Annotated in this window: 95 protein-coding genes and 4 tRNA genes; 61 read left to right on the top strand and 38 right to left on the bottom strand. The window is 53.3% G+C overall.

Annotation, left to right across the window (positions count from 1 at the left end; all coding sequences use genetic code 11):
• Nucleotides 1–59: 59 nt before the first annotated feature.
• From AC2A1E_RS15430 to acs, 4 genes are all read right to left on the bottom strand, one after another.
• The gene (locus tag AC2A1E_RS15430) at nt 60–2,099 is read right to left on the bottom strand and encodes a glycoside hydrolase family 3 protein (protein WP_484384473.1); all 2,040 of its coding nucleotides are present in this window, start codon (nt 2,097–2,099) and stop codon (nt 60–62) included.
• Nucleotides 2,100–2,507: 408 nt separating this feature from the next.
• Nucleotides 2,508–4,160 carry a cation/acetate symporter ActP gene (actP, locus tag AC2A1E_RS15425; protein WP_473188967.1) on the bottom strand — a complete coding sequence of 551 codons (1,653 nt, stop codon included), beginning with the start codon at nt 4,158–4,160 and terminating at the stop codon, nt 2,508–2,510.
• Nucleotides 4,157–4,468 carry a DUF485 domain-containing protein gene (locus tag AC2A1E_RS15420; protein ID WP_473188966.1) on the bottom strand — a complete coding sequence of 104 codons (312 nt, stop codon included), beginning with the start codon at nt 4,466–4,468 and terminating at the stop codon, nt 4,157–4,159. The genes actP and AC2A1E_RS15420 overlap by 4 nt, the downstream gene beginning before the upstream one ends.
• A gap of 269 nt (nt 4,469–4,737) precedes the next feature.
• The gene (gene acs, locus AC2A1E_RS15415) at nt 4,738–6,696 is read right to left on the bottom strand and encodes an acetate--CoA ligase (protein ID WP_484384472.1); all 1,959 of its coding nucleotides are present in this window, start codon (nt 6,694–6,696) and stop codon (nt 4,738–4,740) included.
• Between the two features lie 854 nt (nt 6,697–7,550).
• Between acs and gltP the strand changes: the two genes are divergently transcribed.
• Nucleotides 7,551–8,867: a glutamate/aspartate:proton symporter GltP gene (gltP, locus tag AC2A1E_RS15410; protein WP_484384471.1), complete on the top strand. Its 1,317-nt coding sequence runs from the start codon at nt 7,551–7,553 to the stop codon at nt 8,865–8,867.
• A 50-nt stretch (nt 8,868–8,917) separates the two neighbouring features.
• Here the strand turns inward: gltP and AC2A1E_RS15405 are convergent, their stop codons facing one another.
• The gene (locus AC2A1E_RS15405; protein ID WP_484384470.1) at nt 8,918–9,442 is read right to left on the bottom strand and encodes a metal-dependent hydrolase; all 525 of its coding nucleotides are present in this window, start codon (nt 9,440–9,442) and stop codon (nt 8,918–8,920) included.
• Between the two features lie 139 nt (nt 9,443–9,581).
• On the opposite strand from AC2A1E_RS15405, the gene AC2A1E_RS15400 reads away from it, so the two are divergent.
• From AC2A1E_RS15400 to AC2A1E_RS15385, 4 genes are all read left to right on the top strand, one after another.
• Entirely contained in the window at nt 9,582–11,843 is a 2,262-nt protein-coding gene (locus AC2A1E_RS15400; RefSeq protein ID WP_484384469.1) for an FAD-dependent oxidoreductase, read from the top strand.
• Between the two features lie 214 nt (nt 11,844–12,057).
• Nucleotides 12,058–13,833, top strand: coding sequence for a glycosyl hydrolase family 28 protein (locus AC2A1E_RS15395; RefSeq protein WP_484384468.1), 1,776 nt, complete (start codon nt 12,058–12,060; stop codon nt 13,831–13,833).
• 299 nt (nt 13,834–14,132) lie between these two features.
• Nucleotides 14,133–15,014, top strand: a complete 882-nt coding sequence (locus tag AC2A1E_RS15390) for a fumarylacetoacetate hydrolase family protein (protein ID WP_484384467.1) — start codon at nt 14,133–14,135, stop codon at nt 15,012–15,014.
• Nucleotides 15,015–15,160: 146 nt separating this feature from the next.
• Complete coding sequence (locus AC2A1E_RS15385; RefSeq protein WP_484384466.1) at nt 15,161–15,598, top strand: hypothetical protein; 438 nt, start codon at nt 15,161–15,163, stop codon at nt 15,596–15,598.
• A gap of 103 nt (nt 15,599–15,701) precedes the next feature.
• Here the strand turns inward: AC2A1E_RS15385 and AC2A1E_RS15380 are convergent, their stop codons facing one another.
• From AC2A1E_RS15380 to AC2A1E_RS15365, 4 genes are all read right to left on the bottom strand, one after another.
• Nucleotides 15,702–16,865 (bottom strand): nucleotidyltransferase family protein, encoded by a 1,164-nt coding sequence (locus AC2A1E_RS15380; protein WP_484384465.1) that lies wholly within the window; start codon nt 16,863–16,865, stop codon nt 15,702–15,704.
• A 31-nt stretch (nt 16,866–16,896) separates the two neighbouring features.
• Nucleotides 16,897–17,232, bottom strand: coding sequence for an STAS domain-containing protein (locus AC2A1E_RS15375; RefSeq protein WP_484384464.1), 336 nt, complete (start codon nt 17,230–17,232; stop codon nt 16,897–16,899).
• 616 nt (nt 17,233–17,848) lie between these two features.
• Nucleotides 17,849–18,652, bottom strand: a complete 804-nt coding sequence (locus AC2A1E_RS15370; RefSeq protein ID WP_484384463.1) for a helix-turn-helix domain-containing protein — start codon at nt 18,650–18,652, stop codon at nt 17,849–17,851.
• Nucleotides 18,653–18,973: 321 nt separating this feature from the next.
• Nucleotides 18,974–19,291, bottom strand: a complete 318-nt coding sequence (locus AC2A1E_RS15365) for a FaeA/PapI family transcriptional regulator (RefSeq protein WP_484384462.1) — start codon at nt 19,289–19,291, stop codon at nt 18,974–18,976.
• A 755-nt stretch (nt 19,292–20,046) separates the two neighbouring features.
• Here AC2A1E_RS15365 and AC2A1E_RS15360 point away from each other — a divergent pair.
• From AC2A1E_RS15360 to AC2A1E_RS15320, 9 genes are all read left to right on the top strand, one after another.
• The gene (locus AC2A1E_RS15360; protein ID WP_484384461.1) at nt 20,047–20,580 is read left to right on the top strand and encodes a fimbrial protein; all 534 of its coding nucleotides are present in this window, start codon (nt 20,047–20,049) and stop codon (nt 20,578–20,580) included.
• 69 nt (nt 20,581–20,649) lie between these two features.
• On the top strand, nt 20,650–21,183 hold the full coding sequence (locus AC2A1E_RS15355) for a fimbrial protein (RefSeq protein WP_484384460.1): 534 nt from the start codon (nt 20,650–20,652) through the stop codon (nt 21,181–21,183).
• A gap of 123 nt (nt 21,184–21,306) precedes the next feature.
• Nucleotides 21,307–23,877, top strand: coding sequence for an outer membrane usher protein (locus tag AC2A1E_RS15350; protein ID WP_484384459.1), 2,571 nt, complete (start codon nt 21,307–21,309; stop codon nt 23,875–23,877).
• 11 nt (nt 23,878–23,888) lie between these two features.
• A complete protein-coding gene (locus AC2A1E_RS15345) occupies nt 23,889–24,638 on the top strand; it encodes a fimbria/pilus periplasmic chaperone (protein WP_484384458.1) in 750 nt (249 codons plus the stop codon).
• A gap of 63 nt (nt 24,639–24,701) precedes the next feature.
• Complete coding sequence (locus tag AC2A1E_RS15340; protein WP_484384457.1) at nt 24,702–25,226, top strand: fimbrial protein; 525 nt, start codon at nt 24,702–24,704, stop codon at nt 25,224–25,226.
• Between the two features lie 19 nt (nt 25,227–25,245).
• Nucleotides 25,246–25,734 (top strand): fimbrial protein, encoded by a 489-nt coding sequence (locus AC2A1E_RS15335; protein WP_484384456.1) that lies wholly within the window; start codon nt 25,246–25,248, stop codon nt 25,732–25,734.
• An 11-nt stretch (nt 25,735–25,745) separates the two neighbouring features.
• Nucleotides 25,746–26,279 carry a fimbrial protein gene (locus AC2A1E_RS15330; protein ID WP_484384455.1) on the top strand — a complete coding sequence of 178 codons (534 nt, stop codon included), beginning with the start codon at nt 25,746–25,748 and terminating at the stop codon, nt 26,277–26,279.
• A gap of 80 nt (nt 26,280–26,359) precedes the next feature.
• Nucleotides 26,360–27,187, top strand: coding sequence for an MrpH family fimbial adhesin (locus tag AC2A1E_RS15325; RefSeq protein WP_484384454.1), 828 nt, complete (start codon nt 26,360–26,362; stop codon nt 27,185–27,187).
• Between the two features lie 427 nt (nt 27,188–27,614).
• Nucleotides 27,615–28,553 carry a LysR substrate-binding domain-containing protein gene (locus tag AC2A1E_RS15320; protein ID WP_484384453.1) on the top strand — a complete coding sequence of 313 codons (939 nt, stop codon included), beginning with the start codon at nt 27,615–27,617 and terminating at the stop codon, nt 28,551–28,553.
• Nucleotides 28,554–28,606: 53 nt separating this feature from the next.
• Here AC2A1E_RS15320 and AC2A1E_RS15315 read toward each other — a convergent pair whose 3' ends face one another.
• The 7 genes from AC2A1E_RS15315 to aspA all read right to left on the bottom strand — a co-directional run bounded on the left by AC2A1E_RS15315 (nt 28,607) and on the right by aspA (nt 35,620).
• Nucleotides 28,607–29,035 (bottom strand): EVE domain-containing protein, encoded by a 429-nt coding sequence (locus AC2A1E_RS15315; RefSeq protein WP_484384452.1) that lies wholly within the window; start codon nt 29,033–29,035, stop codon nt 28,607–28,609.
• 718 nt (nt 29,036–29,753) lie between these two features.
• A tRNA-Phe gene (locus AC2A1E_RS15310) sits at nt 29,754–29,829 on the bottom strand.
• Nucleotides 29,830–29,971: 142 nt separating this feature from the next.
• Entirely contained in the window at nt 29,972–30,547 is a 576-nt protein-coding gene (locus AC2A1E_RS15305; RefSeq protein WP_484384451.1) for a transcriptional regulator, read from the bottom strand.
• Between the two features lie 73 nt (nt 30,548–30,620).
• The gene (locus AC2A1E_RS15300) at nt 30,621–32,333 is read right to left on the bottom strand and encodes a protein-disulfide reductase DsbD (protein WP_484384450.1); all 1,713 of its coding nucleotides are present in this window, start codon (nt 32,331–32,333) and stop codon (nt 30,621–30,623) included.
• Nucleotides 32,309–32,632, bottom strand: a complete 324-nt coding sequence (cutA, locus tag AC2A1E_RS15295) for a divalent cation tolerance protein CutA (RefSeq protein ID WP_459400958.1) — start codon at nt 32,630–32,632, stop codon at nt 32,309–32,311. The genes AC2A1E_RS15300 and cutA overlap by 25 nt, the downstream gene beginning before the upstream one ends.
• A 126-nt stretch (nt 32,633–32,758) precedes the next feature.
• Nucleotides 32,759–34,060 carry an anaerobic C4-dicarboxylate transporter gene (locus tag AC2A1E_RS15290; protein WP_484384449.1) on the bottom strand — a complete coding sequence of 434 codons (1,302 nt, stop codon included), beginning with the start codon at nt 34,058–34,060 and terminating at the stop codon, nt 32,759–32,761.
• A 123-nt stretch (nt 34,061–34,183) separates the two neighbouring features.
• Nucleotides 34,184–35,620 carry an aspartate ammonia-lyase gene (aspA, locus tag AC2A1E_RS15285; protein WP_459400960.1) on the bottom strand — a complete coding sequence of 479 codons (1,437 nt, stop codon included), beginning with the start codon at nt 35,618–35,620 and terminating at the stop codon, nt 34,184–34,186.
• Between the two features lie 494 nt (nt 35,621–36,114).
• On the opposite strand from aspA, the gene AC2A1E_RS15280 reads away from it, so the two are divergent.
• The 5 genes from AC2A1E_RS15280 (at nt 36,115) to AC2A1E_RS15260 (ending at nt 41,202) form a co-directional block, all read left to right on the top strand.
• On the top strand, nt 36,115–36,606 hold the full coding sequence (locus AC2A1E_RS15280; RefSeq protein ID WP_459400961.1) for an FxsA family protein: 492 nt from the start codon (nt 36,115–36,117) through the stop codon (nt 36,604–36,606).
• A 199-nt stretch (nt 36,607–36,805) separates the two neighbouring features.
• Nucleotides 36,806–37,102, top strand: a complete 297-nt coding sequence (locus tag AC2A1E_RS15275; RefSeq protein WP_076943083.1) for a co-chaperone GroES — start codon at nt 36,806–36,808, stop codon at nt 37,100–37,102.
• 44 nt (nt 37,103–37,146) lie between these two features.
• Nucleotides 37,147–38,790, top strand: coding sequence for a chaperonin GroEL (gene groL, locus AC2A1E_RS15270; protein WP_459400962.1), 1,644 nt, complete (start codon nt 37,147–37,149; stop codon nt 38,788–38,790).
• Between the two features lie 210 nt (nt 38,791–39,000).
• The gene (locus tag AC2A1E_RS15265; RefSeq protein ID WP_484384448.1) at nt 39,001–40,629 is read left to right on the top strand and encodes a methyl-accepting chemotaxis protein; all 1,629 of its coding nucleotides are present in this window, start codon (nt 39,001–39,003) and stop codon (nt 40,627–40,629) included.
• Nucleotides 40,630–40,857: 228 nt separating this feature from the next.
• Nucleotides 40,858–41,202, top strand: a complete 345-nt coding sequence (locus AC2A1E_RS15260) for a DUF4156 domain-containing protein (RefSeq protein WP_459400964.1) — start codon at nt 40,858–40,860, stop codon at nt 41,200–41,202.
• A gap of 58 nt (nt 41,203–41,260) precedes the next feature.
• Here AC2A1E_RS15260 and epmB read toward each other — a convergent pair whose 3' ends face one another.
• Nucleotides 41,261–42,289 carry an EF-P beta-lysylation protein EpmB gene (gene epmB, locus AC2A1E_RS15255; RefSeq protein ID WP_484384447.1) on the bottom strand — a complete coding sequence of 343 codons (1,029 nt, stop codon included), beginning with the start codon at nt 42,287–42,289 and terminating at the stop codon, nt 41,261–41,263.
• Nucleotides 42,290–42,333: 44 nt separating this feature from the next.
• On the opposite strand from epmB, the gene efp reads away from it, so the two are divergent.
• Both efp and sugE read left to right on the top strand, forming a co-directional pair.
• Nucleotides 42,334–42,900, top strand: a complete 567-nt coding sequence (gene efp / locus AC2A1E_RS15250; RefSeq protein WP_473188900.1) for an elongation factor P — start codon at nt 42,334–42,336, stop codon at nt 42,898–42,900.
• A 195-nt stretch (nt 42,901–43,095) separates the two neighbouring features.
• Nucleotides 43,096–43,413 (top strand): quaternary ammonium compound efflux SMR transporter SugE, encoded by a 318-nt coding sequence (sugE, locus tag AC2A1E_RS15245; protein WP_459400967.1) that lies wholly within the window; start codon nt 43,096–43,098, stop codon nt 43,411–43,413.
• On the opposite strand, the gene blc is transcribed toward sugE, so the two are convergent.
• From blc to frdA, 5 genes are all read right to left on the bottom strand, one after another.
• On the bottom strand, nt 43,407–43,940 hold the full coding sequence (gene blc / locus AC2A1E_RS15240; protein ID WP_484384446.1) for an outer membrane lipoprotein Blc: 534 nt from the start codon (nt 43,938–43,940) through the stop codon (nt 43,407–43,409). The genes sugE and blc overlap by 7 nt on opposite strands.
• 86 nt (nt 43,941–44,026) lie before the next feature.
• Nucleotides 44,027–44,386 (bottom strand): fumarate reductase subunit FrdD, encoded by a 360-nt coding sequence (gene frdD, locus AC2A1E_RS15235; protein ID WP_459400969.1) that lies wholly within the window; start codon nt 44,384–44,386, stop codon nt 44,027–44,029.
• A 12-nt stretch (nt 44,387–44,398) separates the two neighbouring features.
• The gene (gene frdC / locus AC2A1E_RS15230) at nt 44,399–44,791 is read right to left on the bottom strand and encodes a fumarate reductase subunit FrdC (protein ID WP_484384445.1); all 393 of its coding nucleotides are present in this window, start codon (nt 44,789–44,791) and stop codon (nt 44,399–44,401) included.
• Nucleotides 44,792–44,807: 16 nt separating this feature from the next.
• Nucleotides 44,808–45,542, bottom strand: coding sequence for a succinate dehydrogenase/fumarate reductase iron-sulfur subunit (locus tag AC2A1E_RS15225; protein WP_484384444.1), 735 nt, complete (start codon nt 45,540–45,542; stop codon nt 44,808–44,810).
• The gene (frdA, locus tag AC2A1E_RS15220) at nt 45,535–47,331 is read right to left on the bottom strand and encodes a fumarate reductase (quinol) flavoprotein subunit (RefSeq protein WP_484384443.1); all 1,797 of its coding nucleotides are present in this window, start codon (nt 47,329–47,331) and stop codon (nt 45,535–45,537) included. The genes AC2A1E_RS15225 and frdA overlap by 8 nt, the downstream gene beginning before the upstream one ends.
• 384 nt (nt 47,332–47,715) lie before the next feature.
• On the opposite strand from frdA, the gene epmA reads away from it, so the two are divergent.
• Nucleotides 47,716–48,693 carry an elongation factor P--(R)-beta-lysine ligase gene (epmA, locus tag AC2A1E_RS15215; RefSeq protein ID WP_484384442.1) on the top strand — a complete coding sequence of 326 codons (978 nt, stop codon included), beginning with the start codon at nt 47,716–47,718 and terminating at the stop codon, nt 48,691–48,693.
• 51 nt (nt 48,694–48,744) lie between these two features.
• Here epmA and mscM read toward each other — a convergent pair whose 3' ends face one another.
• The 3 genes from mscM to rsgA all read right to left on the bottom strand — a co-directional run bounded on the left by mscM (nt 48,745) and on the right by rsgA (nt 54,187).
• Nucleotides 48,745–52,098 (bottom strand): miniconductance mechanosensitive channel MscM, encoded by a 3,354-nt coding sequence (gene mscM / locus AC2A1E_RS15210; RefSeq protein WP_484384475.1) that lies wholly within the window; start codon nt 52,096–52,098, stop codon nt 48,745–48,747.
• Between the two features lie 19 nt (nt 52,099–52,117).
• Nucleotides 52,118–53,005 carry an archaetidylserine decarboxylase gene (asd, locus tag AC2A1E_RS15205; RefSeq protein WP_484384441.1) on the bottom strand — a complete coding sequence of 296 codons (888 nt, stop codon included), beginning with the start codon at nt 53,003–53,005 and terminating at the stop codon, nt 52,118–52,120.
• Nucleotides 53,006–53,137: 132 nt separating this feature from the next.
• Complete coding sequence (gene rsgA, locus AC2A1E_RS15200; protein WP_484384440.1) at nt 53,138–54,187, bottom strand: small ribosomal subunit biogenesis GTPase RsgA; 1,050 nt, start codon at nt 54,185–54,187, stop codon at nt 53,138–53,140.
• Nucleotides 54,188–54,342: 155 nt separating this feature from the next.
• Here rsgA and orn point away from each other — a divergent pair, with 155 nt between their 5' ends.
• From orn to AC2A1E_RS15180, 4 genes are all read left to right on the top strand, one after another.
• Nucleotides 54,343–54,888 (top strand): oligoribonuclease, encoded by a 546-nt coding sequence (orn, locus tag AC2A1E_RS15195; RefSeq protein ID WP_484384439.1) that lies wholly within the window; start codon nt 54,343–54,345, stop codon nt 54,886–54,888.
• A 183-nt stretch (nt 54,889–55,071) separates the two neighbouring features.
• Nucleotides 55,072–55,147, top strand: a tRNA-Gly gene (locus AC2A1E_RS15190).
• Nucleotides 55,148–55,211: 64 nt separating this feature from the next.
• Nucleotides 55,212–55,287: transfer RNA gene (locus AC2A1E_RS15185), tRNA-Gly, on the top strand.
• Between the two features lie 55 nt (nt 55,288–55,342).
• Nucleotides 55,343–55,418 (top strand) — tRNA-Gly (locus tag AC2A1E_RS15180).
• 299 nt (nt 55,419–55,717) lie between these two features.
• On the opposite strand, the gene queG is transcribed toward AC2A1E_RS15180, so the two are convergent.
• Nucleotides 55,718–56,857: a tRNA epoxyqueuosine(34) reductase QueG gene (queG, locus tag AC2A1E_RS15175; protein WP_484384438.1), complete on the bottom strand. Its 1,140-nt coding sequence runs from the start codon at nt 56,855–56,857 to the stop codon at nt 55,718–55,720.
• Between queG and nnr the strand changes: the two genes are divergently transcribed.
• From nnr to AC2A1E_RS15100, 15 genes are all read left to right on the top strand, one after another.
• A complete protein-coding gene (gene nnr, locus AC2A1E_RS15170; RefSeq protein ID WP_484384437.1) occupies nt 56,856–58,370 on the top strand; it encodes a bifunctional ADP-dependent NAD(P)H-hydrate dehydratase/NAD(P)H-hydrate epimerase in 1,515 nt (504 codons plus the stop codon). The genes queG and nnr overlap by 2 nt on opposite strands.
• 10 nt (nt 58,371–58,380) lie before the next feature.
• A complete protein-coding gene (tsaE, locus tag AC2A1E_RS15165; protein WP_484384436.1) occupies nt 58,381–58,851 on the top strand; it encodes a tRNA (adenosine(37)-N6)-threonylcarbamoyltransferase complex ATPase subunit type 1 TsaE in 471 nt (156 codons plus the stop codon).
• Nucleotides 58,852–58,858: 7 nt separating this feature from the next.
• Entirely contained in the window at nt 58,859–60,568 is a 1,710-nt protein-coding gene (gene amiB, locus AC2A1E_RS15160; RefSeq protein WP_484384435.1) for an N-acetylmuramoyl-L-alanine amidase AmiB, read from the top strand.
• Between the two features lie 29 nt (nt 60,569–60,597).
• Nucleotides 60,598–62,472, top strand: coding sequence for a DNA mismatch repair endonuclease MutL (gene mutL / locus AC2A1E_RS15155; RefSeq protein WP_484384434.1), 1,875 nt, complete (start codon nt 60,598–60,600; stop codon nt 62,470–62,472).
• A complete protein-coding gene (gene miaA / locus AC2A1E_RS15150) occupies nt 62,465–63,406 on the top strand; it encodes a tRNA (adenosine(37)-N6)-dimethylallyltransferase MiaA (protein ID WP_484384433.1) in 942 nt (313 codons plus the stop codon). The genes mutL and miaA overlap by 8 nt, the downstream gene beginning before the upstream one ends.
• A 114-nt stretch (nt 63,407–63,520) precedes the next feature.
• Nucleotides 63,521–63,829, top strand: coding sequence for an RNA chaperone Hfq (hfq, locus tag AC2A1E_RS15145; protein ID WP_459400983.1), 309 nt, complete (start codon nt 63,521–63,523; stop codon nt 63,827–63,829).
• A gap of 98 nt (nt 63,830–63,927) precedes the next feature.
• Nucleotides 63,928–65,208 carry a ribosome rescue GTPase HflX gene (gene hflX, locus AC2A1E_RS15140; protein ID WP_484384432.1) on the top strand — a complete coding sequence of 427 codons (1,281 nt, stop codon included), beginning with the start codon at nt 63,928–63,930 and terminating at the stop codon, nt 65,206–65,208.
• 92 nt (nt 65,209–65,300) lie between these two features.
• A complete protein-coding gene (gene hflK, locus AC2A1E_RS15135) occupies nt 65,301–66,566 on the top strand; it encodes an FtsH protease activity modulator HflK (protein ID WP_459400985.1) in 1,266 nt (421 codons plus the stop codon).
• Between the two features lie 3 nt (nt 66,567–66,569).
• The gene (gene hflC / locus AC2A1E_RS15130; protein ID WP_459400986.1) at nt 66,570–67,580 is read left to right on the top strand and encodes a protease modulator HflC; all 1,011 of its coding nucleotides are present in this window, start codon (nt 66,570–66,572) and stop codon (nt 67,578–67,580) included.
• A 59-nt stretch (nt 67,581–67,639) separates the two neighbouring features.
• The gene (locus AC2A1E_RS15125) at nt 67,640–67,840 is read left to right on the top strand and encodes a DUF2065 domain-containing protein (RefSeq protein WP_020824909.1); all 201 of its coding nucleotides are present in this window, start codon (nt 67,640–67,642) and stop codon (nt 67,838–67,840) included.
• Between the two features lie 97 nt (nt 67,841–67,937).
• Nucleotides 67,938–69,236: an adenylosuccinate synthase gene (locus AC2A1E_RS15120; protein WP_459402699.1), complete on the top strand. Its 1,299-nt coding sequence runs from the start codon at nt 67,938–67,940 to the stop codon at nt 69,234–69,236.
• 204 nt (nt 69,237–69,440) lie between these two features.
• The gene (gene nsrR / locus AC2A1E_RS15115) at nt 69,441–69,866 is read left to right on the top strand and encodes a nitric oxide-sensing transcriptional repressor NsrR (RefSeq protein ID WP_459400988.1); all 426 of its coding nucleotides are present in this window, start codon (nt 69,441–69,443) and stop codon (nt 69,864–69,866) included.
• A gap of 59 nt (nt 69,867–69,925) precedes the next feature.
• Nucleotides 69,926–72,412 (top strand): ribonuclease R, encoded by a 2,487-nt coding sequence (rnr, locus tag AC2A1E_RS15110; protein ID WP_484384431.1) that lies wholly within the window; start codon nt 69,926–69,928, stop codon nt 72,410–72,412.
• 59 nt (nt 72,413–72,471) lie between these two features.
• Nucleotides 72,472–73,203, top strand: coding sequence for a 23S rRNA (guanosine(2251)-2'-O)-methyltransferase RlmB (gene rlmB / locus AC2A1E_RS15105; protein ID WP_459400990.1), 732 nt, complete (start codon nt 72,472–72,474; stop codon nt 73,201–73,203).
• Between the two features lie 250 nt (nt 73,204–73,453).
• Nucleotides 73,454–75,082: an isovaleryl-CoA dehydrogenase gene (locus AC2A1E_RS15100; protein WP_484384430.1), complete on the top strand. Its 1,629-nt coding sequence runs from the start codon at nt 73,454–73,456 to the stop codon at nt 75,080–75,082.
• A gap of 4 nt (nt 75,083–75,086) precedes the next feature.
• Here the strand turns inward: AC2A1E_RS15100 and bsmA are convergent, their stop codons facing one another.
• Entirely contained in the window at nt 75,087–75,395 is a 309-nt protein-coding gene (bsmA, locus tag AC2A1E_RS15095; protein ID WP_484384429.1) for a biofilm peroxide resistance protein BsmA, read from the bottom strand.
• A 104-nt stretch (nt 75,396–75,499) separates the two neighbouring features.
• Here bsmA and yjfP point away from each other — a divergent pair, with 104 nt between their 5' ends.
• The 6 genes from yjfP (at nt 75,500) to AC2A1E_RS15065 (ending at nt 78,385) form a co-directional block, all read left to right on the top strand.
• The gene (gene yjfP, locus AC2A1E_RS15090; RefSeq protein WP_484384428.1) at nt 75,500–76,252 is read left to right on the top strand and encodes an esterase; all 753 of its coding nucleotides are present in this window, start codon (nt 75,500–75,502) and stop codon (nt 76,250–76,252) included.
• A 217-nt stretch (nt 76,253–76,469) separates the two neighbouring features.
• Complete coding sequence (gene rpsF / locus AC2A1E_RS15085) at nt 76,470–76,865, top strand: 30S ribosomal protein S6 (protein WP_037404458.1); 396 nt, start codon at nt 76,470–76,472, stop codon at nt 76,863–76,865.
• An 8-nt stretch (nt 76,866–76,873) separates the two neighbouring features.
• Nucleotides 76,874–77,191 (top strand): primosomal replication protein N, encoded by a 318-nt coding sequence (gene priB, locus AC2A1E_RS15080; protein ID WP_076943052.1) that lies wholly within the window; start codon nt 76,874–76,876, stop codon nt 77,189–77,191.
• Between the two features lie 4 nt (nt 77,192–77,195).
• Nucleotides 77,196–77,423: a 30S ribosomal protein S18 gene (gene rpsR, locus AC2A1E_RS15075; RefSeq protein WP_000135199.1), complete on the top strand. Its 228-nt coding sequence runs from the start codon at nt 77,196–77,198 to the stop codon at nt 77,421–77,423.
• 39 nt (nt 77,424–77,462) lie between these two features.
• A complete protein-coding gene (rplI, locus tag AC2A1E_RS15070) occupies nt 77,463–77,915 on the top strand; it encodes a 50S ribosomal protein L9 (protein ID WP_076943051.1) in 453 nt (150 codons plus the stop codon).
• Between the two features lie 110 nt (nt 77,916–78,025).
• Complete coding sequence (locus AC2A1E_RS15065) at nt 78,026–78,385, top strand: DUF488 domain-containing protein (protein ID WP_484384427.1); 360 nt, start codon at nt 78,026–78,028, stop codon at nt 78,383–78,385.
• Here the strand turns inward: AC2A1E_RS15065 and AC2A1E_RS15060 are convergent.
• On the bottom strand, nt 78,382–79,068 hold the full coding sequence (locus AC2A1E_RS15060; RefSeq protein WP_484384426.1) for an OapA family protein: 687 nt from the start codon (nt 79,066–79,068) through the stop codon (nt 78,382–78,384). The genes AC2A1E_RS15065 and AC2A1E_RS15060 overlap by 4 nt on opposite strands.
• 395 nt (nt 79,069–79,463) lie before the next feature.
• Here AC2A1E_RS15060 and bamJ point away from each other — a divergent pair, with 395 nt between their 5' ends.
• Nucleotides 79,464–80,084: a BamJ family beta-barrel-assembly machinery protein gene (bamJ, locus tag AC2A1E_RS15055; protein WP_484384425.1), complete on the top strand. Its 621-nt coding sequence runs from the start codon at nt 79,464–79,466 to the stop codon at nt 80,082–80,084.
• A gap of 44 nt (nt 80,085–80,128) precedes the next feature.
• On the opposite strand, the gene AC2A1E_RS15050 is transcribed toward bamJ, so the two are convergent.
• Entirely contained in the window at nt 80,129–82,081 is a 1,953-nt protein-coding gene (locus AC2A1E_RS15050; protein ID WP_484384424.1) for a bifunctional 2',3'-cyclic-nucleotide 2'-phosphodiesterase/3'-nucleotidase, read from the bottom strand.
• Between the two features lie 255 nt (nt 82,082–82,336).
• On the opposite strand from AC2A1E_RS15050, the gene cysQ reads away from it, so the two are divergent.
• A complete protein-coding gene (gene cysQ / locus AC2A1E_RS15045; RefSeq protein WP_484384474.1) occupies nt 82,337–83,077 on the top strand; it encodes a 3'(2'),5'-bisphosphate nucleotidase CysQ in 741 nt (246 codons plus the stop codon).
• Between the two features lie 39 nt (nt 83,078–83,116).
• Here the strand turns inward: cysQ and AC2A1E_RS15040 are convergent, their stop codons facing one another.
• Nucleotides 83,117–83,671 (bottom strand): YtfJ family protein, encoded by a 555-nt coding sequence (locus AC2A1E_RS15040; protein ID WP_484384423.1) that lies wholly within the window; start codon nt 83,669–83,671, stop codon nt 83,117–83,119.
• A gap of 329 nt (nt 83,672–84,000) precedes the next feature.
• Between AC2A1E_RS15040 and AC2A1E_RS15035 the strand changes: the two genes are divergently transcribed.
• Nucleotides 84,001–84,207 (top strand): DUF1107 domain-containing protein, encoded by a 207-nt coding sequence (locus tag AC2A1E_RS15035; protein WP_037404450.1) that lies wholly within the window; start codon nt 84,001–84,003, stop codon nt 84,205–84,207.
• A 99-nt stretch (nt 84,208–84,306) separates the two neighbouring features.
• Here the strand turns inward: AC2A1E_RS15035 and paeA are convergent, their stop codons facing one another.
• Both paeA and msrA read right to left on the bottom strand, forming a co-directional pair.
• Entirely contained in the window at nt 84,307–85,638 is a 1,332-nt protein-coding gene (paeA, locus tag AC2A1E_RS15030) for a polyamine export protein PaeA (protein ID WP_484384422.1), read from the bottom strand.
• Between the two features lie 301 nt (nt 85,639–85,939).
• On the bottom strand, nt 85,940–86,578 hold the full coding sequence (gene msrA / locus AC2A1E_RS15025) for a peptide-methionine (S)-S-oxide reductase MsrA (RefSeq protein ID WP_484384421.1): 639 nt from the start codon (nt 86,576–86,578) through the stop codon (nt 85,940–85,942).
• 228 nt (nt 86,579–86,806) lie between these two features.
• Between msrA and tamA the strand changes: the two genes are divergently transcribed.
• The 3 genes from tamA to AC2A1E_RS15010 are packed head-to-tail and all read left to right on the top strand — an operon-like array spanning nt 86,807 to nt 92,655.
• The gene (tamA, locus tag AC2A1E_RS15020) at nt 86,807–88,543 is read left to right on the top strand and encodes an autotransporter assembly complex protein TamA (protein ID WP_484384420.1); all 1,737 of its coding nucleotides are present in this window, start codon (nt 86,807–86,809) and stop codon (nt 88,541–88,543) included.
• A complete protein-coding gene (tamB, locus tag AC2A1E_RS15015) occupies nt 88,540–92,310 on the top strand; it encodes an autotransporter assembly complex protein TamB (RefSeq protein ID WP_484384419.1) in 3,771 nt (1,256 codons plus the stop codon). Before tamA ends, tamB begins: the two co-directional genes overlap by 4 nt.
• Nucleotides 92,311–92,313: 3 nt before the next feature.
• On the top strand, nt 92,314–92,655 hold the full coding sequence (locus AC2A1E_RS15010) for a gamma-glutamylcyclotransferase family protein (RefSeq protein WP_459401002.1): 342 nt from the start codon (nt 92,314–92,316) through the stop codon (nt 92,653–92,655).
• Nucleotides 92,656–92,711: 56 nt separating this feature from the next.
• Here the strand turns inward: AC2A1E_RS15010 and ppa are convergent, their stop codons facing one another.
• Nucleotides 92,712–93,239 (bottom strand): inorganic diphosphatase, encoded by a 528-nt coding sequence (ppa, locus tag AC2A1E_RS15005; RefSeq protein ID WP_459401003.1) that lies wholly within the window; start codon nt 93,237–93,239, stop codon nt 92,712–92,714.
• A 263-nt stretch (nt 93,240–93,502) separates the two neighbouring features.
• Here ppa and AC2A1E_RS15000 point away from each other — a divergent pair, with 263 nt between their 5' ends.
• Entirely contained in the window at nt 93,503–94,090 is a 588-nt protein-coding gene (locus AC2A1E_RS15000) for a tyrosine-protein phosphatase (protein WP_484384418.1), read from the top strand.
• A gap of 96 nt (nt 94,091–94,186) precedes the next feature.
• On the opposite strand, the gene fbp is transcribed toward AC2A1E_RS15000, so the two are convergent.
• Entirely contained in the window at nt 94,187–95,191 is a 1,005-nt protein-coding gene (gene fbp, locus AC2A1E_RS14995; protein WP_484384417.1) for a class 1 fructose-bisphosphatase, read from the bottom strand.
• A gap of 172 nt (nt 95,192–95,363) precedes the next feature.
• Between fbp and mpl the strand changes: the two genes are divergently transcribed.
• Nucleotides 95,364–96,743, top strand: coding sequence for a UDP-N-acetylmuramate:L-alanyl-gamma-D-glutamyl-meso-diaminopimelate ligase (mpl, locus tag AC2A1E_RS14990; RefSeq protein WP_484384416.1), 1,380 nt, complete (start codon nt 95,364–95,366; stop codon nt 96,741–96,743).
• Between the two features lie 192 nt (nt 96,744–96,935).
• Here the strand turns inward: mpl and yhcN are convergent, their stop codons facing one another.
• Nucleotides 96,936–97,199, bottom strand: coding sequence for a peroxide/acid stress response protein YhcN (gene yhcN, locus AC2A1E_RS14985; protein WP_484384415.1), 264 nt, complete (start codon nt 97,197–97,199; stop codon nt 96,936–96,938).
• A gap of 404 nt (nt 97,200–97,603) precedes the next feature.
• Nucleotides 97,604–98,074: a transcriptional regulator ArgR gene (gene argR, locus AC2A1E_RS14980; protein WP_459401008.1), complete on the bottom strand. Its 471-nt coding sequence runs from the start codon at nt 98,072–98,074 to the stop codon at nt 97,604–97,606.
• A 465-nt stretch (nt 98,075–98,539) separates the two neighbouring features.
• Between argR and mdh the strand changes: the two genes are divergently transcribed.
• Nucleotides 98,540–99,478 carry a malate dehydrogenase gene (gene mdh, locus AC2A1E_RS14975; protein WP_484384414.1) on the top strand — a complete coding sequence of 313 codons (939 nt, stop codon included), beginning with the start codon at nt 98,540–98,542 and terminating at the stop codon, nt 99,476–99,478.
• Nucleotides 99,479–99,541: 63 nt separating this feature from the next.
• On the opposite strand, the gene AC2A1E_RS14970 is transcribed toward mdh, so the two are convergent.
• Complete coding sequence (locus AC2A1E_RS14970; RefSeq protein WP_459401010.1) at nt 99,542–99,802, bottom strand: helix-turn-helix domain-containing protein; 261 nt, start codon at nt 99,800–99,802, stop codon at nt 99,542–99,544.
• 181 nt (nt 99,803–99,983) lie between these two features.
• On the opposite strand from AC2A1E_RS14970, the gene AC2A1E_RS14965 reads away from it, so the two are divergent.
• Entirely contained in the window at nt 99,984–100,337 is a 354-nt protein-coding gene (locus AC2A1E_RS14965; protein ID WP_484384413.1) for a DNA-binding protein, read from the top strand.
• Nucleotides 100,338–100,598: 261 nt separating this feature from the next.
• On the opposite strand, the gene ispB is transcribed toward AC2A1E_RS14965, so the two are convergent.
• A complete protein-coding gene (gene ispB / locus AC2A1E_RS14960) occupies nt 100,599–101,570 on the bottom strand; it encodes an octaprenyl diphosphate synthase (protein WP_484384412.1) in 972 nt (323 codons plus the stop codon).
• 269 nt (nt 101,571–101,839) lie between these two features.
• Between ispB and rplU the strand changes: the two genes are divergently transcribed.
• From rplU to cgtA, 4 genes are all read left to right on the top strand, one after another.
• Entirely contained in the window at nt 101,840–102,151 is a 312-nt protein-coding gene (gene rplU / locus AC2A1E_RS14955) for a 50S ribosomal protein L21 (RefSeq protein ID WP_459401012.1), read from the top strand.
• Between the two features lie 17 nt (nt 102,152–102,168).
• Nucleotides 102,169–102,426 (top strand): 50S ribosomal protein L27, encoded by a 258-nt coding sequence (gene rpmA / locus AC2A1E_RS14950; protein ID WP_459401013.1) that lies wholly within the window; start codon nt 102,169–102,171, stop codon nt 102,424–102,426.
• Nucleotides 102,427–102,526: 100 nt separating this feature from the next.
• Nucleotides 102,527–103,498 (top strand): DMT family transporter, encoded by a 972-nt coding sequence (locus AC2A1E_RS14945; protein WP_484384411.1) that lies wholly within the window; start codon nt 102,527–102,529, stop codon nt 103,496–103,498.
• Between the two features lie 16 nt (nt 103,499–103,514).
• Nucleotides 103,515–104,687, top strand: coding sequence for an Obg family GTPase CgtA (gene cgtA, locus AC2A1E_RS14940; protein WP_484384410.1), 1,173 nt, complete (start codon nt 103,515–103,517; stop codon nt 104,685–104,687).
• The last annotated feature ends 54 nt before the right edge of the window (nt 104,688–104,741 follow it).

Genomic DNA, 104,741 nt, shown 5'->3' with positions numbered 1-104,741 from the left:
CAAAGCAGAAGGCCATCCGCAAGGATGGCCTTTTTGCGTTTTAGAATTCACATTGGGGATTACAGACTCATCCCTGCATGAATCGGGTAGAGCGGATTTACAGAGTCGTGTGGCACATCTTCTTTTTGTTGCAAAACAGCATCCCAATTTGAAGGCAGTTCAAACGGTAATTTGCCCTCAGGTTTTGCCTTGCCACTGATAATATCGAAGAGTGTTGCATCAGAGCTGCCGAAGTTGGCCAATAAAACATCCGTTTTATCGACGATATTGGTGAGTATTGCCGGACGATCGAGATAAATTGAAGTGACAGTCGGGATCCCCTGAAGCTTCACCTGTTTGATGATCTGGTAATCAGCACTGCCGCTGTAGATACCCGGTTTCTCATCTAATACCACGCTTGCCTGATCGTCAAACCCCAGTTGCCCAAAATGCACGGAGCCAAACGGATAGTGTGGATCTGTCTGGTAAGGTGTATTCACGCGTATCACCGCAATATCGGCCGCTTCTGGTGTGCTAACAACGGTTAGCCCATAGCTGGCCGCCACTTCGGCATTCACGTTATACAGGAAGACCTTTTTACCCGTAAGTGACATGGGTAACAGGCTACTGTCGTTTTTCAACAAGACGTGTGAGCGGCGCTGCGCGTCAGTGGCCTGCTGTTGGAAATCATTGTTACCGACAAGCGTTGCGGCAGCAGTTTCATCAACATAGGGATTTTCGAACAGACCAAGGGCGAATTTTTGTTTCAGTATCCTGACGACGGACTCATCAAGACGCGTGGTGGTGATTTGCTGCTCCTCCACAGCTGCGATTAAGTCGCTGGGATCGCTGGTCCCGCCAAACTGATCGATACCGGCATCCACGGCTTTAACGACTCGCTCCTGACGCGTTAGGGTTTCAACGCCCCAAGGCATACCGAAGGGAACGATAGCGAAAGGTGAAATACCTGTGGCGACGTCTGCATCACTCATACCGGTAATACATGTGCCTTCACAGTCTGACAAAATTCCCCAATCACTCAGGATCACGCCGTCAAAAGCGTAACGCCCGCGGAGAATGTCTGTCAGAACCTGTTTGTTAAAACCGAACCCAACGGACTCAATGAGCGCATCTTTATACCAAAGATCGACCGGTTGGCCGTAATAAGGCATAACCGAGGCCACTTTCGCGGCAAATGCCCCTTCAAAAGGCACCAGGTGATACTCAAAGTCGTCCCCTGGGTAGACCTGCTCTTTACCGTAGTCGTTGTGAGGATCCAAACCTTTCAACTGTGGCCCACCGCCAGCGAAGTGTTTTACTACGGTAATGACACTGTCTTTATTCAGACCGGTGTTACCGTTTTGGAAACCCTCAATATAGGCCTGAGTCATTCTCTTCGAGATCTGGTTATCTTCACCGAATGTTCCGTTGATTCTTCCCCACCGCGGTTCGGTCGCCAGATCGGCTTGAGGAGACAAAGCCATCTGGATCCCTACTGCCCGATACTCTTTCCGAGCGATATCACCGAATTTTTTCATTAGCTCTACGTCATCGATCGCGGCGAACCCCAGCGTTTCAGGCCATTGGGAAAAACTGCCCGCGACAATGCTGGTTGCATTCGGATCGTTGGTAAAATGATTTCTAGGGTCAGTACTGATGATAATAGGAATGCCGAGACGAGTTCCCTCGGCGACTTGCTGTACCTGGTTATTATCATGGGAAATGTAGTTAGGATTGCCAGCCATACGCGTGATGAACGTATTTACGGCATTATCGATAATATCTTTCTTAACCGTTTCAACGTCGACACGCTCTGAAGAGAGTGGCAACGTTCCATGCATCATTAACCCGGCTTTCTCGGCGGTGGTCATCAGTGATGCCAGATTGTTGGCACGGGTTGTGGCATCCAAACGCCAATCTTCATAAGGGTCGAGCTTATTGTTCTTGTTGAGATCTTTGAACTTCAGACCACCGATTTCCAACAGTTTTACGTCCCGATAACCTAAGTCTGCCTGTTTGGCATTGCCAGTATTTACCGTATCGCTATCATTACACCCACTAAGACCCAGAGCCATAAAACTCGCCAAAGACATTGCAGTACCGATCTTTCCTATTTGCATTGATCTATCTCCATTTTAGTGACAAAACGGCCAGAAGCAGGTCATTAGCCCACCATCAGATTTTTTTCCCTAAAAGAAACAACGAAATAGTTTGGATACTTCCCAACGAAAAAATATGTAGAAACACTGACTATGCTAACGATCTATTTTTTCGGACTATAAAATAAATAGCTGTTGATATATGAGATAGAGTTCAACCTTTGGACAATTGCTTTTCAGCCTTTGGTCATTTTTTCTGAAGAGTAACGAGGTTTTTTAGCGGATCTAGGAGGTTTTTAAATCGTGACGCATATTTTATGCGTGAATAATTTCACAAAGAAAAAGATATCACCTTTTCTTGGCGATCCTACAGTGGTTTTCCCTTTTGATAAGAAAGGCTCCCGAAGGAGCCTTTGGTAATCAGTAATATCAATGCTTTGAACTCTGAGATATACCCAGCCCGGTTTGCGAACGCACAAACTGGAAGCGGAAGCGCTCACGCTCTTGCTGCCCAGTAAGGGAACTGTCGGTAACCGAGAAGAACCAGGTGCCAATAAAGGCAACTGCCATTGAGAACAGCGCTGGATACTCATACGGATAGATAGGTTTGGCATGACCAAGGATCTGTACCCAGATGGTTGGGCCGAGGATCATCAGGATCACTGCGGTCAACAGGCCGAGCCAACCCCCGATCATCGCCCCACGGGTTGTCAGGCGTGACCAGTACATGGAAAGAATAATGATCGGGAAGTTACAGCTGGCGGCGATGGAAAATGCCAAGCCAACCATAAAGGCGATATTCTGCTTTTCAAACAGAATACCCAGAGCGATGGCGACGATCCCCAAGACCAAGACGGTGATCTTGGAGACTTTAAGTTCATTACGTTCAGTCGCTTTACCGTCTTTAATAACGCAAGAGTACAGATCGTGAGAAACCGCAGAAGCGCCTGCCAGAGTCAATCCGGCAACTACCGCCAGAATGGTGGCGAACGCGACGGCAGAGATAAAGCCGAGGAAGAAGTTACCGCCCACGGCGTTAGCCAAGTGCACCGCAGCCATATTGTTGCCGCCCAACAAGGCTCCACTGGCATCCTTGAACGCTGGGTTAGCGCTGACTAGCAGGATCGCGCCAAAGCCGATAATAAAGGTCAGGATATAGAAGTAACCGATAAAACCGGTGGCATACAACACGCTTTTACGCGCTTCTTTAGCATCGTTAACGGTGAAGAAACGCATCAGAATATGCGGCAAACCCGCGGTACCGAACATCAGTGCCAGGCCGAGAGAGAGCGCCGATATTGGATCGGAAACCAGTCCGCCAGGGCTCATGATGGCAATCCCTTTCGGATGGACCTTCACGGCTTCGCTAAACAGGGTATTGAAGTTAAAGTTTACCGACTTCATAACCATCAGAGCCATAAAGCTGGCGCCTGCCAACAGCAGCACGGCCTTGATGATTTGTACCCAAGTGGTAGCCAGCATGCCGCCAAACAGCACGTATAACACCATCAATATACCGACCAGTATTACGGCGATATGGTAGTTGAGGCCAAATAACAGCTGGATCAGTTTGCCTGCGCCGACCATCTGAGCGATCAGATACAGCGCCACCACCACCAGTGAGCCACAGGCGGAAAGGGTACGGATGGGTTTTTGTTTAAGCCGGTAAGAGGCAACGTCGGCGAAAGTATAACGCCCGAGGTTGCGCAAGCGTTCGGCAATCAGGAACAGAATGATTGGCCAACCAATCAGGAAGCCGATGGAATAAATCAGCCCGTCATAGCCGGAGGTATACACCAACGCTGAGATACCGAGGAACGACGCGGCAGACATAAAGTCACCGGCAATCGCCAACCCGTTTTGCAGCCCGGTAATGCGGCCACCTGCCGTGTAGTAATCTCCACGGGAGCGGGTGCGTTTAGAAGCCCAGTAAGTGATATAGAGAGTAGCGCCCACAAACAGGACGAACATGACAATGGCCTGGATGTTCAGCGGCTGGCGTTGTACCTCACCCCCAATCGCATCAGCATGGCTCAGGCCCGGTAATGCCAGCAGGGTGAGAGCGGATATCAGGCGCTTCATTGCTGCACCTCGCGCAGGACTTCGGCGTTAAGACGATCGAATTCACCGTTAGCGCGGTAAACATAAATCCCGGTCAAAACAAAAGAGATCACGATCAGCCCCACACCGATCGGGATCCCACGGGTAATGGTCGATCCTGCGGCGATCGGCGTACCCAACCAATGCGGATTGAAGGCGATCAGAAGAATAAAGCCAACGTACAATGTGAGTGTGATCAGCGAAAGGAGCCAGGCGAAACGGCTGCGTTTTCGTACCAATTCCTTGAAGCGCGGGTTTTCCTCAATCCTTTGATAAATGTTGTCATTCATCTGAGTCTCTCCAGTTGGTATTGATCGAGTACGTCGCGCTATACCCGTCATACTTCAGGTTGCAGGTGTGTTGGCTGCACTCGTTCACCCCAGTCACATAGTTTATCTAAGCTCCTGGGGCCTCACGAGCTTGCCGCCTTCCTGCAACTCGAATTATTTAGGGTATATACCTCTCATTTTCCAAGCACGGCCTTACGGCACCTTGAAATCAGTCGGGTATACAAGCCGTTCACCCCGTGATTGCAGGTGAACGGCCGGGGCGGCGCAAATTAGGATGGAACTTTAATTGATTGTTTTTCTTCCAACAGCTTGTCGACTACAGCTGGATCTGCCAGCGTTGAGGTATCCCCCAGGTTGCTGATATCACCGGCAGCAATTTTGCGCAGAATACGCCGCATGATCTTGCCGGAGCGCGTTTTCGGTAATGAATCGGTCCAATGGAGAACATCTGGCGTGGCGAGCGGCCCGATCTCTTTGCGTACCCAGTTACGTACCTCGGTATAGAGCTCCGGCGTGGGTTCTTCACCGTGATTCAGCGTGATATAGGCATAAATCGCCTGGCCTTTGATGTGATGTGGAATACCCACCACCGCGGCCTCGGCAATTTTCGGGTGAGCAACCAGCGCAGATTCGATCTCTGCGGTACCCAGACGGTGGCCGGAGACGTTCAGCACGTCATCAACGCGGCCGGTGATCCAGTAATAGCCATCTTCGTCACGGCGGGCGCCGTCGCCGCTGAAATACATGCCTTTGAAGGTAGAGAAGTAAGTCTGCTCGAAGCGATCGTGGTCACCGAACAGGGTGCGTGCCTGGCCTGGCCAGGAGTCGGTGATCACCAGATTACCCTCGCTGGCCCCTTCCTGTGGTGTACCCATGTTGTCCACCAGCGCAGGCTGAACGCCAAAGAACGGGCGCGTGGCGGAACCGGCTTTCAGTTCGGTGGCACCTGGCAACGGGGTGATCATGAAACCGCCGGTTTCGGTCTGCCACCAGGTATCGACGATCGGGCATTTACCGTTACCAATCTTGTTGTAATACCAGTCCCAGGCTTCCGGGTTGATGGGCTCACCGACCGACCCCATGATGCGCAGCGAATCGCGCTTGGTGCCTTCGATGGCCTTGTCACCTTCAGCCATCAACGCACGGATTGCGGTGGGGGCGGTGTACAGAATATTGACCTGATGTTTATCAACCACCTGTGACAGGCGGTTCACACCGGGATAGTTTGGCACGCCTTCAAACATCAGCGTGATTGCGCCACAGGCCAGCGGGCCATACAGCAGATAACTGTGGCCGGTAACCCAGCCTACGTCGGCGGTACACCAGTAGATATCGCCATCGTGATAATCGAAGACATATTTGAACGTCAACGCGGCGTAAACCAGATAGCCACCGGTTGTGTGCACGACGCCCTTTGGCTTGCCGGTAGAACCGGAGGTATAAAGGATAAACAAAGGATCTTCAGCGTTCATCTCTTCCGGCGGGCAGTCGGCGGCAACGCCTGCGATCAATTCATGCCACCACAGGTCGCGCCCTTCCTGCCAGTAGCCCGGTTTGCCGGTACGCTGGAAGACCACCACATTGCTGATGCTTTTCACTCCAGGGTTTTGCAGCGCATCGTCCACGTTCTTTTTCAGCGGCACGGAACGGCCGGCGCGCAGCCCTTCATCGGCGGTGATCACCAGTTTAGCGTTACAGTCGATAATACGGCCGGCCACGGCTTCCGGTGAGAAACCGCCAAAGATCACGGTATGTATGGCACCAATACGAGCACAGGCCAGCATCGCGACGGCGGCTTCCGGCACCATCGGCATATAAATAGCGACGACATCGCCTTTTTTCACCCCAAGCTTTTTCAGCACGTTGGCGAACTGGCAGACATCATGATGTAACTGTTTATAGGTGACCTTTTTCGATTGGGTTGGATCATCACCTTCCCAGATAATGGCGGTTTGATCGCCGCGATTGGCCAAATGACGATCCAGGCAATTCGCTGACAGGTTCAGCGTACCGTCTTCGAACCAGCGGATACTGATATGGCCGGGATCGAATGAGGTGTTCTTCACTTTGGTATAGGGCTTGATCCAATCCACGATCTTGCCGTGCTCCCCCCAGAATGCTTCCGGGTCTTGCACAGACTGTTGATAATACTGTTGATATTGCTCCGGGTTAATCAGGGCTCGTTCTGCAATTGCAGACGGAATGGCGTGTTTAGGCAGTTGGCTCATGGTTTTTCTCCTTAGAATTGTTAATAATATGTCAACTGATGGTTATGTATAGTTTGCTCTAATTCTTTGTTCCTTTTTTGCGCGGCGGATCACGCAACGAAGATATTGATTTGTAATAGTTACTGCTGTAATTGCGTGATGGATCTGCTTGGTTGACGGTGAAAAACCCTTAATGCAGGGGTTTTCCTTAAAAAACTTTTTAAATAACCAAAAAGAGTTAGCATTAAGAAACGGACTTTTTTGGTTGAAGGGGATGGAGTGCTATAAGTATGGAATATATTTCTATTTAAACTATTTTTAATTCGGGCTATGAATAACTTTTGCGATTCTTAACTACCAAACGATCTTTATTCTCTACTCTTGGGAATATAATTATTAGCCAGTAAAAGCGTTATAAGACCTTTCTTCTCCGTATAAAACCCGCTCTCATTATGGTGCTTAAGCTAGCAACTTTGTTTCATTTTGTAAACTATTAATTAACAAAATATAAACATTTCATTTGGACTAATTATGCAAGAAGGATGAAAAATAACGCATTTTCATTTTGTTTGAAAATTGTTCGATTCAGTGTGCATGTGATCTTTTAGCACTAATATTATGTTTTTAAGAACAAGCAATTATGTTGCCATTCATTTTTATCTTGCTTATTTTTCATTCTGAAAAGTCTATAAGCCAGATAAAACAAGGCTTGCAGAACAGGGGCTCCAGATGGTACAGATTTATATTGCGCTGCATGAGGGGCAAGCGAGCGTATGGTTTTAATTAGCATAAGCCCGTATTAAATGATTAAGTATTCCATCTGAAGCTATTGTTTGTTAAATACTTTGGAGAGGAGTCTGTGAGGGATTTTCGGTATGAAGAGTGTAAAAATTAGCCTGGCTTGGCAAATTCTGATTGCGTTGGTATTAGGGATTATATTAGGTGCCGTATTACATAATCAGACCGAGTCACGGGAGTGGCTGGTCAATAATATACTGAGTCCGGCCGGTGATATCTTTATTCGTCTAATTAAGATGATTGTGGTGCCTATTGTTATTTCCACGCTGATTGTGGGGATTGCTGGTGTTGGCGACACCAAAAAGTTAGGCCGTATTGGATTGAAAACCATTATCTATTTTGAAGTGATTACCACCATTGCCATTGTGCTTGGGGTGACATTGGCTAATGTTTTTCAACCCGGGCACGGTATCGACATGTCGGCGCTGACCGCGGTGGATATCTCCAAATATGAAAGAACCACGGAACAGGTACAGAGCGGCTCACACAGCCTGGTGGCCACTATCCTGTCGCTGATCCCTTCAAACGTCTTTGCATCCATTGCTAAAGGCGACATGTTACCGATCATCTTCTTCTCGGTGCTGTTTGGCTTGGGCCTTTCCTCACTGCCGAAAGAGACCAAAGAGCCGCTACTGAAGGTGTTCAAGGCGGTTTCTGAAAGCATGTTCAAAGTGACGCACATGATCATGCGTTATGCGCCGATCGGGGTGTTTGGCTTGATTTCAGTGACGGTAGCGAACTTTGGTTTTGCTTCGCTGCTGCCGCTGGCCAAGCTGGTGGTGCTGGTTTATTTCGCCATTGCCTTCTTTGCCCTGGTGGTTCTGGGCATTGTGGCGCGGATATGTAACCTGCGTATCTGGACGTTGATCCGCATCCTGAAAGAGGAACTGATTCTGGCTTACTCGACCGCCAGTTCAGAGACCGTGCTGCCACGCATTATTGAAAAGATGGAGGCTTATGGCGCGCCGAAGTCGATCACCAGCTTTGTGGTACCCACCGGTTACTCTTTCAACCTGGATGGTTCCACCTTGTATCAGAGTATCGCCGCCATTTTCATTGCGCAGCTGTACGGCATTGAGCTGTCGCTGGGGCAGGAGATCATTCTGGTGCTGACGCTGATGGTGACCTCAAAAGGGATCGCTGGCGTTCCTGGCGTGTCCTTTGTGGTGCTGCTGGCGACGCTAGGCAGCGTGGGGATCCCGTTGGAAGGTTTGGCGTTTATCGCCGGTGTGGATCGTATCTTGGATATGGCGCGTACCGCATTGAACGTGGTGGGCAACGCTCTGGCGGTGTTGGTGATCGCCAAGTGGGAAAACCAGTTCGATCATGAGAAATCACTGGCCTACGAGCGGGAGTTCCTGGCTGGCAAGGTGAAAGCGGTCAGTCAGTCTTAACCCCCTCAAAAACACCGGTAAACCCGCTAACGGCGGGTTTACCGGCACCATCATCGCATCTTGCGCCAGGCAATCAGCACGGTCATCAGGATAAGCCCTGGCAACCACACCCACTGCAATTCCGAAACCATCACCGCATGGCCTGACGGCGTCAGGTATTTCGCCAGATTGAATGGAGCCACCCGAATCACCTGCCAGGGCGCGAAGAAGCGTTCATCGCTCCACGGCCACAGCCAACCAACGCCTTTACCGCCGGTGGTGATCGAATCCAGCAGGCTGTGCGACAGCAGTGAAACAAACAGGAAGAACCCGCTTTTCAGCGGCGGTGCTTTAAACCATCGGCACAGCAGCAAAGCCAATGTGGGCATTAGCGCAGCAAAAAATAGCGAATGCGTAAAGCCGCGATGGCCAAACGCGTTGCCATAAGCGACGCCAAATTTAAATGCCAGCACGTCGGCATCGGGCAACATGGCCAAGACAACGCCAGCGAATAGCAGGCGCGGCGGGATGATTTTTTGCCCCAGCCCCAATCCGAGGCATAGCGGGACCGCTGCGTGAGTGATGATCGTTGGCATGATTGTCTTCCGTGATTTGAGCTTAGTATTGCGCCCGCTGTTTTATCACAATCACACCGCGATTACCTACTTTGGCTACCGCAAGCCCCGAGCGTGATATAACAATACGTCATTGAGCATCATGGAGAGGGTTCTGACTATGTGGGATGTCATCGTCATTGGTTCAGGGATTGGCGGGCTCACCAGCGCCGGGCTGTTGGCGGGTGTCGGTGATAAAAAGGTCCTGGTGTTAGAAAAACACTCAGAACCCGGTGGGCTGACCCATGTTTTTCGTCGTGATGGCGCATCCTGGGATGTCGGCCTGCACTATATCGGCAATGTTGAGCCCGACTCTAAAACCCGGCAGCTATTTGATTGGCTTTCCTATGGCGAATTGAAATGGAATAAACTCCCTGACGATTTTGACCGCTTTATCTACCCAGATTTCCAGTTCAACGTACCTTCCGATCCCGCTGTATATAAAGCGCGTTTAATCGCCCATTTTCCCGCTGAAGCCAGGGCGATCAACCGCTATTTCCGCGATATCAACCTCTGCTCTCTTTGGGCCACCATGGGGTTTGTCCGCGCCTTTGTGCCACAGAAAGTCGCCCCTATCGTAGGGGTGTTACAGCGGTTAACCAGCCGTAAATCGCTCCAGACTACCCAGCAATATATGGAGAACAACTTTCGTTCCCCGCTGTTACGCGCCGTGTTAGTCAGCCAGTGGGGCGATTATGGTTTGCCTCCAGCCAAGAGTGCTTTTGCGATTCATGCGCAGATCGTAAAGCACTACTTGAATGGCGCTTGGTATCCGCAAGGCGGCGCTGGCCGTATCGCGCGAACGTTTGAAAAACGAATAGAAAACCACGGCGGGGCGATACGTGTCAGCCAGCAAGCGGTGGCGATCGTGATCGAAAATGGTCGGGCCGCTGGGGTAAAGGTGATCGATAGAAGAAGCGGCGAACCACGCGAAGTTATTTATCGCGCGCCCACAATTATCTCCAATATTGGTTTAGAGAATACGTTTCAACATTTATTGCCGACGGATGGCGAAATCGGTGGTAAAACGGCGGCGATTCGCGAACTGATTGAACGGCTAAAAGACAGCGGCGTATCTGCCGTCACACTGTATTTGCGCTTGAAGGCACCGGTTTCTACTCTCGGTGTGCAGGGCGAAAACTATTGGATTAATACCCGTACCGACTATAGCGATCTGAGTTCGCACTCCGAAAATGTGATGAAAGGCCAGCCCGCGCACATCTATGTCTCTTTCCCTTCTGCCAAAGCGGGTGATGATCGATTCCATACGGCGGAAATCATCTCCTTTGTGCAGCCTGATGCGTTCTCTGCCTGGCAAGATTCTTCTAAAGGGCAGCGTGGCAATGATTATGCGGAACAGAAAAACAGGGTGGCCGAAGGATTATTGCGATTGGCAGAAACATCGTTGCCCGGTTTAACGCAGTTGGTGAGCTATTCTGAGCTGTCTACGCCTTTAACGATGGAACACTATACTTCGCATCCCCGGGGCGGTTTCTACGGATTGCCCGCCACCCCAGAACGCTATCGAGCCTATTTTTTAGGGGCCACCACGCCGATTCCGGGGTTATATATTTCCGGCACTGACGCCGGATGCTTAGGGATCGTTGGCGCGCTGATGGGCGGTGTCGGTGCTGCATCACAAGCCATGGGGGCCAGAGGGTATAATTTGATTCAGGCGGCGCTGAAAGAAGAGCTTCCACCTTTACCTACCTATCCGTTGCCGGCGGAAAAGCAGCGTGCCGTATTAATCAATAAAACGCCGCTTACCGCCACCATTTGGCATCTTCATTTTGAGTTGGGCTCACCGCTTGCCGCTTTTGAACCGGGGCAATTTGGCCGCCTGCGCGTCGCCGATTACGAATGGCGTGATTATTCAATTGCCCGTGCTGAGGGGAGAACGGTTGAATTAGTGATCGATACCCGCACCGGCGGCGATGGCTCTGTTTTCGTCAGGAATGCCGCCATTGGGCAGCAGACCGAGATTGAACTCCCGCTGGGCCATTATGCTTTGGTGAAAAACGCCAACCGCAAAGTGTTTATTGCCACCGGCACGGGATTAGCGCCATTTTTACCGATGTTTAGCCAGCTTGTACGGGAAGGGAATATCAATATGGCCGAGCTGTTTTTTGGCTGCCGGACGTTGGCTGATGATATTACCGGCCATTTTTCCCCGTTACCGCCAGCTAAAACAGTCTGCCTCAGTAGGGTAGAGGTTATTCCTGATGGCGCATTTAAAGGTAGAGTCACCGAGGCGCTCAATAACCTGTATTTTGACCCGGCTACTACGGATTTTTATGTTTGTGGTTCAGCCGCCATGGTGATGGATTGCCAATCTTTACTGGAAGCTAGGGGAGCAAAAAATCTTTTTATCGAGGTTTATTAGATCTTGCCCTACGTAGTTTTTGACTCAAATCATGAAATAATAAAACAACAAAACTAATTTAATGAAACAATGTTTCTTTATTTGGAGAGAGGTGGCAAAGAGGATAGTATTCAATGCGCTGTAGCGATATTGACCACTCCTCCAGTGATAAGGGATCCCCATGAGAATACCGTATCCACCTTCCACGATGACTTTTAAGGCAACGCTTCTATTTATGGCGACCAGTTTGATGGCAATAACTCCGCAGGCTTCTGCTGCTCTGAATAAACCGGCACCACAGCAACTTCAGGTGCCAACGTTGGCGGCCGACGACAGCAGCCTGGTGCTGGTGTGGAAAACGCCGGAAGATACCCGTGATATCGTCGACTATCTGGTTTATGAAGATGGCAAACTGCTGGGCAAAGCCAGTGAGAACAGCGATCGATTTTCACCCGCCAAGCCTTATATCAATCATTTCTACGCTAACGACAAAGATAATTTCTCGCAGCGGATTGTGATCCAGAATTTCAAAGTCACTGGCCTAAAACCAGACAGCCAATATTCGTTTACCGTCAAAGCGCTCTATGCCGACGGCTCGCAGTCGGGCGCTAGTGAAAGCATTACGGCCAAAACTACGCCGCTACCTTTCGTGATCAAAATCACCGATTTTGGTGCCAAAGGCGACGGCACCACGCTGAATACCAAAGCGATTCAGCGGGCGATCGACGCTTGTCAGCCCGGCTGCCGGGTTGATATTCCGGCGGGGATCTACAAAACCGGGGCGCTGTGGCTGAAAAGTGATATGACGCTTAACCTGCAAGCGGGATCGACCCTGCTCGGCTCAGAGGACCCGGCGGATTATCCACCGGCCTACCGGCTGTACGGTTATTCCACCGAAATGCGTCCGGCCTCGTTGATCAATGCTATCGATCCTGAACATGTGGAGCCCGGCACCTTCCGCAATATCCGCATCGTCGGGCCCGGCATCATCGATGGCAATGGCTGGCTACGTCAAAAAACGGCTGAGTTGGTTGATGAAGTGGGCAACCGCCTACCGCAATATATTTCCAGCAGAAACAGCAAGGTGCATGAAGATGGGATCCTGGCTAAACATCAGGTCGCCAAAGCGGTGGCCGAAGGTGTGCCGCTACAGATCGCCTACGGGCAGCGCCGCTCAAGCCTGGTGACGCTGCGTGGCGTAGAGAATGTTTATCTGGCGGATTTCACGGCGCGTAACCCGGCATTCCACGGCATTATGCTGCTGGAAAGTCACAATGTGGCGGCCAATAACCTGATCCATCAAACCTTTGATGCTAACAACGGCGATGGGATTGAGTTCGGTAATAGCCAGAACGTGATGGTGATGAATAACTTTTTTGATACCGGCGATGACTGCATTAACTTCGCGGCGGGAACCGGTGAAAAAGCGCGTGAGCAACCGCCGATGAAAGGGGCTTGGTTATTCAACAACTACCTGCGTAGAGGGCATGGCGCTATTGTAACAGGCAGCCACACCGGTGCCTGGATTGAGGACATTCTGGCCGAAAATAATGTCATCTACCTCACCCAGGTCGGCCTGCGCGCCAAGAGCACCACGGATATCGGCGGTGGGGCCCGCAACGTGACGTTCCGTAATAATGCCATGAAGGACATTGCGCGCCAGCCGGTGATCCTGACCTTGAATTACTCGGATCCTAACGCCAAGATTGATTATCCGGCGGCGAAGCAACCGGCGCAGTTTTACAATTTCCTGGTGCAGAACGTGACGGTGCAGGGCTCGCAGGAAGATCACCCTGCCATTGAGATCAAGGGCAACAGCGAGAAAAATGCCTGGCATCGGCAGGTGCATTTTGACAACGTGCGCTTTAATAACGTGCCGCCCACTGCGATCAGCGATTTGGAAGACAGCCAGTTCGACCGGGTGGTTTTCAGTCAGTTGCGCGGTGATACCCCTTGGCATTTCAGCGCTATCAGGAACGTGACCATCGATGGTAAACCGGTAACGCCTTAACGCAGCGCAATGCACGTTTAACATTATTAAAGGCAGGGGATTTTCATCTGCCTCAGGCTACTGACAAAGCCTGTTATTAGGGAGAGCGTACCGAAGGGGTCGTAGCGGCGTAAGCCGCCGGAGTGCCCCTCGGTGCGCTAGGCCCGGGTATCTCGGGCTTAAAAACCACTTTGTCATCAACCTTAGGCAGGACATTTTCCCCTGCCTTTGTCGTCCTCATGGCTAGAATGAAAACTCTTGCAGTCCTTTCCGATCGGCCTACATTAAAACCCGATGGATGCCAATAAAAGGACTGAATAATGAAATTAGCGACGTTACAGAAAAACCATGAAGCCAGTTTTGTGGCGCTGATCGACGCTGCACGGGCGCGTTACTGGCCGGTGGCTGAAATTATGCCGGGCCTGGCAGTAAATATGAACCAACTGCTGTGTCAGTGGGAAAGGATCAAAAGTGACTTAGTGCCTAAAGGGGAAGGCTACCCGCTGGTGGACGTCAGCATTTGTGCTCCACTGCTCCCCGCACGTAACATTTTTTGCATCGGCAAAAACTATCGCGAGCATGCCGCTGAGTTCAGCAAATCGGGCTTTGACCATAGCGCAAAAGCCGATGAGGTAGCGCCAGAGTTTGCCGTGGTGTTCACCAAAACGCCAGAAACCGTGATTGCTAGCGGTGCCAAAATCCCACGCCATGCGCAAGTCACCGATCAGTTGGATTATGAGGCTGAGTTGGCAGTGATTATTGGTAAGGGCGGCCGTGGCATCAGCAAGGCCGATGCGCTCGATCACGTCTGGGGTTACACCATTATTAATGACGTCACCGCCCGTGATTTACAAAAAAATCATCGTCAGTGGTTTATGGGGAAGTCGCTGGACGGGTTTTGCCCGATGGGGCCATGGCTGGTGTCGGCGGATGAAATCGATCTTACCTCGGTGGCCATACAGTGTTGGGTCAACGGTGAACTACGCCAAAATTCCAATATCCGCGATCTGATTTTTGATATTCCGTCATTAATCGCCACCTTATCTGCCGGTATCGAACTGAAACCAGGCGATATTATTGCAACCGGAACGCCAGCTGGGGTGGGGGTTGGTTTCACGCCGCCACGCTTCTTGCAGACCGGTGATGTCGTGCGCATTGAGATCGAGGGGATCGGCCGCTTAGAAAATGAAGTGGGCCAATGAGTGAGTGCCCCTGATTATTGGGTTGTGCCTGATTTCCCTTTAATTGGGACTCGGAGAGGGCTAAGAGGCTTTGTCCCCTCCTCGTTATACAAACGGCCAGCAATTACACCCATCTTTATACAGGCTGAACAGATAGGATGCAGCGCATGACTCGCCGTACTTACGATATTATTGCCGTTGTTACTATAGTTTTGATGGTGTTAGTGTTTAGCTTGCTTTTTCGGCAATGGAGTAATCTCGATTACCAGATTGCTTTTATCTATTATCTAGCGACGGTTGCAGGTGCAGTTCTGCTTACCGTGTTTTTTAAACCTCCGGCTTTTTTTCAGAGCGGTGTTGCTGTGGCTATAACGCTGTCATTCTTCATTTATCCCATTTTCTTGTCGAAAGAACTCGGCTATGGTTTTGCATGGAGAATGATTGACCATCTGTTTTCTTTACCGGTGGCGGTGGTGGGGTTAGCTCTGTCTTTAGTGTTGGTTATAAAGTATATGAAGAGCTCGGTATATCATGCTTTCTTTGTTCCTTTGGTAACGCTTACCGCTGCTTTTACAGGCATGGCTATCTTCACTGGCAATATATAATCACCCGTGAAACGTGCTTGTTTCTCCCTATAAATGGCGCAACTGCAGGCTCACAATAATGTAGCACATTAGCGGAGCCTGCATTCGCCTTGGCGACCAGCGCTTATGACAAGGTATCTTTGGTGAGCAGCTCTTTGAATAACGACTTCTCCGCCGTGATAATGTCTGTGCGCCGTTTATCATCAATGAGCCAGTTCAATCCTGCATCAGACAAATCGATGGCAGTGCCGTCCGGTGAAATCACTTTCCCGGCAAAAATCATCTGCTGGTATAGCTGTGCAATTCCACCGACCCGGGTGTAATCAGCCACAAAGCTTTGATCGACCACGGCACCTTGCTCCAATAGACAACCGGCGCCAATAATCGCAGGCCCCCTGATGGTCACTCCTGGTTGTATTTCGGTACTGCTGCCAATATAGACCGGCCCTTCAATATCCAGGTTGGCAAAATCGGCTTTAACGTTAAGCCCGCACCAGATTTGCGGCGCAACCTGAATGCCCGGCATCGGATAATCCGGCAGTTCCCGATTAAGGATCATGCGGTTCACATGCCAGAAGTCCTGCAATGAGCCAATGTCTACCCACTGGAATGGCAAGGCAATACCGTAGAAAGGAACGCCTAACTCAGCCAGTTTAGGGAACAACTGGCTGCCAATATCATATTCAACGCCATCAGGAATATAGTTGAATATCTCGGGTTCAAACACATAGATCCCCGTATTGGCATTGTTTGATAACGCCTCTTCTGCTTTAGGTTTTTCCTGAAACTTACTGACTCGGCCTTGGTCATCGGTGACGACAATCCCGTATTTACTCACTTGATCGGCTGGCACAGGGCGCATGATCAGGGTAGCGACACTTTTTCTGGCCCGATGAAAAGCCAATACCTGGTCGAAGTCCACATCAATTAATGCGTCACCACACACCACGACAAAAGTGTCATCAAAAAAGCCCGAGAAATTCTGGATGTGCTTCATGCCACCGGCGGAGCCCAGCACGTTATCAACAAAGGTATTCCCTTCCATCACCCCTTCGTAGGAGTAACCCATTTCCACTCCCCAGGCATGACCATCGCGGAAATAATTCTCGATATCTGCGGAAAGGTAGCTGGTATTGACCATTAACTGATTAAATCCATACTCTCTTAAATGCTCAACGATCGACTCCATAATCGGCTTGCGGATTAATGGGATCATTGGCTTTGGCAATATGGTGGTCAGCGGTCTGGCTCTGGTTCCTTTACCTGCGGCAAGAATCATGGCTTTCATAATGAATATTCCTTGTTAATCAAGGTGCTAATTAGCACATTTGTTGTAATGCATTGCTTTGATCAGCGCCGATAGTAAATATTTTATCCATCCGGGTTAGCTTGAACATACTGTGGATATTGTTGTTCAGTGAGCAGACCGCGAGCTCACCTTTGCCATGTAAGGCTTTCAGAAGAGAAACCAGAGCGCCTAAAAAACTGCTGTCGATGAAATCAACCTGAGCGAAATCCAGCAAAATATTGTGGGTCCCCTGCGTAATCATGGCTTGTATATCTGCCTTAAACTGAGCAGAAACCGATGCATCCAACCGCCTGTCCAAAAGAGTAACAACCAATACATTGCCAATTGACTGAGTTTCAAAGTTCATTCTTTCTTCCTTACCATACCGTTGGGAGTGGGAAAACAGCTATTACGTTAGCTCACCAGTAAAGAAATATCGTTACTCAAGGCCACAGATCCATGCCGAGTATCACTTTGCGGTTCATCTGTTTGTGTTGGATACCAGTAACGCCATAGTCGTTGTATTTGCCGCAAACGTAACATAGGCAGAGGAGATAAACCGCCATGCGGTCAGCCGTTTTGCTGTCACCGGCAAGTTATCTTCTATTTGCTGATCGGTGCGTGGAGGCTTTTCGCGAGGTATTTCTGGCATCAGGCGGTGTCCCTCCATGTCACATCGTCACGGTTGGCGGTCATTTGGCAACGCATCCGTCGCAGGGCATAAACATGGTGATATCCAATGTTCCTGAGCGTTCCCTAGACAGGCCTTTGACTATTAATAACGGTATTAAGCGTAGCACAGAGTTCTAGCCTTTCAATTCGTGGCCCGGATGGGGCTTGATACAGGAAGGAATTGGTTGAATGCAGTGGGAGCGTCGTGATAGCAGCAGGATGTTAACGGCAAGTGGACGCCCGTAGACGTCCATTTATAAAGAGTGGAAAAATCATTGTCCTTACCTGTCCTTGGCTAAAGGATGCAGGCGTCAAACCGTTTTGGCCATTGAAGCGCATAACCTGGGTGCATGCTTGGGCTGGTTGCGGGTCTTTGACCGTTGATGTCGGGCTGAGGCCGGATACGAGTTGTTTATCTCCCGTACGATTAGCTGCGTCGGCGATAGATACCCGGTTTCTGTTGGTATCTCTGGTTGCGGCGCCAAAAGGTGCATTTCCGCCAGTGCCCGTTCGTTTAAATAGCGCCCTCCTCCCTGAAGGAGCCATTGATACAGTTCCTGATTACACTTGAAATTCAGTTTCCGCATGGCACTTTGCTTGTGGGCATTAGCCGTTTTCACGTTGATGGCTAAATGTGCGCCGGTATCACGCCCGTTCATCCCACGGTAGATACAGCGTAAAACATCCATTTCCCGTGGCGTCAACGGGGACATACACGGGCAATCATGGTGAAACGGCCCTGACGGCAGAGGGGGCGAAGACAAGACGGAATCCAACAGATCAAACAAGGAAAACAGAGTCTGGTGACGGTACAGTGTCCCCGCATGGCATTTTTCGCACTGTAGTCCGCGTTTGAATACGCTTTTGCTCCGCCCTTGAGGTTTGATAAAAAACATCATCGGATGGCAATTCCGTTGATGTAATCGGTAAAGCCACGGAGGGCTGGTGATGAGATCACCCAAGAAAATGAGGTCAATCGGGTCATCAGTGTGTGCTTCATCCAGCAGATGAATGTCTTGGCCGCGAGACTGGAAAAAACCCTGCAACCCTAGGCGCAGGCCATAGGTAAAATAGCGGTCGGCATCGATTATCAGGATGGAGAGTGGCTGTGCCATGATACGGAGTCCTTTCTACCAGGGGGTCTGTTATACGGTGAGATACTCGCCATACTTCAAGCTGCATGTGCGTTGGCTTTGTTACTCGGCCCGTCCGTGGGCCTCGCCCCAATGGGGCCGCTGCAAGCAGCACTCAAACCTGCTCCTGGCAGATTCTTCGCTTACCCATGTCACAGCGTTATCTATGCTCTAGGGTTCTCCGGCTTGCTGCCTTCCTGAAACTCGAATTATTGAGAGTATAAGAGAGAGACAGGTACTGTAATGGGTGAGTATCAGTGAAAAATAAAGGTGAAACAGATGTCTGAAGGTCAGTCAGTGTATTTAATTTTCTGCCGTGGCGGACTGTATCTCCCTTTTTTCATGCTGCTTAGACCGTGGGGCTGATTCGGCGATGTACCAGCGTAAACTGTTATTGAGTGAGCCTGAGGTAACATAAGCCTTTTTATCATCAACTAATCTCAGCAGATAGTAACGTGCAAGATAAATGGTAATTTCACAGTATTCCGCTATCTCCCGAGTTTTGGGCCAATTTACTTGTGGGGGGATGGCTGAGTGGTGAACATCGCGCTTGCATAGGGCCCGTAGGGCATTAAGTACATTATTAAGCTGCTGTTCTCTTTCTTTATTGTGATAAGACATATTTCACTACCTCCTTTTAATGTGTCTTGATAGAGATTGATGAGGGGGATTAATCTTGCTCTGCGGATGTTTTCTCTCTGTGGCTGCTAAGGAAAATCATCTAAAACCAAAGCATCTTTGCCACTTGCATGAGGCATTAGTTCTCCACCCTAAGCTACCATAGGTTATTGTTTTGTAAAAATGAAATTTACGATCAATGAAATCGTCCGTATCCATTTTTGCAGAATTAAATTCTGATTAATCTGGTTTTGCGACCAGTGTTGTCGCAATAGGAAAATTCTTGCTAAAAATTAAGACTTTTATGGCGAAATTGCGTTATTCAGAAAAAATACTTTCAAAATTCAGGGGCGTTTGCAATAATTTTTCCGAAGACAGGTATGTGATATGTCTTATGAAATAGCGGGTAGAGTTTCCCCCTTTTAATGTATTAGTATTCGATAGATAAAACGGGTGCTGACTTTTTTATAGTGTGAAATTCGTCCTTTTAGGGCTGTTGCGTAGACCATTATTTTACCTTTTTGCTTTGTTCATTGGATGAAGCACCGGAAGAGTGTTGCTTTTTTTCTGGTGTGCCGCCCCTTCGAAAATAAAGGGGAAGGAAAGGAAGCCTTCTTTTATATCAAATGAAAGGATGCTGCCAAGTATATCAACCAACGTCCAAATTAAACTGTAACGAACGCTCGGTACGGTTTTTATTGTGACGGAATTATATACCTGGATCTCTCGTTAATTAACGTTTTAAGGATAAAGAAAACATGAAACTGAATAACATTGCGCTGGCTACGATTTTGTCTCTGGGAATGGTGTCTTTGGCAAATGCTGATGCCGGTTCAGGTAAAGTCAATTTCGTAGGCAAGATCATCGATGCCCCTTGCTCCATTGCACCAGAAAGCCTTGATCAGACCAAAAGCTTCGGTCAGGTAGCCAACGTGGCCCTGGTGAACGGCGGTAAATCCAGCGTATTGAACTTTGATATCAAGCTGCAAGGTTGCGATATCTCCAGCAAGAACAAGGTGCAGGTGACTTTCGGTGGCCCAAATGGTGGCGCTACGGGTAACACCAATACGCTGCTGGCCATCACCGGTGCCCAGGGGGCGAGTATTGCCATGTTCGACGGTTCTAACCAACCGATCAAACTGGGCACTGCAACTACCGTGCAAAACCTGCTGGCGGGTGCTAACACCCTGAGTTTCTCTGCTTATCTGCAGGGGCATGCCGGTACTACGTTGGCGGATATCGAGGAAGGTGACTTCACCTCGACCACCAACTTTACGTTGGCATACAACTAAGATTGGACGTGGCTGCATGCGGTTCCCGTATGCAGCCTTTGTTTCCTTTGTCCGTAACGGGAGTCAGGGATGTCAGGGAATACGTTTACTACTGCCACGTTGCTGTTACTGGTGGGCGCTGTCACCGTGCTGCCAGCCTGGGGGAATAGCCGCCTTAACATGAACGGGGCGATCGTTGCCACCGCCTGCGATATCGATACCAAGAGCCGTGACCAGACCATCGATATGGGTACGCTGCCCTTCGATCAGGTGGTTAATAACAGCCAGGCATTGGCACGCCCATTCAGTATCGGCCTGGTGAACTGCGCGCTGAAACACGTCGGCGACAATATCCTCGGCGGGCAGCATTTCCGGGTCACGTTTGACGGCCGCAATGAGGATGGCCGCTTCGGGGTTGATGGCGAAGCTCGTGGCGTGGCGCTGGTCTTGAGCGATGCGCGGGGCAATGAGGCCGTTCCCGGTATAGAACTACCCGAGCAGACGCCGGTATTGCAGGCCAAGGAAATGCGCCTGAACTACACCGCCCGTATGGTAAGCAACAACCAACCGTTGCAGACCGGCACCTATACCGCTCTGGTGCGTTACCAACTCGAGTATTACTGAGTCGTACGCTGACGTGATGATGGAGAATCCGCGCGTCAAGACAGATTTACTTCCCCGGCAGGGTATTCCCTTCAATAACAACCATAACGTCCGGGAAAGTCATTAACGCATAAAGGTCAATGGATGATGAGCACCCCACTTGTAGGAGTACAGGTTCCACGCCCCCGACTGCTGCCGTTGCTGATTGCGCTGGCACTGGTGAATGGCCAGGTGTCTGCCGCAAAACCCATCGAATTCAATACCGACGTGCTGGATGTGCAGGAGCGCGGCAATATCGATCTGAAGCGTTTTGCCCGTGCTGGCTATGTAATGCCGGGCGAATACAGCCTGGTGGTTAACGTTAATCAACAGGAACTGTCGGAACAATCGATTCAGTTTTATCCGGCGGAAAAAGATCCGGCTAACAGTGAGGCCTGCCTCCCGGCCACGTTGGTGGAACAGATAGGGCTCAAAGAGGAGTTTGCCCGCCAACTGACCTGGTGGCATAACGGCCAGTGTTTGGCGTTCGGCAGTCTTGAAGGGATGGCGGTACGCCCCGATTTGGGCAGCAACACCCTGTACCTCAGCATTCCGCAGGCTTACCTGGAATACAGCGCCGCCGACTGGGATCCGCCAGCACGCTGGGATAACGGGATCCCCGGGCTGCTGCTGGACTACAACCTTAACGCGCAGAATCAGCGTCAGACCCAGAATGACAATGTGCAGAAGGGCTATAACCTGAGCGGCAACGGGCTGGTGGGCGCTAATGCGGGAAGCTGGCGGCTACGGGCCAGTTGGCAGACACAGATTGATCACCAGACCGGTTCAGGTGAGCCCATCCATCAGAAATTTGAGTGGACACAGTACACCGCTTACCGGGCGATCGCGCAGCTGCGCGCCAAGCTGACGGTGGGTGAAGATTTTCTCAATTCCGACATCTTTGACAGTTTCCGCTATACCGGGGTGAGCCTGGTGAGCGATGACGCGATGCTGCCACCGAACCTGCGCGGCTATGCGCCGGAAGTGAGTGGGGTGGCACGTACCAACGCCCGAGTGGTGGTCAGCCAGCAGGGGCGAGTGCTGTATGAAACGCTGGTGCCGGCCGGGCCGTTCCGTATTCAGGATCTGAGTAATGCGGTATCGGGGCTGATGGATGTCCGCATCGAGGAACAGGACGGTAGCGTGCAGGCGTTCAGCATCAGTACGGCCAGTATCCCTTATCTGACGCGGCCGGGCATGGTGCGCTACAAATTGGCGAGCGGACGGCCGACCGACTGGCGGCATCGCACGCAGGGCCCGCTGTTTGGCAGCGGCGAATTCTCCTGGGGCATCAGCAACGGCTGGTCGCTGTTCGGCGGTGGTTTAGCCGGTGATGAGTACAACGCCTTGGCGCTGGGGATCGGCCGTGATCTGATGGCATTTGGGGCACTGTCGTTTGACGTGACTCAGTCCAGAGCGCGCTTGCCGCAGGAAACCCTGAGTGGGGGATCGTACCGCCTGCGTTATTCGAAGAACTTCGATCAGATTGGTGGGCAGGTGACCTTTGCCGGTTACCGCTTCTCGGAACGCAGCTTTATGACCATGGGTGAGTTTATCGAGATGCGTAACCTTGGGGTTCGCAGCCAGAGCAGCAAAGAGATGTACACGGTGTCCTACAGCCAGCAGTTCCGCGACATGGGGCTGACGGCCAACCTGAACTACGACCACCAGACCTACTGGGATCGGGAAGCCAACGATCGCTACAGCCTGTCGTTGATGCGCTATCTCAATATCGGCCGTTTCAAGAATCTCAGCCTGTCGTTAACCGGTTACCGCAATCAGTACAACGGGCTGAATGACGATGGGGTGTTCCTCTCGCTATCCCTGCCTTGGGGCAACAGAGGGTCTGTCAGCTACAGCGGGACCTGGGATCGCAATGACAACACGCACCGGGTCAGCTACTCCGATCGCGTTGGCGATCGCGGCAGCTATCAGGTGAGCAGTGGGTGGACGCGCAACGGCGCGTTGGCGAGTGGTTTCTACAGCCATCAGGCTGATTGGGCACAGATTAATGCTACCGCCAGTGCTCAGAGCGGGAGCTACAGCACGGTGGGGCTGGCTCTACAAGGTGGAATGACCGCAACCCGTGAAGGGGCAGCATTGCACCGCGTAGCAATACCGGGTGGCACCCGTCTGCTGGTGGATACGGATGGGGTGGCGGGTATTCCCATCCGCAACTACGGCGCACCGGTGTTGACCAACCGCTATGGCAAGGCAGTGGTGGCGGATATGAACAGTTACTACCGCAATCGGGTGAACATCGATTTGGATCAACTGCCCGACAATGCCGAGGCGTTGAAGTCGGTGGTGCAGGCGACGCTGACTGAAGGGGCGATCGGTTACCGCCGGTTTGACGTGGTCGCGGGTGAGAAGGCGATGGCGGTGATCCGGCTGGCGGACGGCACGATGCCGCCGTTCGGGGCGACGGTACAGAATCTGAAAAAACGCGATGTGGGGATCGTCAATGACGGCGGCAGCGTGTATCTGAGCGGCATCCAGCGCGGTGAGACGATGACGGTGCACTGGGACGATCGGGCGCAATGTGAACTGATATTGCCAACCGTGTTGCCAGCCGGCGGGATGAAAGAATTGCTGTTGCCGTGCAGGATGATCACCCCGAAAACCACCACAACAGACTTGGCAGCAGTACAGACAAACGCTGAGGTAACACGATGATGGGACATGAAATGAAGAGAGTGAATACGGGGATGGCGCTGGTCGCCGGAACTTTGCTGTGTGTACTGACGACGCAGGCTCAAGCGGCTATCGCGCTGGATCGTACCCGGATTATCTTTGCCGGCGGGGAGAAGTCGGTCAGCCTGAGCGTGAATAATGACAACCCGCAACTGCCGTATCTGGCACAGGGCTGGATCGAGGATGAAAAGGGTAACAAGGTGACCAGCCCGCTGACGGTGCTGCCGCCGGTACAGCGCATTGAAGCCGGGGCGAAAAGCCAGGTCAAAGTGCAAGCGTTGCCGACGGTGGGCCAATTGCCACAGGATCGGGAAACGCTGTACTACTTCAATCTGCGCGAAATTCCACCAAAGAGCGATAAGTCCAACACCTTGCAGATCGCGTTGCAGACGCGCATCAAGCTGTTTTATCGGCCAAAAGGGCTGGTGAAGACCACCACAGAGATGGCAACGCCGTGGCAGGAGCAACTGACGTTGACCAGGCAGGGTGACAAATATGTGGTCAATAATCCGACGCCTTATTACGTGACGCTGGTGGATGCGGGGAGCCAAAAGGGCGTCAGTGCGCCAGGTTTTGAGCCGCTGATGCTGGATCCGAAAGGGAGTGCGTCGCTGGGCGTGGGGGCCTCTGTGCTGGGCAATTCGCCGGTACTGACCTACGTCAACGATTATGGTGGCCGCCCGCTGCTGACGTTCAGATGTGGTGGGGCGGACTGCCAACTGGTGCCGGAGAAGAAGGGCTAACCCAAACCGGTCGTGCCAGGTCACAGGGAGAGGGCGCGGGTCAGGTCTGCAAGGAGAGAACGAATGCAACAACATTATCCTGTACCGGGTGCAATGCGCACAGGGGCGATAGGCAAATATCGCTTCGGGGTGTTACTGAGCGTTTTGCTGATAAGTGCTCCCTCTATCGCCAACGTACCGGTGAATATCAGAGGGACGGTCATTATTCCACCGCCCTGTACGATTAATAATAATCAAACGATTCGGGTGGATTTTGGTGATGAAGTGATGACCACCCGTATCGATGGCGTTAATTATAAACAGGCGATTACCTATAGCCTGAGTTGCGATATCCAGAAATCTAATAATCTGAAAATGAGTATTCAGGGTACTGCGGCCAGCTTTAATTCGGCGTTGCTGCGAACGGATAAAAACGGTTTAGGGATCGCGTTATATCGCGGGACTCAGCCGTTAAATGCCAATACCTGGTTTAACTATACCTATCCCAGCAAACCGGAACTTTATGCGGTGCTGGTCAAACAGAGTGGGGCCACCCTGACCGGCGGTGAATTTACGGCGGCCGCGACGTTATTAATCGATTACCAGTAAACAGAGGGAGACAGAAGTCATGCGGATTTTACAGTTTTCCCTGCTGGTTGCGGGTTTAAGCGGGTATTTATCGATGGCGTTTGCTGCCGGGGGTGATGTGGCATTTCGGGGAACCTTGCTCGAGCCGCCTCCTTGCACCATCAACAGTGGTAATAATATCACCGTTGATTTCGGCCTGAAGGTCGGCATTAAAAAGGTGGATGGCGTTAATTATATGCAGGACATTAATTATAATCTGGTTTGTGAACCTAATACCCACAGCTGGGTATTAAAGCTGAAACTGACGGGGAACAGCACCGCGTTTGATAATGCGGCCGTGCAAACCAATATTAACGACTTGGGAATCAGGATCCTGCGTGACGGCCAGCCGTTTACCTTGGGGAGCGAACTCACTATCACATCAGCCAGCAAGCCCCAGCTCAGGGCCGTGCCGGTACAGAAGCCGGGGGTGTTGTTAACGGAAGGCCCCTTTGAAGCCGCAGTCACGCTTCAGGCTGATTACCAATAATAGGGAGCAATATGATGCGGTTTTCAGCACGATTATTACCCGTGATGCTAGGGCTTATTAGTTTATCCGGTTTATCCCAGGCTGCCGATAATGTCCGTTTCAGGGGCGCTTTGGTTGCGGAGCCCTGCACATTGCGGGCGGCAGATGAAAATATTACGGTCGATTTTGGTTCGATAGTGGATAAATATCTTTATCTTAATGGCCGTACGCTGGGGGAACCCTTGGTATTACATCTGGAAGATTGTGATATCAGCCTGGGAAATATGGTGAAGCTGACGTTTTCTGGTATTGAAAGCACCAAGCTTAACGGACTGTTGGCGATATCGGGTGCGAGCCAGACTCAGGGTATTGCCATCGGTATTGAAACGCAGCAGGGGAATCTGGTGGCGCTCAATACCGGGCGTTATAACCAGGGGCTGCTCGCGGGGAATAATACCCTCAGCCTGCGGGCCTATGTGCAGGGTGAACCAGACGCTATTACCCAGAAAAACATTATTCCCGGTGGCTTTACCGCCAGCGCGACGTTCTTATTGGAATATGAGTAGCCTGTTAATACGGCTTACCCTGATATCAACGATGTGGCTAATTGACACTCGACGGATAAGGGATAATCACAGGAGTGTTTATGAAAGCCATGAGAAATATTCTTTTGGCTGTCACGATGCTGACAGCTTTTAGCGCCCAGAGTGCGATTTATTCATATATTACGCGAAGTACCGGTACGCCGACGAATGCGCAATATTGGTGGACCATTGAATATTGGGACACCAATGATGCTACGCCGAACCCCTGTTATCGATGGTCACAATGCACGGCATTTATTGGCCATCGGCACAGCGACGCCGGGGAGGCGGGGCCTGGCGTTTCAGATGGTAACGAATATATTGATGCTATCCAGAATTATGCAACAGTAGGCGAGGTGGGGGCGGCTTTTCAACGTAAGTATTCGCTACCGCGCAGCGGCACTCAGTCTCACGTTGGTCCTGCGGTGACTCAGGAGTGCGTCGGGATTTACTATAAGTCTACAACGGGTACTGGGAATGCTGGCGGAAGCATCATGATGCCCAGCAGTTTATGCGGTATCGTACCGCCGCCGGTGGGCAAATGTGAATTTACCGAAACCAGCATTGAGCTGACGCACGGGCAGGTTCAGTTGAAAGATATTGAAGGGAACCAAGCTCGGCAGACCGGCTATGTCCGTTGTACACAAGAAATGGATGTTGTGGTTTACGCTGCGGGTGCGGGCGGCAATGGCCTGGTGAACCTCAGAAGCGACGGCAGCCTGCAATCCCGGTTGACCATTGGTGGCGTGAGTGGGTCAACGGGGGTCAGGATTCGTGCTCTGGCGAATATCAAGATGCCGCTGGAGTTTGTCTCCACCCTGACTAAAGTGGGGAGCGTGGAGGCCGGTGATTTCTTCGGTTCTGCCACGGCGATTCTGACCGTGCCGTAGTTTTGCCGACTGTTATGCTGGGGATTGGGGTTTAGCGACAATCCTCAGCATTTACGGGTAATGCGACTTGCCCCTCCTGTGTTTCAATCTTTGTTATCTCATCGGTTAATCAGTTGATGAAGTATTTATACCCGTCATACTTCAAGTTGCCTGGGTGTTGGCTGCGCCCGCTCGCACCAGTCACATAGTTATCTATGCTCCTGGTGACTCTCGGACTGGCCGCCTACATGCAACTCGAATTATTTAGGGTATACCAGAAAAATTCGTAATGTATTAATTTTATTGAACCTCTCAGCTCAGTGATTTGACAATAAAGGCGTTTCTTACTAGCTTATAACCAGGTTGAAATAAAAATTCACTCTCTATTGTTTAATAATTAAAGCAAGAAATCTACGATATCGTTATCCACCGAACAGAAGGGTGTTTCATGGCCGCATTACCAGAGATAGCCCACCTTAGAGTTCATCATTTTAAAGTCTTTGAGGCTGTTATTACGCAGGGGAGTATTAAGACTGCTGCCGAAGCTTTGAATCAAACTCCGTCAAGCGTGACACGCAGCCTTAAAGAGCTAGAGGCTGCGCTTGGCGCAACTCTTGTCATCAGAGGGAGAAATGGTGTTGTCCTCACGGATATCGGGCGGCTTTTCGAAATTCGTATGAAATTAGTGTTATATGAAATTCAGCGTTCCGTAGATGAAGTAAAACAAATCAGTCAATTACAGAACGGTACCGTTTCATTTGGCTGCTCTCACCTTAAAACACTCAAAATTCTTCCTGATGTCATCCAAAGGATCCAGAAAAGCTACCCAAAGGTCGGGATTTCTATTCATCAAGGACAACAGTCTGAGCTAATGCCTTCGTTACAGGTCGGTAGGCTAGATTTCTTTATCGGTATTCTCTCTAATGGTATCTCTCTTGAGGAATATATTGAAGAGCCTTTACTCACCTGCCGGTATGGCGTTATTGCCAGAAAAAATCACCCTTTAGGGAAAAGTACTTCCATTGTAGAGTTACGCAATGCCAAGTGGTATTTACCTTTGGCCGTTCCTGGATACTATAACTACCTTGAGGAAATACTTTTCCCTTCAGGTCAAGGGCCCGAGTCCTCTATATTAAGAGGAGACTCCCTTGCTGTTGGTGAACGACTTCTTCTGGAAGCCGGTTATTTATCTATCGCTCCATTACCCATGTTTGATCTTGAGTTTGTTAAAAATCAATTTTGTATTATTCCGATTAAAGAAGAACTGCCAGACGGTCACTATAGTTTGGTTTATCGCAAGCAGGGATCCTTGACGCCATTAGCAAAACTGCTGATCGATGAAATCCGCTCAGAGTGCAATAAACAGGTGACTAATCGGGTTAATTAACCCTGTCTACAAAGAGCGGCAATTGTTAAGTATGCTGCAACAGCTCGATGTATTTAACAAAGCCGTTCGATCCCCATCGCAGCCGCAATGATGTTGATGTCGTGAGTGCTGATCTGAAAAATCCCAAATCGCAGTTGATACCCCCAATTCCGATTGCCAGCGGAAAACTCCAAAACATTCAAGATCGGCTGAATAGGCGCTTCATTGGTATTGAACCAAGCCACATCGCGGCGGAAAGGGCAAAACCCGCCGCCCATATCGAATGGGTAAGGCTCACCCGGTTTGACAATGCCGAGGGCAGTGAAGGCCTGTAACTTATCTTTCCCTCTAAATTCAACGGTGGGCGAATAATAAACAACGCGATCCCCTGGCTTCACGCGGCGCAATGGGCCTGCTTTGCCGTGGCAAACCTGCATAAATCCGCCGGTTCTACCGCATTGCACATGCTCTGCCGAAGCTACGGCAATCCAGTTATTACTCATTTTTCAGGCTGCATAAAAAGAATGGAATACAAGTTTGTCATGGGGATACTCCGTATCGGTTGTGAATGAGTTGGTAGAAAAGTTGCTCAATGCAACCCATGCTAAGCCGCATTACTGTCAATTTCTGGCAGTAGCGATGATGGTTGGAATGTATGCCTTGACGGCAGAAGGCTTCAATATTAATCCTTGTGGTATGGTTTAACATCCGTCTGATTTTGCGAGGGTAATTCGTCGAGGGTTGTCGTTGAGTATGTATTTGCCATGTCGGAATTCTCTTTTTACTCAGCAAACAGGACGATTAAATGTTGAAAAAATTTATCCTTCTTACTCTCTTATGTGTGGTATCGGCTAGAGGCTTTTCTGCTGAGCCTGCTCGTCCTGAGGTGGCTGAATTGGTTAAGGCGTAGGAGGGCAATCAGGGAGCTCAAGTGTGGACGTTGCGCAATGTTAAGCGCTCAGAACATAGAGCATTCGAACGCGCATTCCCGCTGTAAAATGGGGAAAGTGTTCTGACTTGGGAGCGTGGTGAGTTTTGCCGCCGGGTTGATTTCGGCGCGTGCTGTAGCAATGGAATTAACGTTGAACAAGATGAACCCCCAGCGAGCACTTGATTGAGGTTGGGGCAACTTCTGTGGAACTAACAATGTGACGGAATCGAGTATAACAAGGATTTTAAAGGAGTTTACTTGAATTCAGGAGACTTGGGGAGAAGTGAAAGTGGTGCCCGGACTCGGAATCGAACCAAGGACACGGGGATTTTCAATCCCCTGCTCTACCGACTGAGCTATCCGGGCAACGGGGCGCATTAAACCGTATTGGCCGTGCGGCGTCAACGGCTTTATGGCAAAAAACATGAAAACAGCGTCAATTGCTGGCTTTTCAGTCAAGGCGCGCAGAACTCAGCCTTTGTGGCCAGGATCGGAGCGCGCCATTTTCTCAACTCAGCGCACCATACTTGCGGCACTGGGCAATTTTCAAAATATCCTCGGCCAACCGCTTGGCAACGGAAACATCCTGTAATTGCCGTTTTATCAGCAGTTTGCTCAAGCAGCCTTCTTGCACCAGTTCCATTTGCTGCGCCACGGCATCCGCATCGTCGGCTTCCATGTCACGCAATAGGTTACGGGTGAAATCCAGCGAGGCCTGTTTCTGTTGTTCCGCCAGTTGATGGATTGGATGGTCGGCGGCCGGGAAGAAACTGCAGGCAGCAATAAACAGGCAGCCAGGATAGCGTTCATTGCTTACATGTTCGGCCAGCACATCATAACGTGCCAGCAATTTTTGCTGTGGGCTCAGGGTTTCATCGAGCAGCAACTGGCGGCGCCAGGTATCAATCTGTTGGCCGTGATAGCGCAGGCAGTCATATAGCAGCGCTTCACGATCCGGCCAGAACGGTTTCATGGCGCTAAGCTGCGCACCTAACTTTTCTGCCAGCATTTCCAAGGTGGTGGTCGCCAGACCCTGCTTTTCCAACAGCTCCAGGGCGGTATCTAGAACCTGTTCACGTAGCATTTGTGCTCCCTCCAAAAATGGTTCTCAACTCACTCTATCCGCCGTCTTTACGACAACGTGAAAGCGATTACGGTTAGCGTACTGCTTGCTGCAAGTGTGCGCTGAACGCCGATGCATCCATAAACCCGGTCACGCGGGCGGCCGGTAGTTCCTCACCTGCCTGGTTAAAAAACAGGATGGTGGGCAGGCCCAGCACTTGCAAATGCTTGAGTAAAGCCACCTGCTCGGCATTATTGGCGGTGACATCTGCCTGCAATAACAAAGTATTAGCCAATTGTGCCTGCACTGCCGGATCGCTGAAGGTATATTTTTCAAACTCTTTACAGGCAACGCACCAGTCGGCATACAGATCCAGCATAACCGGTTTTCCCTGTGCCTGCTGTAGCGCCTGGTTAAGCTGCTCAATATTATCGATACGGGTAAAGTTCAGGTGTAGCTGATTGGCCTGCTGCGCTGCGGGTGATGCGCCAAATGCCCAATCCTGTAACGGACGGGCGGCGATCACCAACGCGGCCAATAACACTAACTGCATGAAGCGTGCCCAGCCACGGGATGATTTCAGGCTCAGCACAAACGCCCAGCCAAAGAACGCCAGGCCGAGCAGGCTCCACAATCTTAGCCCCCAAACATCACCGATCACCCGTTCCAGCAGGAACACCGGCAGTGCCAGGATCACAAAGCCAAAGGCTTCTTTGACGTACTGCATCCATGGGCCACTACGAGGCAACAGGCGGTTACCAAACAGCGTGACAAGCACCAGCGGAATGCCCATTCCCACGGCATAAAGATAAAGGGTGCCGCCCCCGGCCCACATATTGCCGCTCTGGGCGATGTACAGCAGGATGGCGCTGAGCGGCGCGGTGGTGCAGGGAGAGCAGATCAGCCCTGCCAATGCGCCCATCGCGAACACGCCCGCCAGCGATCCCCCTTGCTGGGTGTTGCTCCAGTTTGCCAACCGCGTTTGCAGCGAAGAAGGCAGTTGCAGCGAATAGCAGCCAAACATGGAGAAAGCTAAGGCGACAAACAGCAACGATAGCCCGATCAGCACGTAAGGATGTTGCAGTGCAGCCTGGAATTGAAGCCCGGCAGCGGCAACCACCAGGCCGAGCAAGGTATAGGTCAGCGCCATCCCCTGCACATACACTACCGCCAGCACCAGGATCCGCCCGCTGCTGTGTGGCCGTTCGCGGCCGAGAATGATGGCGGAAATCAGCGGATACATCGGCAATACGCAAGGGGTGAAAGCAATGCCGATACCCAGCAGCAAAGCCCACAGCGGTGAGAACGGTAGGCTGGCCGGTTTGATCTCGGCCGGGGTGACGGGGATGGGGGCCCGCGTGGCCGCCGCTACGGCATTTAGCGGAATAACGCGGGTTTCTGGTGGATAACAGAAACCGGCCTCGGCACAGCCCTGATAAGTCACGCTCAGGCTGCCGTTGGCGTCCGCCTGCAACAGCGGAATGTCCAGCGTCAGTTGCTGCTTGAAAATCGCCGTCTCGCCAAAGAATTCGTCTTTGTGGTCTAGCCCGGCGGGCAGTTCAAACTTGCCGAGCGTTGCCTGCTGCGCAACCAGTTTGATTTGCTGACGATACAGGTAATAACCCGGCCGGATCTGCCAGTTCAGGGTCAATTGACTGTCTTGCTGTTTAAAATCGAAGGCAAATGCCTGATCGACAGGCACGAACTGGTTGCCAGCGCTTTGGCCAAACAGCGAGGCCTGCACCGTTTGCGGCAGGAAAAACAGGCTGCAAAGCAGCAATATCAGTTTAATGAGGCGTTGATCCATGACAGGTAATCTTTATCTCCAGCCATCACCGGTAACACCAACAGCTCGGGCGTTTGATACGGGTGATGTTGTTTCAGGTAGGCGAGCAGGGCTTGCTGATGTTGGCGATCGCTTTTGAACAGCATCTGCACTTCATATTCCTGCTCCAGTTTCCCTTCCCAGTAATATAGCGAGGATGCACCGGGCAGCATGGTGGCGCAGGCCGCCAGTTTTTCCCCCAGTACGCGTGCCGCCAAGTCTTGCGCGGTCGCTTCATCGGGTGTGGTACAGAGTATGACGATAGCTTCGCAATCGGACATCTTCAGCCCCTCTCAACCAGATTATCAACAGGGCACTATACCCTGAAGCCAGGTTGGCTAGAAGGCGAGTTTATCACCGATGGGGAAATGAGACGGGAAAAGCGGGGCCGTAGCCCCGCCTGAGGATTACAGAATAACGCTGCCAATCAGGAAGCCGAACACCACCGCGAACACCACGCCCATGGTGCCGGGAATGAAGAACGGGTGGTTAAACACAAAGCGCCCGATGCGCGTGGTGCCGGTATCGTCCATTTGTACTGCCGCCACCAGCGTTGGGTAGGTTGGCAGAATGAACAGGCCGGAAACGGCGGCAAAGGAAGCGATGGCGGTCAGCGGGGTGACGTTCAGCGCCAGCGCCATCGGCATCAGTGCCTTGGCGGTAGCAGCCTGAGAGTACAGCAGCGCAGAACAGAAGAAGAAGATCACCGCCAGCAGCCAAGGGTGCGATTGGATTACGGTGCCCGCAGTCTCTTTGATCCAGTCAAGGTTGGCCTGCACGAAGGTATCACCCAACCAGGCAACGCCCAGAATACAGATACAGGCGCTCATCCCGGCTTTAAACGTGCTGGAGTTCAACACCAGATCGGTGTCGACGCGGCACAGAATGGTGGTCAGGGTAGCCACGCTCAGCATGATGATCAGAATGGCGTTGGTGGTGTTCATCAGCGGTGTGGCTACCAGGCCCATGCTTGGGCTGTTGATGATGGCGTAAGCCACCACGCACAGTACGCCAGCCAGGAACAGCAGTACCGACATTTTTGCCCGCGGTTTGATCTCCAGCACGTGGTCACCACGCAGGGTCACCAAGCCTTCTTCGAAGCGTTTTTGATAGATCGGGTCGTCAGACAGTTTGGAGTCAAACAGCAGGGTGACCAGCAGCGACATCAGCAATACGGCAAGGAAGGTGGAAGGGATCACCACCATCAGCATGTGCAGATAGCTCACACCGTGGCCTTCCATCACTGAAGACATATACACCACGGCCGCAGAGATAGGCGAGGCGGTAATGGCAATCTGCGCAGAAACCACGGCGGTAGACAACGGGCGGCAAGGCTTGATGCCCTGTTCTTTGGCCACTTCGGCAATCACCGGCAGCGCAGAGAGGGAGATATTACCGGTACCGGCAAAGATGGTCAGAAAATAGGTGACGATCGGCGCCAGAATGGTGATGTATTTTGGGTTCTTACGCAGCAGCTTTTCGGTTTGCTGCACCAGATAATCCATCCCGCCGGCAACCTGCATCGCGGCGATCGCGGCAATCACCGCCATAATGATAGAAATAACATCGAAAGGAATACTGCCGGGTTTGACGCCAATCATCGCCAGTACCAGCACCCCAAGGCCCCCTGCAAAGCCAATCCCGATGCCGCCTAACCTGGCACCCAGGAAGATGGCAAGCAGAACGATCACTAACTCCACTGCTAACATAGTGTTTACCCCTTAAAATGACGATTTATGAAGACTAAAAGTTAATAAGTTGTGGAAGCCAGAAAGAAAAAAGGCACGCTATCCAAAGGATGAGCGTGCCTTTCAGGCTACCGGATGTGTCTATTATTGTTCGTTTTCATCTGTATAACGTTTCGCTTTATAGGCCGGGTGCATCAGGTTCTCGACAGAGAAAATGTCATCCAGCTCAGCTTCGGTCAGCAACCCGCGCTCCAGCACCACTTCACGCACGCTCTTACCGGTTTCGGCACAAATTTTGCCCACGATGTCACCATTATGGTGGCCAATGAATGGGTTCAGATAGGTCACGATACCGATAGAGTTGAACACGTAGTGCTCACACACTTCTTTATTCGCGGTAATACCGTTAATGCATTTTTCCAGCAGGTTGTAGCAGGCGTTGGTCAGAATGTGGATTGACTCAAACATTGCCTGACCAATCACCGGTTCCATTACGTTCAACTGTAACTGACCCGCTTCAGCTGCCATGGTAACGCAGATATCGTTGCCAATCACCTTAAAGCAAACCTGGTTCACCACTTCCGGGATCACCGGATTCACTTTGGCTGGCATGATGGAAGAGCCAGCCTGCAGTTCTGGCAGGTTGATTTCATTCAGGCCAGAGCGCGGGCCGGAAGAGAGCAGGCGCAGGTCGTTACAGATCTTGGAAAGTTTCACTGCCAAGCGCTTCAGCGCACTGTGCACCATCACGTAAGCACCGCAGTCGGAGGTGGCTTCGATCAGATCTTCGGCCGGAACCACCGCCAGGTTACTGACTTCCGCCAGCTTCTGTACGGCCAATTGTTGGTAGCCTTCCGGGGTGTTGAGCGCAGTACCGATCGCCGTAGCACCTAAGTTGACTTCCAGCAGCAGTTCCGCCGTGCGGTGCAGGTTGCGGGTTTCTTCATTCAACAGCACGCTGAATGCGCGGAATTCCTGGCCCAGGGTCATCGGAACCGCATCCTGCAACTGGGTACGGCCCATTTTCAGAATGGTTTCGAACTCTTTGGATTTGCGGTCAAAGCCTTCGCGTAATTGGTTGATGGCGTCGATCAGTTTCTGGTTGGATGCATAAACCGCGATACGGAAGCCGGTAGGATAGGCGTCGTTGGTCGACTGGCATTTGTTGAGATGATCGTTCGGATTGAGGTATTGATATTCACCCTTCTGGTGGCCCATCAGCTCCAAGCCGATATTCGCCAGCACTTCGTTGGTGTTCATGTTCAGCGAGGTGCCCGCACCGCCCTGAAACACATCCACCGGGAATTGGTCCATGCACTTGCCTTTGTCCAACACTTCATCACAGGCCTGGATGATGGTATCGGCGATCTTGCGTGGAATGGTTTTCAGCTCTTTGTTGGCCAGTGCCGCGGCTTTTTTTACCATCACCATACCGCGAACAAACTCAGGAACATCGCTGATCTTACTGTTACTGATATAGAAGTTTTCAATCGCACGCAGAGTATGAATACCATAGTAGGCTTCTGCGGGTACTTCACGTGTTCCTAACAGGTCTTCTTCGATACGAATGTTGTTTGACATGAGAACCTTCTCTATGTTGCTGCCGAATTAATTATTTGCTTAATAACGGAGTTATGTTGCCGAGAGCTCCAAGTGCGGAAGTATTGACCGCATCGATTGTTGCTACCCAGATCATATGCTGCTTTGTAATAAATGAATGAACGCAGATCACTATCTGGTGTTTCAGAAAACTAGAGCTTTTGAGTTCTGTGATCTGTTTCACGTTTAATGAGTTTAGTAATAAAAAATTTGTCAGGTTGAAATAACCGCAGGAAGCCCCCATTCTAAAAAGGTTAGCCTGTTACAGGCTGAGATTGATGACAAAGTGGTTTTTAAGCCCGAGATACTCGGGCCTAGCGCACCGAGGGGCGCTCCGGCGGCTTACGCTGCTACGACCCCTTCGGCACGCTCTCCCTAATATCTGGCTTTGTCAGCAGTCTGAGCCTGTTACAGGCTCTATTTTTCGCGTATGCACCACCGGGTGGGTATGCCGACTCTACTGATAGGAGAATACGGTGCGCTGGTTACCGTTGCTGTTGATATTTCTGTTGGCTTACATCGAAATATCGTTATTTATCAAAGTCGCCGCCGTGCTTGGCGTGGCGACAACCCTGCTGCTGGTGGTATTTACCTCCTGCGTGGGTGTGTCTTTGGTGCGCAATCAGGGCATGAAAACCTTTATGCAGTTGCAGCAAAAGCTGGCGGCGGGTGAAAGCCCGGCGGCAGAGATGGTGAAAAGCGTTTCTCTGGTATTGGCAGGGTTCTTGTTGCTGGTGCCGGGTTTTTTCACCGATTTCCTCGGCTTATTACTGTTGCTGCCGCCGGTGCAGAAATCCCTGACGCTGAAACTGATGCCGCATCTTTCCGTTTATCGCCCGGCTGGCTGGGGCCAGAACGGCGGTGCTGCCAATGGCAATACCTTCGACGGTGAGTTCCAACGCAAGGACGACGAGCGCTACACGCTGGATCACCAGCCGGACGAACGCGACAAACCCAACGATCGCTGATTGATCCCCCAAACGCGGCCACTTTGGCCGCGTTTTTGCTAGCAGTGACAGCAATTTCCTCCCTCAAAAAGAAAATTTTTTTGATCTTGCCCCTTGAAGAGGGATGGAACGCCCCCATTTCAAATCCCACGGAGCCGGTATCAATAATCCGGTGAACAACCCTAAATCTGATAGAGACCTTCTTACAGGAGAGCGTTCAATGAGTATTCGTCCATTGCATGACCGCGTTATCGTCAAGCGCAAAGAAGTTGAATCAAAATCTGCTGGCGGCATCGTTCTGACTGGCTCTGCAGCGGGTAAATCCACGCGTGGTGAAGTGGTAGCCGTCGGTAAAGGACGTGTTCTGGAAAGCGGCAGCATTCAGCCGCTGGATGTGAAAGTAGGCGACATCGTAATTTTCAACGACGGTTACGGCGTGAAAGCAGAGAAGATCGACAATGAAGAAGTGTTGATCATGTCCGAAAGCGACATTCTGGCAATTGTGGAAGCGAAATAACGCTTTATATCTTTCTGAACTGAACGAGTTGAAGGGAAATACCAATGGCAGCTAAAGACGTAAAATTTGGCAATGATGCTCGCGTGAAGATGCTCCGCGGTGTGAATGTTCTTGCTGATGCAGTAAAAGTGACCCTGGGCCCGAAAGGCCGCAACGTAGTGCTGGATAAATCTTTCGGCGCGCCTTCCATCACCAAAGATGGCGTATCTGTTGCTCGTGAAATCGAACTGGAAGACAAGTTCGAAAACATGGGCGCACAAATGGTGAAAGAAGTTGCCTCTAAAGCGAACGACGCTGCGGGCGACGGCACCACCACTGCCACCGTACTGGCACAATCCATCATCACCGAAGGCCTGAAAGCAGTGGCTGCCGGCATGAACCCGATGGATCTGAAGCGCGGTATCGATAAAGCGGTTATCGCCGCAGTAGAAGAACTGAAAAAACTGTCTGTGCCTTGCTCTGATTCTAAAGCAATCGCTCAGGTAGGCACCATCTCTGCAAACTCCGACGAAACCGTGGGTAAACTGATTGCAGAAGCCATGGAAAAAGTGGGCAAAGAAGGCGTTATCACCGTTGAAGAAGGTACCGGCCTGCAAGACGAGCTGGACGTGGTTGAAGGTATGCAGTTCGATCGCGGTTACCTGTCTCCATACTTCATCAACAAGCCAGAAACCGGTTCTATCGAACTGGAAAGCCCGTTCATCCTGCTGGCTGACAAAAAAATCTCCAACATTCGCGAAATGCTGCCCGTGCTGGAAGCGGTTGCTAAAGCCGGTAAACCACTGCTGATCATCGCTGAAGATGTTGAAGGCGAAGCGCTGGCGACTCTGGTGGTTAACACCATGCGTGGCATCGTGAAAGTGGCTGCGGTTAAGGCACCGGGCTTCGGCGATCGCCGTAAAGCCATGCTGCAAGACATCGCAACTCTGACTGCCGGTACCGTGATCTCTGAAGAGATCGGTCTGGAGCTGGAAAAAGCCACCCTGGAAGATCTGGGCCAGGCAAAACGCATCGTGATCAACAAAGACACCACCATCATCATCGATGGCGTGGGTGACGAGAAGACCATTCAGGGCCGCGTAACTCAGATCCGTCAGCAGATCGAAGAAGCGACCTCTGATTATGATCGTGAAAAACTGCAGGAGCGCGTAGCGAAACTGGCTGGCGGTGTTGCCGTTATCAAAGTTGGCGCAGCCACTGAAGTTGAAATGAAAGAGAAGAAAGCCCGCGTTGAAGATGCCCTGCACGCGACCCGTGCTGCGGTTGAAGAAGGCGTGGTTGCTGGTGGTGGCGTCGCGCTGATCCGCGTAGCGGGTAAAATCGCTAACCTGAAAGGCGACAACGAAGACCAGAACGTGGGTATCAAAGTTGCCCTGCGTGCGATGGAATCTCCACTGCGTCAGATCGTGATCAACGCCGGTGAAGAAGCCTCTGTTATCGCCAACAACGTGAAAGCGGGCGAAGGCAGCTACGGCTACAACGCTTACACCGAAGAATACGGCGACATGATCGCGATGGGTATCCTGGATCCAACCAAAGTGACCCGTTCTGCTCTGCAGTACGCGGCCTCTGTGGCTGGCCTGATGATCACCACCGAGTGCATGATTACCGATCTGCCGAAAGATGATAAAGGCGACATGGGCGCTGCCGGTATGGGCGGCATGGGTGGCATGGGCGGCATGATGTAATCCTCCCCCACACTTCCGTGTGCTAGAAAACCCCGGCCAGTAATATGGCTGGGGTTTTTTTTATCCTTCAAATCGCCAGTAACCCTAACAATCTCAGTGACTATCAGTTTATTTTCTCTCCAGCATAAACACTTTCTTCAGCAGACCGATATTAACCATACCGATGAAAGGGCGGGTGCTCGTTGCGCTTGATGTTAATGGAGAGGATGCATGCTGAAAAATATGAAAATAGCCACCTGGTTGATACTGATCCTGGCGTTATTGGGGCTGATGCCAATGGGAACCAGTACCATCGCTTTCTACTTTATCAACCAGAATGGCCAGAATATCCGTACCATGGGGACGCTGTCAGAAGAAGAGGCCGCCCTCAACCGCAGCTGGAAGGCGTTGTTACAGACGCAGACGCTGATCGACAATCTGGCGTTCGAGCTGATGGTGAACGCCGATCGGGCTGATATCCAACAGGGGTTAGCAGATGCGCGTAAGGAGTTGAGTACCGCCGATCGCGCCTTCGACTTGTACTGGACCATTCCAGGGCTGACCTTGACCAACCCCGAACTGGGGGAGGCAATGAAAAAAGCCTATCTGGGGCAGCAAACCATGTTAAAGCGTGAAATCGCGCTGGTGGAAACCACGCCGGTGGCCGCGTTACTTGGTGAATTACACCAGTTAGCCGCAGAGAAACGCCAGGCGCGGCAGAATCTGGACAGCCAGTTCGCCGACTACATGGTTGCCACCCAGGCCAATCATCGTGCAGCACTCAGCAGTGCGCAGCAAAACCAGCAGTTATTCGTCCGTTTACTGGCCGGCACGCTGGTGGCGATTACCGGATTATTCCTGTGGGTTCATCGCGGTTTTCGTCACCGCCTGGTGCTGCCGCTCCAGCAGATATCTGAGCATCTGCAAAAGATCGGCAGTGGCGATCTGCGTGAGGTGATTGAAGTAAAAAACAGCAATGAAATCGGGCAACTGTTTGCCAGCCTGCAAAAAATGCAGCACGAACTGACGGCAACCGTTCAACAGGTGCGTGATGGTGTCGAATCCATCAATCTGGGGACGCAAGAGATCGCAGCGGGTAATACCGATCTTTCCAGCCGTACCGAACAGCAAGCCAGTGCGTTGACCGAAACCGCCGCCAGCATGGAGCAGATCACCGCTACGGTGCAGCAGAACGCCGATAACGCCAATCAGGCCTCTGGCATGATTAACCAGACCGCCAGTATTGCCCGTGAAGGGGGCGAAATCATGGGCAACGTGGTCAGCAAAATGCAGGTGATCAGCAACAGTGCGCAGAAAGTGGGCGATATCATCAATGTGATCGACAGCATCGCTTTTCAGACCAATATTCTGGCGTTGAATGCCGCAGTGGAAGCGGCACGTGCTGGTGAACAGGGGCGTGGTTTTGCCGTGGTGGCGGGTGAAGTGCGCAATCTGGCACAGCGCTGTGCCTTGTCGGCGAAGGAGATCAGCGCTCTGGTGATGGGGGTCGCCAATGATGTCGCCGAGGGCGTGCAACTGGTTGAAAAGGCGGGTAATACCATGGCAGATATTGTCAGCTCAGTGGATAAGGCCACGGTTATCATGGAAAATATCACCTGTGCTTCTGAAGAACAAAGTAAGGGCGTGGTGCAGGTTGGCGTAGCCATCACCCAGATGGATCAGGTGACTCAGCAGAATGCGGCGCTGGTGGAGCAAGTGGCGACGACGGCGGCCAATGTGGAAGAGCAGGCGGTAGTGCTGGCGCAAGCAGTAGCGGTATTCCAACTGCTGGAGACTCGGTTGCAGGCTACGCCTGCGCGTATAACCGGAAAAGAGGCGCTGGAAGCCGATTGGGTCTAATTTTTAACTTAAGGCGGGTTTTGATTTTGCGAGCGTTGCCGCACTGTATTGGATGATATTTTGCAGACCGAGCTGATTTAGCGTGTAAACTGGATTTTCATCGGCTGTCGCTTAAGGCGTTGATCGGGCTCCAGTGGCAGCGATGCTGAAGAGATATACCCAGCGCTGGGTATAGAGCCACCCTTCTGATAAGCTTTTGCTCATTATCAACGTCATATGGGGAACAAGATGCGGATTAAAGCCTTACTGGGTCTATCAGCGGCGTTGCTGCTGGCAGGTTGCAGCAGCTCCAATGAACTGACCGCCGCAGGTCAGCAAATCAAATTCACCGACACCAAACCGCCCGCAGAATGCCAGTTGATGGGCGAAGTGACGGGTACTCAGAGCAACTGGCTCTCGGGCACCGGTGGTGAAGGCAGCTCAGTGCGTGGTGCCGCCAACGATCTGCGCAACAAAGCAGCAGAAATGGGCGGCAACGTGATTTACGGTGCGAGCAGCCCAAGCCAGAACCTGCTTTCGAGTTTTGCACCGCTCGACAGCAAAATGATTGGCCAAGTGTATAAGTGCCCGTAATGCTGGCGGGGTGCCGTGCATAAGATTGAGAGGAGTGCCTAGGCATTCCTCTTTTTGATCAACCTTGCACCAGGCGCAGATCCAGTGGTGTTTTGCTTGGCTCTCCGCCAACTTCACGCGCCAAGCGTGGCACCAGATAGCCTGAAACTTGGCTCAGCAGGCCTTTCATAATCACGCGCGCTTCGTCGTCGCTGACCATAAAGTGGGCGGCACCCTGAACTCTGTCCAGTACGTGAAGGTAGTAGGGCAAGATCCCGGCATCAAACAGCGCATGACTCAGGGCGGCCAGCGTGTCGGCATGGTCGTTGATGCCGCGCAGCAGCACGCTCTGGTTCAGCAGGGTAACGCCTGCGCTGCGCAGCTGTGCCATGCTGGCGCGCAGCTCCTGGTCGATTTCGTTGGCGTGGTTGATATGTGTCACCATCAGCACCTGTAGGCGCGACACCGACAGCCGCTGACAAAGCTCGGCAGTAATGCGTGCTGGGATCACCACGGGCAATCGGGTATGAATCCGCAGGCGTTTCAGGTGTGGGATGGCTTCCAGCTCAGCGATCAGCCAGTCCAGTTCGTGATCTTTAGCCATCAGCGGATCGCCACCGGAGAAAATGATTTCATCCAATTCCGGATGCAGGCGAATATACTCCAGCGCCTGACGCCAGTTCGCTTTGTTCCCCTGATTATCCTGATACGGGAAATGGCGGCGGAAGCAGTAGCGGCAATTGACCGCACAGCCGCCTTTTACCAGCAGCAGGGCGCGGTTGCGATACTTATGCAGCAGGCCCGGCACCACGCTACGCTGCTCATCCAGCGGATCGGTGGTGAAACCCGGGGCCGTGATAAACTCTTCGCGAGCGGTCAGCACTTGCAGCAGCAGCGGATCATTGGCATCGCCGGGCCGCATGCGTGCGGCAAAGGCGCGCGGCACCCGCAGGGCAAACAGGCGGCGGGCATCGCGCCCCTGCGGCAGTTCCGGGTGCGTATTCAGTGATAAAAGATGCAGTAATTCATCGGGATCGGTAATAACATCGGCGAGTTGATGCAACCAATCTTCTCTATCCGCCGTGTTTTGGGTTACAATGTGTGCCATTTTTTGGCTAAGCTACCAGTTAAATAAATATTCAGAGGGCCGTTATGGCGACTTATTCTAGCAACGATTTCCGTCCGGGTCTTAAAATCATGTTCGAGGGCGAGCCTTACGCTATCGAATCCAGCGAGTTCGTAAAACCCGGTAAAGGCCAGGCTTTTGCTCGCGTAAAAATGCGCCGTCTGCTGACCGGCAGCCGCGTTGAGAAGACCTTTAAATCTACTGACTCCTGTGAAGGCGCAGACGTTGTAGATACTAACATGAACTATCTGTACAACGACGGTGAGTTCTTCCACTTCATGCACCCTGAGACTTTCGAGCAGCATCAGGTTGAAGAAAAAACCGTATCCGATGTGGCGAAATGGCTGCAGGATAATGCGGAATGTATCGTTACCCTGTGGGATGGTCGCCCGATCGCCGTGCAGCCGCCAAACTTCATCGAAGCAGAAGTGACTGATACCGATCCAGGCCTGAAGGGTGATACCGCAGGTACCGGCGGCAAGCCAGCGACCCTGAGCACCGGCGCGGTAGTTAAAGTGCCATTGTTCGTGCAGATTGGCGAAGTGATCAAAGTTGACACCCGCTCTGGCGAATACGTTTCCCGCGTAAAATAATTCGTTGTTTAGAGAAGCCACAGGCTGTGGCTTCTCTGCCTTTCCCCTGTTACCTGTTTGCACCTTTTTCGATAAACCCATCATCGCCTTCAGGTGTGATGTCGGTTATTATTTATGCCTTCACTCGGCCAGGCGGGACGACCCACCTGCGCATCTGTTGCCTGGGGACGACCCCATCTGTTCTGGAGCCTGTTCATGGCGTGGATCATTTTGCTTTTTGCTGGCCTGCTTGAGGTCGTCTGGGCGATTGGCCTGAAATATACTCACGGTTTTACCCGTCTTACCCCTAGCCTGATTACTATCGCGGCCATGGTGGTCAGCATGGTATTGCTGGCTCATGCGATGAAAACGCTGCCCGCCGGCACCGCTTACGCGGTGTGGACCGGCATCGGGGCGGTTGGGGCAGCGGTAATGGGCATGGTGTTGCTCGGCGAATCGACCAATATCATGCGCATTCTCAGCCTATGTTTGATCGTCGCCGGTATTTTAGGGCTGAAATTCAGCAGTCATTGAGCGGTTTGTTGCTTTACCCAAACCAGGGCCGAGGTATCAAAGCCGTAGCCTTTGGCGACCTGCACTAACCTGTCGCGCGTGGCGGCGTCCAGCGTTGGCGTGCGTGACAGGATCCACAGATAGTCGCGGTTCGGGCCAGCAACCAGCGCATAGCGGTATTCAGGATCCAGATCGACCACGTTATAGCCGCCATAGAACGGGCCGAAAAACGACACTTTCAGCGAGGCAACCTGTGGCGAGCCGATAAAATAGGCTTTCCCTTCGCTCTCCTGCCATTGCTGCTTTTGCGCATTAAATCCCCGGTTAACCACTTTCAGGCCGCCGTCTTCGCGCGGGCTGTAATTAGCCGTCACCTGTTCCAGGCCGCGTTCAAAGCGGTGATCCAGCCGGGCGATTTCATACCAGGTACCGAGGTAGCGTTGGCTGTCGAAGTTGTCCACTATCTTGATGTCTTTCGGTGGGGCCACGCTGCAAGCAACGGAAATTACGGCAGATAACATCACGCCAAGTTTTGACCAAAAACGCATGGGTAACACCTGTTTATCAATAGAAGATAAACGAGGTATACCATAGGGCGGGGATGGCGGCCAACGGAGGCTGGCCGCCAGGGGTTTTACAGGGTTACGACGCCGATAAGCGTGACAACGCTCAGGATCGCCGCCAGGCCATAGAACACCCATTTACCGGCCGGTACATGGATTTTCAGATCGTGCATGGCATGGTGGATACGGTGCAGCCCGCACCACAGCGGCAGAATAATCATCAGCAGCAGGAACAGGCGGCCGATCCAGCTTTGGCAAAACGCCAGTACGCGCTCATAGCCCAGCGCCTCACCGGGGAACAGGCCAAGGGGCAGCATAATGCCGATCAGCAACACGATCGCGGGTGCGACGATCGCCCCCCACATACCGCCTGCACCGAACAGCCCCCAGAAAACCGGCTCATCAGAACGTTTAGGTGTTTGATTTATCATGTTTCCTCCGGGTTAGATTAAGGCTACGGCGAGAATGATCAGGGTAACGACAATCGTCACGCCCCACAGTGCCTTAACGATCGGCTCCGGCCCCATTTTTTCGCTGTTCACCACGATATTGGCGGCTTTCGGCGCCAGATCGAACCAGGTTTTGGTATGCAGCGCGGCAGCCAGCAGGGTGATGATGTTAATCAGCAGCACCAGCGGGTTTTGCAGGAAGCCGACAAAACCGGCCCAGCTTTCAGGCCCGCCTTTCAAAGCAAAAACGCCATAGATCAGCACGATGCTGAACCAGGTGGCGGGCACCGATGTGCCTTCGCGCAGCATGTAAAAACGGTAGAAACCGAGCTTCTGCCACCAGGTCGGTGTCATGGTACGCACATAAGGCTTACGTTGTGTGGTCATTGCTGTCTCCTCTCCCTTATTGCGGTTTCAGCATTGCGATCATGAAGTCTTTGGCACTTTCCACCTTGCCCTGCTGGATCGCAGCGGCTGGGTCGACGTGTTTCGGGCAGACTTCAGAGCAGTAGCCAACAAACGTACAGGTCCAGACACCGTTCTGGCCGTTGAGCTGCGGCATACGTTCTTTTTTGCCGTGATCGCGGGTATCCAGGTTGTAACGGTGTGCCAGCGTGATCGCCGCCGGGCCAATAAATTCCGGGTTGAGGCCGAACTGTGGGCAAGCGGCATAGCACAGGCCACAGTTGATGCAGCCGGAGAACTGATGGTATTTCTCCATCTGTGCCGGGGTTTGCAGGCTCGGGCCATCTTCCAGTTTACGTTCGTTACCGATGATGTAAGGCTTAATCGCTTCGAGGCTTTCGATAAAGTGGGTCATGTCGACCACCAGATCGCGCTCGATCGGGAAGTTGCCCAGCGCTTCAACCTTCATGCCTGCGGTGTATTCACGCAGGAAGGTTTTGCAGGCCAGTTTCGGCACGCTGTTAACCATCATGCCGCATGAACCGCAGATGGCCATACGGCACGACCAGCGGTAGGAAAGGTCGGGTGCCAGGTTATCTTTGATATAACCCAAGGCATCCAGCAGCGAAGTCTGCTCATCGTAAGGCACGCTGTAGGTCTCGAAATGCGGCTCAGCGTCGCGTTCCGGGTTGTAGCGCATCACTTCGATTTTCAGGGTTTTCATCTCAGCCATTCGCCTGCTCCTTATCCTTTTTCTCCTGTGCATCGGCTTCTGCGCCGTAAACACGTTTGGCCGGTGGCAGCTTGGTGATTTTCACGTCGCTATACTCCAGGCGAGGCGCACCCTGCGGGTTGTGGAACGCCAGCGTATGTTTCAGGAAGTTCACGTCGTCACGCTCGGTGCAACCTTCGTCTAAGCGTTGGTGCGCGCCGCGCGATTCTTTGCGGTTGAAGGCGGAGTGCGCCATACATTCGGCAACGTCCAGTCCGTGACCCAGTTCAATGGTGTACAGCAGATCGGTGTTGAACACGTTGGTGGTGTCGGTGATTTTGACGCGCTTGAAACGCTCTTTCAGCTCCGCCAGCTTATCGATGGTTTTCTGCATCAGCTCTGGCGTACGGTAGATACCGCAGCCTTCTTCCATCGACAGGCCCATTTCGTCGCGGATCTTCGCCCAATTCTCGTTGCCTTCCTGCTTCATCAGGTTGCTGAGGCGGGTTTCCACGTCACGGCCCTGTGCATCCAGCGCACTGCCGTTAGCCGGGCCACTTTCCAGCGCGCGGCGTGCGGCGTGTTCACCAGCCACACGGCCGAAGACCACCAGTTCTGCCAGCGAGTTGGAACCCAAACGGTTCGCGCCGTGCAGGCCGACGGAGGAACATTCACCCACCGCAAACAGCCCTTTAATGCGGGTTTCGCAGTTCTGATCGGTTTCGATACCGCCCATGGTGTAGTGCGCGGTTGGGCGTACCGGGATGGGATCTTTGACTGGGTCGACGCCCACATAGGCTTTGGACAGTTCGCAGATAAACGGCAGGCGTTCCAGCAGCTTCTTCTCGCCCAAGTGGCGCAGATCCAGATACACCACGTCACCGCGCGGAGTAGGAACCGTACGGCCAGCACGCCACTCATGCCAGAAAGCCTGCGACACTTTGTCACGCGGGCCCAGTTCCATATATTTGTTTCTTGGCTCGCCAAGCGGGGTTTCCGGGCCCATGCCGTAATCTTGCAGATAGCGGTAACCGTCTTTGTTGACCAGAATACCGCCTTCGCCGCGGCAGCCTTCGGTCATCAGGATGCCAGAACCTGGCAGGCCGGTGGGGTGATACTGCACAAACTCCATGTCGCGCAGCGGCACACCGTGGTGGAATGCCATCCCCATACCATCGCCGGTCACAATGCCGCCGTTGGTGTTATAGCGGTAAACGCGGCCAGCCCCGCCGGTTGCCATAATCACCGCGTTGGCGCGGATCTGTACGCGGGTGCCTTCCATCATGTTCATTGCGATCAGACCGCGAGCCTGGCCGTCATCCACCAGAACGTCCAGCACAAAGTGCTCGTCGAAACGTTGAATTTGCGGATATTTCAGCGAGGTCTGGAACAGGGTGTGCAGCATATGGAAGCCGGTTTTATCGGCGGCAAACCAGGTGCGTTCGATCTTCATGCCACCGAAACGGCGCACGTTGACGGAACCGTCCGGTTTGCGGCTCCACGGGCAGCCCCAGAGTTCAAGCTGGGCCATTTCACGCGGGCAACTGTGGACGAAGTGATCAACCACATCCTGCTCGCACAGCCAGTCGCCACCGGCAACGGTGTCTTGGAAGTGATAGTCGTAGCTATCGTGAGCCTGGGTGACGGCGGCGGAGCCCCCTTCGGCGGCCACCGTATGGCTGCGCATCGGGTAAACTTTAGATATCAGCGCGATTTTGAGTTGGGGATTGGCTTCCGCTGCGGCGATTGCTGCCCGTAAACCTGCTCCCCCTGCGCCAATAATGGCTAGGTCGGCGTTAAAGGTTTGCACTGCATTCCTCCAGTAGTCTTGTTAAAACGACAAAATGAAAATATCTATACTTAATATTTATAAAACTTTCGGGTGAGCCGGTCATTTGACTGAACACTAAGGATAGATAACTCCCAGCGAATATAGGGGTATCACTATACCTAAAGTTAAGTAGTAGAAATTTGATGTGATCGATTGTTTTGTCTTTTAACTGCTGGGCGAGAGGCATTCCTGTAAAAATAAGGGGTTGGCAGCCCTTTAACTCTTATTTACCTCATTAGCGGTGGTTTATATGGCGACTCTATTTTTTATGATTTTAAAAGACGAGGCTCGGTGGTGAAGAATTTGTTTGCGTAGCAGTCTGCGAGTAGACTGCATCCCCTGTTTGATTTCGGAGTAATGATCATGAGCGAAACGGCAAGCTGGCAACCAAGCGCCCCCATTGGCAATTTGTTGAAACGCGCAGCGATCCTGGCTGAGATCCGGCGTTTTTTTGCTGATCGTGGCGTGTTAGAGGTGGAAACGCCAGCGATGAGCCAGGCGACGGTAACCGACATTCACCTGTTCCCGTTCCAGACGCGCTTCGTCGGCCCAGGGGCCGCAGATGGCTTGACGTTGTACATGATGACCAGCCCGGAATACCACATGAAGCGCCTGCTGGCGGCCGGTAGTGGCCCGATTTACCAGATGGGGCGCAGCTTCCGTAATGAAGAGGCCGGGCGGCATCACAATCCTGAATTTACCATGCTGGAATGGTATCGGCTGCACTACGACATGTACCGCCTGATGAATGAGGTGGACGATCTGTTGCAGCAGGTGCTGGATTGCGACAGCGCCGAAACCCTGTCCTACCAGCAGGCGTTTTTGCGCCATTTGGATCTCGATCCGCTGTCTGCGGAAAAACCGCAGCTACGTGAAGCGGCAGCCAAGCTCGATCTGAGCAATATTGCAGACACCGAAGAAGATCGCGATACCCTGCTGCAACTGCTGTTTAGCGTGGGCGTCGAGCCGCATATCGGCCGTGACAAGCCTGCGTTTGTTTACCATTTCCCGGCTTCTCAGGCTTCACTGGCGGAAATCAGCACGGAAGATCACCGGGTGGCGGAGCGTTTTGAGGTCTATTACAAAGGCATTGAGCTGGCGAATGGCTTCCGTGAACTGACCGATGGCAACGAGCAGCGTCAGCGTTTTGAACAGGATAACCGTAAACGCGCGGCGCGCGGTTTGCCGCAGCACCCGATTGATAACAACCTGCTGGATGCGTTGCAACACGGGATGCCAGAGTGTGCCGGGGTAGCGCTGGGGGTTGATCGTCTGGTGATGTTGGCGTTGGGGGCTGAAAGCCTGAGTGACGTGATCGCGTTCCCGGTTGACCGGGCTTAAGGTTTACGAGCATTGCAAAAGGGTTCGGCATTGGCCAAACCCTTTTTGCATTTATAGCCCGCCCGATTCGCGGCGATTGTTTGGCGCAGCGGTGGAAGGGGCTGTGCGGCTATTATTGGTCAGACGCGACAGCGTTTCGCTGCGTACCTGGAACGGTGGATACGGCAGAGTGATGCCATGTTCGCGGTAACCGGCCAGAATCAGCTGGTGGATCTCATGGCGCAGCGGCATACGGTGGCCCATTTCGGCGGCGTAGATACGCAGTTCGAAGATCTGAATACCCTGTTGTAAATCAACCAAATAGGCTTCCGGTACTGGATTATCCAGCACCAGCGCGCAGCGTTCTGCCGCGTTCAGCAGGATCTGGGTCACCTCTTCGCTGTTGGCTTCTGCCGGTGCTGGTACGGTAAGCACCACACGGGTCAGCGTATCCGACAACGACCAGTTGATGAACTGCTCGGTGATGAATGCCTTGTTAGGCACGATGATCTCTTTGCGATCCCAATCCGAAATGGTGGTGGCGCGGGTATTGATCTTGGTGACGCTGCCGGTGAGGTTACGGATCGTCACCGTATCGCCGATGCGGATCGGTTTCTCAAACAGGATGATCAGGCCAGAGATAAAGTTGGAGAAGATCTCCTGCATCCCGAAGCCCAACCCCACGCTGAGTGCGGTCACCACCCATTGCAGTTTCGACCATTCAATGCCGATCCAAGAGAAACTGAGGATCGCGCCAAACAACAGCAACAGATATTTGGTAATAGTGGTAATGGCATAGCCGGTGCCCGGCGTCAGATCCAGATGCTGTAACACCGCCAATTCCAGCAGCGCCGGTAAGTTACGCACCAGCTGCATGGTGACGATCAACACCAGAATGGCGATCAGCAGCGCGCCCATGGTGATCGGCTGGGCGGTGTCGACGCCGTTCACCGTTGAGGTGACGTCCCACAGCGTAATGTTTTCCAGGAAACCGAAGGCGGAATGGATCTCGGACCACAGGAAGATCAACGAAACCAGCGCGATCATTGTCAGGATCGAACGAACCAGCCGCAGAGACTGCGCGCTGATCACATCAAGATCGATCTCGGTCTCGTCCACCTCCATCGATCCTTCGGTGCTATTGGGGGTATGCGAGGTCTCTTCTTCACCTTTGGCACGCTGGGCAAGAATATCCGCGCGGCGCTGTTTGGCACGGTCAAAGGCGATGCGGCGGCGCTGAATCAGCATCCAGCGGCGGATAATGTGGTACACCACCAACAGCAGGAACCAGATGGCGACCGAAGTTTCCAGCCGGGCCAGCAGTTTTTGCGAGGTGGTCAGGTAACCGACGGTGGACGCCAGTGCGGCCACCAGCGGGGCGGACAGCAGTAGGCCCCACAGCGCGGTATTGACCAGATTCTCGCCGGAGCCGTTTTTATCGAGATACAGCGGGATACCGGCGCGTTTAAGGCTGTTGGTAACCAGGCTCAGTGCCAGGCACAGCAGGATGAAACACAGGCGGCCAAGGGTATTGGAAAACTCGCGATCGTCGAGATTATCGAAGGTGATCAGCGCCATAATCAGCGGCACGATCAGCCAGATCGACATTGTGTAATAGCGCATGGCGCGCGAAACCTGCTGCGCAGGCCAGCGGAAATGTACAATGAATAGCCCCTGCGGGTGGGCAAAGGCGGCGCTGATCATGCAGATCCACAGCACCGGCAGCGTGGCGGTGACGCCATCACCGATCGCTACGGCCACCGGATACGGCCAGGCGTTTTGCAAACCAAAACCTAATGCGGCCCACAGAACTGGCAGGGGTAATGCCACCAGGATCGACCAGAATACCGTGCGCAACGTCAGGTAGAATTCATCCTGTGTCACCTTGCCAACCCGGCTACTGGCCCGCGCCAGAAAGGCATGGTAATGCTTGCGCGAACTGATGCTGAAGATCACCAGCAGCAGCGCGCCGAAGATTGGCACCAGTGTTTCGCGGCTGGTGACCATCATCATGAAGGCACCGCTGAGCTGCGTCAGGGTATCCAGCGACAGCATGCGCGTCAGGTCATGTGCAACGGTCAGCGGATAAGACAGATTAATCGGGTTGACGTCTGGCACCCAGAACAAGTAGCGGTGAGCTGCATCGCGGATTTCGTTCAGTGCGTCGACTAATTGGGTGTTGGCGACTTTCAGCTTGGTCAACTCGAGGATTTGGGTATCACAGCCGGAAAGCAACGAGTTGAGCAGCTCACGCTGGGTACGTATTTGCGCATCGACAATGCGTTGTTGGGCGCTGGTTAGCGCGGAACCGTCGTCTTGTTTAAGCTCTTTGGCCTGTTGCGGCAGCTTTTCCAACTGGCTTTCGAAACGCAGGCGTTGCACGCGCAGCTCGGCCATCACGTTGTCCAGTTGCTGCGGCTTTGGCATTTCTGGCAGCGAAGCAACCTGTGCCCGCAGGGTTTCCCCCAGTGCGGAAGAGGTTCCCAGCCATTGAGCCTGTTCGATAATGGTGCTCAGTGCCTGGCGCACCTGCAAAGTCTGCGCGGCGGCTAGACGTTGCTGAGAGGAGATCAGATCCATCTGCTGCGCCTGATGGTTCAGGGCAGTAGAAAGCTCACGGTTGATCTGCAATTGCTGGTTGATACTGCTTGGCAGATCGCTGTTCTGTCCTGCCAACTGTTCGGTTTTTTCCAACGCCCGTTCGGCTTCGCGCTGGCGTTGGCTATTCAGGTTGTTGCGCAGTATCTGTAACTGGGCATCAGTCTTATCGTGGCGCGTTTTGTATACTTCAGCGCGCATGCGCGCCAGTTCCTGGCGATTGTTGGCCGAAAGCTGTGCCAGTTCCAACTCATCCACTTTGGCTTTGCGTGCCGCCGACTCGGCCTGGAGCAGCGTTAACTGCGCCAGCGTCAAGGGCGAAGCCTGACTGTTGCCCTGAGCCTGTAGGCGACGCTGCACTTCCGTCAGCGCACGTCGAGCTTCGGTCTGTTGCTGCGGTAACTGGCTGAGGGAGTCGCTGATTTCGCGAGAACGATCCTGCTCCTGTTGCATCAGGCGCGCCTGTTCCAGCAGTTGACTACTGGTTTGCAGGATCAACTGCTCCAGATCGCTGGTTGCCATGTTATCGCCATTTGGCAGAACCTTATTTTCCTCAAGGGTCAACTGGCGACGCAGGTCCTGGGTCATCTTTGGAAAGTTATCAATGACCTTCTGATATTGTTCGGAATTATTCTTCGACTGTTTGCGTTCGGCGAGCCAGTTGAGGGCGCTTTGCAGCGCCTCAACCGTTTCCGCCTGATTAGGGGTGTTTTTGTTGCTCTCAGCCTGTTTCAGCTCTTGTCGGAGCTGTGATTCATTGGGAATGGTGGCGGCCAGGGCCGGTTGAATCAGTAATAAACTGAGCAATAACGAGATAATCAGGCGCACAGCGTCAATTCCTTCAAATTTACGGTGCGGCAGCGTCTGGCGCGGCGGCGATTTCAGCAAAGGCCGTACCCATACGGGTCACGACGCCATTGTTCAGCTGCGGGGCGAATTGTACGCTGCCCGGCGTGAACAGGTTGATCACCGTGGAACCGAGTTTGAAGCGGCCCATTTCTTCGCCTTTTGCCAGCGAAATGGTGCCCTCTTGACCTTCGGCCGGGTAGGTCCAGCGTTTGATAATGCCTTCGCGCGGCGGCGTGACGGTGCCCGCCCAAACGGTTTCGATGCTGCCAACGATAGTGGCACCGACCAGGATCTGCACCATTGGGCCGACGGCGGTATCAAACAGGCAAATAACGCGCTCATTACGGGCAAACAGGTTTGGCACGTTAGCGGCGGTCAGCGGGTTGACTGAGAACAGATCGCCCGGTACATAGATCATTTCGCGCAGTATGCCGTCGCACGGCATATGCACACGATGGTAGTCGCTCGGGGCCAGATAGGTGGTGGCGAACAGGCCGTTGCGGAATTGTTCTGCCAGCAGGTAGTTGCCAGCCAGCAGCGCTTCCAGGCTGTAATGATGGCCTTTGGCCTGGAAAATCAGATCGTCCTGGATGGGGCCGAGCTGGCTGATGGCGCCATCGGCGGGTAAAGCCAGCACATGAGGTTCAGCGACGATTGGGCGTGCACCTTCGCACAGTGGGCGCACGAAAAATTCGTTAAACGTTGTATAGGAGGCCAGATCCGGATTCTGGGCTTCCTGCATATTCACGCGGTAATAGCGGGCAAAAGCTTTGATCACCCATTGGGTCAACCAACCGGCCTGTTTTTCGGCACCCCAGCCAGCGAGACGGGTCAGTGCCAGTTTCGGCAGCCAATACTGTAGTTTAATTTTTATGCTATTCAGCACATTAACCTCTTGAATAAATATCCCCTCGGCTTTTCAAGCAGCAGCGCCGCTGGCTGCAACGTGAAACCCATCGGGTAAAAGGACGCACATTTTAACGGCGGCAATGCCGCTGCAACGCCTGCTTTAGTTGGCTCAGATCTCCGCTTCCGGGAAGTTTTTACGGGTTTTCACCTGCGCCATGCTTTCCAGAATGCGGTGGTAGTTAGCGAAACGTTCTTTCGCTATGGCACCGCTTTCCACCGCTGCGCGAATCGCACAGCCGGGATCGGTATCGTGGCGGCAGTCGCGGAACTTGCAACCGCCCAGGTAGTCACGAAATTCGACATACGCACGGGTGATTTGTTCCGGCTCCAAGTGCCACAGGCCGAATTCACGCACGCCTGGGGAGTCAATCACGTCACCGCCATGCTGGAAGTGATACAGCCGTGCTGCCGTGGTGGTATGTTGCCCGAGGCCGGAGACGCCGGAAACATCATTTACCAGAATTTGCTTTTCTGTTGCAGGTAACAGGGCGTTCAGCAGGCTGGATTTCCCGACGCCGGACTGCCCGGCAAAGATGCTGATGCGGTCTACCAGTGCCTGTTCAAAGGCTTCCATCCCTTCGCGGGTCTGGCTGGAGACTTCCAAAACGCGATAACCGATGTGGCGATAGATATCCATCATGCCATCGACCCGCTTGCGGGCTTCGGGATCCAGCAGATCGACCTTGTTGAGCACGATCAACGGCTCAACTTCCAGCGTTTCACAGGCCACCAGATAGCGATCGATCATGTTGAGTGAAAGTTCAGGCAAGATCGCCGAGACGATTACGATCTGATCGATATTGGCAGCGATCGGCTTCACGCCATCGTAGATATCAGGGCGGTTCAGCACCGAAGTCCGTTCATGTACCGCTTCGACGATACCTTTGACCCCTTCATGGGCACCTACACCAGGGCGCCAGACCACGCGATCGCCGGTCACCAGCGAACGCAGGGTACGGCGAATGTTGCAGCGGTGCAGGCTGCCGTCCGTTGCTTCAACGTCGGCATGCATACCGAAGCGGCTGATGACGATCCCGTCTTGTGGTTCGCCCAGTTGGGAATCATCCAGCTCCGGTTTATTGTCTGTGCGCCTAAGACGACGCTGATGGTTCGCCTGTACGCGGCGTTGTTGACCTTTGGACAGTTTGTTCTTAGTCACTGCGCCTCACTTGAATCGAATCGGCTTTTATCGCTCGGGACGAGCAAAAAGGCTATGATACACGCTATTTTATATTAAATAACCGTTGTTAGCCGCCACTGGCTGCGGGTTTGCCCGCGCTTGGTTTATCTTTCGGCTTTTACGCAGGAAATATCATGACAGGAAACGAAAATAACCTGATTTGGATCGATCTGGAGATGACCGGGCTGGATCCTGAACGCGATCGGATTATTGAGATCGCGACGCTGGTGACTGATGCCAATCTGAATATCCTCGCCGAAGGGCCGGTGATCGCCGTGCACCAGTCTGATGAACAGCTTGCGCTGATGGACGATTGGAACGTGCGTACCCACACCGGCAGCGGGCTGGTGGCGCGGGTCAAAGCCAGTAAGCTTGACGCGCGTGCTGCCGAACTGGCCACCATTGCGTTCTTGCAGGAGTGGGTGCCAGCAGGCAAATCGCCTATCTGCGGCAACAGCGTTGGCCAGGATCGCCGTTTCCTGTTCCGCTATATGCCGCTGCTGGAAGCTTACTTCCATTATCGTTACCTCGATGTCAGTACGTTAAAAGAGCTGGCGCGCCGCTGGAAGCCGGAAATTCTGCCGGGTATCAAGAAGCAGGGTACCCATCAGGCGCTGGACGATATCCGTGAATCGGTCGCGGAGTTGGCGTATTACCGTGAGCATTTTATTCAGCTTTAAATCGTTGGTATGGCCTCTGAGCGCCTTTGTGGCGCTTAATTCGCCACTTTGACGTTTAAAGCAGCAATCAAATAAAATTCCCGTTTTTTTGCTTTCAGGGGCTTGCGGCAGAAAGGATTTCTCGTATAATGCGCACCCCGTACCGATGAAGAATTTCGTTCAGTTCAGCCATCGATACGCCGGGCGGGAATAGCTCAGTTGGTAGAGCACGACCTTGCCAAGGTCGGGGTCGCGAGTTCGAGTCTCGTTTCCCGCTCCAAATTCAACAATGCTGCTGATGCGGCATGATGAATAAAAAACGGTAAAAGTAGTACCCATGCGACGCGGGAATAGCTCAGTTGGTAGAGCACGACCTTGCCAAGGTCGGGGTCGCGAGTTCGAGTCTCGTTTCCCGCTCCAAAAATTTCAAAGGCCATGCTGTTATTGGTTGGCCGGATGCCCAAAGCATCTCAATGCGGGAATAGCTCAGTTGGTAGAGCACGACCTTGCCAAGGTCGGGGTCGCGAGTTCGAGTCTCGTTTCCCGCTCCAATTTTCTCTCCAGATACAATCCAGTTCTACGCCGCTCCTGGCGCGGTCTTTCAACAGTTATTCATCTTCCCACGCAATGTTGTGAACAGAGTTATCCACAATTTGTGTACAAAATATCCGCAGTGCAAAAAATCAACGTCATGCTAATGAAATATTTATATTATTGATAATATTAACTATTTATTTCTTATAAAACGTTATCCCGATCACTTGCTCTTTTTGTTGCGGTTGAAAGACAAGGTGTTTTTATTTTTATGCACAAATCCACAGGGTGACTCTGGGGGGCGGAATGATAGATTTTATGCATCCCTCGGCAATCCTTTTTCTACTGCACGAATCAAACGTTTTTTCTGTGGGCTTTGCACTTCAACCCCCAACGCTTCACGCCGCGCAAGCTGCTGTTCCAACGCCCAGACGATATGTTCATCCAGCATCAGGTTTTCACCTTGACGGGCACGCAGTGCGATAACGATCTGATCCTGATAAGGGGCGTTGCCAAGGGCGACGGCGATATTGCGCAGCCAGCGCAAGTGGCCAATGCGTCGGATAGCGGAACCTTCGGTGATACGCAGAAACTTCTCTTCGCTCCAGCCGAACAGATCGAGCAGTTGCGGCGCGTGTAGCACCGCGCGCGGGCTGAAATCGTCTTCATCGGTTAACGGTGAGAAACGATTCCATGGGCAGATCAGCTGGCAATCATCGCAGCCGTAGATACGGTTGCCCATCAGGGCGCGGAATTCTTCTGGAATAGCCCCTTCCAGTTCGATAGTCAGGTAGGAAATACAGCGCCGTGCATCGACGGTGTAAGGCGCAACAATAGCGCCGGTCGGGCAGGTGGTGATACAGGCTACGCAGCGGCCGCACTGTTCTTCTTGCGGTTGATCGACCGGTAGCGGCAAATCGATCAGCAATTCACCCAAGAAGAACCAGGAACCGGCTTCGCGATTAATAGTAAGTGAGTGTTTACCAACCCAGCCGATCCCGGCTTTAGACGCCAACGCACGCTCCATCACCGGTGCCGAATCAACAAACGGCCGGAAATTCAGTTCACCACAATAAGCCTGAATCTGTTCGCCGAGCTTTTTTAACCGTTGGCGCAATAGCTTGTGATAATCACGGCCCAGCGTGTAACGGCTGACATAACCGAGCTGCGTATTTTGCAGCGTGCTGGCAAAGGCGGCCTTGGCGGGCAGGTAGTTCATTCGTACGCTGATCACGCGTAACGTGCCGGGCAACAGCTCATGCGGTCGCGCGCGCAGCATGCCGTGGCGCGCCATCCAGGCCATTTCACCGTGATACTGTTTGTCCAGCCACGCCTGCAACTTCGGTTCTTCCGCACTCAGATCGGTATCACAGATGCCAACCTGCTGGAATCCTAGCGATTGCCCCCATTGCTTGATATGTTGGGCGAGTTGATTGAGATCGAGAGGGTGTGTCATGACGAGCCATAGTGAGAAACCATACGCTGACAGTTTACCACACTCTGTCTGGTCTGCGGATTGGATCCGCCAGGCGGAACCCGCTGCTGCGGCTGCGCTCGGCATTTCTCTCTACCAGTTGATGTTGCGTGCCGGTTCTGCCGCCTATGCGCTGGCACGTGACCACTATCCCACCAACAGCCACTGGCTGGTGCTGTGTGGCCATGGCAACAACGGCGGCGATGGTTATGTGGTCGCCCGTCTGGCGATGGCTGATGGCGTTAAAGTGACACTCATTGCCTGTGAAGGCTCGCGCCCATTACCGCCAGAGGCAGCGAACGCACGGCAAGCCTGGCTGGAAAGCGGCGGTGAAATCCTGCCTGCCAACAGCCGTTGGCCGGAAGAGTGCGATCTGATTATCGATGGCCTGCTTGGCACCGGGCTAGGTGCTGCGCCTCGCGCCCCGTATGATGCGCTGATTGAGGCCGCTAACCGTGCCAGTGCGCCGGTTATCGCCTTAGATATCCCTTCTGGCCTGCTGGCCGAAAGCGGTGCCACACCGGGTGCCGTCATCCGTGCCGCCCATACTTTGGCTTTTATCGCCCTTAAACCGGGTTTGCTGACCGGGCAAGCGCGTGACTGGGTTGGGCAACTTCACCACAGTACGCTAGGGTTGAGCGACTGGCTGGCAAAGCAGCCGCCACAGATTCAGCGGATTACTGCCAGAGATCTCGGGCAGTGGCTGAAGCCACGCCGGCCCTGTTCCCACAAAGGCGATCATGGCCGTTTGTTGCTGATTGGTGGCGATCACGGCTTTGGTGGTGCCATCCGCATGGCGGCAGAAGCCGCGCTACGCAGTGGTGCCGGTTTGGTGCGAGTGCTTACTCACATTGAGCATGTCGGGCCGCTGTTGACTGCGTGCCCAGAGCTTATGGTGCAGCGCCTGACGGATGACAATTTGCAACAGGCGCTCGAATGGGCAGATGTGGTGGTGATCGGCCCAGGGCTTGGCCAGAGTGACTGGGGCAAGAATGCGTTGAAACTGCTGCAAACCAGTGATAAACCGGCACTCTGGGATGCGGATGCGCTTAACTTACTGGCATTACATCCTGAGAAGCGTCAGAATCGTGTGATTACCCCCCATCCTGGCGAAGCGGCACGCTTATTGAATTGCCATACGGCCGATATTGAGAGTGACCGCTTACTTGCGGTGCGCAAGCTGGTGGCGCAATACGGTGGGGTGGCGGTGTTGAAAGGGGCCGGTACGCTGATTGCCGATCAGCAGGGCGAAATGGCGATCGCCGATGTCGGTAACGCCGGTATGGCGTCTGGCGGCATGGGAGATGTGCTGTCGGGCATTATCGGTGGTTTACTGGCACAAAAACTCCCGCTGTATGATGCTGCCTGCGCGGGTTGTGTGGTGCATGGCGCCGCCGCTGATGGTGTGGCAGAAAAGCAAGGAACAAGAGGATTGTTGGCGACCGATCTGCTGCCGATAATCCCCCATTACGTTAATCCTGAGTTGGCAAAATAGATATTATCGAATGAAAGAACTCGTTTTACCTCTGCCGGATGAGGCAGCGACTGTCGCACTGGGTGCCGCTTTGGCTAAGGCCTGCGATCGTGCCAGCGTTATTTATCTTTATGGTGATTTGGGTGCCGGTAAAACCACCTTCAGCCGGGGTTTTCTACAGGCGCTGGGCCATCAGGGCAACGTGAAAAGCCCGACTTATACGCTGGTCGAGCCTTATGCGTTGCAGCCGCTGGCGGTATATCACTTTGATCTGTATCGGTTAGCCGATCCGGAAGAACTCGAATTTATGGGCATCCGCGACTATTTTGCGCAGGATGCCATTTGCCTGGTGGAATGGCCGCAGCAGGGGACCGGTGTGTTGCCCGATCCCGATCTGGAACTGCATCTCAGTTATCATGATGAAGGTCGACAGGCACAGATTCAGGCGGTTTCCGCCTATGGCGCCGAACTTTTAGACCGTATTGACGGGCAACAGGGATGACGCTTTCATGATGTATGTGTTGAAAAGACTCACCGTTATTGCTCTGTTCGCGCTGCTGGGGCCGTTTAGCGCACAGGCAGCCTCGTCGTTATCCGATATCAACGTCACTAACGCCCAGCGTGAAGCTACGGTATCGGTGAGCTTCACCGGCCCACCGGACTATGCGTTTTCCACGGTACGTGGGCCGGATCGCGTCGTTCTGGACGTGAAGCAAAGTGGCAAAGTGGGCGGCCTGCCGCTGAACTTCAGCGGTCATAATCTGGTGAAGAGCATTCGTTCCAGTACGCCGAAAGATGCCCAGAGCGTGCGGTTGGTGTTTGATTTGACCCAACGAGCGAAAACCCGTGCGGTGACGCGCCAGAACGGCAGCACCTATATCGTGGTATTCACCATTACCGCCGAAGATAACCCTAACATCAGTAGCGTGCGTAAAGCACCGGTAGCCAGCGAGCCAGTGCGTAAAACGCCGGTGGCACCGATCGGTTCCAGTCCGTTTAACAATCAATCAGCCGCAGTATCCGGTACCGCGACCGAACTTACGCCACGCAGCAACCGGGTTTCTACCGGTTCCGGCGACCGCGTGGTGGTGGCGATTGATGCCGGGCACGGTGGGCAGGATCCCGGTGCCATCGGGCCAAACGGCCTGAAAGAGAAGAACGTGACCATTGCGATCGCGCATCGTCTGCGAGCGTTGCTGGATGCCGATCCAATGTTCAAACCGGTGCTGACGCGCAGCGGCGATTACTTTATTTCGGTGATGGGGCGTTCCGATGTGGCGCGTAAACAGGGCGCTAACGTGCTGGTTTCGATTCATGCGGATGCTGCGCCTAACCGCAGTGCCAATGGCGCTTCGGTGTGGGTGCTGTCTAACCGCCGCGCTAACAGCGAGATGGCCGGTTGGCTGGAACAACACGAGAAACAGTCCGAATTGCTGGGTGGCGCGGGCGATCTGCTGGCCAACAGCCAGGCCGATCCTTATCTGAGCCAGGCGGTGCTGGATCTGCAGTTTGGTCATTCGCAACGCGTTGGCTACGACGTGGCGGTGAAGGTATTGCAGCAGTTACAGCGCGTCGGTTCACTGCACAAACGCCGTCCGGAACACGCCAGTCTGGGAGTGCTGCGTTCACCGGATATTCCATCGCTGCTGGTGGAAACCGGGTTTATCAGTAATAGCACGGAGGAGCGACTGCTGGGCAGTAGCGCGTATCAGGATAAAATTGCACAGGCGATCCATAATGGCTTGCGCAGTTATTTCCTGGCGCATCCGCTACAAGCCGACCCAAAGGTCGAAAACCGTCCTCTGCAGGTCGCAGCGGCGGTTAACTCCACGGTAAAAGATTTGCGGCAACCGGATCCGGTTGTCGGTAGCCAACGCAGCGCCAGTCGCGGTAAAACGCAGGTCCACGTGGTGAAACCGGCGGAAACGCTTTCCGGCATTGCCGACAGTTACGGCACCAGCATGGCGGAGCTGCGCACGCTCAACAACCTGAAGAAAGACGGGGTCTGGGTGGGGCAGCGCTTGAAGGTGCCAGCGGGGGCCAATGCAGCGGCTCCGGCCAAAGCTAAAGCGAACAAACCGACCAGGCACAAAGTGACGCGCGGTGATACCTTGTCATCCATTGCTGCGCGTTATGGTGTCAGCGTCAGCGAACTGAAAAGTGTGAATAAATTAAAGTCGGACGTCGCGCCGCTCGATCGGAACTTGATCATTCCGTAGGCTTGATGCCATAAAACAGAGGGATTCGCATGCCTATCCAGGTGTTACCGCCACAGCTTGCCAACCAGATTGCCGCCGGAGAAGTGGTCGAGCGGCCTGCGTCGGTAGTGAAGGAACTGGTAGAAAACAGCCTGGATGCGGGCGCGACGCGGATTGATATTGATATCGAGCGCGGTGGTGCCAAGCTGATCCGCATTCGCGATAACGGCTGTGGGATTGGCAAAGCCGATCTCGCCCTGGCGCTGGCCCGTCATGCCACCAGTAAAATCAGTACTCTTGACGATCTGGAGGCGATTGTCAGCCTGGGCTTTCGCGGCGAAGCGCTGGCCAGTATCAGTTCTGTTTCACGTCTGACGCTCACTTCCCGTACTGAAGAACAGAATGAGGCCTGGCAGGCCTATGCTGAAGGGCGTGAGCAGGCCGTGACGGTCAAACCCGCCGCCCATCCGGTAGGCAGCACGGTGGAAGTGCTCGATCTGTTTTACAATACCCCGGCGCGGCGCAAGTTCATGCGCACGGAAAAAACCGAATTTGGCCATATTGATGAAGTGGTGCGGCGCATTGCGCTGGCGCGTTTCGATGTGGCAATCAATCTGAATCACAACGGCAAGCTGATGCGTCAGTATCGCGCGGCCAAAGAGGAAAGCCAGCATGAGCGCCGCTTGGCCAGCATCTGTGGCCCGGCTTTTTTGCAGCATGCGCTGACGATCTCCTGGCAGCATGGCGATCTCACCATTCGTGGTTGGGTGGCCGATCCAGAAGGCGCACGCCAATTGGGCGAAATGCAATACTGCTACGTCAATAGCCGGATGATGCGCGATCGCCTGATCAATCACGCCATCCGCCAGGCGTATCAGGATCAGTTGAAAGACGATCAGCAACCGGCTTATGTGCTTTATCTGGAAGTGGATCCGCATCAGGTGGATGTGAATGTCCATCCCGCCAAGCATGAGGTGCGTTTTCATCAGGCGCGGCTGGTGCATGATTTTATCTACCAGGCGGTCACCACCGTATTACAGCAGGCCGGTAACGTGCCATTGCCGCTGGCAGAACCGCAAAGCGCGCAGGAAACCCCTGCTTGGCAACCGGAAAACCGCGTTGCGGCCGGTGGTAACCATTTTTCACAACCCGCTCCGCAGCGTGAGACGCAGCCGGTCACCCCTTCCGTTGCCCGTGAGCGTGCGCCTCAGCAGCCTTATCAAACAGGATCGGGTTACCAGAAACGGGAAGGTGAGTTGTACGGCAAGCTGTTGCAGGCGGTACCGGTAACGGAAGCAATGCCGGACGTGGTCAAGCAGCCGTTGTTCCCGCCCGCTAAAGCCGAACAGGAAGCACCATTGGCTGGCAGCCAGTATGGTTTTGGCCGCGTGTTGATGATTTACCCTCCAAGCTATGCGCTGGTTGAACAACGCCAGCAACTGGCGTTACTCAATCTGACCATTGCGGAACGTTGGCTGCGTCAAGCGCAGCTTTGCCCGCCGGAAGAGGGGTTACGGCCGCAGCCACTGTTAATCCCAATCAAACTGACGCTGAATAAAAATGAAGCAGCGGCCTGTGTGCAGCACCAGGCTTTGCTGGTGAAAATGGGGCTGGAGCTGCAATCCGATCACGGGCGTGTGACCTTGCGCGCAGTTCCTTTACCGTTACGGCAACAAAATTTACAAAAACTGATTCCTGAGCTGTTAGGCTATCTGGCCGAACATCAAGAGATGTCGCCAACCGCGCTGGCCACCTGGATTGCCCGCCATTTAGGCAGTGAGCATGAACAGTGGAACAGCTCGCAAGCGATACAATTGTTGACCGACGTTGAACGACTTTGCCCGCAGTTGGTCAAATCCCCACCTGCCGGTCTTTTACAACCTGTTGATTTACAGGCTGCACTGGCAGCCCTTAAGCATGACTGAAACTGAAATGACACATCGCCCTCCGGCCATTTTTATTATGGGGCCGACGGCCTCAGGCAAGACCGCATTGGCCATGGCGCTGCGCGAGCGCTTGCCGGTGGAACTGATCAGCGTGGACTCTGCGCTGGTTTATCGTGGTATGGATATCGGCACCGCCAAGCCGACGGCGGAAGAGCTGGCGCAGGCACCGCATCGGTTGATCGATATCCGTGATCCTGCCGAAGCCTACTCTGCCGCAGATTTCCGTGCTGATGCGCTGAAAGAGATGCACGAGATCACCGCTGCCGGGCGTATCCCGCTGCTGGTGGGTGGCACCATGCTCTATTTCAAGGCGCTGTTGGAAGGATTATCGCCGCTGCCGTCTGCCGATCCGGCGGTGCGTGAGCGTATTGAGCAGCAAGCGGCAGAACAGGGCTGGGAGGCATTGCACCGTCAGTTACAGCAGATTGATCCGGTTGCCGCTTTGCGAATTCATCCCAATGATCCGCAGAGACTCTCCAGAGCACTGGAAGTTTTTTATATTTCAGGTAAAACTTTAACGGAACTGACAAAAATTTCGGGTGAATCGTTGCCTTATCATGTTCACCAATTTGCGATAGCGCCAGTCAGCCGTGAGTTGCTACATCAACGCATTGCGCTGCGTTTCGAGCAAATGTTGGCGGCAGGTTTTGAGACGGAAGCGCGTGCGCTTTTTGCACGGGGTGATTTGCATACGGATTTGCCTTCCATTCGCTGTGTCGGTTATCGCCAGATGTGGTCATATTTGTCCGGTGAAATTAGTTACGATGAGATGGTTTATCGAGGTGTTTGCGCAACGCGTCAGTTGGCCAAGCGCCAAATGACCTGGTTACGGGGTTGGGAGTCGGTTCATTGGTTAGACAGTGAAAAGCCGGGAGAGGCTTTGGACTCGGTAATTCAGGTTGTTAGTGCATAGGTTGAGTGATTGTGTACAATTGATGAGTTTTCAGCGCGCAAATTTTTTACGTCGTTTATTTTAGAGCCGATAGGTTCTTAGTTACAAACAACAAGCAAATAAGGAAAAGATAGAATGGCTAAGGGGCAATCTTTGCAAGATCCGTTCCTGAACGCATTGCGTCGTGAACGTGTTCCGGTTTCTATTTATTTGGTGAATGGTATTAAGCTGCAAGGCCAGATTGAGTCTTTTGACCAGTTTGTCATCCTGTTGAAGAACACGGTGAGCCAGATGGTTTATAAGCACGCTATCTCTACCGTTGTCCCGTCACGCCCGGTATCGCACCATAGCAACACTCCGAGCAGCGGCACCAGTAATTATCACCATGGTAACAACCCGTCTGCGCCGCAACCGCCGCAGCAGGAAAGCGATGACGCTGAATAAGGCGCGTTGCGAGTCAACCATGACGGGGTGCATAGGCAGCAAAGTGCTGTTTATGTCCCCCAAACTCGCGGTTTTCATCCGTTTGAGAGGTTGCACGCTTGTTTGACCGTTATGAAGCCGGTGAGCAGGCCGTACTGGTTCATATCTATTTCTCGCAAGACAAAGATACAGAAGATCTCAGTGAATTCGAATCGCTGGTCTCTTCTGCGGGTGTAGAGGCTTTGCAAGTGGTGACTGGTAGCCGCAAAGCACCTCATCCCAAATACTTTGTCGGTGAAGGAAAGGCCGAAGAAATTGCAGATGCGGTGAAAGCCAGTGGCGCGTCTGTTGTCCTGTTTGATCATTCCCTTTCCCCAGCGCAGGAGAGAAATCTCGAACGCCTGTGTGAATGTCGCGTGATCGATCGCACCGGGTTGATTTTAGATATCTTTGCCCAGCGTGCCCGTACCCATGAAGGTAAGCTGCAGGTTGAGCTGGCGCAGTTGCGTCATATCGCCACTCGTCTGGTTCGTGGCTGGACGCACCTTGAACGCCAGAAAGGCGGGATTGGCCTGCGCGGCCCGGGGGAAACCCAGCTAGAAACCGACCGTCGTTTGCTGCGCGATCGCATCAGCTTGATTCTCAAGCGCCTTGAGCGGGTTGCGAAGCAGCGCGATCAGGGGCGGCGAGCGCGTACCCGTGCCGATGTGCCAACCGTATCGCTGGTGGGCTACACCAACGCCGGTAAATCTACCCTGTTTAACCGAATAACATCTGCCGACGTTTATGTGGCAGATCAACTATTTGCCACCTTGGATCCTACCCTGCGGCGTATTGACGTAGCGGACGTGGGCGATACCGTGTTGGCGGATACCGTAGGCTTTATCCGGCACTTGCCGCACGATCTTGTTGCCGCTTTTAAAGCGACTTTGCAGGAGACGCGCCAGGCTTCTCTGTTGTTACATGTGATCGACGCTGCGGATACCCGGGTGGACGAAAACATTGAAGCGGTGAATACCGTACTGGCAGAGATTGAGTCGGATGAGATCCCTACACTGTTAGTGATGAACAAAATAGATATGCTGGATGATTTCGTCCCGCGTATCGATCGCAACGATGACAACTTACCGATCCGCGTGTGGCTGTCCGCCGCCAGCGGTGAAGGTATCCCGTTGCTATTTCAGGCGTTGACGGAGCGCCTCTCGGGGGAAATCGCGCATTACGAACTGCGTTTACCGCCAGAGGCAGGCCGTCTTCGTAGCCGTTTTTATCAGCTTCAGGCAATCGAGAAAGAGTGGAACGAAGAGGACGGCAGTATCGGCATGGTGGTACGTATGCCGATCGTGGAGTGGCGTCGCCTCTGTAAGCAGGAACAGGACCTGATTAACTTTATCGTATGATCATATGCTGTTACATTTGAGTGCTCACTCAATAACAGAGTGAGTTAAGTGTTAGCCTGAAGTACCCAATCACAGAATAATGGAGCTAAAACATGGCGTGGAATCAGCCCGGTAATAACGGACAGGACCGCGACCCGTGGGGGAGCAGCAATAATAATGGCGGCAACTCTGGCGGTAACAACAAAGGCGGTCGCGATCAAGGGCCACCCGATTTGGATGATATCTTCCGCAAACTGAGCAAGAAATTGAGCAGTTTGGGTGGGGGCAAAGGCTCCAACAGCAATAACAGCGGCGGCACCGGTTCAACTGGGCCGAACTTCAGTGGCCGTATTATCGGTATTGCTGCGGTTGCGGTGGTGGTGATCTGGGCCGCAAGCGGTTTCTATACCATCAAAGAAGCTGAGCGCGGCGTGGTGACACGTTTCGGTAAACTTAGCCATCTGGTGCAGCCGGGCCTGAACTGGAAGCCAACCTTCATTGATGAAGTGCGTCCGGTTAACGTGGAATCGGTGCGTGAACTGGCGGCATCCGGTGTGATGTTGACCTCTGATGAGAACGTGGTGCGCGTCGAGATGAACGTGCAGTACCGCGTCACCGATCCGGCGGCCTATCTGTTCAGCGTGACCGATGCCAACGACAGCCTGAGACAGGCGACCGACAGCGCGCTGCGTGGCGTTATCGGTAAATACACCATGGACAAAATCCTGACCGAAGGCCGTACCATCGTGCGTAGCGATACTCAGCGTGTACTGGAAGAAACCATTCGTCCGTACAAAATGGGTATCACCCTGCTGGACGTCAACTTCCAGGCTGCACGTCCGCCGGAAGAGGTGAAAGCCGCGTTTGATGATGCGATTGCCGCACGTGAGAACGAGCAGCAATACATTCGTGAAGCAGAAGCTTACGCCAACGAAGTTCAGCCGCGTGCCAACGGTCAGGCACAGCGTCTGTTAGAAGACGCCAGAGCTTATGAAGCCCGTACGGTTCTTGAAGCTCAGGGTGAAGTGGCGCGCTTTGCCAAACTGTTGCCGGAATACAAATCTGCCCCGGAACTGACCCGTGAGCGTCTGTATATCGAAACCATGGAGAAAGTCCTGAGCCATACCCGCAAGGTGCTGGTAAATGACAAAGGCAATAACAATCTGATGGTGTTACCACTGGATCAGATGTTGCGTGGCCAAACCGGTAAAGCGGCGACCGAAGGCAGTAAAGATACCAGCCTGATTCGTCTCAACCCTGCTCCTTCTACCAGCACGACGGCAGATGCGGGATCCAGTAGCACCAGCGGTAGTTCGATGATGGACCAGCGCCGGGCAAATACGCAGCGTAGCGACAACACTCGCGTAGGGAGAGAATAATCAATGCGTAAGTCTTTCATAGTTATCGTCGCTGTGGTGTTGGTAGCACTCTATACCTCACTGTTTGTAGTACAGGAAGGCGAGCGCGGCATTGTGCTGCGTTTCGGCAAAGTACTGCGCGACAACGAAAACAAACCGCGGGTTTATGCGCCGGGTCTGCACTTTAAGATTCCGTTCGTTGAAACCGTGAAAAGGCTGGATGCGCGTATCCAGACCATGGATAACCAGGCCGATCGCTTCGTCACCAGCGAGAAGAAAGACCTGATCGTCGACTCTTACCTGAAATGGCGTATCAGTGATTTCAGCCGCTACTACCTGGCAACCGGTGGTGGTGATGTTTCTCAGGCCGAAGTGCTGTTGAAACGTAAGTTCAGTGACCGTCTGCGTTCTGAGATTGGTCGTTTGGACGTGCGTGATATCGTTACCGATTCACGTGGCCGCCTGATGGCCGACGTGCGTGACGCGTTGAACACCGGTACCGTCGGTGAAGGTGAAGAGGCCGTCACTACGGAAGCCGATGATGCAATCGCTTCTGCCGCAGCGCGTGTTGAGCGGGAAACCACCGGCAAACAGCCAGCGGTTAACCCGAACAGCATGGCAGCTCTGGGGATCGAGGTGGTTGACGTGCGAATCAAGCAGATCAACCTGCCGGCTGAAGTGTCTGATGCGATCTTCCAGCGTATGCGTGCAGAACGTGAAGCGGTAGCCCGTCGTCACCGTTCACAAGGCCAGGAAGAAGCTGAGAAGCTGCGTGCTACCGCCGACTACGAAGTGACCCGTACGATCGCGGAAGCCGAGCGTCAGGCGCGTATCACTCGCGGTGCCGGTGATGCAGAAGCGGCCAGACTGTTTGCCAATGCGTTCAGTCAGGATCCGGATTTCTACGCGTTCATCCGTAGCCTGCGTGCTTATGAAACCAGCTTCGGCCCCGGCAACCAGGACGTCCTGGTGCTGAGCCCAGACAGCGATTTCTTCCGCTACATGAAGTCGCCAGAAGCTACGCGCAACAGATAATGCCAGCATAGTGATATCAGGGGCCCGTTAACCACGGGCCCTTCTTTATTGGGGGAGATATGAACTCGACGATCTGGCTGGCGCTTGGGCTGGTTTTGGTATTGGAAGGGCTGGGGCCGATGCTGTTTCCACAGGCCTGGCGCAAGATGATCCTGGCAATGACGCAGTTACCGGATTCCACATTGCGGCGTTTTGGCGGTGGAATAGTGGTTGCAGGCTGTGTGATCTACTACATGTTGCGTAGTCGCACAGGGGTTTAAAGTTTAGCCGAAAAAGTATGCAATCGTATGCTAAAAGTGCTGAAACTCAGGAATTACGATGGTAGAATCCATTTTTAAGCAATCGGTGATTTTGAAAATGGGTAAGAACGTCGTCGTACTGGGCACCCAATGGGGTGACGAAGGTAAGGGCAAGGTCGTAGACCTGCTGACTGAACGGGCTCAATATGTTGTGCGCTACCAAGGTGGCCATAACGCTGGCCACACTCTGGTTATCAACGGTGAAAAAACCGTTCTTCATTTAATTCCCTCAGGTATCTTGCGTGAAAACGTCACCAGCATCATCGGCAACGGTGTAGTTCTGGCACCAGATGCGTTGATGAAGGAAATGGGTGAACTCGAAGCGCGCGGCATCCCGGTACGCGAACGTCTGTTACTGTCTGAAGCCTGCCCGCTGATCCTGCCTTATCACGTTGCGTTGGATAACGCGCGTGAAAAAGCGCGCGGCGCGAAAGCGATCGGCACCACCGGTCGTGGTATCGGCCCGGCTTATGAAGATAAAGTCGCTCGTCGTGGCCTGCGCGTGGGTGACCTGTTCGACAAAGAAACTTTCGCTGTGAAGCTGAAAGAGATCATCGATTATCACAACTTCCAGTTGGTTCACTACTACAAAGTGGATGCCGTTGATTACCAGAAGACGCTGGACGACGTGCTGGCGGTTGCCGACATCCTGACCGCGATGGTGGTTGATGTTTCCGAACTGTTGGACGGTGCACGCAAGCGTGGCGACCTGATTATGTTCGAAGGCGCACAGGGCACCTTGCTGGATATCGATCACGGTACCTATCCGTACGTCACCTCTTCCAACACCACCGCTGGCGGCGTAGCGACCGGTTCTGGCATTGGCCCGCGTTATGTGGACTATGTGCTGGGCATCGTGAAAGCTTACTCCACGCGCGTGGGTGCCGGTCCATTCCCAACCGAACTGTTCGATGACATCGGTGAGTTCCTGTGCAAGCAGGGCAACGAGTTTGGTGCCACCACGGGCCGCCGTCGTCGTACCGGCTGGTTGGATGCGGTAGCGGTGCGCCGTGCGGTGCAGATCAACTCCTTGTCCGGCTTCTGCCTGACCAAGCTGGATGTGCTGGACGGCCTGAAAGAAGTGAAGATCTGTGTGGGTTATCGTATGCCGGATGGCCGCGAAATGACCACCACGCCGTTGGCAGCAGAAGGTTGGGAAGGTATTGAGCCGATCTACGAGGTTATGCCAGGCTGGAGCGAAACCACCTTTGGTGTGAAAGAGCACAGCAAACTGCCGCAGGCAGCACTGAACTACATCAAGCGTATCGAAGAACTGACCGGTGTACCGGTAGATATTATCTCGACCGGCCCGGACCGTAGCGAAACCATGATTCTGCGCGATCCATTCGACGCATAAATCTGTACAAGCAAACCGGGCCTAATCCCGGTTTGTTTTTCTCATTTATTCTCCCCGATTGCGGTTTCACATCAAAAAATCCTTCCATTATGCTAGTTGAGAGGTCTCTCAGCGCTAAATAATTAGCGACGAACTCTCCGGCTGGTTTATTATCCAATAGAGTCATCCAAAATCAGTCAAGTAACCTGATACCCAGAGGTAGACGTGCAGTTAACAAGTTTTACTGATTATGGCCTGCGGGCATTGATCTATCTGGCGTCATTGCCAGCGGACAGAATGACCAGCATCTCGGAAGTGACGGAGGTGTACGGCGTTTCACGCAACCATATGGTAAAAATCATCAACCAACTGAGCCGCGAAGGCTTTGTCATGGCAGTGCGTGGCAAGAACGGCGGCATCCGGTTGGGCAAACCGGCTGAAACCATCCGCCTTGGCGATGTGGTGCGCGCCTTGGAGCCGATTTCGCTGGTTAACTGTAGCCGTGAGTTTTGCCATATCACCTCAGCCTGCCGCCTGAAGCAGGTGCTCCACCAGAGCGTACAAAATTTCCTTGAAGAGTTGGACAAGCATACTTTGGCCGATATGGTCGAGGACAATCCGCCGCTCTACAAGCTTTTGCTTGTTGAATAAAGCGTTGCTGAGAACACAAAGCTCAGCAACACCCTGCTGATGACAACGGAGGAACCTCAATGTCACAAGATCCATTCCTGGAACGAGAAGCAGAAAAATACGAATCCCCGATCCCTAGCCGTGAATTTATCCTGGCCCATTTGGCGAAACGTGAAACGCCGGCCAGCCGCGAAGAGTTGGGTAATGAACTGAATTTATCCGGTGAAGAACAATTGGAAGCGTTGCGTCGTCGCCTGCGTGCGATGGAGCGTGACGGGCAGTTAGTGTTTACTCGCCGCCAGTGCTATGCACTGCCGGAGCGCTTGGACCTGTTGCGTGGCACCGTGATTGGGCACCGCGACGGCTATGGCTTCCTGCGTATTGATGGCCGCAAAGACGATCTCTATCTTTCCGCCGAACAGATGAAAATGGCCATTCACGGCGACGTGGTGCTGGCACAACCTCTGGGTGAAGATCGTAAAGGCCGCCGCGAAGCGCGTATCGTGCGCGTACTGGTGCCAAAGACTAGCCAGATCGTTGGCCGCTACTTTACCGATGCCGGTACCGGTTTTGTGGTGCCGGACGATAGCCGCCTGAGCTTTGATATTCTGATCCCGGCCGATTCCATCAGCGGCGCGCGCATGGGCTATATGGTGGTGGTTGAACTGACCCAGCGCCCGACGCGCCGTACCAAAGCGGTCGGCAAGATTGTCGAAGTTCTGGGCGATAAAATGGGCACCAGCATGGCAGTGGATATTGCACTGCGTACCCATGAGATCCCGCATACCTGGCCACCACAGGTGGAAAAACAGGTGGCCGATCTCAGCGAGCAAGTGCCAGAGGCTGCCAAGAAAGGGCGTGTCGATCTGCGCCATCTGCCGCTAGTAACCATCGACGGTGAAGATGCCCGTGACTTCGATGATGCGGTGTTCTGTGAGAAAAAACGCGGTGGCGGCTGGCGCCTGTGGGTGGCCATTGCCGACGTCAGCTATTACGTGCGCCCGCGTACCGCATTGGATGACGAAGCCCGTGCCCGTGGCACCTCGGTCTATTTCCCGTCTGAAGTGGTCCCGATGCTGCCGGAAGTGCTGTCCAATGGCCTGTGCTCGCTTAACCCGCAGGTCGATCGCCTGTGTATGGTGTGTGAGATGACCATCTCCGCTCAAGGGAAGCTGTCCTCGCACAAATTCTACGAAGCGGTGATGAGCTCCCATGCGCGTTTAACCTATACCAAAGTCTGGCACATCTTGCAGGGCGATCAGGATCTGCGTGAGCAGTATCATCCGCTGGTCAAGCATCTGCAGGAACTGCATGCCCTGTATAAAGTGTTGGATCAGGCGCGTGCTGAACGCGGTGGTATCGCGTTCGAAACCGAAGAAGCCAAGTTTATCTTTAACGCCGAACGACGCATTGAGCGCGTAGAGCCTACGGTACGTAACGACGCGCACAAGCTGATCGAAGAATGCATGATCATGGCGAACATCGCCGCCGCGCGGTTTGTGGAGAAGAACGGCGAGCCTGCACTGTTCCGCGTGCACGATCGTCCAAGTGACGATCATATCTCTGCGCTACGCAGCGTATTGAGTGAGCTGGGCCTGACGCTGGGCGGTGGTTTGAAGCCGCAGCCGAAAGACTATGCCACCCTGATGGATGAAGTGGCGGATCGTCCAGACCGCGAAATGCTGCAAACCATGTTGCTGCGTTCGATGAAACAGGCGATCTACGATCCAGAAAACCGCGGCCACTTTGGCCTGGCGCTGGCATCTTATGGCCACTTTACGTCGCCGATCCGCCGTTATCCGGATCTGTCCTTGCACCGTGCCATCAAGTACCTGCTGGCTAAAGAGCATGGTGAGCAGAAAGAGCGCTGGACGCCGACCGGCGGCTGGCACAGCGATTTTGAAGAGATGCTGCAACTGGGTGCTCACTGTTCGATGACCGAGCGCCGTGCGGATGAAGCCACCCGCAACGTGGCCGATTGGCTGAAGTGTGACTTCATGCAGGATCACGTCGGTGAAGTGTTCAGCGGTATTATTGCCAGCGTCACCGGCTTCGGCTTCTTTGTTCGCTTGAACGATCTGTTTATCGACGGTTTGGTGCACGTATCGACGCTGGATAACGATTACTATCGCTACGATAATATCGGCCAGCGTCTGATCGGCGAATCCTCTGGGATGGTTTATCGCCTGGGGGATACGGTAGAGATCCGCGTTGATGCGGTGCATATGGACGAGCGCAAGATCGACTTCGCGCTGGTTTCCAGCACCCGTAAACCGCGTGGTGAAGGCAAAACCGAGCGCGAGCGCGCCAAGAACGGTGGGCAGCGTACGTTACGTGATGGTGCCGGTGCTGGCCGCTCTCAGGCGAAGCCAAAGCGCCGTGGTGGCAAGCCACCGGCCAACTTTGAGCCGGACAGCGCCTTCCGCAAAGAAGGAGCCAAACCTGCCGACAAGGTGAAGAAAGACCAAAAGGCGAAAGCCAAAAAACCGTCTGACAAAACCAAAAAGATAGCGGCAGCGACCAAAGCCAAACGCGCCAGCAAGAGCAAAGGTGCTGCACAGGGTTAACCTGCGGCACGTCATTATCCACGGCCGGGTCTCCCCGGCCGCACAGTTAAAAGAGCATCATGAGCGAAATTATTTACGGCATTCATGCCGTCAAAGCCCTGTTAGAACGCGATCCGCAACGCTTCCTGGAAGTGTTTATTCTCAAAGGGCGCGACGATCGCCGCCTGCAACCGCTGATTGCCGAATTGGAAGCCACCGGCATTGTGATCCAGGTGGCTAACCGCCAATGGCTGGATGAAAAGGCGGAAGGCGCGGTTCATCAGGGGATCATCGCGCGGGTGCGTGAAGGGCGCAAGTTACAGGAAAACGATTTGCCGGGCCTGCTGGAAAGCATTGAAACGCCATTCCTGCTGGTGCTGGACGGCGTGACCGATCCGCACAACCTCGGCGCCTGCCTGCGCAGCGCCGATGCGGCCGGGGTGCATGCGGTGATCGTACCGCGCGATCGTTCTGCGCAACTGAATGCCACGGCGAAGAAGGTGGCCTGCGGTGCCGCTGAAAACGTGCCGTTGATCAGCGTCACCAATCTGGCGCGCACCCTGCGTCTGCTGCAAGAGATGAATATCTGGATTGTGGGTACCGCCGGTGAGGCCGACCATACGCTGTTCCAGAGCAAAATGACCGGCCCGATGGCGTTGGTGATGGGAGCTGAAGGCGAAGGTATGCGTCGCCTGACCCGCGAACACTGCGATGAACTGATCAGCATCCCGATGGCGGGCACGGTTTCCTCACTCAACGTTTCGGTGGCTACCGGGATATGTCTGTTTGAAGCGGTGCGTCAGCGTAGCTGACATACTCGTCATACTTCAAGTTGCCTGGGTGTTGGCTGCGTCCGTTCGCACCAGTCACATAGTGAATTATGCTCCTGGCGACTCTCGGACTTGCCGCCTACAGGCAACTCGAATTATTTAGAGTATAACGTTATCTCAGGGGCGGGGATTCTCCGCCTCTATCTCCAATCTTCCATCTTGTGATCCCGTCTCCGGCAGAAATCCCCTCAACGACCATAATTACCTTGATGGTTAATCAGGGAGCCAAACAATGGTCTGGAATACGCATACGGTTTTCAACCAGCCCAAACCTTTGGGCAACAGCAACCTTTTTCTTTCTGATACGCCATTGCGTGAAGCGGTGCAGCGTGAGCAGGCCAACTGGGATCTTGAGGTGTTGGCCTCTCTCGGCCAACAGCTAGGCACGCAAGAGTCGTTGGAGTTGGGGCGGCTGGCCAATGTCAATCCGCCGGAGCTGCTGCGCTATGATGCCAGCGGGCAACGCCTGGACGATGTGCGTTTTCACCCCGCCTGGCACATCCTGATGCAAGGGCTGGTGGCTAATCGGGTACATAATCTGCCGTGGCAAGAAGATGCCCGTATGGGCTCTTTTGTTGCCCGCGCTGCGCGTTTTGTGCTGCATGCGCAGGTTGAAGCCGGAACGCTTTGCCCGATCACCATGACTTTTGGCGCTATTCCGTTGTTGCAACGCGCGTTGCCGTCGGCCTTTCAACCTTGGCTAGCCCCGCTGCTTTCCGATCGTTATGACCCCCATCTGCTGCCGGGGGCGCAAAAACGCGGTTTGTTGATTGGCATGGGGATGACCGAAAAACAGGGGGGATCGGACGTTCTGAGCAACACCACTACCGCCGTACCGCTCGATGGGCGAGGCAATGGAGAAGCCTATCGGCTGGTGGGGCACAAATGGTTTTTTTCGGTACCACAAAGTGATGCACATCTGGTGCTGGCACAAACGGAAGGCGGGCTGTCCTGCTTCTTTTTGCCACGTATTTTGCCGGATGGCACCCGCAATGCGGTACGGCTGGAGCGATTGAAAGACAAGCTGGGCAACCGTTCCAACGCCAGCAGCGAAGTAGAATTTCAGGACGCCACCGCCTGGCTGCTGGGGGATGAAGGTGACGGCGTGCGGCACATCCTCAAAATGGGTGGAATGACGCGCTTTGACTGCGCGCTCGGCAGCCACGGCCTGATGCGGCGTGGGCTGTCGGTGGCGCTGTATCATGCGTTGCAGCGGCAGGTATTCGGCAAAACGCTGATTGAACAACCGTTAATGCGCCAGGTGTTGGCGCGCATGGCGTTACGCCTTGAGGGGCATACGGCGTTGCTGTTTCGGCTGGCGCGTGCCTGGGAAGGCAGGAACAACGAGGGTGAAGCGGTTTATAGCCGCTTGCTGACGCCAGCCGCCAAATACAGCATCTGCCGTCAGGGTGCGCCGTTTATCGCCGAAGCCATGGAAGTGCTGGGGGGAATCGGCTATTGCGAAGAAAACGAATTGCCACGGCTGTATCGTGAAATGCCGGTGAACAGCATTTGGGAGGGTTCTGGCAATATCATGTGCCTGGATGTGTTGCGCAGCCTACATAAACTGCCGGGGGCACTGGAGGTGTTGCAGCACGAGCTTTCTGCCGCGCGTGGGCAGAATCGCCTGTTCGATCGCGCCTGGCGGCAGTGGCAGCAGCGTATGCGCCAGCCACGTGAAGAAATGGGGCGTTTGCTGACCCAGCAACTGTTCGACTTATGCTGCGCCGCGCAGTTGTTGCAGCATAGCAGCCCGCCGGTTGCTGAGGCCTGGTGCCATTTAACGCTGGATCACCGTGGGGAAAGCCTGTTGCCGGATGCCGTGTGCGATACGTTACTCAACCGGGCAATGGGAGCATAAAGAGTTAATGATAAAGAATCGCCTGTGAGTACCATTGACCGGGCACGACGCTATCGCTGTTCATGATGATCAGATAATAACGTGCGCCGCTGGCATTGGCCTTACGTTGAATTTCGGCTTCTACGTCCATCGGGCTGCCGCGAACCAGCGCGCTGATGGTTGCCATCTTTTCCAGCCCAGCGGTTTGCATCCGGGTAATTTGCTGCGCCTGCACGCTGGGCGTTGGCGGTGGTGTGGGCGTGGTTTTAGACAGGCTACAGCCTGAGAGCAGGCCGATCAGCAGCACGGCGATCGCAGTGTGGGGAAGATTCATGGCAGGCCTCGGAAAATCCTCTTCAGTTATTCAGTGTAACGCAATCATCTGTTATACCCTTTATTCTTCAAGCAATCTTGCTGGCGGCGATCAAGGGGGAACGTATGGTTGAAATGCATGATGAACGCGCAGGGAATATTGCGGTGATCCACGCGGTGCCAGCGGGGCAGTATGAGAAACCGTTACCGACGGTTTTTTTCTATCACGGTTATACCTCCTCGAAAGAAGTGTATGCCTATTTTGCTTATGCGTTGGCAAAAGCCGGGTTCCGTGCGGTCCTGCCGGACGGTGAGATGCACGGCGAGCGTTTTGACGGCAATGAAACGCGGCGTTTGGCGCATTTTTGGGAGATCCTGAAAAGTAACGTCGACGAACTGCCCGCGCTCAAGGCGCATTTTGAGCAACGTGGGCTGATCGCCGAGCAGCGCGTCGGTGTGGCCGGTGCTTCGATGGGGGCTATGACGACTTTGGGCGCGTTCACTCGTTATCCTTGGATCAAGGCTGCCGCCAGCCTGATGGGTTCCGGCTATTTCACTTCACTGGCCCAGACGTTGTATCCCCCTTTGGATGATCAAGGCCAGCCGCTGGACGAAGCCACCTTCGCAGCGCGTATCGCGCCACTGGCCGATTATGGCGTCGACCATCATTGGGATCGCCTTGCCGGGCGGCCATTGTTGCTCTGGCATGGCGAGGCGGATGATGTGGTGCCAGCTGCGGAAAGTGAGCTTTTGGCCAGCGAGCTGTGCCTGCGAGGGCTGAGCCAGCCGTTAACCTATCTCACCGAGCCGGGCGTCCGGCATCGCATTACGCCCGGTGCGCTGGCTGCCACGGTCACCTTTTTCCAGCGCTCGCTGTAAACTCGCCCCTGGAAGAGGGGCAATATGGCTTTTTCCACGGGTAAATCCGGCTATTTGCCCGTGTGCTGCAATAAATCCCACTCTGTCCTTGAGTTTCCTACCCTGCGCCAGTATGATTACGCGTCATTTTTCAGCCGCACACATACACACGTTCCTTGCTTCCATGGGCCGCGGTTGACCCTGACAGGAGGCTGAATAATCCGTAAGGAGCAATTCGATGCGTCATTACGAAATCGTTTTTATGGTCCATCCTGACCAAAGCGAACAGGTTCCGGGCATGATCGAGCGTTACAGTGCTACCATCACTAACGCGCAAGGTCAGATTCACCGTCTGGAAGACTGGGGCCGCCGTCAGCTGGCTTATCCGATCAACAAACTGCACAAAGCTCACTACGTTCTGCTGAACGTTGAAGCTCCGCAGGAAGCGATCGATGAGCTGGAAACTAACTTCCGCTTCAACGACGCCGTTATCCGCAGCATGGTTATGCGCGTTAAGCACGCGGTAACCGAAGCATCTCCAATGGTTAAAGCGAAAGACGAACGCCGTGGCGATCGCCGCGATGATTTCGCTAGCGAAACCGCTGATGATGATGCTGGGGATTCTGAAGAGTAATTGCCGCCGTGACGGCTAATCGTCTGGTGTTGTCTGGCACAGTGTGCAAGACGCCGGTGCGAAAAGTGAGTCCTTCCGGAATACCTCATTGCCAGTTTGTGCTTGAGCATCGCTCAGCGCAGGTAGAGGCCGGATTTAGCAGACAAGCCTGGTGCAGAATGCCCGTGGTTGTCAGCGGACAACAGTCACAAGCTTTAACTCAAAGATTAACGGTCGGCAGTCAGGTTACCGTGCAAGGCTTCGTTAGCTGCCATCAAGGGCGCAACGGGCTGAACAAATTGGTCCTGCATGCCGAGCAGATTGAATTGATAGATTCTGGAGACTAGCCAAATGGCACGTTATTTCCGTCGTCGCAAGTTCTGCCGTTTCACAGCGGAAGGCGTTCAAGAGATTGACTATAAAGACATCGCTACGCTGAAAAACTACATCACTGAAAGTGGTAAAATTGTCCCGAGCCGTATCACCGGTACTCGTGCAAAATATCAGCGCCAGCTGGCCCGTGCTATCAAGCGCGCGCGCTACCTGTCTTTGTTGCCGTACACTGATCGTCATCAGTAATCGGCCACTGTCCATTAACGACTTTGAGAGGATAAGGTAATGCAAGTTATTCTGCTTGATAAAGTAGCAAACCTGGGCAGCCTGGGTGATCAAGTTAGCGTTAAAGCGGGTTATGCCCGTAACTTCCTGGTACCACAGGGCAAAGCTGTTCCTGCTACCAAGAAAAACGTAGAGTTCTTCGAAGCACGCCGTGCTGAACTGGAAGCCAAACTGGCTGACGTTCTGGCTGCTGCAGAAGCTCGCGCAACCAAGATCAACGAACTGGGTTCAGTCACCATCGCGTCTAAATCAGGCGACGAAGGTAAACTGTTCGGCTCTATCGGCACCCGCGACATCGCTGACGCAGTCACTGCGGCAGGCGTTGAAGTTGCCAAGAGCGAAGTTCGTCTGCCGAACGGCGTTCTGCGTACCACTGGTGAGCACGAAGTGCACTTCCAGGTACACAGCGACGTGTTCGCACAGCTGAATGTAGTAGTGGTTGCAGAAGCTTAATCGCAACTGCCAGCCAAGTTAAAACGCCAGCCTCGTGCTGGCGTTTTGCTTTTCTGCGCCCGGTAAAACGCGCTACTCTGTGGCCATCTGTTGGCAAGGAGAAGCGCAAAATGGCAGAAATCAACCTACAGCGAGTTTATGATTTTAGCGCTCCGGCACCGGAGTATTGCTACCTGATCGACCGGCTGTGGCCACGCGGCGTCAGCAAGGAAAGGTTGCAGGGCGTGGAGTGGCTGAAACAGGTGGCACCGGATAATGCATTACGCCAGTGGTTTCACCAGCATACCGACCAGTGGGATGAGTTTGAGCAACGTTACCGTCAGCAACTGGCGGAAAACGACGCCTGGCAGCCACTGGTGGCGTTATTACGGCAAGGTAAACCCTTAACGCTGCTGTATGGCAGCAAAGACACACAGCACAACCAGGGCGTTGTACTGCGTGATTTTCTGTTGGAGCAGATTAACGGCTAGCGGAGACGGCGGTAGCTGCCATCGGCCTGGCGGCGGAACAGGACTTCGCTGTTATCGGTTGCCGTAACGGACAGCGCGATAATCACGCCGTTGGCACCACGTTCGATACGCACTTCCTGCCCGGCTTTGAGATTGCTGAGCGGTTTGTCGCTGCCTTCTACCTGCGCCATGGCAAACACGTCACTCACCGGCAGGCTGTTGTCGCGGAACAGTTGCGCCAGGGTTTGGCCTGCCTGGATCTGATAGCGCTGCCAGTTGTCATTTGTGGGCTGTGTCGTCGTTTGCTGCGGATTATTGCCCATCAGCTCCGCCTGCAACGGTATGTTGTTTTCCTGCTGAGTCACCGGGAACTGGCGTGAGGCGCTATCGTCGGAATACGGCCATAGCAAGGAGAGCAGCAGGATGGTGCCAAAAACGATCACCCAGCGGCGATGAAAACAGGGCAGTGGCTCCATCCAGTGGAAACTGTCCGGCAGATGCCATACCTTCAGCCACAGGGCTTTGAGCTGCTGCCCCTTGCCGTTTGGCGCGGGTGGCTGCAAGTCCGTCTCTTCTGGCGTTTCCGGGAGCTCTGTCTTTGGTGCCGTGCCGGGTTTCAGGCGCTGGCTCAGATTCAACCAGGTGCGCAGCAGCGGCTGGTAGACTCGGGTGGTTTTCCTTCTCCTGGGCGCGATTCTGCCCATGGTGACCTCTCTTCAACTGCGTAAAAATGCCACTGTACATAATGGGTTACTGTTAATAACAGTATACCCTTCATACTTCAAGTTGCTTGGGTGTTGGCTGCCTTCACTCACCCCAGTCACTTACTTGAGTAAGCTCCTGGGGCTTCGCTCAGTTGCCGCCTACAAGCAACTCGAATTATTTTGGGTATATACCCTTCAAAGCGATTGATATAATAGCCCGCTAACTGTTTGAGGTGAAAGGGCTGCGAAGGGGTAAACAACCAAGAACGTTAAAAGAAAGTTATTGTTTCTTTTTCTACGACAAAAGTCATCATTCTCTACACAAGATTTTACCCGGCTTGGCGGCGCTGTTATGCTGCGCTTTCGACTTTTTAGAGACTAAAGGAAAAATCCCAATGACAACCCCTTCTTTTGATAGCGTTGAAGCGCAAGCAAGTTACGGGATTGGTTTACAGGTTGGCCAGCAGTTGCAAGAGTCTGGGCTTGAAGGTTTACAGCCGGAAGCGTTGCTGGCGGGCTTGAGTGATGCGCTTGAAGGGAATGCCCCGGCGGTTCCGGTCGATGTGGTGCATCGTGCACTGCGTGAGATCCACGAACGTGCGGATGCGGTACGTCGCGATCGCCAGCAGGCGATGGCCGTTGAAGGCCAGCAGTTCCTGGAAGATAACGCCAAGCGTGATGATGTGACGTTAACCGAGTCTGGCCTGCAGTTCTCCGTGCTGGAACAGGGTAATGGCCCGATCCCATCCCGCCAGGATCGCGTGCGTGTGCATTACACCGGCCGCCTGATTAATGGTGATGTGTTTGACAGCTCCGTTGAGCGCGGTCAGCCAGCAGAGTTCCCGGTTAGCGGCGTGATCCCAGGCTGGATCGAAGCGCTGACTTTGATGCCGGTCGGTTCCAAATGGCAGCTGTATATTCCACACGATCTGGCCTACGGCGAGCGTGGTGCGGGTGCCTCCATCCCGCCATTCAGCGCGCTGATCTTTGAGGTCGAGTTGCTGGAAATTCTGTAAGTCATGTTGCATAACAGGGCGCCATTCACGGCGCCCTGTTCGTTTTACTTCTGCGATAAATCAATCTGATAAACGGCGAAGCCGAGACTATCATTACCCGCCGACGTCATTGGGTACTGCGCATGCTCTTTGATAAATGCGGCGGCTTTCTCACTGGGTGAGGTTTCAAAGCGGATATCCAGCGGTTGCGCGCTGTGCAATGCTGCCAAACGCCAGTTATTATCCGCCTGTGGGTGGACCGCGCCGTGTTTCTGGGTTTCTGCACTGATATAAGCCGCCAGTATTGAGCGGTTTTCATCCGGTGAAGCAAAGGCGATATGGCGATCGCCGGTGCCGGCAAACTTGCCACCGTAGGCGCGATAGTTATTGGTTGCCACCAGGAAGGTCGCCTGCGGATCGATCGGTTTACCCTTGAAGGTCAGTTGCTTGATGCGTTCCGCTTTATCATTAATCAGCGCGCACTCACCGTCGTAGCGCGCCGGTTGGCTGACGTCGATCTGATAATTCACACCGTCGATGACATCGAAATTATACGTGCGGAATCCATCCCAGTTAATCAGCGCCTGCGGCTTGCTGCTATTGATATCGATCTGGTTGAATTGCCCGGCGGAACATTCCAGCCACTCTTTGACCTCCTTGCCGCTGGCTTTCACCACCGCTAAGGTATTTGGGTAGAGATAAAGATCGGCGGCGTTGCGGAAGGTCAACTGGCCTTTTTCCACTTCGACAAAGCTGGCGGGATCGTTCTTGCGGCCACCGACTTTAAACGGCGCAGCAGCGGAAAGCACCGGCAGATCCGCCAGATCCGGGTCACCCTGAATGTAGCGTTCGACGTAGGCTTTTTGCGCATTATTGACGATCTGTACCGTCGGGTCGTCCTGTACCAGTGCCAGATAGCTGTACATATTGCCGTCGGATTTGCCGATCGGTTTGCTGACAAATTCGCGCGTTGCCTTATGATCCTGCTCTAAGGCTTTCACTAGACTGGCATCTTCTGCCACCAGTGATTTTTTGTTTTCTTTATCGTAGATCGGCCGTGCTTCTGCTTGGGCGGCGGTCACTTTCCAACTGCCGCTGTCGTTGTTCAGTTGCAGATCCACCACGCCAAGGTGGTCACCCCACTGGCCCGGCATCACCGCTGGCACGCCGTTCAGCAGGCCTTTATCAATGTCTGCGCCTTGAATATTGGCGAAATCTTGGCTTGGAAATACCGCATGGGCATGGCCAAACATGATGGCGTCGATACCCGGTACCTGACTGAGGTAGTACACCGAGTTTTCTGCCAGCGCTTTGTACGGCTCGCTAGAAAGGCCGGAGTGGGGAATGGCGACCACCAGATCGGCCCCTTGCTGACGCATCTCAGGCACATAACGTTTGGCGGTTTCGGTGATGTCGTTGACGGTAACCTTGCCGTGCAGATTCACTTTATCCCAGCTTAAGATTTGCGGCGGTACAAAGCCGATATAGCCGATGCGCAAAGTATGTGCTTTGCCGTCACGGTCTTTGACTGGCGTATCGACAATAATGTAAGGGGTGAACAACGGTTTTTGTGTTGTTGCATCAATGACGTTGGCGTTAACGTACGGGAATTTGGCACCGGCAAGGGCGTTTTTCAGGTAGTCGAGGCCGTAGTTGAACTCGTGGTTGCCGATATTGCCCACCACATAGTCCAGCGTATTCATGGCCTTATAAACCGGGTGAATATCGCCGGGTTTTAATCCCTTTGCTGCCATGTAATCGGCCAGCGGGCTGCCTTGAATCAGATCGCCGTTATCCACCAGCACGCTGTTGGTGACCTGTTGCCGTGCCTGCTGGATCAGGCTGGCGGTGCGCACCAGGCCGAATTTGTCGGTGGGTTTATCCTTGTAATAGTCGTAGTCCATCATATTGCTGTGCAGGTCGCTGGTTTCCAGCACCCGCAGATCCACCGTTGCGGCCTGCGCTGAGGCACACACCAGCAGAGCAAGGGCGGATAATCTCAGTGGACGTTTTATCATTGGTTGTCTCCATTCCATTAATATTCGAGAGGTATCGCAAAGGGATATGTAATTATCATTGGGTGTATCACCAAACTGTGAAGTTTGGCAGAAAATTGCCGAATGTAACGTGGCGAAGTGCAAAGTTGTGATGAACAAGACTTGAGGAAATACCGTAAGTTAAGGGGTTGAGATGGCTATTCCACGGAAAAAAAACTAGGCTGCTAGCTGTAGCAAGGGGACATTTCCCAAGAAACCGAGTTCCAGAGGTGAATGATGTTAGAGCAAATTTGCCAGCTGTCCCGCGAGGCGGGGGCGGCGATCATGGCGGTGTATAACGGTGAACAACCGCTTGATGTTACACAAAAAAAAGATGATTCCCCGGTTACCGCTGCCGATTTGGCTGCGCATCATATTATCCAACGGGGCTTGGCTGCGCTGACGCCGGGCATACCGCTGCTGTCGGAAGAAGATCCGCCAACCTGGGAAGTGCGCCGCAACTGGACGCGCTACTGGCTGGTTGACCCCCTCGACGGGACTAAAGAGTTCCTGCACCGTAACGGCGAGTTCACGGTCAATATTGCCCTGATCGAGGAGGGGGAAGCGGTGATGGGCGTGGTTTATGCGCCAGCAATCGATGTTTTGTATCTGGCCGAACGTGGCAAAGCCTGGAAGGAAGAGGGCGGCCAACGCCGCGCGATCGGCGTCAGCAATGCTTATCCGCCTTTGGTGGTGGTTAGCCGTTCCCATAGCGACGATGAATTAAAAGATTACCTGAAGCAGTTAGGGGAACACCAGACGGTGGCCGTGGGCTCATCGCTGAAGTTCTGTCTGGTGGCAGAAGGGAAAGCGCAACTTTATCCACGCTTTGGGCCAACCAATATCTGGGATACTGCCGCAGGGCATGCGGTCGCGGTGGCCGCCGGGGCGAAAATCCACGACTGGCAGGGTAAGCCACTGCTATATACCCCGCGTGAATCTTTCCTCAACCCCGGTTTTCGGGTTTCGCTATTTTAGAAAAGCCCCGCCAACGAACATGGCGGGGTTACCTATTCGCTATCTCAGCAACTGATGCAGCATCGCCATCACCTGCTGTACCTCTTGCGGCGTCAATGCGCCATCTTTGGCAAACTGGATCTTACCTTCTTGGTCCAGTACCACTATTGCAGAACCCTTCGGCTGCAGATCCCAGGCTTTTTTGACGATGCCATTGCTGTCGACAATGAACTGCGACCAAGGGAAGGATTTCTTGCTGTCTTCAATACTGTTGCGCACAAACATGGCGGTGCCGATGATGGCATCGTCAGTATTGACGATCGTCGTGGTCTGGTAACGATCGTGCGGCAGTTTCGCTGCCTTAATAGCTTCAATCAGCGGATCGTTCAGATCCTTGGCGGAGGTACGGCCAGCAATATGCTGGACGACACGCACTTTTCCGCTCAGCTGCGCGCTATTCCAGCTTTTATAGCTAAACTTATCATTATCGTAATCCAACTCTCCTTTATCGCTGACGCCGATAGGGGCGACGCGCTGTTGGAGTTGGAAGTTGTGTGCCGAGGCCAGCATTGGGGCCAACAGCAGCGCTATCATCAGCAGGCTACTCTTTTTCATGCATTCTCCTGAAAGGGGAAATTATTATTAAATGATACGCAGGTGCCTAAAGCATAGGTGGTCATCAGAGGTCTGTCCTGTTAGCCGGATCGCAGTTTTCCCTTCTGCTTGTAATCATGCGGTTTTTGAATGGTTATACTGATAAATTAAAAAACTATTCTATACAACTCTGTCAAAAAGTGTAAATCCAGTACAGAAAACCAGGCAGAGTTGAACGAAGTAGTCTTTACTCAGTCTATTAGATAGCAATCAAGTCGCGTTCCGAATTTCGAGGCTGCCGCTTTGGTGGCCCGCTGAACGTATTGCTCCAACGGGAGGAGAGTAAAACAATGAGAATCTTCCAGCGTTATAATCCACTGACGGTGGCGAAGTATGTAAAAACCCTGTTCCGAGGGCGGCTGTACATCAAAGATGTAGGGGCATTCGAATTCGATAAAGGCAAAATCCTGATACCGAAGGTGCGTGACAAACGCCATTTCAGCGTGATGTCAGAGGTCAACCGGCAGGTGTTGCTACTGCAAGCCGAAATGGGTTGATGCGCTATCCCCGTCGTCTTTCAAGCCGGTATAGAGGAGTTAAATCTGTAAACAATTGCGGCCCCAAACGGGGCCGCAATTGTTTCTGGAGCTCGGCGTTTATGCCTGAAGGGATTCATCCGGGGTTTTTGGCAATAGGCTGGTCGGTTTGTCACTCAGGCGCGTAACCAGCAACTGGTCAATCTTGTAGCTATCAATATCCACCACTTCAAACTTGTAGCCAGCATACTTAACGAAATCGGTACGTTTCGGGATTTTACGTAGCATATACATCATAAACCCGCCGATGGTTTCATAGTTACCGGCCTGCGGGAACTCATCAATGTGCAGCACGCGCATCACATCTTCAATCGGCGTACCGCCTTCAATCAGCCAGGAGCTTTCGTCACGCGCCACAATCTGCTCTTCCTGCCCTTGGCCCACCAGATCGCCCATCAGCGTAGTCATCACATCGTTCAGGGTAATGATCCCCACCACCAGCGCATATTCGTTGAGGATCACCGCAAAGTCTTCACCCGCAGTTTTAAAGCTTTCCAGCGCTTCTGACAGAGTTAACGTATCGGGCACGATCAACGCCGAGCGGATCTGCACGCCGCTGCTCAGCACCAGGCTCTGATTGCCCAGCACGCGGTTCAGCAGGTCTTTGGAGTCGACATAGCCGACCACCTGATCGATGTTGCCGTCGCAAACCAGGAATTTGGAGTGCGGATGGGTAGAGATCTTCTCTTTGATACTGTCTTCGCTTTCGCGCAGATCGAAGTAGATCACGCTTTCACGGGAGGTCATCGACGAAGGCACCGTGCGTGATTCCAGTTCGAACACGTTTTCAATCAGCTCATGTTCCTGTTTGCGCAACACCCCGGCCAGCGCACCGGCTTCTACCACCGCGTAAATATCGTCGGAGGTAATGTCGTCTTTACGAACCATCGGCAGTTTGAACAGGCGGAAGATCAGGTTGGCCATGCCGTTAAAGAACCACACCAGTGGCCGGCAGATCGCGATCGAGAAACGCATCGGGTTGATGATCCGGACGGCAACCGTCTCTGGTGCAATCATACCGATGCGCTTCGGGGTTAAATCCGCGAACAGGATGAACATACTGGTCACCAGCACAAACGAACACATGAAGCTGATTTGCTCCGACAGTTCAGGCGACAGGAAACGATCGAATAACACTTTAAAAGAGGGGGAGAAAGCCGCATCGCCGACGATACCGCCCAGGATGGCCACGGCGTTAAGGCCGATTTGTACCACGGTAAAGAACAGGCCCGGCGTTTCTTGCAGTTTAAGCACTCTGGCGGCATTGACGTTACCTTCGTCAGCCATCAGTTTCAGTTTGATCTTGCGTGACGCGGCCAGAGAAATTTCCGAAAGCGAGAAAAATGCGCTCACCGCAATCAGAAAAAGAATCAGTAAAATACTGTTTAACATAGTCTATCCATTGGTGCCGACGAGATGGCGGCGCTCTTTCGGAGGGGGTATATATTGTGAAAAAAGTAACGATATACCCGTCGTCTTTCAAGTTGCAGGGGTGTTGGCTGCCTTCGTTCACCCGAATCACTTACTTGAGTAAGCTCATCGGGATTCACTCCGTTGCCGCCTACCTGCATCTTGAAATCCATTGGGTACAAAAGCTAGAAAGAAGCTATCAGGCTGCAAACGCAGCCTGCATAGTATAGCAGTAGCCCTGTGAGGGCCGCCAGCGGTTAAAAATTTACCGCTGGTCAACGGATTAACCCTGCGGCGGCAGACAGACTCCGATTCCGCCCAGGCCGCAATAGCCACCAGGGTTCTTGTGCAGATACTGCTGGTGCTCGTCCTCGGCGTAATAAAATGGCCGCGCAGCAGCGATTTCGGTGGTGATGGTGCGTTTATCATTCGCCTCATTCATCGCCTGCTGGAAGCGTTGCAGGCTGTGTTGCGCTTCTGCCTGCTGCTCTGGCGACAAAAAGTAGATAGCAGAGCGATATTGTGTGCCAATATCCCCGCCCTGACGCATCCCCTGCGCGGGATCGTGGTTTTCCCAGAATATCTGTAGCAGATGTTGATAGCGGGTAACTTGCGGATCAAACACCACGCGCACCACTTCGGCATGGCCAGTCTGGCCGCTGCACACCTCGCGATAGGTTGGGTTTGGCGTGTATCCCCCGCTGTAACCGGCTGCGGTGCTGTAAACTCCCGCTTGTTGCCAGTACAGGCGTTCGACACCCCAGAAGCAACCCATGCCGAAGATCGCCACTTCCATCCCTTCAGGTATCACCGTCATGGAATGGCCGGTCACCTCGTTGAGGGTTGCCACCGGCATGGGCGTGGTACGGCCAGGTAACGCATTGGCCTGATCGATAGTTTGAGACTTATCAAGGAATTGCACCAGGGTTTACTCCTGTAGTTGCAGTAAGAATTGACCTAATAGAGGCGTGTGTCAGTTGTAACTGGCAACTTCTTTGCCCACAATAAGTCTTATGTTGTGTTTATGTATAAGCTTAACGCAGTATTTTGAGCGCAAAAAGCCAAGAATGCGTCTTGTTTTCGGTAACAGAAGATGCCGGGCTCCAGAGCAAAGGTATTGGCAGGAAATAAAATAAACTAAGGAGAACGTGTGCCACGATACCCGGTCCTTTGCGTTTTATGTGCGCTGTTCGCTGCGCCATCGGTGCTTGCGGCGAATCTGCGGCTACAGGTTCAAGGCCTGAGTGGGGATTTGGATAGAAACGTTCGCGTGCGTCTTTCGGGGATCACGCCGGAAGAGGTGAGCGCTGAAGGGCGTTTTCGCGCACGAGTGGACGCTGCTATTCGTCAGGGCTTACGGCCGTTGGGATACTATGAACCCGCGATTGAGTTCACGCTGGACGATCGCCCGACGCTTTCGCGCCCGGTGCTGTACGCCAAGGTCAACCCCGGTGAGCCGGTGCGGATTGCCGGAGCGAATATCAACCTGGAAGGCGGCGCGCGAACCGATGGAGACTATCTCACGCTGGTCAAAACCAGCCGCCCGACTCTGGGTGAAATCCTTAACCACGGTGAATACGACAGTTTTAAGAACTCACTGACCGGGCTGGCGCTGCGTAAAGGCTACTTCGATGCCAACATGGCCAAGAGCCAGCTTGGCGTTGCGCAGGAACTGCATAAGGCATTTTGGGACATCGACTTTGACAGTGGCGATCGTTACCGCTTTGGCAAGGTGAAGTTCCAGGGATCGCAAATCCGTGAAGACTATCTGCAAAATCTGGTGCCCTTTCATCAGGGAGACTATTACGACTCGAGCGATCTGGCTGAGCTGAACCGCCGTTTATCTGCCACTAACTGGTTTAACTCCGTGGTGGTGTCTCCTGATTTTCACGATGCCAAAGAGAACAAGATTTTGCCGCTAGATGCGCTGGTCACGCCACGCAACAGCAATATTATGGAGTTGGGCGGTGGTTTCTCTACCGACATCGGCCCGCGAGTGAGAGGGACCTGGCGCAAGCCCTGGCTGAACGAGCGCGGCCAGAGCCTGACCACCAGTGCCAGTATTTCGGCACCGGAGCAACAGCTGGATTTGACCTATCGCATTCCCTTGCTGAGAAGCCCTCTTGAGCAGTATTACCTGCTGCAAGGCGGTTTCAAACGTACCGATCTGAATGATACCAAATCTGACAGTACCAAAATGGTGGTTTCACGTAACTGGGATCTCTCCAGCGGCTGGCAGCGAGCGTTAACGATGAGCTGGCGTTTGGACCACTTTACCCAAGGCCTGGTCACCGACACCACCATGCTGCTTTACCCTGGCGCTACCGTTAACCGCACGCGCGTGCGCGGTGGCCTGATGCCGGTCTGGGGGGATAGCCAACGTTATTCGATCGATGTTTCTGATACCACCTGGGGCTCTGACGTCGATTTTGCGCTGTTGCAGGCACAGAACGTCTGGATCCGCACCTTGGCAGAAAAACACCGTTTTGTGACCCGTGCTCAGGTGGGATGGATTGAAACCAACAACTTCGACAGAATACCGCCGGATCTGCGTTTCTTCGCCGGTGGCGATCGCAGCATTCGTGGCTATAAGTTCAGGGGCGTTTCCCCGCGTGACGACAATGGCAAACTGACCGGTGCCTCTAAAATGCTGACCGGTTCGTTGGAATACCAATACAACATGACCGGCCGCTGGTGGGGAGCGATGTTTGTCGATTCGGGGGAAGCGGTGAACGATATCAGACAGCGGGATATTAAAACCGGTGCGGGCGTTGGCGTGCGCTGGCAGTCACCGGTTGGGCCGGTGAAATTGGATATCGCTGCACCGATAGGGGATCAAGAAACCCACGGCGTACAGTTTTATATCGGCTTGGGGCCTGAACTATGAACCTGGTGAAAAAGATTTGTCTGGGGTTCCTGATCCTGTTGCTCCTGCTGGTGGGAACGCTGGCGTTTCTGCTGGGTACCACTACCGGCTTGCATATGGTGATCAACGGCGCAGCACGTTGGGTTCCGGGGCTGGAAATTACCGCCGTCAGCGGTGGCTGGCGTGATTTGACGCTGAAAGGCGTGAAATACCAGATGCCAGGGGTTGCGGTGAACGCCGGGCAGTTCCATCTGTCGCTCGATCTCTCCTGCCTGAAACACAGCTCATTGTGTATCAATGCGTTGACTGCGCAAGATGTGGATGTGGTGGTGAAAACCGCTGAACTGCCGCCATCTGCTCCGGTGACGGAAACCAGTGAACCGCTCACTAACCTCAGCACGCCGTACCCGATCGCATTACGTCTGTTGGCGTTGAATAACGTCAAGGTCAGCGTGGACGATACCGCTATTTCGCTCGGGGAGTTCCGCACTGGTGCTCAGTGGCAGCAGCGTGCATTAACGTTGCAACCCACCTCAATCCGCGCTTTGTTGATCGCTTTGCCAAAAACGCCGGTACTTGCCGCTGACGAGCTAGCAAAGAAGGCGGCGGAAGCAACGGCCGCAGAAAAGCCGCTGGCTGAAACGCTGCAAGCGTTGTTCAGCAAGCCGCTGTTGCCGGATTTGCCGGAAATCCACCTGCCGCTTGATATCACCGTCCAACAAATCAGCGGTGAACAGCTGCGTTTGACTGGCGATAACGACCTATCGATCACTAGCCTGTTGCTGCAACTCAGTACTCAGGATCAGCATATTCAGCTCGACAGTTTTGTCGTGAAATCGCCGCAGGGTTCGCTTTCAGCCAAAGGCCAGGCGACGCTGACCGGCAACTGGCCAGTAGAAATGACAGTCAACAGTGCGCTGAACATCGATCCGCTGAAAGGCGAAAAGGTGAAGCTGAACATCGGCGGTGCGCTGCGTGAAGAGCTGAAACTGGCGTTGAATCTCTCCGGCCCGGTGAGTGCACAGCTCGATGCGCAAACCCAGCTGGCACAAGCCGGGTTGCCACTGGCCTTGACGTTGCAGAGCAAGCGAGTGAAATGGCCGTTGACCGGCGAGGCACAGTATCAGGTCAACGATCTGCGCCTGCGCCTCAACGGTAAAGCCGCTGATTATGCACTATCGACCCGCGCTAATTTCCAGGGCCAGGACCTGCCACCGGCGGCCATTACGCTGGATGGTAAAGGCAATCTGGCACAGTTCCGGCTCGAACGCCTGCGCGTGGCGGCGCTACAGGGCAATACCGATCTCACCGCGCTGGTGGACTGGAGCAAGGCAATAAGCTGGACCTCTCAACTGACGCTCAGCGGTATCAACACCGCCAAACAATGGCCGGAGTGGCCGGCACGGCTGGAGGGCAACATCACCACCCGTGGCAGTTTGCACGGAGGCAGCTGGCAACTACAGGTGCCGGTATTGCAGCTTGATGGCAATGTGAAGCAAAACAAAGTCTCGGCCCGTGGCACACTCAGCGGCAATGCGGCTGGGCAGTGGCGAATTCCCGGTATCGAACTGGCGCTGGGGCGCAATACGCTCAGTGCTAAAGGCCAGCTCGACGAGAAAAACTGGAATCTGGATGCCAATATCGATGCACCGCGTCTGGATGGTGCCTTGCCAGGGTTGGGGGGAACGGTCAGAGGCCAACTCAAGCTGCGTGGCAACTTGCAGGCACCGCAGTTGCTGGCGGATCTGACGGCGCTTGGCCTGCAATGGCAGGCGTTGCACATCAACCGGGTGAAAGTGGACGGTGATGTGCGTTCGGCTGACCAGATCCAGGGGCAGTTGACCGTGCGGGTGGAACAGCTGAAGCAGGATGCATTACAGGTCAATCTGCTGACGCTGGATGCGCGCGGTAGCGAGCGCCAACACCAGCTACAACTGAATATTGAGGGTAAGCCGGTTTCCGGGCAACTTCAGCTTAGCGGTAGTTTCGATCGTCAGCAGCAGCGTTGGCGCGGCGAGCTCAACAATACCCGCTTCGACACGCCGGTAGGTGAGTGGCGTTTGACCCGCTCCATCGCGCTGGATTACCTGAATGCGCAGCAGAGAGTCAGCGTTGGGCCGCACTGTTGGCAGAACCCCAATGCTGAGCTGTGCGTGCCGAGAACCCTTGAAGCTGGGGCTAGTGGCCAGGCTAGCGTAGTGCTCAATCGCTTTGATCTGGCGATGATTAAACCGTTCCTCGGCCCAGACACAGCGATGAGCGGCGTATTCAGTGGCCGGGCGGATGTCAGTTGGCAACCGGGCGGTGCGTTACCACAGGCGCGAGTCTCGCTGGTGGGTAACAGCGTGAAATTGGTGCAGCAGATGCAGGGCAGTGCGCTGCCGATCGCGTTTGAGACGCTCAATCTCAACGCGGGGATGAACAATGGCCGCGTGCAGGCTGACTGGCTGATCAAGCTGGTCAATAATGGGCAGTTCAACGGCAACATTCAGATCACCGATCCGCAGGTGCGCCGTAATATCAGCGGTAATGTGAACATCACCAATATCTCCATGGCTTTACTGAAGCCGATGCTGACGCAGGGTGAGAAAGCGTCGGGGATGCTGAATGCCAATCTGCAGTTGGGTGGCAGCGCGCAGAGGCCGCTGGTATTTGGCCGTTTGGCGCTGGATAAAGCGATGATCACCGGCCACTGGATGCCGTTTGATATGACCGAAGGCCGCCTAGCGGTGAATTTCAACGGGATGACTTCAACGTTGGAAGGGTTGCTCAGCACTACCCATGGGCAACTGAACTTGGCGGGTGATGCTGACTGGCATGATATCAATGCCTGGCGCGCGCGCATCGCGGCTAAAGGTAATCAGCTACGGGTCACAATACCGCCAATGGTGCGGATTGATGTTTCACCGGATCTGGTGTTTGAAGCCACGCCGCAGCTGTTCGCACTTAACGGTTCGGTTGATATTCCCTGGGCGCGTATCACGGTACAGGAACTGCCGGAAAGTGCGGTAGGTATCTCCCGTGATGAAGTGATGCTCAATAACCGGTTGGAACCGATTAAACCGGCTACGGCGGGGATCCCGATCAACAGTAATCTGATGGTGCGCATCGGCAACGACGTGCGGTTGGATGCTTTTGGCCTGAAAGCCGTGTTGCGCGGCAATCTGAGGGTGATACAGGACCAGAATGGCCTGGGGTTGAACGGGCATATTGATATCCCATCGGGGCGCTTCCATGCTTACGGGCAGGATCTGATCGTGCGCAAAGGCCAGTTGCTGTTCTCTGGCCCACCCGATCAGCCATTGTTGAATATCGAAGCGGTGCGTAACCCGGATGCCACTCAGGATGGCGTCACCGCCGGGGTGCGAGTGACCGGAATGGCCGATGCGCCAAGGCTGGAGGTGTTCTCTGACCCGACGTTATCGCAGCAAGAAGCGCTATCTTACCTGTTGCGCGGCCAGGGTTTGGGTGCCACCGGTGCTGATGGCAACGCCATGACCTCAATGTTAATTGGTATGGGGGTTGCACAAAGTGGTCAACTTGTGGGTAAAATCGGCGAGGCGTTTGGCGTAAGTAATTTGGCCCTTGATACTGAGGGAGTTGGTGACAGCTCTCAAGTAGTGGTGAGCGGCTATGTCCTCCCCGGCTTACAAGTAAAATATGGGGTGGGGATATTCGACTCGCTGGCCACGCTGACGTTGCGATACCGCCTGATGCCTAGGCTGTATCTGGAAGCGGTGTCTGGCATTGACCAAGCACTGGATGTGCTCTATCAGTTTGAGTTTTAAGCTATGCGAATCATTGTTTACGGCAGTTTACGACGCAAGCAGGGGAACAGCCATTGGATGACTAACGCCCAATGGTTGGGTGATCATGAGCTTGATGGTTATCAGATTTATAATCTGGGCCATTACCCGGCTGCAATCCCTGGAGAGGGCACGGTACATTGCGAAGTGTATCGTATTAACTCATCGATTCTGGCAGAGCTGGACGAATTGAAAAGTAATACCAGGGACTATAAGCGCGAACTGATTCAGACACCTTATGGAAGTGCGTGGATCTACCTGTATAAGCACAGCGTAGAGGGTTTTCCACGGATTGAGTGTGGTGACTGGCTGAAGCGCCTAGACTAAAAGCAGTAAAAAAACGCCGCTCAATGAGCGGCGTTCTTCATCTGAACGGGCAAGAATTACTTCTTGGCGCGTTCGAAAGAGGCAACGATTTCAGCTTTAGCGGCAGCAGCATCAGCCCAGCCGTCCACTTTCACCCATTTGCCTTTTTCCAGATCTTTGTAGTGCTCAAAGAAGTGAGTGATCTGTGCTTTCAGCAGTTCTGGCAGATCGTTCACGTCTTTCACGTGATCGTATTCTTTGGTCAGCTTGCTGTGCGGTACGGCAACCAGCTTCGCATCTTCACCGGCTTCGTCAGTCATTTTCAGCACGCCAACCGGACGGCAGCGGATCACTGAGCCAGGTTGCAGCGGATATGGCGTTGGCACCAGCACGTCAACCGGGTCACCGTCCAGGGACAGAGTATGGTTGATGTAACCGTAGTTGCACGGATAGAACATTGCAGTAGACATGAAACGGTCAACGAACAGCGCGCCGGTGTCTTTGTCGATTTCATATTTGATCGGATCGGCGTTAGCCGGGATTTCGATAACTACGTAGATGTCTTCCGGCAGGTCTTTGCCAGCAGGGACCAGATTCAAGCTCATGTCGGTTTCCTTTAATCAAACCAGAAATGGAGTGGTGGCTAATTATAGCCAAAACACTCTTAAAGTACTTCGATTTTTCAGACACAACGGCGTTCTATTCGCTTCGCCAGTTGAGCCGCAAAGGCATGATTTAGAGTGTGTGTGAGGGGGTTATCTCTGTTGCCAATGGTGTTAACAGGCCGCTCGCTACAATGTCCCCCGCTGTCAAACACGCCAAGTATAGGTATATTAAGCACCCACAGAACCGATAAGGGAGTTTGGTCATGATTGATAGGTTGCAGCGCAGCGGAAAGAAAAGAAATTCGAACTTATACTACCACGTGCAATTACTGGCAGTGTCAGCCCTCTTGATGTGTAGCCTGGCCGTTAATGCCACGGCTCTCGGCCTGCCTCAAAACTACCATCAGGTTTCCGCGGATTTATACCGTTCTGCCCAGCCTGACTCCGCGCAAATGCAGGCGTTGGAGCAGAGCGGCATCAAAACGGTTCTCAACCTTCGTCAGTGGAATGATGATAGCAGTGAAGCGAAGGGGACAAATCTGGTACTACGCCGGGTGCCGATGAACGCTGCGGTTATCAATGATGACATCGTGGTCAGTGCGCTGCGGGAAATTCGCTTTGCCCAGAAGCCGATGCTGGTTCACTGCTGGCACGGCAGCGATCGGACCGGGCTGATTGTGGCGATGTATCGTTTGGTGTTTGAACATGCCACTAAAGCGGATGTGCTGGCTGAATTGCGAAAACCAGAATACGGCTATCACGAAAGCTATTATGGCGGTATTGCGCGCTACCTGAGCGATGTTGATGTTAACCGGATACAACAGCGTGTTTTCAGCGCTCCGGCAAGCTGACTGCGGGCAGTTGGCGATATAGGGGCAGAGATTTTGGTGGGCAAGGCAATGGATCCTGGCAGCAGTGATCTCGCTGCCAGGAAAACCGAAAAGGGCTTATTCGTCTGGGAACTCGGCGATAAAGCACTCGGCTTGTTCTACCATCGATTTAGTCCCCACGAAGAACGGGGCACGCTGGTGCAGTTTTTCCGGCACGATATCCAGAATGCGTCTTTTGCCGTCGCTGGCTTTGCCACCGGCCTGTTCAGCCAGGAGCGCCATCGGGTTGCATTCATACAGCAGGCGCAGCTTGCCTTGCGGGTGGCTGGCGGTGCTTGGATAAATGTAGATACCGCCTTTCAGCAGGTTGCGGTGGAAGTCGGCAACCAGTGAACCGATATAGCGTGAGGTGTAAGGGCGCTGCGTCGCTTCATCCTGCTCTTGGCAGTATTTGATGTATTTTTTCACCCCGAGCGGGAACTTGATGTAGTTACCTTCGTTGATGGAATACATACAGGCTTTTTCCGGGTAGCGCACTTTCTCGTGAGAGAGGCAGAACACACCCAGCGACGGATCGTAAGTAAAGGCATGCACGCCATAACCGGTGGTGTACACCAGCATGGTGGATGAGCCGTACACGACGTAACCGGCAGCAACCTGAGCGCTGCCAGGCTGCAGGAAATCTTCTTCGGTAACAGGAATACCGATCGGTGTGATACGGCGATAGATCGAGAAAATCGTCCCGACTGAGACGTTGACATCAATGTTGGACGATCCGTCCAACGGATCCATCAGCACCACATACTTGCCATTTTCAGCCCGCTCGCCGTCGAATATGACGATCTCGTCTTCTTCTTCAGAAGCGATACCCGCGACTTCACCGCGTGCTTTCAGTGCTGCTTTCAGTTTTTCGTTGGCGAACAGGTCCAGTTTCATCTGAACTTCGCCTTGGACGTTGGAAATGCCGCTGGTCCCCAGAATATCAACCAAACCGGCCTTGTTGATATCACGGTGGATGATTTTGGCGCCCAGTTTAATTGCAGAAAGTAGTGCAGTCAGCTCGCCGGTGGCGTGAGAGAAGTCGTGCTGTTTCTCGACGATAAATTCGCCTAACGTTTTCATGACACAATCCCTGAATCTACGGATGGATAGCGGTTTGTTAACAAACCGCCAACGTTTATCGTCAGCCAGTGTAGCCCAAAGCATTACGCCATTCATAGGCAAATCCATTTCTTCTAGGCGATTCTGAGCGTTAGAATAAGCACTAAATCGATGCACTCAAATGAGAAACCTAATGCGCATACATATTCTTGGGATCTGCGGCACCTTTATGGGTGGGTTGGCAATGCTGGCGCGTTCGCTTGGACATGAGGTTACCGGCTCAGATGCCAACGTTTATCCTCCGATGAGCACGCTGCTGGAAAATCAGGGGATCGATCTGATCCAGGGTTACGATCCGGCACAGTTGGATCCTGTACCGGATCTGGTGATTATCGGCAACGCGATGACCCGTGGAAATCCTTGTGTGGAAGCGGTGTTGGAACGTGGCATTCCATACGTTTCCGGCCCGCAGTGGTTGCACGACCAAGTGCTACGCGATCGCTGGGTGCTGGCGGTGGCCGGTACGCACGGTAAAACCACCACCGCCGGGATGGCGACCTGGATCCTGGAAGCTTGCGGCTATCAGCCAGGTTTTGTGATTGGCGGCGTGCCGGGTAACTTCGATGTTTCTGCCCGTCTCGGCGGTAGCCCGTTCTTTGTCATTGAAGCTGATGAATACGATTGTGCCTTCTTCGACAAACGCTCCAAATTTGTGCATTACAGCCCGCGTACGCTGATCATGAACAACCTGGAGTTCGATCATGCAGACATTTTTGACGATCTGAAAGCGATCCAGAAGCAGTTCCACCACCTGGTGCGTCTGGTACCGGGGAAAGGCAAAATCATTCTGCCGGACAATGACGCGCATCTGAAACAGGTGATGGCGATGGGATGCTGGAGTGAACAGGAGTTGGTCGGCGATGAAGGGGCCTGGCGCGCGCACAAGTTGACCCCAGATGCCAGCCATTACGAAGTTTTCCTCAATGGCGATAAGGTCGGTGAGGTTAACTGGGCGCTGGTGGGTGAACACAATATGCATAATGGCCTGATGGCGATTGCGGCAACCCGCCACGTCGGCGTACAACCCGCCGATGCCTGCCGCGCGTTGGGTGATTTCATCAATGCTCGCCGTCGCCTGGAACTGCGTGGCGAAGCCAACGGCGTGACGGTCTATGATGATTTTGCGCATCATCCTACCGCTATTCTTGCCACGCTGGCCGCGCTGCGTGGCAAAGTGGGGGGCACCGCGCGTATTCTGGCGGTATTGGAGCCCCGTTCCAACACCATGAAGATGGGGATCAGCAAAAACGATCTGGCCCCTTCGTTGGGGCGTGCTGATGAAGTGTTCCTGTTCCAGCCGCATCACATTCCTTGGCAGGTCGCCGAAGTGGCTGACGCCTGTGTGCAAACGGCGCACTGGAGTGCCGATCTCGAGACGTTAGTGGAGATGATCGTCAAAACGGCGCAGCCGGGTGACCATATTCTGGTGATGAGCAACGGCGGATTTGGCGGTATTCATGACAAACTGCTGGCGGCGTTGGCTAAAAAGGCCGAGCCGAAAGAAGCCTACTGACGCGTTTTCCCCATCATTTATCACGAGAGGGCCGCGAAAGCGGCCTTTTTTACGCCGATAAAAAAGCCCTCGCGAGCGAGGGCAATAGGGTTCGTCGAATAGGACGACGAGGTTTTCTAGGAAACCGGCATTTATCTCAGAACTCGGCAGTGGCAGTGACGAGGGGGTTCAGCAAATGCGTTTTCTTAGTGATTACTTGTAAATTTCAGCAGTGGCGTGGAAGTTGCCTTCGTTGCGTGCTTCGATCACACGATACGAGGTTGCCCCTTTAGCATCAGCTTTGGCAGACAGCGCCTGACGGATATCAGAAGGTGCTGCACCGACACCGCTGACGGTGATGGTACCTACGGATTGCAATTTTTCGGCCTGCGATGCATCAATGGATTGTGCTGCAAAAGAGCCAAAAGAAAGCATAGAGAGAAGGCTGATTGCTGCAACGGTGGTTTTAATTTTCATGATTAATCCTCTTTGTATTCTTTTATCAGTTCCAATGAACTGTGATTTACGTCACGAAAATGAGTATACATCTAGTAACTACAAAAATTAATAGCCCGCTAACAATTTCTAGTGAAACTTTATTCGTTCATCACTATTTTTAAGAATCTAATGGAATAAAAAGCGATGATAAAATGAGCTGTTGATGTTAAATTTATGTAATTTCAACAGGCTAAGTGCCTTTGACTAAAAGTGCGGAATATCACAGATACTACTGATTGCTCACGCGAGAATGTCATTGAAATGTGCTGCAAGTCGGCAAATAAGCAGTTTTAAACGTTGGAGGGTAGGTCGGGCGAGAGCGTTATGGCGAGAGAACGTTAACAAAATACGGCCGTCAGCCCTATTTTGTTAACGGAATAGCATCACAGTTCTTGTTCGAACAACGTAAGAATGGCTTCAAACAGTTGGCGTGCGGTAAATGTGCTGGCTGGAGTCACGAAGATCGTATCATCACCGGCGATAGTGCCGAGGATCCCTTCGGATTTGCCTAGGGAATCCAGCAAGCGCGCAATTAACTGCGCGGCACCTGGGCTGGTATGGATCACCACGATGGCATCATTGTGATCGACATCCAGCACCAGATTCTTCAGCGGGCTGGTGGTGGTGGGCACACCGAGTTCCGCCGGAAGGCAATACACCATCTCCATTTTGGCATTGCGTGTGCGCACCGCGCCGAACTTGGTCAGCATGCGAGACACTTTGGATTGGTTAATGTTCTCGAAGCCTTCTTCTTGCAGCGCCAAAACGATCTCGCCTTGAGAACTGAATTTTTCTTCTTTCAATAACGCTTTGAACGCTTTGATCAGATCTTCCTGCTTTGCGGGATTACGCATTCTGCACCGTGGAATGTTGACAATGGATGTGATTATTATGCATATAAATGAATTTTTATGCAATATTGACGTGTCGAGATAAAAGAGTAATGCGCGGAAAATAAGGAAGGGCCGGGATTTTAACAAAATCCGCGCCTCATGAATATGCCCGTTGGGCGTGGGAAACGAGTCAGCTCCCCGGTAAAGAAAATGTTATTAAAATGATGTTGTTCTGATGTTATGTAAGGGTGTAATGTAACCGCCGGTTAACTCGCCCGTGAAGAACCTCGCACTATTTTCGATTAGTGTGCGCTATGCCCTTAATGCGTAAGCTATTTAATCTAAAATGATCGCGACATCGGCCATTTTATTGCGCCAGCTCTAAAACCGACTGTTAATAGGTTGTTTTTAAAGGTGTAATAAATTAAGGTCCGAGACCAAAGAATTCACGGCGCTTTTATATTTAAGATAATAAAGGAGTATAGGATGAAAGTTGCAGTTCTCGGTGCTGCTGGCGGTATCGGCCAGGCCCTCGCCCTTCTACTCAAAACCCAGCTTCCTTCAGGTTCTGAACTCACCCTCTACGACATTGCCCCTGTTACCCCAGGCGTTGCCGTTGACTTAAGCCACATCCCAACCGCAGTTAAAATTAAAGGCTTCAGTGGTGAAGATGCAACTCCTGCGCTGCACGGTGCCGATGTGGTGCTGATTTCTGCCGGTGTTGCTCGTAAGCCTGGTATGGATCGTTCAGATCTGTTTAATGTGAACGCCGGTATCGTGCGTAACCTGATCGAGCAAGTGGCTAAAACCTGCCCGAAAGCCTGCATTGGTATCATCACCAACCCGGTGAATACCACGGTAGCGATTGCCGCAGAAGTGCTGAAGAAAGCCGGTGTTTACGACAAGAACAAACTGTTTGGCGTCACTTCGCTGGATATTATCCGTTCCAACACCTTCGTGGCTGAGCTGAAAGGTAAAAAGCCGGAAGAGCTGGAAGTGCCGGTTATCGGTGGTCACTCTGGCGTGACCATTCTGCCACTGCTGTCGCAGATCCCTGGCGTGAGCTTTACCGCGCAGGAAGTGGCTGATCTGACCAAGCGTATCCAGAATGCGGGTACCGAAGTGGTTGAAGCTAAAGCCGGTGGCGGTTCAGCGACCCTGTCTATGGGCCAGGCGGCGGCACGTTTCGGCTTGTCTCTGGTGCGCGCACTGAGCGGCGAGAAAGGCGTGGTGGAATGTGCCTACGTTGAAGGCGATGGCAAATATGCCCGCTTCTTCGCACAGCCACTGCTGTTGGGCAAAAACGGTGTTGAAGAACGTAAAGACATCGGTGCTTTGAGCGCGTTCGAACAGCAAGCGCTGAACGAAATGCTGGACGTGCTGCACAAAGATATCGAACTGGGCGAAAAGTTTATCAATAACTGATAGCGCCAGTGCGTTAAGCCTACAAAAGCCGCCGGAACAACAGTCCGGCGGCTTTTTTTCGTCTCATGATTTGATACGACTCTTTCGATCCAGCAGACGCTGCGTGTGCGGATCAAAATACCTGCTTGGCCAAATTTCCGCAGGATGAACATTCAATGCGTCGGCAATCAGCCATTCTCCTTTCGGCCAGGGGCGTGATAGCGCATTGGCGAGGGTGGATGAGCTTAGCCCTGCCTCGCGTGAAACCGCTGCCAATGTTGTCCCTCTCTTCTTTAATGCCGCTATTACGTCTGCTGGATGCCAGTCTGGGTTCCGTGAATTCATGTTTACATTCCTTTTTTGATTAGAGAAAGTTCTGTTAGTGGTATAACTAACAGGTCAGAATTAATCGTTTGAACAACATGAAGCGCTTATTCAGAAACAAGAATACCACTAAGTTTCTAAAAAACATCTTATGGTTTCTGAAAAATTTGTCTTGCCACACTATTGTCCAGAGATAATGGCTATGAAAAACGAGTGGTTTGCTGCCAAGGAGCTTACAGGCATCGCAGGATTACCTTCTTCTACACAGGGAATCAATCTGATGGCTCGGCGCGAAGGCTGGGTCAGCCGCCGTCGTAAAGGCGTGCAGGGGAAGGCGTTGGAATATCATGTCGACAGCCTGCCTAGCGGCGTGAGGAAATTGTTGGTACTGCGGGAAGAACCGGCGGCCTATGAGGTGGAACGGCAGGATCCTTTGGCGGTCTGGATTGAATATTACTACCACCTGTCAGACAGTGAGCGGGCGCAGGTGATGGCGTTCCTGATGCGCGAAGGTGTCGGCAGCCTGTTGGCGTGGATTGCCGAGCAGAACAAGTAACGCGAATCATTGTGCAAAGTGTTTCACAAACACCGTATTCCTGTGGCCAAGTGTTTTCAGTGCGGCTTTCGTTTTATCTTCTCTTTGGTCAATAAGCCTGCCTTGAGTTATCGCGGGATAATTTTCTTGCGCGGCAACCACATAGTGAATGGTATGACTAACGGGTGTGCATTAATCGTTTGTTCCATTGGAACTCATTAATGAAGAGAATTAATAGGCCTGGAATCCAGACCTATTTGAATATTAGGAAAGGGTTGTTTCTTAAAAATCGCGCTGAACGGCCAGATGTGCTAATCCTTCCAGCGCCGCACGATGTGGCGACTCCGGCAGCACCTGCAACGCAGCAATCGCTTTGTCCGCCTCTTCTTCTGCGCGTTGACGTGTGTAGGTCAGAGAACCACATGCCTCCATGGCGGCCAGAACCGGTTCCAGCAGATGGCGACCATTCCCCTGCTCAATGGCTGTGCGGATCATCGCTGCCTGTTCTGCATTGCCATTATGCATAGCGTGCAGTAATGGCAGCGTGGGCTTGCCTTCATTAAGATCGTCACCGGTATTTTTGCCCAACGTTACCCCGTCAGCGCTGTAATCGAGCAGATCGTCGATCAACTGGAACGCGGTACCCAAGTAGCGGCCATAGTCCTGCAGTGCTTTTTCTTCTGCCTCACTGGCACCGGCAAGAATGCCCGATGACTGGGCTGCTGCTTCAAACAGGCGGGCGGTTTTGCTGTAGATCACCCGCATGTAGTTTTCTTCAGTAATGTCAGGGTCGTGCACGTTCATCAATTGCAGCACTTCGCCTTCGGCAATCACGTTGACGGCCTCAGACATCAGCGCCAGCACGCGTAGCGATTCCAGGCTGGTCATCATCTGAAAAGCTCGGGTATAGATGAAGTCTCCAACCAGCACGCTAGCCGCATTGCCAAACGCTGCATTGGCGGTAGCCTTGCCGCGGCGCATATCGGATTCATCCACCACGTCATCATGCAGCAGCGTGGCGGTGTGAATGAACTCGATCAGGGCTGCCACGGTAATATGTTTATCACCCTGATAGTGCAGCGCCCGCGCCGCCAGCACGGCGATCATCGGACGAATGCGCTTACCGCCACCGCTGATAATGTAATAGCCAAGTTGATTGATGAGCGTGACATCGGAATTCAACTGTTCGAGAATTGTTGCGTTCACGGCCGCCATATCTTGCGCGGTTAACTCAGTAATTTGTTCTAGGTTCATTGTATTTTTTCAGCTGTGTTTCTGTTCACCGCGATGAGATCGCTGCTCACATCGGTATAGGGCGGTCACTGTCGCCTTTGATTGTACTTGAAAAACGATACAGATAAACGCCATGAAAGAAACTGTGTTTTTTTTCTTCTTTTTTCACCTTCTGGCCCTATTCTGCACTTGTCATGCGCGGGATTATTGCGTAGAATTCGCGCCCTATTGTGAATATTTATAGCGCGCTCTGTACTGAACAGTTGGGCACGCGGAAAGCGGAGTTTTATATGTACGCGGTTTTCCAAAGTGGTGGTAAACAACACCGAGTAAGCGAAGGTCAAACCGTTCGCTTGGAAAAGCTGGACATCGCAACTGGTGAAGCGGTTGAGTTTGACCAGATTCTGATGATCGCTAATGGCGAAGATATCAAAATCGGCGTTCCTTACGTCGATGGCGGTAAGATCAAAGCTGAAGTCATTGCTCACGGTCGTGGCGAAAAAATTAAGATTGTTAAGTTTCGTCGTCGTAAGCATTACCGTAAGCAGCAGGGTCACCGTCAGTGGTTCACTGATGTTAAAATCACCGGCATCAGCGCTTAAGTTAGGAGAGCGGATTAATGGCACACAAAAAGGCTGGCGGCTCGACTCGTAACGGTCGCGATTCAGAAGCTAAACGTCTGGGCGTAAAACGCTTTGGCGGCGAAGCAGTACTGGCAGGCAGCATCATCGTTCGTCAGCGCGGCACTAAATTCCACGCGGGTATCAACGTGGGTTGCGGCAAAGACCACACTCTGTTTGCTTTGAAAGACGGTAAAGTCAAATTCGAAGTTAAAGGCCCGAGCAATCGTAAATTCATCAGCATCGAAGCTGAATAATTTTTCGAGCCTTACGAAATAGATGTAAGCCCCGCAATTCATTGCGGGGCTTTTTACATTTATAGGGTGCTTGTGTCCAGGCCCGTGGGCATTAGGAAAAATGGAAACAAAACAACAGGCCGGTATGGGAATTCTCCTGGCGCTTACCACAGCGATCTGCTGGGGGGCGTTGCCGATCGCGATGAAAGAAGTGCTGAAGGTGATGGAGCCCTTTACCGTCGTCTGGTACCGCTTTGCCTTCGCCGCTATTGGCTTGGGCATGATTCTGGCAGTGCGCGGGCGTTTGCCATCGGTGAAAATATTTCGTCAACCGCGCTGGTTACTCTTGCTGATTATTGCCACGGCAGGATTGCTGGGCAATTTTGTGTTTTTCAGTTCTTCACTGCAATACCTGAGCCCGACGGCGTCGCAGGTGATTGGTCAGTTGTCACCGGTTGGCATGATGTTCGCCAGCGTATTGATCCTGAAAGAAAGGATGCGAATCACCCAGGTGATTGGGGCATTGATGCTGATTTGCGGGCTGATGTTGTTTTTCAACGTCAGCCTGATTGAGATTTTTACCCGACTGACGGATTACACCCTCGGTGTTCTGCTGGGCGTGTGTGCTGCCATGGTTTGGGTGACCTACGGGGTGGCTCAGAAAGTGCTGCTGCGCCGATTGGCTTCGCCGCAAATCCTGGTCATGTTGTACACTTTATGTGCAATTACCTTATTCCCGCTGGCCAAGCCTGCGATGATTTTCCAGCTCAGCAACTGGCAGTTGGCCTGCTTGCTGTTTTGCGGGGCGAATACGCTGATTGGTTACGGTGCACTGGCAGAGGCGATGGCGCGTTGGCAGGCGGCGCAGGTGAGTGCGATAGTGACGCTCACCCCGTTGTTTACCCTGATGTTTTCAGATTTATTGGCGCTGGCATGGCCGCAAGTATTCGCCGCCCCGACATTGAATGCTGTCGGTTATGTCGGTGCTTTTGTGGTGGTAGCAGGCGCCATGTTTTCCGCAATTGGCCACCGCTGGTGGCCGCGACGGGCAGAACCCAACCTGATTGTTTCTTTGAAGCAGTCCGGTGAATGATTTACGGAGACGGTAAATGAAGTTTGTAGATGAAGCGACGATCCTGGTGGTTGCAGGTGATGGTGGTAATGGCTGCGTCAGCTTCCGCCGCGAGAAATACATCCCGAACGGTGGGCCGGACGGCGGTGACGGCGGTGACGGCGGTGACGTCTACCTGCTGGCTGACGAAAACCTGAATACCCTGATCGATTACCGCTTTGAAAAATCTTTCCGTGCCGAACGTGGCCAGAACGGCCAAAGCCGTGACTGTACCGGTAAGCGCGGTAAAGATATTGTGATTAAAGTGCCGGTAGGGACTCGTGTGCAGGATCAGGGCACCGGAGAGATCCTCGGCGATATGACTCGTCATCAGCAGCGTTTGATGGTGGCAAAAGGCGGTTGGCACGGCCTGGGCAACAGCCGTTTCAAGTCCTCGGTAAACCGCGCTCCGCGCCAGAAAACCTTGGGTACCAAGGGCGAAATGCGCGACATTCTGCTGGAACTGTTGCTGTTGGCCGATGTGGGCATGCTGGGGCTACCGAATGCGGGTAAATCGACGTTCATTCGTGCGGTGTCTGCGGCCAAGCCAAAAGTGGCGGACTATCCGTTCACCACGCTGGTGCCTAGCCTGGGCGTGGTACGAATGGACAACGAGCAGAGCTTTGTGGTTGCCGACATCCCTGGGCTGATTGAAGGCGCTTCCGACGGTGCTGGCTTAGGGATCCGTTTCTTGAAGCATCTGGAACGTTGCCGTGTGCTGCTGCATTTGGTGGATATCGCTCCGATTGATGAGTCCGATCCGGTAGAGAATGCCAAGGTCATCATCAATGAACTGAATCAGTACAGCGAAAATCTGGCGCAGAAGCCACGCTGGCTGGTGTTCAATAAGCTTGACCTGCTGGATGCAGAAGAGGCCGCCGAACGCGCCAAGGCGATCGTAGAGGGCATGGGTTGGGAAGGTAAGTACTACATGATCTCCGCCGCTAACCGCGAAGGCGTTAATGCGTTGTGCTGGGACGTGATGAACTTTATCAACACCCAACCGAAGACCATGGCGATTGAAGAAAGTGCGCCAGAGAAAGTCGAATTCATGTGGGATGACTACCACCGTGAGCAAATCGCTGAAGTGGAAGCCGAAGCGGAAGACGACTGGGATGATGACTGGAATGAAGATGACGACGAAGGCATCGAAATCATCTACCAGAAGTAATTCTGTTCTGGCGTGATCGGTATGAAAATAAAGGCTCAGCGATGCTGTAATGCT

The sequence above is a fragment of the Serratia sp. HNCC26DJ206 genome (assembly GCF_057180605.1).
Note: the sequence above shows the minus strand (reverse complement) of the source record. Positions and strands in the feature narration are given on the sequence as shown.

What these genes read in the sequence shown, in the direction of transcription:
- AC2A1E_RS15430 (WP_484384473.1), bottom strand. Translation starts at nt 2,099, where the DNA reads ATGCAAATAGGAAAGATCGGTACTGCAATGTCTTTGGCGAGTTTTATG.
- actP (WP_473188967.1), bottom strand. Translation starts at nt 4,160, where the DNA reads ATGAAGCGCCTGATATCCGCTCTCACCCTGCTGGCATTACCGGGCCTG.
- AC2A1E_RS15420 (WP_473188966.1), bottom strand. Translation starts at nt 4,468, where the DNA reads ATGAATGACAACATTTATCAAAGGATTGAGGAAAACCCGCGCTTCAAG.
- acs (WP_484384472.1), bottom strand. Translation starts at nt 6,696, where the DNA reads ATGAGCCAACTGCCTAAACACGCCATTCCGTCTGCAATTGCAGAACGA.
- gltP (WP_484384471.1), top strand. Translation starts at nt 7,551, where the DNA reads ATGAAGAGTGTAAAAATTAGCCTGGCTTGGCAAATTCTGATTGCGTTG.
- AC2A1E_RS15405 (WP_484384470.1), bottom strand. Translation starts at nt 9,442, where the DNA reads ATGCCAACGATCATCACTCACGCAGCGGTCCCGCTATGCCTCGGATTG.
- AC2A1E_RS15400 (WP_484384469.1), top strand. Translation starts at nt 9,582, where the DNA reads ATGTGGGATGTCATCGTCATTGGTTCAGGGATTGGCGGGCTCACCAGC.
- AC2A1E_RS15395 (WP_484384468.1), top strand. Translation starts at nt 12,058, where the DNA reads ATGGCGACCAGTTTGATGGCAATAACTCCGCAGGCTTCTGCTGCTCTG.
- AC2A1E_RS15390 (WP_484384467.1), top strand. Translation starts at nt 14,133, where the DNA reads ATGAAATTAGCGACGTTACAGAAAAACCATGAAGCCAGTTTTGTGGCG.
- AC2A1E_RS15385 (WP_484384466.1), top strand. Translation starts at nt 15,161, where the DNA reads ATGACTCGCCGTACTTACGATATTATTGCCGTTGTTACTATAGTTTTG.
- AC2A1E_RS15380 (WP_484384465.1), bottom strand. Translation starts at nt 16,865, where the DNA reads ATGAAAGCCATGATTCTTGCCGCAGGTAAAGGAACCAGAGCCAGACCG.
- AC2A1E_RS15375 (WP_484384464.1), bottom strand. Translation starts at nt 17,232, where the DNA reads ATGAACTTTGAAACTCAGTCAATTGGCAATGTATTGGTTGTTACTCTT.
- AC2A1E_RS15370 (WP_484384463.1), bottom strand. Translation starts at nt 18,652, where the DNA reads ATGGCACAGCCACTCTCCATCCTGATAATCGATGCCGACCGCTATTTT.
- AC2A1E_RS15365 (WP_484384462.1), bottom strand. Translation starts at nt 19,291, where the DNA reads ATGTCTTATCACAATAAAGAAAGAGAACAGCAGCTTAATAATGTACTT.
- AC2A1E_RS15360 (WP_484384461.1), top strand. Translation starts at nt 20,047, where the DNA reads ATGAAACTGAATAACATTGCGCTGGCTACGATTTTGTCTCTGGGAATG.
- AC2A1E_RS15355 (WP_484384460.1), top strand. Translation starts at nt 20,650, where the DNA reads ATGTCAGGGAATACGTTTACTACTGCCACGTTGCTGTTACTGGTGGGC.
- AC2A1E_RS15350 (WP_484384459.1), top strand. Translation starts at nt 21,307, where the DNA reads ATGATGAGCACCCCACTTGTAGGAGTACAGGTTCCACGCCCCCGACTG.
- AC2A1E_RS15345 (WP_484384458.1), top strand. Translation starts at nt 23,889, where the DNA reads ATGAAGAGAGTGAATACGGGGATGGCGCTGGTCGCCGGAACTTTGCTG.
- AC2A1E_RS15340 (WP_484384457.1), top strand. Translation starts at nt 24,702, where the DNA reads ATGCAACAACATTATCCTGTACCGGGTGCAATGCGCACAGGGGCGATA.
- AC2A1E_RS15335 (WP_484384456.1), top strand. Translation starts at nt 25,246, where the DNA reads ATGCGGATTTTACAGTTTTCCCTGCTGGTTGCGGGTTTAAGCGGGTAT.
- AC2A1E_RS15330 (WP_484384455.1), top strand. Translation starts at nt 25,746, where the DNA reads ATGATGCGGTTTTCAGCACGATTATTACCCGTGATGCTAGGGCTTATT.
- AC2A1E_RS15325 (WP_484384454.1), top strand. Translation starts at nt 26,360, where the DNA reads ATGAAAGCCATGAGAAATATTCTTTTGGCTGTCACGATGCTGACAGCT.
- AC2A1E_RS15320 (WP_484384453.1), top strand. Translation starts at nt 27,615, where the DNA reads ATGGCCGCATTACCAGAGATAGCCCACCTTAGAGTTCATCATTTTAAA.
- AC2A1E_RS15315 (WP_484384452.1), bottom strand. Translation starts at nt 29,035, where the DNA reads ATGAGTAATAACTGGATTGCCGTAGCTTCGGCAGAGCATGTGCAATGC.
- AC2A1E_RS15305 (WP_484384451.1), bottom strand. Translation starts at nt 30,547, where the DNA reads ATGCTACGTGAACAGGTTCTAGATACCGCCCTGGAGCTGTTGGAAAAG.
- AC2A1E_RS15300 (WP_484384450.1), bottom strand. Translation starts at nt 32,333, where the DNA reads ATGGATCAACGCCTCATTAAACTGATATTGCTGCTTTGCAGCCTGTTT.
- cutA (WP_459400958.1), bottom strand. Translation starts at nt 32,632, where the DNA reads ATGTCCGATTGCGAAGCTATCGTCATACTCTGTACCACACCCGATGAA.
- AC2A1E_RS15290 (WP_484384449.1), bottom strand. Translation starts at nt 34,060, where the DNA reads ATGTTAGCAGTGGAGTTAGTGATCGTTCTGCTTGCCATCTTCCTGGGT.
- aspA (WP_459400960.1), bottom strand. Translation starts at nt 35,620, where the DNA reads ATGTCAAACAACATTCGTATCGAAGAAGACCTGTTAGGAACACGTGAA.
- AC2A1E_RS15275 (WP_076943083.1), top strand. Translation starts at nt 36,806, where the DNA reads ATGAGTATTCGTCCATTGCATGACCGCGTTATCGTCAAGCGCAAAGAA.
- groL (WP_459400962.1), top strand. Translation starts at nt 37,147, where the DNA reads ATGGCAGCTAAAGACGTAAAATTTGGCAATGATGCTCGCGTGAAGATG.
- AC2A1E_RS15265 (WP_484384448.1), top strand. Translation starts at nt 39,001, where the DNA reads ATGCTGAAAAATATGAAAATAGCCACCTGGTTGATACTGATCCTGGCG.
- AC2A1E_RS15260 (WP_459400964.1), top strand. Translation starts at nt 40,858, where the DNA reads ATGCGGATTAAAGCCTTACTGGGTCTATCAGCGGCGTTGCTGCTGGCA.
- epmB (WP_484384447.1), bottom strand. Translation starts at nt 42,289, where the DNA reads ATGGCACACATTGTAACCCAAAACACGGCGGATAGAGAAGATTGGTTG.
- efp (WP_473188900.1), top strand. Translation starts at nt 42,334, where the DNA reads ATGGCGACTTATTCTAGCAACGATTTCCGTCCGGGTCTTAAAATCATG.
- sugE (WP_459400967.1), top strand. Translation starts at nt 43,096, where the DNA reads ATGGCGTGGATCATTTTGCTTTTTGCTGGCCTGCTTGAGGTCGTCTGG.
- blc (WP_484384446.1), bottom strand. Translation starts at nt 43,940, where the DNA reads ATGCGTTTTTGGTCAAAACTTGGCGTGATGTTATCTGCCGTAATTTCC.
- frdD (WP_459400969.1), bottom strand. Translation starts at nt 44,386, where the DNA reads ATGATAAATCAAACACCTAAACGTTCTGATGAGCCGGTTTTCTGGGGG.
- frdC (WP_484384445.1), bottom strand. Translation starts at nt 44,791, where the DNA reads ATGACCACACAACGTAAGCCTTATGTGCGTACCATGACACCGACCTGG.
- AC2A1E_RS15225 (WP_484384444.1), bottom strand. Translation starts at nt 45,542, where the DNA reads ATGGCTGAGATGAAAACCCTGAAAATCGAAGTGATGCGCTACAACCCG.
- epmA (WP_484384442.1), top strand. Translation starts at nt 47,716, where the DNA reads ATGAGCGAAACGGCAAGCTGGCAACCAAGCGCCCCCATTGGCAATTTG.
- orn (WP_484384439.1), top strand. Translation starts at nt 54,343, where the DNA reads ATGACAGGAAACGAAAATAACCTGATTTGGATCGATCTGGAGATGACC.
- nnr (WP_484384437.1), top strand. Translation starts at nt 56,856, where the DNA reads ATGACGAGCCATAGTGAGAAACCATACGCTGACAGTTTACCACACTCT.
- queG (WP_484384438.1), bottom strand. Translation starts at nt 56,857, where the DNA reads ATGACACACCCTCTCGATCTCAATCAACTCGCCCAACATATCAAGCAA.
- tsaE (WP_484384436.1), top strand. Translation starts at nt 58,381, where the DNA reads ATGAAAGAACTCGTTTTACCTCTGCCGGATGAGGCAGCGACTGTCGCA.
- amiB (WP_484384435.1), top strand. Translation starts at nt 58,859, where the DNA reads ATGATGTATGTGTTGAAAAGACTCACCGTTATTGCTCTGTTCGCGCTG.
- mutL (WP_484384434.1), top strand. Translation starts at nt 60,598, where the DNA reads ATGCCTATCCAGGTGTTACCGCCACAGCTTGCCAACCAGATTGCCGCC.
- miaA (WP_484384433.1), top strand. Translation starts at nt 62,465, where the DNA reads ATGACTGAAACTGAAATGACACATCGCCCTCCGGCCATTTTTATTATG.
- hfq (WP_459400983.1), top strand. Translation starts at nt 63,521, where the DNA reads ATGGCTAAGGGGCAATCTTTGCAAGATCCGTTCCTGAACGCATTGCGT.
- hflK (WP_459400985.1), top strand. Translation starts at nt 65,301, where the DNA reads ATGGCGTGGAATCAGCCCGGTAATAACGGACAGGACCGCGACCCGTGG.
- hflC (WP_459400986.1), top strand. Translation starts at nt 66,570, where the DNA reads ATGCGTAAGTCTTTCATAGTTATCGTCGCTGTGGTGTTGGTAGCACTC.
- AC2A1E_RS15125 (WP_020824909.1), top strand. Translation starts at nt 67,640, where the DNA reads ATGAACTCGACGATCTGGCTGGCGCTTGGGCTGGTTTTGGTATTGGAA.
- AC2A1E_RS15120 (WP_459402699.1), top strand. Translation starts at nt 67,938, where the DNA reads ATGGGTAAGAACGTCGTCGTACTGGGCACCCAATGGGGTGACGAAGGT.
- rnr (WP_484384431.1), top strand. Translation starts at nt 69,926, where the DNA reads ATGTCACAAGATCCATTCCTGGAACGAGAAGCAGAAAAATACGAATCC.
- rlmB (WP_459400990.1), top strand. Translation starts at nt 72,472, where the DNA reads ATGAGCGAAATTATTTACGGCATTCATGCCGTCAAAGCCCTGTTAGAA.
- AC2A1E_RS15100 (WP_484384430.1), top strand. Translation starts at nt 73,454, where the DNA reads ATGGTCTGGAATACGCATACGGTTTTCAACCAGCCCAAACCTTTGGGC.
- bsmA (WP_484384429.1), bottom strand. Translation starts at nt 75,395, where the DNA reads ATGAATCTTCCCCACACTGCGATCGCCGTGCTGCTGATCGGCCTGCTC.
- yjfP (WP_484384428.1), top strand. Translation starts at nt 75,500, where the DNA reads ATGGTTGAAATGCATGATGAACGCGCAGGGAATATTGCGGTGATCCAC.
- rpsF (WP_037404458.1), top strand. Translation starts at nt 76,470, where the DNA reads ATGCGTCATTACGAAATCGTTTTTATGGTCCATCCTGACCAAAGCGAA.
- rpsR (WP_000135199.1), top strand. Translation starts at nt 77,196, where the DNA reads ATGGCACGTTATTTCCGTCGTCGCAAGTTCTGCCGTTTCACAGCGGAA.
- rplI (WP_076943051.1), top strand. Translation starts at nt 77,463, where the DNA reads ATGCAAGTTATTCTGCTTGATAAAGTAGCAAACCTGGGCAGCCTGGGT.
- AC2A1E_RS15065 (WP_484384427.1), top strand. Translation starts at nt 78,026, where the DNA reads ATGGCAGAAATCAACCTACAGCGAGTTTATGATTTTAGCGCTCCGGCA.
- AC2A1E_RS15060 (WP_484384426.1), bottom strand. Translation starts at nt 79,068, where the DNA reads ATGGGCAGAATCGCGCCCAGGAGAAGGAAAACCACCCGAGTCTACCAG.
- bamJ (WP_484384425.1), top strand. Translation starts at nt 79,464, where the DNA reads ATGACAACCCCTTCTTTTGATAGCGTTGAAGCGCAAGCAAGTTACGGG.
- AC2A1E_RS15050 (WP_484384424.1), bottom strand. Translation starts at nt 82,081, where the DNA reads ATGATAAAACGTCCACTGAGATTATCCGCCCTTGCTCTGCTGGTGTGT.
- cysQ (WP_484384474.1), top strand. Translation starts at nt 82,337, where the DNA reads ATGTTAGAGCAAATTTGCCAGCTGTCCCGCGAGGCGGGGGCGGCGATC.
- AC2A1E_RS15040 (WP_484384423.1), bottom strand. Translation starts at nt 83,671, where the DNA reads ATGAAAAAGAGTAGCCTGCTGATGATAGCGCTGCTGTTGGCCCCAATG.
- AC2A1E_RS15035 (WP_037404450.1), top strand. Translation starts at nt 84,001, where the DNA reads ATGAGAATCTTCCAGCGTTATAATCCACTGACGGTGGCGAAGTATGTA.
- paeA (WP_484384422.1), bottom strand. Translation starts at nt 85,638, where the DNA reads ATGTTAAACAGTATTTTACTGATTCTTTTTCTGATTGCGGTGAGCGCA.
- tamB (WP_484384419.1), top strand. Translation starts at nt 88,540, where the DNA reads ATGAACCTGGTGAAAAAGATTTGTCTGGGGTTCCTGATCCTGTTGCTC.
- AC2A1E_RS15010 (WP_459401002.1), top strand. Translation starts at nt 92,314, where the DNA reads ATGCGAATCATTGTTTACGGCAGTTTACGACGCAAGCAGGGGAACAGC.
- ppa (WP_459401003.1), bottom strand. Translation starts at nt 93,239, where the DNA reads ATGAGCTTGAATCTGGTCCCTGCTGGCAAAGACCTGCCGGAAGACATC.
- AC2A1E_RS15000 (WP_484384418.1), top strand. Translation starts at nt 93,503, where the DNA reads ATGATTGATAGGTTGCAGCGCAGCGGAAAGAAAAGAAATTCGAACTTA.
- fbp (WP_484384417.1), bottom strand. Translation starts at nt 95,191, where the DNA reads ATGAAAACGTTAGGCGAATTTATCGTCGAGAAACAGCACGACTTCTCT.
- mpl (WP_484384416.1), top strand. Translation starts at nt 95,364, where the DNA reads ATGCGCATACATATTCTTGGGATCTGCGGCACCTTTATGGGTGGGTTG.
- yhcN (WP_484384415.1), bottom strand. Translation starts at nt 97,199, where the DNA reads ATGAAAATTAAAACCACCGTTGCAGCAATCAGCCTTCTCTCTATGCTT.
- argR (WP_459401008.1), bottom strand. Translation starts at nt 98,074, where the DNA reads ATGCGTAATCCCGCAAAGCAGGAAGATCTGATCAAAGCGTTCAAAGCG.
- mdh (WP_484384414.1), top strand. Translation starts at nt 98,540, where the DNA reads ATGAAAGTTGCAGTTCTCGGTGCTGCTGGCGGTATCGGCCAGGCCCTC.
- AC2A1E_RS14970 (WP_459401010.1), bottom strand. Translation starts at nt 99,802, where the DNA reads ATGAATTCACGGAACCCAGACTGGCATCCAGCAGACGTAATAGCGGCA.
- AC2A1E_RS14965 (WP_484384413.1), top strand. Translation starts at nt 99,984, where the DNA reads ATGAAAAACGAGTGGTTTGCTGCCAAGGAGCTTACAGGCATCGCAGGA.
- ispB (WP_484384412.1), bottom strand. Translation starts at nt 101,570, where the DNA reads ATGAACCTAGAACAAATTACTGAGTTAACCGCGCAAGATATGGCGGCC.
- rplU (WP_459401012.1), top strand. Translation starts at nt 101,840, where the DNA reads ATGTACGCGGTTTTCCAAAGTGGTGGTAAACAACACCGAGTAAGCGAA.
- rpmA (WP_459401013.1), top strand. Translation starts at nt 102,169, where the DNA reads ATGGCACACAAAAAGGCTGGCGGCTCGACTCGTAACGGTCGCGATTCA.
- AC2A1E_RS14945 (WP_484384411.1), top strand. Translation starts at nt 102,527, where the DNA reads ATGGAAACAAAACAACAGGCCGGTATGGGAATTCTCCTGGCGCTTACC.
- cgtA (WP_484384410.1), top strand. Translation starts at nt 103,515, where the DNA reads ATGAAGTTTGTAGATGAAGCGACGATCCTGGTGGTTGCAGGTGATGGT.